General features: G+C 55.5%; 94 protein-coding genes, 1 tRNA gene and 2 pseudogenes (1 of these 97 running past the window's edge). 54 read left to right on the forward strand and 43 right to left on the reverse strand.

The features are described from left to right. Nucleotides 1–189 precede the first annotated feature (189 nt). From dnaA to gyrB, 5 genes are all read left to right on the forward strand, one after another. A complete protein-coding gene (gene dnaA / locus ABA45_RS00005; protein WP_048383411.1) occupies nucleotides 190–1,629 on the forward strand; it encodes a chromosomal replication initiator protein DnaA in 1,440 nt (479 codons plus the stop codon). 71 nt (nucleotides 1,630–1,700) lie between these two features. Further along, nucleotides 1,701–2,804, forward strand: coding sequence for a DNA polymerase III subunit beta (gene dnaN, locus ABA45_RS00010; protein ID WP_048383414.1), 1,104 nt, complete (start codon nucleotides 1,701–1,703; stop codon nucleotides 2,802–2,804). A 112-nt stretch (nucleotides 2,805–2,916) separates the two neighbouring features. Then, nucleotides 2,917–4,191, forward strand: a complete 1,275-nt coding sequence (locus ABA45_RS00015; RefSeq protein ID WP_048383416.1) for an ABC1 kinase family protein — start codon at nucleotides 2,917–2,919, stop codon at nucleotides 4,189–4,191. A 23-nt stretch (nucleotides 4,192–4,214) separates the two neighbouring features. Beyond that, nucleotides 4,215–5,450: a DNA replication/repair protein RecF gene (recF, locus tag ABA45_RS00020; RefSeq protein WP_048383418.1), complete on the forward strand. Its 1,236-nt coding sequence runs from the start codon at nucleotides 4,215–4,217 to the stop codon at nucleotides 5,448–5,450. 53 nt (nucleotides 5,451–5,503) lie between these two features. Next, the gene (gyrB, locus tag ABA45_RS00025; protein ID WP_048383420.1) at nucleotides 5,504–7,918 is read left to right on the forward strand and encodes a DNA topoisomerase (ATP-hydrolyzing) subunit B; all 2,415 of its coding nucleotides are present in this window, start codon (nucleotides 5,504–5,506) and stop codon (nucleotides 7,916–7,918) included. Between the two features lie 71 nt (nucleotides 7,919–7,989). On the opposite strand, the gene ABA45_RS00030 is transcribed toward gyrB, so the two are convergent. From ABA45_RS00030 to ABA45_RS00040, 3 genes are all read right to left on the reverse strand, one after another. Beyond that, nucleotides 7,990–8,712, reverse strand: a complete 723-nt coding sequence (locus ABA45_RS00030) for a VC0807 family protein (protein WP_048383422.1) — start codon at nucleotides 8,710–8,712, stop codon at nucleotides 7,990–7,992. Between the two features lie 198 nt (nucleotides 8,713–8,910). Then, the gene (gabT, locus tag ABA45_RS00035) at nucleotides 8,911–10,188 is read right to left on the reverse strand and encodes a 4-aminobutyrate--2-oxoglutarate transaminase (protein WP_048383424.1); all 1,278 of its coding nucleotides are present in this window, start codon (nucleotides 10,186–10,188) and stop codon (nucleotides 8,911–8,913) included. A 99-nt stretch (nucleotides 10,189–10,287) separates the two neighbouring features. Next, nucleotides 10,288–12,024 (reverse strand): ABC transporter transmembrane domain-containing protein, encoded by a 1,737-nt coding sequence (locus ABA45_RS00040; RefSeq protein WP_014869327.1) that lies wholly within the window; start codon nucleotides 12,022–12,024, stop codon nucleotides 10,288–10,290. Between the two features lie 132 nt (nucleotides 12,025–12,156). On the opposite strand from ABA45_RS00040, the gene ABA45_RS00045 reads away from it, so the two are divergent. The 4 genes from ABA45_RS00045 to torA all read left to right on the forward strand — a co-directional run bounded on the left by ABA45_RS00045 (nucleotide 12,157) and on the right by torA (nucleotide 19,054). Further along, nucleotides 12,157–13,959, forward strand: coding sequence for an ABCB family ABC transporter ATP-binding protein/permease (locus tag ABA45_RS00045; RefSeq protein ID WP_048383427.1), 1,803 nt, complete (start codon nucleotides 12,157–12,159; stop codon nucleotides 13,957–13,959). Nucleotides 13,960–14,184: 225 nt separating this feature from the next. Continuing rightward, nucleotides 14,185–15,855, forward strand: a complete 1,671-nt coding sequence (locus ABA45_RS00050) for a c-type cytochrome (protein WP_048383429.1) — start codon at nucleotides 14,185–14,187, stop codon at nucleotides 15,853–15,855. Then, complete coding sequence (locus ABA45_RS18180) at nucleotides 15,852–16,535, forward strand: TorD/DmsD family molecular chaperone (RefSeq protein WP_053076090.1); 684 nt, start codon at nucleotides 15,852–15,854, stop codon at nucleotides 16,533–16,535. Before ABA45_RS00050 ends, ABA45_RS18180 begins: the two co-directional genes overlap by 4 nt. Then, a complete protein-coding gene (gene torA / locus ABA45_RS00060; protein ID WP_048383431.1) occupies nucleotides 16,532–19,054 on the forward strand; it encodes a trimethylamine-N-oxide reductase TorA in 2,523 nt (840 codons plus the stop codon). The genes ABA45_RS18180 and torA overlap by 4 nt, the downstream gene beginning before the upstream one ends. Before the next feature lie 51 nt (nucleotides 19,055–19,105). Here the strand turns inward: torA and recD are convergent. The 3 genes and pseudogenes from recD to recC all read right to left on the reverse strand — a co-directional run bounded on the left by recD (nucleotide 19,106) and on the right by recC (nucleotide 28,819). Next, nucleotides 19,106–21,465, reverse strand: a pseudogene (gene recD, locus ABA45_RS00065) (exodeoxyribonuclease V subunit alpha). Further along, nucleotides 21,462–25,220, reverse strand: a complete 3,759-nt coding sequence (recB, locus tag ABA45_RS00070) for an exodeoxyribonuclease V subunit beta (RefSeq protein WP_048383433.1) — start codon at nucleotides 25,218–25,220, stop codon at nucleotides 21,462–21,464. The pseudogene recD and the gene recB overlap by 4 nt, the downstream one beginning before the upstream one ends. Beyond that, nucleotides 25,217–28,819 carry an exodeoxyribonuclease V subunit gamma gene (recC, locus tag ABA45_RS00075; RefSeq protein WP_048383435.1) on the reverse strand — a complete coding sequence of 1,201 codons (3,603 nt, stop codon included), beginning with the start codon at nucleotides 28,817–28,819 and terminating at the stop codon, nucleotides 25,217–25,219. The genes recB and recC overlap by 4 nt, the downstream gene beginning before the upstream one ends. A 132-nt stretch (nucleotides 28,820–28,951) precedes the next feature. Here recC and ABA45_RS00080 point away from each other — a divergent pair, with 132 nt between their 5' ends. From ABA45_RS00080 to ABA45_RS00095, 4 genes are all read left to right on the forward strand, one after another. Further along, a complete protein-coding gene (locus ABA45_RS00080) occupies nucleotides 28,952–29,386 on the forward strand; it encodes a hypothetical protein (protein ID WP_048383437.1) in 435 nt (144 codons plus the stop codon). 79 nt (nucleotides 29,387–29,465) lie between these two features. Beyond that, complete coding sequence (locus ABA45_RS00085) at nucleotides 29,466–29,948, forward strand: DUF4864 domain-containing protein (protein ID WP_048383439.1); 483 nt, start codon at nucleotides 29,466–29,468, stop codon at nucleotides 29,946–29,948. 51 nt (nucleotides 29,949–29,999) lie between these two features. After that, the gene (locus ABA45_RS00090; RefSeq protein WP_048383442.1) at nucleotides 30,000–31,709 is read left to right on the forward strand and encodes a VRR-NUC domain-containing protein; all 1,710 of its coding nucleotides are present in this window, start codon (nucleotides 30,000–30,002) and stop codon (nucleotides 31,707–31,709) included. Next, on the forward strand, nucleotides 31,706–33,970 hold the full coding sequence (locus ABA45_RS00095) for an ATP-dependent DNA helicase (protein ID WP_048383444.1): 2,265 nt from the start codon (nucleotides 31,706–31,708) through the stop codon (nucleotides 33,968–33,970). The genes ABA45_RS00090 and ABA45_RS00095 overlap by 4 nt, the downstream gene beginning before the upstream one ends. 28 nt (nucleotides 33,971–33,998) lie before the next feature. Here ABA45_RS00095 and ABA45_RS00100 read toward each other — a convergent pair whose 3' ends face one another. From ABA45_RS00100 to ABA45_RS00120, 5 genes are all read right to left on the reverse strand, one after another. Further along, nucleotides 33,999–34,370 carry a VOC family protein gene (locus tag ABA45_RS00100; RefSeq protein ID WP_048383446.1) on the reverse strand — a complete coding sequence of 124 codons (372 nt, stop codon included), beginning with the start codon at nucleotides 34,368–34,370 and terminating at the stop codon, nucleotides 33,999–34,001. A gap of 86 nt (nucleotides 34,371–34,456) precedes the next feature. After that, complete coding sequence (locus ABA45_RS00105; protein ID WP_048383448.1) at nucleotides 34,457–35,725, reverse strand: NAD(P)/FAD-dependent oxidoreductase; 1,269 nt, start codon at nucleotides 35,723–35,725, stop codon at nucleotides 34,457–34,459. Between the two features lie 176 nt (nucleotides 35,726–35,901). After that, on the reverse strand, nucleotides 35,902–36,513 hold the full coding sequence (locus ABA45_RS00110; RefSeq protein ID WP_048383450.1) for a cytochrome b/b6 domain-containing protein: 612 nt from the start codon (nucleotides 36,511–36,513) through the stop codon (nucleotides 35,902–35,904). Nucleotides 36,514–36,525: 12 nt separating this feature from the next. Continuing rightward, nucleotides 36,526–38,127, reverse strand: a complete 1,602-nt coding sequence (locus ABA45_RS00115) for a tetrathionate reductase family octaheme c-type cytochrome (RefSeq protein WP_048383452.1) — start codon at nucleotides 38,125–38,127, stop codon at nucleotides 36,526–36,528. A gap of 40 nt (nucleotides 38,128–38,167) precedes the next feature. Then, complete coding sequence (locus tag ABA45_RS00120; protein WP_048383454.1) at nucleotides 38,168–38,722, reverse strand: rhodanese-like domain-containing protein; 555 nt, start codon at nucleotides 38,720–38,722, stop codon at nucleotides 38,168–38,170. 246 nt (nucleotides 38,723–38,968) lie between these two features. Here ABA45_RS00120 and ABA45_RS00130 point away from each other — a divergent pair, with 246 nt between their 5' ends. From ABA45_RS00130 to ABA45_RS00140, 3 genes are read left to right on the forward strand one after another with little or no spacing between them, the layout of a single operon-like run. Beyond that, the gene (locus tag ABA45_RS00130) at nucleotides 38,969–39,967 is read left to right on the forward strand and encodes an HlyD family secretion protein (protein ID WP_048383458.1); all 999 of its coding nucleotides are present in this window, start codon (nucleotides 38,969–38,971) and stop codon (nucleotides 39,965–39,967) included. After that, complete coding sequence (gene rbbA, locus ABA45_RS00135; protein ID WP_227506081.1) at nucleotides 39,960–42,761, forward strand: ribosome-associated ATPase/putative transporter RbbA; 2,802 nt, start codon at nucleotides 39,960–39,962, stop codon at nucleotides 42,759–42,761. Before ABA45_RS00130 ends, rbbA begins: the two co-directional genes overlap by 8 nt. A gap of 2 nt (nucleotides 42,762–42,763) precedes the next feature. After that, nucleotides 42,764–43,882, forward strand: coding sequence for an ABC transporter permease (locus ABA45_RS00140; protein WP_048388521.1), 1,119 nt, complete (start codon nucleotides 42,764–42,766; stop codon nucleotides 43,880–43,882). Nucleotides 43,883–43,948: 66 nt separating this feature from the next. On the opposite strand, the gene ABA45_RS00145 is transcribed toward ABA45_RS00140, so the two are convergent. Continuing rightward, nucleotides 43,949–44,341, reverse strand: a complete 393-nt coding sequence (locus ABA45_RS00145) for a RidA family protein (RefSeq protein WP_048388523.1) — start codon at nucleotides 44,339–44,341, stop codon at nucleotides 43,949–43,951. A 377-nt stretch (nucleotides 44,342–44,718) separates the two neighbouring features. Between ABA45_RS00145 and ABA45_RS00150 the strand changes: the two genes are divergently transcribed. Together ABA45_RS00150 and ABA45_RS00155 are read left to right on the forward strand one after the other, a co-directional pair. Further along, complete coding sequence (locus tag ABA45_RS00150) at nucleotides 44,719–45,273, forward strand: gamma-glutamylcyclotransferase (RefSeq protein WP_048383460.1); 555 nt, start codon at nucleotides 44,719–44,721, stop codon at nucleotides 45,271–45,273. 75 nt (nucleotides 45,274–45,348) lie between these two features. Beyond that, nucleotides 45,349–46,089: a competence/damage-inducible protein A gene (locus tag ABA45_RS00155; protein ID WP_048383462.1), complete on the forward strand. Its 741-nt coding sequence runs from the start codon at nucleotides 45,349–45,351 to the stop codon at nucleotides 46,087–46,089. Nucleotides 46,090–46,212: 123 nt separating this feature from the next. Here ABA45_RS00155 and ABA45_RS00160 read toward each other — a convergent pair. From ABA45_RS00160 to def, 8 genes are all read right to left on the reverse strand, one after another. Next, nucleotides 46,213–46,289 (reverse strand) — tRNA-Pro (locus tag ABA45_RS00160). 35 nt (nucleotides 46,290–46,324) lie between these two features. Continuing rightward, a complete protein-coding gene (gene gmhB / locus ABA45_RS00165; RefSeq protein WP_048383464.1) occupies nucleotides 46,325–46,885 on the reverse strand; it encodes a D-glycero-beta-D-manno-heptose 1,7-bisphosphate 7-phosphatase in 561 nt (186 codons plus the stop codon). Nucleotides 46,886–46,908: 23 nt separating this feature from the next. Then, the gene (gene glyS, locus ABA45_RS00170; protein WP_048388525.1) at nucleotides 46,909–48,987 is read right to left on the reverse strand and encodes a glycine--tRNA ligase subunit beta; all 2,079 of its coding nucleotides are present in this window, start codon (nucleotides 48,985–48,987) and stop codon (nucleotides 46,909–46,911) included. 2 nt (nucleotides 48,988–48,989) lie between these two features. Further along, nucleotides 48,990–50,036: a glycine--tRNA ligase subunit alpha gene (glyQ, locus tag ABA45_RS00175; protein WP_227506260.1), complete on the reverse strand. Its 1,047-nt coding sequence runs from the start codon at nucleotides 50,034–50,036 to the stop codon at nucleotides 48,990–48,992. Between the two features lie 135 nt (nucleotides 50,037–50,171). Then, complete coding sequence (trkA, locus tag ABA45_RS00180; protein WP_014869353.1) at nucleotides 50,172–51,563, reverse strand: Trk system potassium transporter TrkA; 1,392 nt, start codon at nucleotides 51,561–51,563, stop codon at nucleotides 50,172–50,174. Next, the gene (gene rsmB / locus ABA45_RS00185) at nucleotides 51,560–52,858 is read right to left on the reverse strand and encodes a 16S rRNA (cytosine(967)-C(5))-methyltransferase RsmB (protein WP_048383468.1); all 1,299 of its coding nucleotides are present in this window, start codon (nucleotides 52,856–52,858) and stop codon (nucleotides 51,560–51,562) included. The genes trkA and rsmB overlap by 4 nt, the downstream gene beginning before the upstream one ends. A gap of 1 nt (nucleotide 52,859) precedes the next feature. After that, nucleotides 52,860–53,810, reverse strand: a complete 951-nt coding sequence (fmt, locus tag ABA45_RS00190) for a methionyl-tRNA formyltransferase (RefSeq protein WP_048383470.1) — start codon at nucleotides 53,808–53,810, stop codon at nucleotides 52,860–52,862. Between the two features lie 176 nt (nucleotides 53,811–53,986). Further along, nucleotides 53,987–54,490 (reverse strand): peptide deformylase, encoded by a 504-nt coding sequence (def, locus tag ABA45_RS00195; protein WP_014869357.1) that lies wholly within the window; start codon nucleotides 54,488–54,490, stop codon nucleotides 53,987–53,989. 423 nt (nucleotides 54,491–54,913) lie between these two features. Here def and ABA45_RS00200 point away from each other — a divergent pair, with 423 nt between their 5' ends. The 7 genes from ABA45_RS00200 (at nucleotide 54,914) to ABA45_RS00230 (ending at nucleotide 61,297) form a co-directional block, all read left to right on the forward strand. After that, nucleotides 54,914–55,933, forward strand: coding sequence for a LysM peptidoglycan-binding domain-containing protein (locus tag ABA45_RS00200; protein ID WP_048383472.1), 1,020 nt, complete (start codon nucleotides 54,914–54,916; stop codon nucleotides 55,931–55,933). Nucleotides 55,934–56,000: 67 nt separating this feature from the next. After that, nucleotides 56,001–57,203 (forward strand): DNA-processing protein DprA, encoded by a 1,203-nt coding sequence (gene dprA / locus ABA45_RS00205; RefSeq protein WP_198147014.1) that lies wholly within the window; start codon nucleotides 56,001–56,003, stop codon nucleotides 57,201–57,203. A 41-nt stretch (nucleotides 57,204–57,244) separates the two neighbouring features. Continuing rightward, on the forward strand, nucleotides 57,245–57,817 hold the full coding sequence (locus ABA45_RS00210; RefSeq protein ID WP_048383474.1) for an L-threonylcarbamoyladenylate synthase: 573 nt from the start codon (nucleotides 57,245–57,247) through the stop codon (nucleotides 57,815–57,817). Between the two features lie 8 nt (nucleotides 57,818–57,825). Next, nucleotides 57,826–58,746 carry an oxygen-dependent coproporphyrinogen oxidase gene (hemF, locus tag ABA45_RS00215; protein ID WP_048383477.1) on the forward strand — a complete coding sequence of 307 codons (921 nt, stop codon included), beginning with the start codon at nucleotides 57,826–57,828 and terminating at the stop codon, nucleotides 58,744–58,746. Between the two features lie 10 nt (nucleotides 58,747–58,756). Beyond that, nucleotides 58,757–59,590 carry a shikimate dehydrogenase gene (gene aroE, locus ABA45_RS00220; protein WP_048383478.1) on the forward strand — a complete coding sequence of 278 codons (834 nt, stop codon included), beginning with the start codon at nucleotides 58,757–58,759 and terminating at the stop codon, nucleotides 59,588–59,590. Nucleotides 59,591–59,638: 48 nt separating this feature from the next. Then, entirely contained in the window at nucleotides 59,639–60,412 is a 774-nt protein-coding gene (locus ABA45_RS00225) for a MotA/TolQ/ExbB proton channel family protein (RefSeq protein WP_048383481.1), read from the forward strand. A 3-nt stretch (nucleotides 60,413–60,415) separates the two neighbouring features. Next, entirely contained in the window at nucleotides 60,416–61,297 is an 882-nt protein-coding gene (locus tag ABA45_RS00230; protein WP_048383483.1) for a flagellar motor protein MotB, read from the forward strand. A 229-nt stretch (nucleotides 61,298–61,526) separates the two neighbouring features. Here the strand turns inward: ABA45_RS00230 and ABA45_RS00235 are convergent, their stop codons facing one another. Next, nucleotides 61,527–62,081 carry a gamma carbonic anhydrase family protein gene (locus tag ABA45_RS00235; protein WP_048383485.1) on the reverse strand — a complete coding sequence of 185 codons (555 nt, stop codon included), beginning with the start codon at nucleotides 62,079–62,081 and terminating at the stop codon, nucleotides 61,527–61,529. 208 nt (nucleotides 62,082–62,289) lie between these two features. Here ABA45_RS00235 and prlC point away from each other — a divergent pair, with 208 nt between their 5' ends. Beyond that, a complete protein-coding gene (prlC, locus tag ABA45_RS00240) occupies nucleotides 62,290–64,335 on the forward strand; it encodes an oligopeptidase A (protein ID WP_048383487.1) in 2,046 nt (681 codons plus the stop codon). A gap of 71 nt (nucleotides 64,336–64,406) precedes the next feature. Beyond that, nucleotides 64,407–64,655, forward strand: coding sequence for a YheV family putative zinc ribbon protein (locus ABA45_RS00245; protein WP_048383489.1), 249 nt, complete (start codon nucleotides 64,407–64,409; stop codon nucleotides 64,653–64,655). Nucleotides 64,656–64,909: 254 nt separating this feature from the next. On the opposite strand, the gene ABA45_RS00250 is transcribed toward ABA45_RS00245, so the two are convergent. The 9 genes and pseudogenes from ABA45_RS00250 to ABA45_RS00285 all read right to left on the reverse strand — a co-directional run bounded on the left by ABA45_RS00250 (nucleotide 64,910) and on the right by ABA45_RS00285 (nucleotide 72,467). After that, nucleotides 64,910–66,235: a Na+/H+ antiporter family protein gene (locus tag ABA45_RS00250; protein WP_048383491.1), complete on the reverse strand. Its 1,326-nt coding sequence runs from the start codon at nucleotides 66,233–66,235 to the stop codon at nucleotides 64,910–64,912. A gap of 114 nt (nucleotides 66,236–66,349) precedes the next feature. After that, on the reverse strand, nucleotides 66,350–66,580 hold the full coding sequence (locus tag ABA45_RS00255) for a DUF1653 domain-containing protein (protein WP_048383493.1): 231 nt from the start codon (nucleotides 66,578–66,580) through the stop codon (nucleotides 66,350–66,352). Between the two features lie 127 nt (nucleotides 66,581–66,707). Further along, complete coding sequence (locus tag ABA45_RS19150; protein WP_227506268.1) at nucleotides 66,708–66,848, reverse strand: hypothetical protein; 141 nt, start codon at nucleotides 66,846–66,848, stop codon at nucleotides 66,708–66,710. Between the two features lie 4 nt (nucleotides 66,849–66,852). After that, nucleotides 66,853–66,954, reverse strand: a pseudogene (locus ABA45_RS19155) (DUF3034 family protein); the annotation flags it as partial. A 99-nt stretch (nucleotides 66,955–67,053) separates the two neighbouring features. After that, nucleotides 67,054–69,411 (reverse strand): putative bifunctional diguanylate cyclase/phosphodiesterase, encoded by a 2,358-nt coding sequence (locus ABA45_RS00265; protein WP_048383495.1) that lies wholly within the window; start codon nucleotides 69,409–69,411, stop codon nucleotides 67,054–67,056. Further along, the gene (locus ABA45_RS00270; protein WP_227506083.1) at nucleotides 69,411–69,764 is read right to left on the reverse strand and encodes a hypothetical protein; all 354 of its coding nucleotides are present in this window, start codon (nucleotides 69,762–69,764) and stop codon (nucleotides 69,411–69,413) included. Before ABA45_RS00270 ends, ABA45_RS00265 begins: the two co-directional genes overlap by 1 nt. Nucleotides 69,765–69,786: 22 nt before the next feature. After that, nucleotides 69,787–70,173 carry a DoxX family protein gene (locus tag ABA45_RS00275; RefSeq protein ID WP_048383499.1) on the reverse strand — a complete coding sequence of 129 codons (387 nt, stop codon included), beginning with the start codon at nucleotides 70,171–70,173 and terminating at the stop codon, nucleotides 69,787–69,789. A gap of 104 nt (nucleotides 70,174–70,277) precedes the next feature. After that, complete coding sequence (locus ABA45_RS00280; protein WP_048383501.1) at nucleotides 70,278–70,931, reverse strand: hypothetical protein; 654 nt, start codon at nucleotides 70,929–70,931, stop codon at nucleotides 70,278–70,280. Between the two features lie 192 nt (nucleotides 70,932–71,123). Further along, on the reverse strand, nucleotides 71,124–72,467 hold the full coding sequence (locus tag ABA45_RS00285) for an MATE family efflux transporter (RefSeq protein ID WP_048383503.1): 1,344 nt from the start codon (nucleotides 72,465–72,467) through the stop codon (nucleotides 71,124–71,126). A 162-nt stretch (nucleotides 72,468–72,629) separates the two neighbouring features. On the opposite strand from ABA45_RS00285, the gene coxB reads away from it, so the two are divergent. The 3 genes from coxB to ABA45_RS00300 all read left to right on the forward strand — a co-directional run bounded on the left by coxB (nucleotide 72,630) and on the right by ABA45_RS00300 (nucleotide 76,326). Continuing rightward, the gene (gene coxB, locus ABA45_RS00290) at nucleotides 72,630–73,760 is read left to right on the forward strand and encodes a cytochrome c oxidase subunit II (RefSeq protein ID WP_048383505.1); all 1,131 of its coding nucleotides are present in this window, start codon (nucleotides 72,630–72,632) and stop codon (nucleotides 73,758–73,760) included. A gap of 68 nt (nucleotides 73,761–73,828) precedes the next feature. Then, on the forward strand, nucleotides 73,829–75,436 hold the full coding sequence (gene ctaD / locus ABA45_RS00295; RefSeq protein ID WP_048388527.1) for a cytochrome c oxidase subunit I: 1,608 nt from the start codon (nucleotides 73,829–73,831) through the stop codon (nucleotides 75,434–75,436). Between the two features lie 2 nt (nucleotides 75,437–75,438). Beyond that, nucleotides 75,439–76,326: a cytochrome c oxidase subunit 3 gene (locus ABA45_RS00300; RefSeq protein ID WP_014869382.1), complete on the forward strand. Its 888-nt coding sequence runs from the start codon at nucleotides 75,439–75,441 to the stop codon at nucleotides 76,324–76,326. A 42-nt stretch (nucleotides 76,327–76,368) separates the two neighbouring features. Here the strand turns inward: ABA45_RS00300 and ABA45_RS00305 are convergent, their stop codons facing one another. Further along, complete coding sequence (locus ABA45_RS00305; protein WP_014869383.1) at nucleotides 76,369–76,572, reverse strand: twin transmembrane helix small protein; 204 nt, start codon at nucleotides 76,570–76,572, stop codon at nucleotides 76,369–76,371. Between the two features lie 44 nt (nucleotides 76,573–76,616). Between ABA45_RS00305 and ABA45_RS00310 the strand changes: the two genes are divergently transcribed. The 9 genes from ABA45_RS00310 (at nucleotide 76,617) to ABA45_RS00350 (ending at nucleotide 87,518) form a co-directional block, all read left to right on the forward strand. Beyond that, complete coding sequence (locus ABA45_RS00310) at nucleotides 76,617–77,330, forward strand: SURF1 family protein (protein WP_227506085.1); 714 nt, start codon at nucleotides 76,617–76,619, stop codon at nucleotides 77,328–77,330. An 84-nt stretch (nucleotides 77,331–77,414) separates the two neighbouring features. Then, nucleotides 77,415–78,065 carry a hypothetical protein gene (locus ABA45_RS00315; RefSeq protein WP_048383509.1) on the forward strand — a complete coding sequence of 217 codons (651 nt, stop codon included), beginning with the start codon at nucleotides 77,415–77,417 and terminating at the stop codon, nucleotides 78,063–78,065. Between the two features lie 11 nt (nucleotides 78,066–78,076). Continuing rightward, on the forward strand, nucleotides 78,077–79,210 hold the full coding sequence (locus ABA45_RS00320; protein WP_048383511.1) for a COX15/CtaA family protein: 1,134 nt from the start codon (nucleotides 78,077–78,079) through the stop codon (nucleotides 79,208–79,210). Beyond that, nucleotides 79,207–80,187 (forward strand): heme o synthase, encoded by a 981-nt coding sequence (gene cyoE, locus ABA45_RS00325; protein ID WP_048383513.1) that lies wholly within the window; start codon nucleotides 79,207–79,209, stop codon nucleotides 80,185–80,187. The genes ABA45_RS00320 and cyoE overlap by 4 nt, the downstream gene beginning before the upstream one ends. Nucleotides 80,188–80,206: 19 nt before the next feature. After that, nucleotides 80,207–80,875, forward strand: a complete 669-nt coding sequence (locus ABA45_RS00330) for an SCO family protein (protein WP_048383515.1) — start codon at nucleotides 80,207–80,209, stop codon at nucleotides 80,873–80,875. A gap of 43 nt (nucleotides 80,876–80,918) precedes the next feature. Beyond that, nucleotides 80,919–82,154 (forward strand): YbfB/YjiJ family MFS transporter, encoded by a 1,236-nt coding sequence (locus tag ABA45_RS00335; RefSeq protein WP_084708235.1) that lies wholly within the window; start codon nucleotides 80,919–80,921, stop codon nucleotides 82,152–82,154. Between the two features lie 488 nt (nucleotides 82,155–82,642). Next, the gene (hrpB, locus tag ABA45_RS00340) at nucleotides 82,643–85,135 is read left to right on the forward strand and encodes an ATP-dependent helicase HrpB (RefSeq protein WP_048383517.1); all 2,493 of its coding nucleotides are present in this window, start codon (nucleotides 82,643–82,645) and stop codon (nucleotides 85,133–85,135) included. Between the two features lie 175 nt (nucleotides 85,136–85,310). Next, complete coding sequence (locus tag ABA45_RS00345; RefSeq protein WP_048383520.1) at nucleotides 85,311–86,129, forward strand: ATP-grasp domain-containing protein; 819 nt, start codon at nucleotides 85,311–85,313, stop codon at nucleotides 86,127–86,129. Between the two features lie 213 nt (nucleotides 86,130–86,342). Continuing rightward, on the forward strand, nucleotides 86,343–87,518 hold the full coding sequence (locus tag ABA45_RS00350; protein ID WP_048383522.1) for a type III PLP-dependent enzyme: 1,176 nt from the start codon (nucleotides 86,343–86,345) through the stop codon (nucleotides 87,516–87,518). Nucleotides 87,519–87,614: 96 nt separating this feature from the next. On the opposite strand, the gene ABA45_RS00355 is transcribed toward ABA45_RS00350, so the two are convergent. The 4 genes from ABA45_RS00355 to ABA45_RS00370 all read right to left on the reverse strand — a co-directional run bounded on the left by ABA45_RS00355 (nucleotide 87,615) and on the right by ABA45_RS00370 (nucleotide 92,181). Continuing rightward, entirely contained in the window at nucleotides 87,615–88,823 is a 1,209-nt protein-coding gene (locus ABA45_RS00355; protein ID WP_048383524.1) for an MFS transporter, read from the reverse strand. After that, complete coding sequence (locus tag ABA45_RS00360; protein ID WP_048383526.1) at nucleotides 88,813–89,208, reverse strand: ectoine synthase; 396 nt, start codon at nucleotides 89,206–89,208, stop codon at nucleotides 88,813–88,815. Before ABA45_RS00360 ends, ABA45_RS00355 begins: the two co-directional genes overlap by 11 nt. Nucleotides 89,209–89,293: 85 nt before the next feature. Continuing rightward, nucleotides 89,294–90,733, reverse strand: coding sequence for a GTPase/DUF3482 domain-containing protein (locus ABA45_RS00365; RefSeq protein WP_048383528.1), 1,440 nt, complete (start codon nucleotides 90,731–90,733; stop codon nucleotides 89,294–89,296). Beyond that, on the reverse strand, nucleotides 90,730–92,181 hold the full coding sequence (locus ABA45_RS00370; protein WP_053076091.1) for a DUF2868 domain-containing protein: 1,452 nt from the start codon (nucleotides 92,179–92,181) through the stop codon (nucleotides 90,730–90,732). Before ABA45_RS00370 ends, ABA45_RS00365 begins: the two co-directional genes overlap by 4 nt. Before the next feature lie 87 nt (nucleotides 92,182–92,268). Here ABA45_RS00370 and ABA45_RS00375 point away from each other — a divergent pair, with 87 nt between their 5' ends. Continuing rightward, complete coding sequence (locus ABA45_RS00375; protein ID WP_048383533.1) at nucleotides 92,269–92,628, forward strand: DUF6164 family protein; 360 nt, start codon at nucleotides 92,269–92,271, stop codon at nucleotides 92,626–92,628. Nucleotides 92,629–92,652: 24 nt separating this feature from the next. Here ABA45_RS00375 and ABA45_RS00380 read toward each other — a convergent pair whose 3' ends face one another. After that, nucleotides 92,653–93,576, reverse strand: a complete 924-nt coding sequence (locus ABA45_RS00380; RefSeq protein ID WP_048383535.1) for an alpha/beta hydrolase — start codon at nucleotides 93,574–93,576, stop codon at nucleotides 92,653–92,655. Between the two features lie 210 nt (nucleotides 93,577–93,786). On the opposite strand from ABA45_RS00380, the gene ABA45_RS00385 reads away from it, so the two are divergent. The 7 genes from ABA45_RS00385 to ABA45_RS00415 all read left to right on the forward strand — a co-directional run bounded on the left by ABA45_RS00385 (nucleotide 93,787) and on the right by ABA45_RS00415 (nucleotide 103,981). Next, nucleotides 93,787–95,199 carry a sigma-54 interaction domain-containing protein gene (locus ABA45_RS00385; protein ID WP_048383537.1) on the forward strand — a complete coding sequence of 471 codons (1,413 nt, stop codon included), beginning with the start codon at nucleotides 93,787–93,789 and terminating at the stop codon, nucleotides 95,197–95,199. 327 nt (nucleotides 95,200–95,526) lie between these two features. After that, complete coding sequence (locus tag ABA45_RS00390; protein ID WP_014869420.1) at nucleotides 95,527–96,579, forward strand: TRAP transporter substrate-binding protein; 1,053 nt, start codon at nucleotides 95,527–95,529, stop codon at nucleotides 96,577–96,579. Between the two features lie 117 nt (nucleotides 96,580–96,696). Further along, nucleotides 96,697–97,335 (forward strand): TRAP transporter small permease subunit, encoded by a 639-nt coding sequence (locus ABA45_RS00395; protein WP_048383539.1) that lies wholly within the window; start codon nucleotides 96,697–96,699, stop codon nucleotides 97,333–97,335. Then, nucleotides 97,335–98,699: a TRAP transporter large permease gene (locus ABA45_RS00400; RefSeq protein ID WP_014869422.1), complete on the forward strand. Its 1,365-nt coding sequence runs from the start codon at nucleotides 97,335–97,337 to the stop codon at nucleotides 98,697–98,699. The genes ABA45_RS00395 and ABA45_RS00400 overlap by 1 nt, the downstream gene beginning before the upstream one ends. A gap of 10 nt (nucleotides 98,700–98,709) precedes the next feature. Further along, nucleotides 98,710–99,489 (forward strand): 3-hydroxybutyrate dehydrogenase, encoded by a 780-nt coding sequence (locus ABA45_RS00405; protein ID WP_048383541.1) that lies wholly within the window; start codon nucleotides 98,710–98,712, stop codon nucleotides 99,487–99,489. A gap of 16 nt (nucleotides 99,490–99,505) precedes the next feature. After that, entirely contained in the window at nucleotides 99,506–101,512 is a 2,007-nt protein-coding gene (locus ABA45_RS00410) for an acetoacetate--CoA ligase (protein ID WP_048383543.1), read from the forward strand. Between the two features lie 228 nt (nucleotides 101,513–101,740). After that, entirely contained in the window at nucleotides 101,741–103,981 is a 2,241-nt protein-coding gene (locus tag ABA45_RS00415) for an NADP-dependent isocitrate dehydrogenase (RefSeq protein ID WP_048383545.1), read from the forward strand. A gap of 117 nt (nucleotides 103,982–104,098) precedes the next feature. Here ABA45_RS00415 and ybaK read toward each other — a convergent pair whose 3' ends face one another. Both ybaK and ABA45_RS18800 read right to left on the reverse strand, forming a co-directional pair. After that, on the reverse strand, nucleotides 104,099–104,569 hold the full coding sequence (ybaK, locus tag ABA45_RS00420; protein WP_048383547.1) for a Cys-tRNA(Pro) deacylase: 471 nt from the start codon (nucleotides 104,567–104,569) through the stop codon (nucleotides 104,099–104,101). Nucleotides 104,570–104,663: 94 nt separating this feature from the next. Next, a complete protein-coding gene (locus ABA45_RS18800) occupies nucleotides 104,664–104,891 on the reverse strand; it encodes a hypothetical protein (protein ID WP_157035505.1) in 228 nt (75 codons plus the stop codon). 346 nt (nucleotides 104,892–105,237) lie between these two features. Here ABA45_RS18800 and ABA45_RS19160 point away from each other — a divergent pair, with 346 nt between their 5' ends. Together ABA45_RS19160 and ABA45_RS00430 are read left to right on the forward strand one after the other, a co-directional pair. Continuing rightward, nucleotides 105,238–105,474, forward strand: coding sequence for a hypothetical protein (locus ABA45_RS19160; RefSeq protein WP_227506087.1), 237 nt, complete (start codon nucleotides 105,238–105,240; stop codon nucleotides 105,472–105,474). 156 nt (nucleotides 105,475–105,630) lie between these two features. After that, on the forward strand, nucleotides 105,631–106,929 hold the full coding sequence (locus tag ABA45_RS00430; RefSeq protein ID WP_014869430.1) for a serine hydrolase domain-containing protein: 1,299 nt from the start codon (nucleotides 105,631–105,633) through the stop codon (nucleotides 106,927–106,929). Nucleotides 106,930–106,953: 24 nt separating this feature from the next. Here the strand turns inward: ABA45_RS00430 and ABA45_RS00435 are convergent, their stop codons facing one another. The 3 genes from ABA45_RS00435 to ABA45_RS00440 all read right to left on the reverse strand — a co-directional run bounded on the left by ABA45_RS00435 (nucleotide 106,954) and on the right by ABA45_RS00440 (nucleotide 108,310). Further along, the gene (locus tag ABA45_RS00435) at nucleotides 106,954–107,298 is read right to left on the reverse strand and encodes a hypothetical protein (protein ID WP_014869431.1); all 345 of its coding nucleotides are present in this window, start codon (nucleotides 107,296–107,298) and stop codon (nucleotides 106,954–106,956) included. Nucleotides 107,299–107,324: 26 nt separating this feature from the next. Beyond that, nucleotides 107,325–107,498, reverse strand: coding sequence for a hypothetical protein (locus ABA45_RS18805; RefSeq protein ID WP_157035506.1), 174 nt, complete (start codon nucleotides 107,496–107,498; stop codon nucleotides 107,325–107,327). A 287-nt stretch (nucleotides 107,499–107,785) separates the two neighbouring features. Next, complete coding sequence (locus ABA45_RS00440) at nucleotides 107,786–108,310, reverse strand: 3'-5' exonuclease (RefSeq protein ID WP_048383551.1); 525 nt, start codon at nucleotides 108,308–108,310, stop codon at nucleotides 107,786–107,788. Between the two features lie 103 nt (nucleotides 108,311–108,413). Between ABA45_RS00440 and queC the strand changes: the two genes are divergently transcribed. Further along, a complete protein-coding gene (queC, locus tag ABA45_RS00445) occupies nucleotides 108,414–109,082 on the forward strand; it encodes a 7-cyano-7-deazaguanine synthase QueC (protein ID WP_048383553.1) in 669 nt (222 codons plus the stop codon). Further along, nucleotides 109,082–109,738: a 7-carboxy-7-deazaguanine synthase gene (gene queE, locus ABA45_RS00450; RefSeq protein ID WP_048383555.1), complete on the forward strand. Its 657-nt coding sequence runs from the start codon at nucleotides 109,082–109,084 to the stop codon at nucleotides 109,736–109,738. The genes queC and queE overlap by 1 nt, the downstream gene beginning before the upstream one ends. Before the next feature lie 9 nt (nucleotides 109,739–109,747). On the opposite strand, the gene ABA45_RS00455 is transcribed toward queE, so the two are convergent. Together ABA45_RS00455 and ABA45_RS00460 are read right to left on the reverse strand one after the other, a co-directional pair. Continuing rightward, nucleotides 109,748–111,454 carry an ExeM/NucH family extracellular endonuclease gene (locus ABA45_RS00455; protein WP_048383557.1) on the reverse strand — a complete coding sequence of 569 codons (1,707 nt, stop codon included), beginning with the start codon at nucleotides 111,452–111,454 and terminating at the stop codon, nucleotides 109,748–109,750. Nucleotides 111,455–111,541: 87 nt separating this feature from the next. Next, nucleotides 111,542–112,444: a helix-turn-helix transcriptional regulator gene (locus ABA45_RS00460; protein WP_048383559.1), complete on the reverse strand. Its 903-nt coding sequence runs from the start codon at nucleotides 112,442–112,444 to the stop codon at nucleotides 111,542–111,544. 271 nt (nucleotides 112,445–112,715) lie between these two features. On the opposite strand from ABA45_RS00460, the gene ABA45_RS00465 reads away from it, so the two are divergent. The 3 genes from ABA45_RS00465 to ABA45_RS00475 all read left to right on the forward strand — a co-directional run. Continuing rightward, a complete protein-coding gene (locus tag ABA45_RS00465; protein ID WP_048383561.1) occupies nucleotides 112,716–114,041 on the forward strand; it encodes an MFS transporter in 1,326 nt (441 codons plus the stop codon). A 176-nt stretch (nucleotides 114,042–114,217) separates the two neighbouring features. After that, entirely contained in the window at nucleotides 114,218–114,643 is a 426-nt protein-coding gene (locus ABA45_RS00470; protein ID WP_014869441.1) for a MarR family transcriptional regulator, read from the forward strand. Nucleotides 114,644–114,646: 3 nt separating this feature from the next. After that, nucleotides 114,647–115,343, forward strand: partial view of a DHA2 family efflux MFS transporter permease subunit gene (locus ABA45_RS00475; protein WP_048383564.1) — the 5' portion only. Its footprint extends 695 nt past the window's final position; the window shows 697 of its 1,392 coding nt (coding positions 1–697); its start codon is at nucleotides 114,647–114,649; its stop codon lies beyond the right edge, outside the window.

Raw genomic sequence — 115,343 nt, forward strand, 5'->3', positions numbered from 1 at the left:
CAGTAAGTACCTAATTAACTGAAATATATGCTTATTTTTTTCCACAGGCTGTTTATGAATTGCTTCGAGTACTTTTACTGATCGCCTCGGCAAGGTAGAATCGCGAGTTCTCTTCAAGGGCCAGTGGTGTAAGAATCGCATGGCCTCAGAAAAATGCAGCGTTTTGTTATCAGGTGGTGCCGATACGGTATGTGGCAGCAATGTCTTGAAGTACTCCGGGACGAGCTTCCGGCACAGCAGTTCAATACCTGGTTGCGACCTCTGCAGCCAGATTTGCGTGATGGTCAGTTGGTTCTTTTTGCTCCGAACCGATTCGTAATGGACTGGGTGAATGAAAAATACCTTCGCCGTATCGAAGAAATACTGAAAGAGCTGAATGGCGGCCACGCCCCCAGAGTGGGTATGAAGGTGGGCTCTGCACCCAAAGCTGGTGATTCAGAGCGCCGCGAGTCAACGGCGATCAACACCAAGCCGCTGGAAAAAGACGATCGCGATGAATTGGTAAGCCAGCGGAGCAGGCCGGCGGCGCCGGTAACGGCGCCAGCAGCTTCACGTCCAAGAACATCCGGTACCCGGCCTGGCGCTCAAGTTGAAGGCGATATAAAGCACCAGAGCTTTCTGAACGAGACATTCACATTTCAGACTTTCGTTGAGGGTAAGTCCAACCAGTTGGCCCGCGCTGCGTCTATGCAAGTCGCAGAAAACCCTGGCGGTGCTTATAACCCGCTATTCTTATACGGCGGTGTTGGCCTGGGTAAAACCCACTTGATGCACGCGGTAGGCAATGAAATTGTGCGTCGCAATCCGAATGCTAAAGTTGCGTATCTTCGTTCAGAACGTTTTGTGGCGGACATGGTAAAAGCACTGCAGTTGAACGCCATCAACGAATTTAAACGTTATTACCGTTCGGTAGACGCTCTGCTGATTGACGATATTCAGTTTTTCGCCCGGAAAGAGCGTTCCCAGGAAGAATTTTTCCACACCTTTAACGCGTTGCTCGAGGGCGGTCAGCAAGTCATTGTGACCAGTGATCGATTCCCGAAAGAAATTGTGGATTTGGAAGAACGATTGAAGTCCCGCTTTGGCTGGGGTCTGACGGTGATGGTCGAGCCGCCGGAACTGGAAACCCGGGTGGCTATCCTGATGAAAAAAGCTGAGCAGGTAAACGTTAAGCTCAGCAGTGAAGCGGCTTTTTTTATTGCCCAGAAAATTCGCTCAAACGTGCGAGAACTGGAAGGTGCCTTACGTTTGGTAATTGCCAACGCTCACTTTACGGGCTCGGAAATCACGCCGCCGTTTATTCGCGAGAGTTTGAAAGATTTGCTGGCACTGCATGAAAAACAGGTCAGTATTGATAACATTCAGCGCACGGTAGCGGAATATTACAAAATCAAAGTTGCGGATCTTCATTCCAAGCGTCGCACACGTAATGTAACTCGTCCGCGTCAAGTGGCCATGTCACTGTCGAAGGAGCTGACGAACCACAGTTTGCCAGAAATTGGTGGTGCTTTTGGTGGCCGAGACCACACCACAGTGCTTCACGCTTGCAAAAAAATCGTAGAATTGCAGGAAAGTGATCCGAGTATACGAGAAGACTACCAGAATTTTATGCGACTATTGACCAGTTGAGAGCTGCGTTACCGCGCTCTGTCTGCGGGTCTTGAACCCTGAGAAACTTCACCAAAAGAATATTGAGTGCCATGAAACTGACGATCAGCCGTGAATCCCTGCTCATCCCGCTGCAAAGCATTGCCGGTGTGGTTGAAAAGAAACAGACCATGCCGGTGCTCTCCAACGTTTTGCTGGTTGCCGAGGACAACACTCTGACACTTACCGGCACTAATATGGAAGTGGAGCTGGTAGCGCGTATCAGCCCGGTTCATATCGATCAGCCTGGGCGTATAACCGTGCCGGCACGCAAGCTTGCGGACATTTGCCGCGCGCTGGGTGAGGAATCGCCCATTGAACTGAATCAGCAGGGCGACCGTTTGCATCTGCGTTGTGGAAAAAGCCACTTTACCCTGGCGACCTTGCCGGCCGAGCACTTTCCCAATGTGGAAGACGAAGTTGAGAGCTTCCGTCTGGAGTTGCCGCAAAAAGAGCTACGCCGTATGTTCGACAGCACCGCGTTTGCCATGGCTCAGCAGGATGTTCGTTATTACTTGAACGGTTTGCTGTTGGAAGTTGCGGCAGATCACGTTCGTACTGTAGCCACCGATGGCCACCGTTTGGCGATGGCCCATCAAGATGTTGAAACTGGTTGCCCAGAGGCTCGTCAGGTTATTGTGCCTCGTAAAGGCGTGCTAGAGCTTTCGCGCTTGCTGGATGACGTGGATACACCGGTTACCCTGGTGATTGGTGATAATCACTTACGCGCTACCGTGGGCAGTTACACGTTCACGTCTAAACTGATTGAGGGAAAATTTCCCGATTACAATCGGGTTATTCCACGCGGTGGCGATAAAGTCGTGTTGGCTGATAGGATTACCCTGAAGAATACTCTGCAGCGGGCCGGTATTCTGTCTCACGAAAACATTCGCGGCGTGCGTTTGAATCTGGCGTCCAATGAACTTCAGGTGTTTGCTAACAACCCGGACCAGGAACAGGCGGAAGACGCTTTGCCGGTAGATTATCAGGGTGAAACCCTGCAAATTGGTTTCAACGTTGGCTATCTGATAGATGTCATGAACGCGTTGGATGATGATCAGGTAAAGGTCACTTTGTCGAACCCTAACAGTAGCGCGCTGATTGAATCCCAGACGGACGCTCGCTGCCTCTATGTTGTTATGCCAATGCGTTTGTAGGTTGCCACAGGTTTCTCACAAGCAGCGGGCGTGAGTACTCCGGGTAATAGTCGGTGTATGTAATTCATGGATAAAGAGTTCTGAAAGGTTTTAATAACAGGAGTTCCGGGGCATGTTGACACGTTTAAAAGACGGTATAAAAGGTGCATTTCGTATTGGTCAAACTATGAGTGTGCTCGGGCGCACCGGGTTTAACTGGATGCGCGGTGACCGCCCTCCTGCTCCGCGTTTGTTGCGGCAGACCTTCGAGTCCCTCGGTGCTACCTATATAAAGCTGGGGCAATTCATTGCCAGTTCACCGACTTTTTTTCCGAAAGAGTATGTCGAAGAGTTTCAGGGTTGCCTGGATAGCACCCCAAATTTGCCATATCGGGTGATTCGCAAAATCATTGAGGAAGAATTAGGCCGTCCGGTGGAAGAGGTGTTCACAGACATCGACCCGGTAGCTTTGGCCTCGGCATCCATCGCCCAAGTGCATGTAGCGCGGTTGATCAGCGGCGAAGAAGTGGTTATCAAGGTGCAAAAGCCCGGTGTACGCAATATTCTGCTCACGGACCTGAACTTTTTGTACGTATCTGCCCGAATTCTTGAAACTTTGGCGCCAAAGCTATCGTGGACATCATTATCCGACATTGTTGATGAAATTCAGCGCACGATGATGGAAGAGTGCGATTTTATCAAGGAAGCTAATAACCTTGAGGTTTTCAGGCAGTTTCTTCACGACACTCATAACACCGACGCCACCGTGCCGAAGGTCTATGAGCAGTGTAGTTCCCGCCGTATTTTAGTAATGGAGCGTTTTCACGGTGTTTCTTTAACCGATCTGGACAGTATTCGCGGATACACAAATAATCCGGAAGGAACCCTGATTACTGCGATGAACACCTGGTTTTCCAGCCTTACGCAATGCGAGTTTTTTCACGCCGATGTCCACGCCGGTAACCTGATGGTGTTGCGCGACGGTCGGGTTGGGTTTATCGATTTTGGTATAGTTGGGCGAATTGCGCCTGACACCTGGCAGGCGGTGAACGATTTTATTCAGACTGTGATGGTGGGCAATTTCGACGGTATGGCCGATGCAATGATCCGCGTTGGGGTGACTCGACATACGGTTGAAGCGAGTTTGCTCGCTAACGATTTACGCACGCTTTACTCCAAAATGGATCAAATGGTTCCAGATACCGTTGCTTACACTGCGGACCGGGCCGAAGATGACGTAAATCATCTGCTGTTGGATATGGTCAAAGTAGGTGAAAGCCATGGTCTGCATTTTCCGCGGGAATTTGCATTGCTGTTGAAGCAATTTTTGTATTTTGATCGTTACGTACACATATTGGCACCTGAAATGGATATGTTCATGGACGACCGCCTAAAGATGCTGCACTAGGGGCTTAGGCTCCTGGTTTTTTTATGGCGCTGATTACACTTCAAACCGAGCACTTCCGTAATTTGGCGGCAAAGCCCGTCAACTTCTCCCCTGCTTTTAATCTAATATACGGCGCTAACGGCAGTGGTAAAACCAGTCTGCTAGAGGCTATTGGTTACTTGGGTATAGGCCGATCGTTCCGCGTCAGTCGCCACCAAGCCGTGGTTCAACATCTACAGCAGAAATTTACGGTGTTCGGTGGCCTGGATGCCGGCACTCTTGATGGTGGTGGTTCTAATTCTGGAGCGAACAGTTCCGGTGTTTCAAACCCTTATGCGGGTAACTCTGATGCTCTTAACTTTGGTATTCCGAATTCTGAACCAAAGGCAGCACTTGAAGCTGGTGCCTCAAGTTATGCGCATCGCTTGGGCATTTCCAGAGATGTCGGCCTTAAGGAAACAGTTTTAAGAGTAGATGGTGAACCGGTACGCAATCTGTCGGCATTAGCGCGACATCTCCCGGTATCGGTGATCGACCCGGGCGTGTTTGATATTGTGGCTGGTGGCCCGGGTAAGCGACGGCAGTTCTTGGACTGGTCAGTGTTTCACGTGGAACGTTCTTTTGGTGGCGCTTGGCAGCAATGTCAGCGAGTAATATCACAGCGGAACCAAACGCTGAGAAATGGTAGAATAGATGAAACGCTGATGCGGGCCTGGGATGCTCAGTACGACCTGTTGAGCAATCGAGTGACGGACGCCCGTCTTGTGACGTTTGCCATGTTTAAAGAGGCTTTCTGGTTGCTTCTCGGAGAAACCGATGCAGCCTGGGCGAATGAGCTAAAGTTGGAGTTTTATCCCGGCTGGGATCATGCCCAACCTTTATCGGAAGTTCTGGTGAGTCATCGAGATCAGGAACGTCGAATGGGCCACACTCTGTATGGACCCAACCGAGCCGACATTCGGTTAAAAATACAAGGCCGGCCGGTGGCGGAAATATTGTCGCGCGGTCAGCAAAAGACATTGGTTATTTTGATGAAGATTGCCCAAGGCATGGTGTTACGGCCGCTGGGTAAGCAGGTCACATTTTTGTTGGACGACATAAACGCCGAACTGGATAGTCGTCATCGACAGATGTTGGCCGAAAAATTACGATTGCTGCAGTGTCAGGTGTTCATCACCTCTATCGAACAGCAGACGCCCGACACCTTATGGCCGGGTATAACAACGCCCGATTTCAAAATGTTCCACGTGGAACATGGTCAGGTAACGGGAGAACATTAGCTGGCCGCATTTTTTTAATCACGCTGCGGCCATCAGCCTTCAGGAGTTTTTTAATGAGTGAATCAGCCTACAATTCCTCCAGTATCAAAGTACTGAAAGGCCTGGACGCCGTGCGCAAACGGCCTGGCATGTACATCGGCGATACGGACGACGGCACCGGCCTGCACCACATGGTGTTCGAGCTGGTAGACAACTCCATTGACGAAGCGCTAGCCGGGCACTGTACAGAAATCGGAATCCGTATCCACCCCGACGAATCCGTAAGCGTGCACGACAATGGTCGCGGTATTCCAGTTGATCTGCACGAAGGCGAAGGCGTTTCTGCTGCCGAAGTTATCATGACCGTACTTCACGCCGGCGGTAAGTTTGACGACAACACCTATAAAGTGTCGGGCGGTCTTCACGGTGTGGGTGTGTCGGTTGTTAATGCCCTCTCGTCGGTGTTGACGTTAACCATTCGCCGCAGCGGCAAAGTCTACGAGCAGACTTATAACCACGGCGTTCCTGCAGCGCCTCTGCACGAGGTAGGCACTACTGACGCCAGCGGCACCAAGGTGCACTTCATTCCTTCAGAAGCGACGTTCACCAACATCAAGTTTCACTACGAGATTCTGGCAAAACGGGTACGGGAACTGGCGTTTTTGAACAGCGGTGTCCGTATTCGCCTGACTGATGAACGCAGTGGAAAAGAAGAACTCTTTGAATATGAGGGTGGTTTGCGAGCGTTTGTCGAACACCTGAACACCAACAAAACCCCTATCAACAAGGTGTTTTATTTTACCCAACAGCGTGAAGACGGCATTGAAGTAGAAGTGGCTATGCAGTGGAATGATGCGTTCCAAGAAAATATCTACTGTTTTACCAATAATATTCCACAGCGTGACGGCGGTACGCACCTCGTTGGTTTTCGCACAGCACTGACTCGTTCCTTGAACAGTTACATTGAGCACGAAGGCCTGGGTAAGAAAGCCAAAGTAAGCACTTCCGGCGACGACGCTCGCGAAGGTCTTACGGCGATCATCAGTGTGAAAGTACCAGACCCAAAGTTTTCTTCCCAGACCAAAGACAAGTTGGTCTCCTCCGAGGTGAAGACGGCTGTAGAACAAGAGCTCTATCAGAGCTTTGCAGCATATCTTCAGGAGCAGCCCAGTGAAGCGCGGCTAATCGTCAATAAGATGATTGAAGCTGCCCGTGCCCGCGAAGCAGCGCGTAAAGCTCGTGATATGACCCGGCGCAAAGGCGCTCTGGATATTGCCGGTCTACCCGGCAAACTGGCTGACTGTCAGGAAAAAGATCCTGCTCTTTCCGAATTATTTATAGTGGAGGGCGACTCCGCGGGCGGAAGTGCAAAGCAGGGTCGGGAACGGCGAAACCAGGCAATTCTGCCGCTGAAAGGTAAAATTCTGAATGTCGAAAAAGCCCGCTTTGACAAGATGCTGTCATCAGCAGAAGTTGGTAACCTGATTACCGCTCTGGGCTGTGGCATTGGGCGCGAAGAGTTTAACGTTGAAAAACTGCGCTACCATTCCATTATCATCATGACTGACGCTGACGTAGATGGTTCGCATATCCGCACTCTGCTGCTGACCTTCCTGTTCCGTCAAATGCGTGAAGTGATTGAGCGTGGGCACGTGTTTATCGCTATGCCCCCGCTTTATAAAGTAAAGCGGGGCAAGCAAGAGCAGTATCTGAAGGATGAAAATGCCCGCGAGAGCTATTTAACCCAGACCGCATTGGAAGGCGCGCAGCTGTTCGTTAACGCCGATGCGCCTGCTATCAAGGATTCTGCTCTGGAAACCATGGTGAAGGACTATCAGGCCGTGATGGCCATGATTGACCGCTTGTCACGCGCTTACCCGTCTAAAGTATTGGCGCAGATGCTGCACAACAACACCCTCACCCCAGAACAGCTGAAAGACGAAAACACTGTTGCCAGTTGGGTGGGTCGCTTGGGTGAACATCTGGAATTGGATACTCGCACTGGCACCAAATACGTGTTCTCGGTACATCACGACACCGAGCGCGATCTGTATTTGCCAATGGTAACGGTGCATTTGCACGGTATGGCCCACGAACATGTGTTCAGCCATACGTTCTTTGAGGCGCCATCTTACAAGGCCATAGCCCGTCTGGGTGAAACCTTGGACGCCCTGGTTGAAGACGGAGCCTACGTTCAGCGTGGTGAGCGTAAGCAAGCTGTTCTGTCGTTTGAAGGCGCTCTCGCCTGGTTGATGAAAGAAGCTCAGCGCGGCCTGACCCTTCAGCGTTATAAGGGTCTGGGGGAGATGAATCCGGAACAGCTGTGGGACACCACTATGGACCCAGAATCCCGCCGTATGATGAAAGTGACCATTGCAGACGCTTTCGCCGCTGACCAGATGTTCACCACATTGATGGGCGATGATGTTGAGCCGCGCCGTAACTTCATTCAGACGCATGCCCTGGAAGTGACTAACCTGGATATCTGATTTTCTAAAATTCGGAATTAAAAAAACGGCGAAGATGCAAATCTCCGCCGTTTTTTTACTTAAAATTTACTTTATTTATCAGCTAGATGCGGAGCCATTACCTGTTCTAATTTATAACCCGTCAAGCGGCTGATGGTGCGCCACAAGTACCAGAAAATAAGCATCATCATCACCATAGAAGGAATGGCAATCATTGGATAGCTGACCAGCGTCATTCGCCCCAGTTCCTCGTTGAACGCTTGGGTGCCAGCGTCACTGGTCACAATCCAGCGCGCAAGTACGTAGTTCATGATCGATGAGAACAGAAAAGTAGCGGCAAAAAAGTAACTGGCGTTCAGCAACCGCGCTTCGAATTCGGCGACTTTGCCCTTCTCTACCAGCGTTTTTTGAATCTTATCAACGTCTAGCACGTTGGGGTTGTACAGTAACGTGCGCACCAGTGGGTAACGGGTACGTGTAGACACCAGCACTGCCAGACCAATCACTGCAGGTACCGCGGCTTCTTTGATGGCAAGCCAGCCGGCGTCCAGTTCTAGCAAGCCAATGCCGCCAGTGAGAGTCACACTGATTATCCCCAACAGGGCGATGAAATTCTTTTTTCCATAGCGAATTAACTCAAACAGACCCCATCCGAGGGGGAACGCCAGACCAACAATCAGCGCATTTACGCTGCCTAGGTACTCATCTCCGCTGAACTTCATCAGAATGACTGAAGGGATAATAATACTGACCAGTAGGTCTATCCAGGGCCTGGGTTTGTGATCGGATACAGATGAAGTATTCGGTGACGTCATGATTCTGCCTGATTGATGAAACGGCGACGAGGCTGGCAAAGTTACGCGAGCCTCACTGAGCACTGAGCTCAGTATACGAGAAATAAAGGCATCCGAGCTAATACGCGGAGCCTAGCATAGTCGATTCAATTTTTAGTAACGAGCAGACACAAAAAAGCCGGGCACTTGGCCCGGCTTATCAGCGTAAGCAAGCGCGGATCAGGCGCCAGCTTCTGCCAAACATTGCTCTAAAATGGCTAAACCTTCTTCCAATACCTCGTCTTCGATGGTGACCGGCATCAGAAAACGCAGCGTGTTGCCGTACAAACCACAACCCAACACAATCAACCCTTTGGCTTTGGCGAGTTTGGTAATGGCTCCAGCCAGCTCTGGCATGGGTTTGTGGGTATCTTTACTTTCTACCAACTCAAACGCGGCCATAGCACCCAAGGTACGTACGTTGTCGACGTGGGCAAACTGCTCCTGCCACTGGCTGAAACGTTGGTTCAGCTTCTCGCCCAGGCGCTGGCTTTTGCCTAGAATATCCTCGGTCTCGAATACTTCAAACACCGCTAGCGCAGCTGCACAGGCGGTAGGGCTACCGGCGTAAGTGCCGCCCAAAGAATTGGGGCCACACGAGTCCATGATTTTGTCAGTGCCCACAATGGCAGAAATCGGCATACCGTCGGCCATGCTTTTGGCCATAGTCATCATGTCGGGTTCAACGCCTGTGTGCTCGATTGCAAACATCTTACCGGTACGGCCAAACCCGCTCTGTACTTCATCTACAATCAACACGATGTCGTTGTCATCGCAGATTTTGCGTAGGGCTTTCATAAAGCTGGTAGGTGCCGGGTAGAAGCCGCCCTCACCCAATACGGGTTCGATAACAATGGCGGCGGTATTGCGGGCCGGTGAATCTGCTTTCATAGTCATGGCCAGGCCACGCAGAGCTTCGTCTTCGCTGACGCCGTGATAGGGCACTGGATAAGGAGCCCGGTAGACCATGCCAGGCATAGGGCCGAAGTCGGTCTGATAAGGAGCCGCTTTGCCGTTCATTGCCATGGTCATAAAGGTACGGCCGTGATAACCGCCATCGAAACAAATCACATTGGTACGACCGGTCGCTGCGCGGGCAATTTTCACGGCGTTTTCGAGGGCTTCGGCTCCGGAATTGGCCAGCATAACTTTGGCGTGGCCGCGAACAGGTGTGACGTCGCTGAGCTTCTGCGCCAGCCGCACATAACCCTCGTACGGCATGACCGTCTGGCAGGTGTGCATTAATTTGTCTAACTGGGCCTTTATCGCTTCCACTACTTTTGGATGGCGGTGGCCGATGTTCAGCACGCCAATACCGCCGGCGAAATCGATCATGCGTTTGCCGTCGGCATCCCACAATTCAGCGTTAGTGGCATGATCCGCAAACTGCTCGTTGGGGCTCGCGGCTCCGGCTGCTACGTAGCGTTCCTTAAGTGCTTGAAGTTCTTTGTTACTCACGCGGTTGTACTCCCTGAGTGGGTATATTTGTTCGAACCTGAATTAAATTTAGTTCGATTCATTGCAAAATTATAAGAACTACGGTAGCACGAAACGACGCTATTCTCCAGTTTGGCTGCGGAACTGGAGCTGTGCCAGGCGCTGGTAGAGGCTATTTTCCTGCATTAATTGCTGATGGCTGCCCACCGCCAGCAAACGGCCTTGGTCAAACACCGCAATGCGATCTGCATCCCGCACCGTGGCCAGGCGGTGGGCAATGACCAGCGTGGTACGGCCGGTTGTGAGTGCTGGCATGGCCTGCTGAATCAGGTTCTCGCTATGGGCATCCAGCGCACTGGTGGCTTCGTCTAGCAGCAAAATGGGAGCGTCCGCCAATAGCGCTCGGGCAATGGCCAAGCGTTGTTTCTGGCCACCGGAGAGGCCCAACCCGCCATCACCCAGTCGGGTTTGGTAGCCTTCGGGTAGAGCAACGATGAATTCATGGGCGTGGGCAATGCCGGCGGCCTCTTCGACCTCTGCCTGAGTCGCTTGCGGACGTGCGTAGCGAATGTTGTCGGCAACCGTACCGTAGAACAACGCGGGGTTCTGTGGCACCAAGGCAAAGCAGCTGCGAAGGGCTTGCAATGATACATCGCGAGTATCCGTGCCATCGATGCGCACGCAGCCGCCGCTGGGTTGATAAAAGTGTAGTAGCAAATCAAATAAGGTGGACTTGCCCGCCCCTGATGGCCCCACGATCGCTAACGTCTCCCCCGCCCGCACTTCAAGGCACACGTCCTGCAAAGCGGGCTGCGCACTGCGGCCAGGATAGCTGAATGTCAGGTGTTCAAGACGTATTTCACCTTTTACCGGCTGAGGAAACTGTTCGGGTAAATCGACTGGACGCTGAAACTCAGACTTGGTCTGCAACAGTTCGAATAGCCGTGCGGCTGATCCTGCCGCCCGTTGCAGTTCCCCAATGACTTCACTAATGGCGCCAGCGGCAATACCCACCAATAAGCTGTAAAACAAAAAGGCGGCCAGCTCGCCCGGCGTAATGCGGCCATAAATCACATCCAGACCACCAATCCATATGACCACGCCCACTGCTCCCATCACCAGAGTAATGGCCATAGTGGTTAGCCACGCGCGTTGGCGAATGCGGGCATGGGCGATATCAAAGGCATTTTCAGAAACTTCAGAAAAATGCTGGCGGTCGTGGGGCTGATGGTTGAACGCCTGCACGGTTTTTATCTGCGTTAAATTTTCACCCACGTAACTGCCCACATCGGCTATCCGGTCTTGGCTCAAGCGCGATAGCTGCCGCACGCGGCGGCCAAAAATAACGATGGGCACAATCACCAGCGGAAAACCCAACACTATGACTGACGCCAGCTTGGCGTTGGTGATAAACAACAGCAGCAAACCGCCAACCAGCATCAGCGCGTTTCGCAGCGCAATCGACACTGTTGAGCCAATTACGGATTGCAGCACTGTAGTATCCGCCGTAAATCGCGACTGTATTTCCAACGCCCGATTGCTCTCGAAAAATCCTGGGTTCAGATCAATCAAGTGGTTGAATACCCGTTTACGGATATCGGCGACCACCCGCTCGCCAATCCACGACACCAGATAAAATCGAGCAAAAGAACCCGCCGCCAGGCCAAGAACCAAAACAAAAAACAGTCCCACAGCTCGCGCCAGATTGGCCGGTGACTCGGTGGCCAATCCTTGGTCTACTAGAATACGCAGTCCCTGACCTAATCCAAGGGTGATTCCCGCCGTAATAACTAGGGCAACTATCGCACCAGCAACGGCTTTGCGATAAGGATGAATAAACCCGACAACCAGTCTCAAAGCTTCGCGATGAACGGTGTTGATAGTGTGCCTCCTAATGAGTGGGTACTGTAAACTCTCGCAAACTTACGATCTGTATTGCCTAAGGGTTTATCATACGCCCCTCTGCTCTGTGACCATTAAGGAATCTCTGTGCGCCCCTACGCCGATAACGACTACCCAACCAACCATAAACCGGACTGGAAAATCATCGCTGGCCTGTGGCCCTACCTGGCGGAATATCGTGGCCGGGTGATACTGGCGGTCAGCATGCTAATCATGGCGAAAGTGGCCATAGTCACCACGCCGATTGCATTGAAATACATCGTCGATTATCTGGACCAAAATCGTGGCGCTGACATGGTGCTGTGGATCCCTCTGATGTTAGTGCTGGCCTATGGCGCGCTGCGCTTTGGTAGCACTTTGTTTAGCGAGTTGCGTGACGCCATCTTCGCCCGTGTGGCTGAACGTGCCATGCGGCGAGTGTCACTGCGGGTGTTTAACCACCTTCACGCTCGCGAATTAGCGTTTCATCTGGATCGCAAAACCGGCGGCTTGGCGCGGGACATAGAGCGTGGCACCAACGGCATCAGTTTTTTGCTGCGTTTTACCCTGTTCAATATTGTGCCCACCCTGCTGGAAATCGCGATGGTGGCGGGCATTCTGCTGGTGGCCTTCAACGTCAGTTACGTTATAGCGATACTGGTGTCGGTGGTGGTATTCGTGATTTTTTCTATCCGCGTTACCGAGTGGCGCACGGCTTTTGTGCGCGAAGCCAACAACCGCGACAATCAGTCTAACTCCCGTGCCATCGACAGCCTACTGAACTACGAAACTGTTAAATACTTTAATAACGAGCGTTTTGAAGCCGAGCAATACGATGAAGATCTGGATTTATGGGAGCAGGCGCGGCTTAAAAACCGCACGTCTATGGCGGTTCTGAACATTGGCCAGGCGTTTATTATTGGCGCCTCTATGGTTGCTATTATGGCCATGGCCGTGCGCGAAGTGGCCAGTGGGCAGATGACCCTGGGCGACTTCACCATGGTGAATGCCTACCTGATCCAGTTGTTCATTCCGCTGAATGCTTTGGGGTTTGTGTATCGGGAAATTCGCCAGTCACTGGTGAATGTAGAGCGCCTGTTCGGTTTATTGGGCGAGAAGCCGGCGATTGAAGATGCCGCCGATGCCAAAGCCCTGGCGATTGCAAAAGGTGAAGTGCAATTTCACGACGTGCGTTTCAGCTACCATCAGGAACGGGCCATTTTGAAAGGCATAAACATTACCATACCCGCAGGCAACACCATTGCGGTTGTTGGCGCCAGCGGTGCGGGTAAATCCACCTTGGCACGGCTGCTGTTCCGCTTTTTTGATGTAAACAGCGGCAGCATCACCATTGATGGGCAAGACATTCGCAACATTACCCAAGACAGTCTGCGCTCGGCCATTGGCGTGGTGCCGCAAGACACCGTGCTGTTCAACGACACCCTTTACAGCAACCTGGCCTACGGCCGCCCCGGCGCCAGTGAAGCCGAGATACACCATGCGGCCCGTCAGGCCAACCTGGACGTGTTCATCCGCAGCCTGCCGGATGGCTATAACACCAGAGTCGGTGAGCGTGGACTGAAGCTTTCCGGTGGCGAAAAACAACGCGTTGCCATTGCTCGTGTATTGCTGAAAAACCCGCCGTTGCTGATTCTGGACGAAGCCACGTCGTCGTTGGACTCGATCTCTGAACAGGCCATTCTGGATGCCCTTAACGAGGTTACCCAACAGCGCACAACGTTGGTAATCGCGCACCGTCTATCCACCGTGCGCGACGCTGACACCATTCTGGTGATGGACCAGGGCCAAATTGTGGAGAGCGGTGGCCACAATGAGTTGTTAGCAAAAGATGGCTATTACGCCCGGCTGTGGTTGCAGCAACAGCACAGTGATAAAGAGAATCAAGAATAAGGCGTTGTTATTTTGACGAAAATCAAATTTCAAAGCGCTTAATTCCTGCGCCCGTGTTTTGTTTGTTATGTTGAGTTGTCTGAGATTTAACGTCTCAGACAGACCGCACAAACGACGCGATGGACTTAACGTTGCTGATTGAGCACGTTAGAACAGTCCGAGCTTTTCAGCGAAATTCTCCTCGCGTTGTTGGCGATATCATCGCAACAGTTACGGGAGCTCTCCATGCTAAGCAAACGCAAGAAAATTTCCATTGCAATAGCGGGGGCTGCAGCCCTCGGTGTTGCAGGCTTCCTGGTTCTGACGTCCCCATGGACCTGGTCAGCGGTTTACAGCCTACCGGTGACAGCCAGTGCTGACAGTCCTGCCGATATCGACAACGGCAGGCTTATATTTATGGCATCGGACTGTGCCACCTGCCACGCCACGACTGGCCAAGACAGCGATGAACAGTTAGGCGGCGGCAAGGTTCTCGACACCGCCTTTGGCAAGTTCCATATGCCCAATATCTCGCCGGATACGGAGCACGGCATTGGTAACTGGACTCTGGCTGAATTTGATCGCGCGGTGCGTGAAGGTGTGGGTCCGAGCAGCCTCTGGCCTGACGGCAATAATTTATATCCGGCTTTTCCCTACACGTCTTACCAGCGTTTGACGCCGGAAGATGTACGTGACCTTTACGCCTACATGATGGCGCTGCCAGAAAGCGACAAGGTAGTGCCCGACCATGAGCTTAACTTCCCATACAATCTACGCCGCGGCATTGGTGTATGGCGTCTGGCTTTTCTGAACGGCCAAAGCACTGCTGAAATCGGTGTAGCGACGGTTGATGTGCCTGCAGAAATTGATCACGCCAAATTCGAACGCGGGCGTTATTTGGTAGAAAGTGCCGGCCACTGTGTTGAATGTCACTCGCCGCGAACCTTTATGGGCAACGTTCCCAACGACAAGCGTTACGCTGGCGGCCCGAATCCCGAAGGCAGCGGCCACTTCCCCAACATTACCCCCGATGAAACCGGGACAGGTTTCTGGTCCGCCGCCTCTCTCGCAAATTACCTCCATACCGGCGTTAGCCCTATTGGTCGCCAAGCGGGTGGCGATATGGCTGAAGTTATCGAAAACACCTCGCAGCTGCCATGGCAAGACTTACAGGCAATGGCCGTCTATTTGAAACACATTTCACCGATAGACAAACCTGCGCCTGGAATGCCTGAGCCTAATTTCACCGAGGAAGTGGTAATGCTTGATACCGCTTTTGATCGTCGCGATCCTCTACCGACCAGTGACCCGCAAGACATTAGCGAGGGAGACGAAGTCTTCGTAGCTGGAACCAAGTCGCTCTACACAACGTCCGAGATGGAACAGGCCAAGACCGAAGATGGTAAATTCCTCAGTGGGGCAAAGGCCAAGGTATTAGCCAGGCAGGGTGATAAGTTGCAACTTGAAATTTCAGGTTGGCAGCCCGAAAACGCGCCCTCGGTTATTTATCAGGAGAAAGGTCAACGGGTCATTATGGCGGCACTTGGTGACAAGGCTGTAGCGGCCGCCCAGCGCGGCGCAACCGAAATCGAGCTGAAAACTGATCAGGTCTGGCGCCCTGTCACGTTGCAAGTCTGGTCTGATGCCAACCAACTCAATCTGAGTCAAGAAGAGCTTTGGAGCTTCAGTCAGAATGCCTATCAAACCGCCTGCTCGGCCTGTCACTCTCTGGCTGAAAAGGATCACTTCACGGCTAATCAATGGATTGGAACTCTCAAATCCATGAAGCGATTCACCAGCTTTAACGACGATGAATACCGTTTAATATTGGCGTACTTGCAGAATCATTCCCATGATCTTGGCCCCGATATCCCGGCACTGGTCGTTAAGAAAGCCAGTGAAGGAGTGCCGCAATGAGCTGCGATCGTGCGTCTGTTGATCACAGCGCCAACACAGATACCTACGGGCTTTTAGTGGCCGCTGAATGGCTGAGCGGGCTGTTTATTGCGCCGCTGTCTCAACAGCAGGTGATGGATCTCAGCGCGGTGCCTGGCAAAAACGCGCTGCAGTGGATAGGCGCACAACTGGGTGCGCCCGCTGTGGCACAACAGCTTTGTCACATTCTGGAGCAAGACACTCCAGAAAATCTGACGATACGATTGCAGCGCCGTTATACGGCTTTGTTCGAGGGTATTTTTAGAAACCGTTCGGTAATGCCCTATGAAGGTGCTTGGTGTGGTCAAAGTCCATCGCTTGGCGAGCAGTCTGTAGCGGAAATGAAGGCTATATTGCGCGACTTGGATTTGCACGTCAGCAGCGATTGCTGCGAACCGGCTGACCATCTTGCTATTGAACTTGCGGCTTTGGTAGCCGCTCTTGGCAGCGACCGCTATTCGATCGCTGCAGATTTAGTGCGTCGACTTCAACGCTGGTCGCCTGCGTTCGCTGAAGCGCTAGAGCGTCAAGACCTTGAAGGATTTTACGCAGGGGCCGGCAAATTATTACTTGCCTTGCTTCGCACAGCTCAGCCTGTGCTGTTGATGACGAATCACGCCGCGACGTCTGTTAACGAACAATGTGAAGGAGAATTGGCATGAGTAATAAAACTGACGGTTTGTACGTTGCTGCGACAGCAGACGTCGCTTCGCCCACGCGCCGCCGTTTTTTGCAGGGTTCCGCGGCAACAGCAGCGATAAGCGCCATGCCCTTTTCGCTATCGCTATTGAGCAGCGGTGCAATGGCTCAGAGCACCACAAAAGAAATCCTTTCTGGCTGTCATTGGGGCGTATTTAAAGGCGTGGTTGAAGACGGTCGCGCAGTTAAATTCATACCTTGGGAGGGCGATCCGCACGCTTCGCACATGCTTGATGGTGTGCGTGATTCTATCTACTCGCAATCGCGCATTCGCTATCCGATGGTTCGCCGTGCCTGGCTTGAGCAGGGGCCTGGTGCCGATCCTGATGGCCGCGGTGAAGGCGACTTTGTGCGTGTGTCCTGGGAAAAAGCCATTGAGCTGGTGGCGGGTGAAATCACCCGGGTTCGCGGGGAATATGGGCAACAGGCGATCTTCGGTGGATCATACGGCTGGAAAAGCCCGGGCAGACTGCACAACTGCCAAACCTTGCTAGCAAGAATGCTCAACCTGACCGGCAGCTACACCTCAAGTTCGGGCGATTATTCTACCGGTGCGGCGCAAGTTATATTGCCCTACGTATCAGGTTCTATCGAAGTGTACGAACAATGCACCACTTATCCAGTGCTTGCGGAGCACACCGATCTTATGGTGTTTTGGGGCTGCGACCCCCGCAACAACTCTCATATTTCCTGGCAAGTCGCTGATCACGGTGCTTTCCCGGGCGTCGAAATGCTCAAGGCAGCCGGCGTAAAAACAATCAGCATCGATCCAGTCAGAACAAAGACCGCCGATTACCTCGACTCTGAGTGGATTACTCCGAAACCGCAGACCGACGTGGCCATGATGATGGGCATCGCCCATACGTTGTTAAGCGAAAACTTGCACGATCAAGAGTTTCTTGATCGCTATGTAAGCGGCTTCGAAGAATTTAAACCATATCTGACCGGCGAATCCGACGGCCAGCCGAAGGATGCAGACTGGGCTGCGGAAATTTGTGGTGTAGAGGCCGACACCCTTCGCGATTTAGCGCGGCGCTTTGCCAGCAACCGTACGATGCTGGCTCTCGGTTATGCCACGCAACGCCAGCACCACGGCGAGCAGTCCACCTGGATGCTGATAACTCTGGCATGCATGCTCGGGCAGATTGGTTTGCCCGGTGGCGGTTATGGGTTGAGCTACCATTACTCTTCCGGCGGTGCACCAACCCATGAAAGTCCCATTCTGAAGAGTATCGATAATGGCTCAGGTGTTAAAGCCGCCGAAGGAGCCGCGTGGTTGGCTGGCGGTGGAGGCGTATCCATTCCGGTCGCGCGCTTTGTCGAAACGCTGTTGAACCCCGGTAAGACGATGCAGCATAACGGTAGGGAAATCGAACTGCCGCTGATAAAAATGGCTTATTGGGCCGGTGGTAACCCGTTCGCGCACCATCAGGATCGCAACGAAATGCTCAAAGCCTGGCGCGAGCTGGATACGTTCATTGTGCACGACTTCCAATGGACGGCAACCGCTCGCCACGCTGACATCGTTCTTCCGAGCACCACGTCTTATGAACGCAACGATATCGAACAGGTTGGTGACTATGCCCTGAGCCATATTGTGGCGATGAAGAAACTGGTTGAACCGCAATTTGAAGCTCGTAACGACTTTGACATTTTTGCGGCCATTGCGGACAAACTGGGCAAAGGTTATGAATTTACCCAAGGCCGTTCGGAAATGGACTGGATTCGCGGGTTTTACGAAGGAGCAAAAATCGAGGCACGGGCGAAGGGTATGGAAATGCCGGTATTCGACGTGTTCTGGGATTCCAACAAGCCTCTTGCGTTTCCGCTGAAGGATGAAAATAAGTACTTTGTGCGTCATGAGTCGTTCCGCAACGACCCCATCCTCAGCGCTCTGGGTACCGCTACTGGCAAATTTGAGATTTATTCGCGGGCTATCGCCGGGTACGGATACGATGACTGTCCGCCTCACCCCACCTGGATGGAGCCAATTGAGCGATTGGATGGACCAACTACCCGGTACCCGCTAGGCATCTCCAGTAACCATCCGCGGAGCCGCCTGCACTCGCAGCTGTGTGGCACTTCGCTCCGCGGAACTTACGCCGTGCAGAATCGCGAACCGTGCTGGATAAACCCGAAAGATGCTGAGCCTCGGGGCATCAAGGATGGCGATGTGGTACGTGTGTTTAACGACCGAGGGCAGATTCTTGCCGGTGCAATGGTGACAAACGACGTCATGCCGGGGGTTCTTATGGTTTCCGAGGGCGGTTGGTTTGATCCGATCAACCCCCGTGAGATCGGCAGCCTGTGCCGTTACGGCGATGTTAATAATCTTACTCCGGGTATAGCGACCTCGAAGCTGGCACAAGGCAACTGTGGGCAAACTGGAGCCGGCGACGTTGAGAAGTTCACCGGTGACCTGCCTGAAGTGACCGTGTTCTCGCAGCCCAAATCTATGTCTGATTCAGAGACGTCCGCTTAAACACGTCTGAGCTTTACGCCGCAGGTTCTGCAACAGAGCCTGCGGCCCAACTTACTCTTCAAGCACTGCACCCAGTCCGGATGCCCGCACCACACGCTGGCCCACGCTGTCGCTGAAAACGCTGGCGTCTCCGGTTATCAAACTAAACCAGTTTTTTGCCCGGGTAATGCCGGTGTAAATCAGCTCTCGTGTCAAAACCGGGCTTAAACGGTCTGGTAGTATCAAACAGGTGTGATTGAACTCCGAACCCTGGGATTTGTGTACCGTCATGGCGTATACGGTTTCCAGCTGTTGCAGCCGGCTGGGTGAAATCCAGCGAATGTCGCCGCTGCCATCACTGGTGGGAAAGGCCACGCGTAACACTGTCTGTGTTTTCTCGTCATCGCTTTGCCGGTCCGTGATCGCGTCCATGCCTGAGGTAACGCTGAAGGTAATGCCGACGTCGCCGTTCATCAGCCCCAGATTGTAATCGTTACCGGTAACCAGCACCGGCCGCCCGGTGTACCAGCCCTCGGCGCGCGGAATCAGCCGTTGTGCCAGCAGGTGATGGGCGATCAGGTCGTTCAGCCCTTCCACGCCCCAAGGCCCGCGGCGCAGGGCGCAGAGTATTTGAAAATTACTGAAAGCTTGCAATACCGATTTGGCCAGTTGGTCCCACTGCCCGGTTGTGCTGTTGCTGTCCAGATTGTGATCCTGCATCAGCGTTAAGTAGTGGCGGTAACCCACCGGTGGCGGAAGGGGCTGGCCGTTAACATCCCTTCGCCCTTCCGCGTTATTGCTGAACGCTTGCCGGCTACCACTGGCCGCATGGCCACAGATCAGCGCCTGAGTGCTCTCCAGAGAGGGCTTCTTGCTGCGGCCATTGAGCCACACCACATCCTCAAAAGTTGCATTGCGGGCCTGCTGCAAGGTGTCGGCGTCCAGTGTGTTGGTGTTAACCGCTTCGGCCAGATGGCGAATGCCGCTGCCTTCGGCAAAGCGGTAACTCTTACGCAGCATGGCCACCGCCTGGTCCAGGGGCTGGCCGTTTGAATCCTGCAAGACCGCTGGAATGTCGGTGCCAGTGATGGCTTTCAGCCACTGCACTGTCGCTGGCAGATAATGCCCGTCTGGCGCGCGCTGGCACAGTTCGCCCAGCACTGCACCGGCGTCTACCGAGGCTAGCTGATCTTTATCACCTAGCAAAATCAGTTGAGCGTTAGCCGGCAGTGCATCGAATACCGACGCCATCATATCCAGATCCACCATGGAGGCTTCGTCAATCACCAGAATATCCACCAACAGTGGGTTATCGCGGTTGTGGCGGAATTTGCGAGTGTTTGGACGGCTGCCAAGCAGCCGGTGCAGGGTGGTTACTTTGGTGGGTATATCCGCCAATGCGACCTGCCCTGGCAGTTGTGCCAAGGGCAGCCGGCTGACAGCGCCGCCGATGGATTGGTTCAGTCGCGCCGCGGCTTTGCCTGTCGGCGCGGCCAGGCGAATGCGGTACTTTCTGCCTTTCTTCCCGCCCCCCCTTCCCGCTCCGGTGACTCGCCTGCGACGGACTGCAAGGCCGCAAGCAGGTTGACCACCGTGGTGGTTTTGCCGGTGCCGGGGCCGCCGGTAATCACCGCAAAGCGGTTGCGGGCGGCCAAGGCACAGGCCAGCTTTTGGTAATCGACAGAGCTTTGGGGATTTTGCGAGTTTAAAGCGCTTTGAGTATTTAAAGAGCCCTTGGGTTTAAACAGCACGTCCAGCGCCTGGCTTAAAGTGACTGCTGCGGGCGATAGCGGGTCAGTCAGAGGGGATGGCTGAGTCAGTCGCTGCTGAATGCCGGCAGCAATGTACTGTTCGTAGCGCCAGAAGCGGCGCAGATACAGCCGGGTCCCACTGAGCACCAGCGGCGTGGTGTGCGAGCCATCACTGACCGCTAACGCATCGGTTAGTGCGCTTAAGCACTCCTGCACGGATACCTGTGCCAACAGATCACTGGGCCGGGTTTGGCTTGGGTCGGTGTTTGTCGGATTTGCGATAGGCGCTGTAGCGGAGTTGGAAGGGTTTGCCTTGTTCTGCCTGCTGGCTGCCGTTGGCTCTTCCGGCGGCAATGACAATGTTGTTGTGGCATCAGCCATCAGAGTTGCAAGGTCTACGCACACGTGGCCGCGGCCTACTTGATGGGAGACCAGTGCGGCGAGCAGTAAAACCAGGGGTGCTGGTGCGTTCCCTTGTTCGTCTGATAAATCCCGGATCAGCTGCGCAAAGCGCACGTCCAGCGGGCGAATCCAGCCGGCTTGCTGCCAAGCGTCCAGTTGTTCTAGCAGAGCATCGGTGTGCTGCAGGGCAAGCCTGTTGTCACGGGAGCTGGCGATAGCGGGTGTCGTCTCGTCCAAATCAAAGGCAAACTGATTGTCGAAATTCCGGGTTTTGCTCATGCTGCCACCTCTGCGGCCGTGGCTCTGCCATCAAACATCGCATCCAGCTGCTCCATCAGTGCTTTCGGTGGCTTGTCGCAAAACGCCCCCGCTCCCGGCGCATGGATGCCGCGCAAAAACAGGTAGACTGCACCGCCCATATGTTGATCGTAATCGTAATCTGGCAAACGTGCTTTCAGTAGCCGATGCAGGGCCAGCAGGTAGAGTACATATTGCAGGTCATAGCGTTTGTCCAAAATCGCCTGGCCCATGGCTTGGTTGGTATAGGCGCTGTCGTTGTCACCCAACACATTGGATTTGTAATCCAGCACGTAATACTGGCCGTTGTGTTCAAACACCAAATCAATAAAGCCTTTGAGCATGCCGTTGAAGCGCCCGCCATCCACTCGAGGGCGATCAGCGCCATTAAAGGTGTTTTGAGTAACCAGCTTATCCAGTACCCGGGTGCTGACGTTGCAGCTTTCAAACCAGAATTCCAGTTCCGGGCGCAGCGTTTTTAGGCTGGCAAGGCTGGCAAGGCTGGTGCTGTCGCCGCTATCACTGCCGTCACTGCTATGGCTCAGCGGCAGCGGCAGCGGCAGGCGGATTAGCGCGAGTATCCAATGTTCCAGAGTGTCTACCCAATCGCTCCAGCCTCGAGTACTGCAGCGGCGGCTGAGCTGTTCTCGCAGCAGCGCTGGGTTGTCGACAAGGTGTTGCAGGCCCTGTTGTACGCACCATTCCAGAATGTCGTGCAGAAAGGTGCCGGGGCCTGCGCCTTTGGGGAAATAATGCAGACTGTGGCTGAGCAGAATGGCAGCGTCTTCTTCATCGTTGGTGTGCGCGCCTTCTTCGAGCAGGTTCTGGCTTTCAGCGTCTTCGAACTCACTGGCAAACACAATGCCGGTGCCAGACAGGCCGCTGTATTCCAGGGATGAGTAACTGGCAATCCACCAGTCTTCGCGAGCCTCGCGGGTAGACACCCGTGCGAGCCCCAGGGCTTCGGGCGTCGGTTCTGCATAGTGTTGGCCGGTGGCTTCCGGTAACGATTCTACGAAGAGCTCGCTGTGGTCAACGGCCAACAGCTGCAAGGCGCCACTCAGCGAATGTTTGGCGTCAGGATTACCGCTTAGCAGATACCCTAGGCCGCTAAGCTGCCAGTTTTCAATCTCGGTTACGCCTACCCAGGTGGCAAACCGGGCGCGGGTCAGGGCGACGTAGAGCTTGCGGATGTCTTCGCCCAGGCGCTCTTTGTCTGCCTGTTCGACGTCGTCTGGTGTGGGGTCGAACATGGTGATCAGTTGGTCGTTGTCGTCGTGATAACGTACAAACGCCTGTTTCTCGTTTTCCGCGCGGTAGGCGGTGCCAAAGGGTAAAAACACCAGCGGGTATTCCAGGCCCTTGGATTTGTGAACGGTGATCACTTTTACCAGCCCGGCATCGCTTTCCAGACGCAGGGTGCGGTGTTCGTCTTCGTCGTCGGCGGCCCGCAGAATAGCGGTGAAGTGGTGCACCAGGGCGTGTTCGCCGTCTAGCTGCAGGCTGTCTTGCTGCAGCAGTTCGGCAATGTGCAAAATGTCGGTTAGGCGGCGTTCGCCGCCGGCGCGCTGCAGCAACCTGCCGGGTACGTCAAAATCCATCAGGAAACTGCGCAGCATGGGTAGCACGCCCTGGCTTTGCCACTGCTGTTGGTAGCCCATGAAGCGCTCGATTTCACGCTCCAGCGCCATCTCGTTGGTGAGTAGCTGATCAAGATAGACCCAGGGCAAACCCAGGGTTGGTGTGGCCAGCGCCGCGCGTGCATAGGCCAGCTGGCGGGGTTCGGCAAAGGCTTTTAGCCAACACAGAACTTCTTTTGACTCTGGAGACGCCAATACCGAATCCCGGTCAGACAGGTACACGCTTTTTATTCCTCGTTGCCCTAGTGCCTCTCGAACCGCTGCAGCTTCTTTACGGTTGTTGACCAGAATGGCAATGTCTTTGGGTTCTACCGGCGTTATGTCATCCAGGTCGGTTTCCAGCGCAAAACCGGCCAAACTCTGCTGGCCTAACGTCAGCAGGCGCGCAATTTCACTGGCGCAGGTGCTGGCCACATCAAGGGTGGCGTTGCCTTTGGCCAGACCTTTGCGATTGCCGCTTTTGTCGGTGTTTTCGCTTTCACTGGCCCATAGCGTCAAGCTGGGTTGCAGCTTGCCGTTGACGGCCCAAAGGCGCTTGGTGCCGTTGGCCTCTACCGCCTGAAATGGCAGCGCTGAAGCCTCGCCTTTGCCGAACAGAAAAGCGCCTTCGGAGCTGTATTGGTCGCCATACTCGAACACCCGGTTCACCGCCGCCACCATAGGCCGTGACGAGCGAAAGTTACGGCCCAGTGTCCAGGTGCGTTCGTGTGCGCCGGTGCGGGCGTCCAGATAGGTGTAAATGTCGGCGCCGCGGAAGCCGTAAATGGCCTGTTTTGGATCGCCGATCATGAGCAGGCAGGTATCCGGATGATTCTCTGCTACCCGGTAAATGCGGTCGAAGATGCGGTATTGAACCGGATCGGTGTCCTGAAACTCATCGATTAACGCTGCTGGAAACTGGCGACGGATGGTGGCCGCTAGTTGGTCACCCCGAGGGCCGTGTAAAGCGTCGTCCAGCCGGGTGAGCAGGTCATCAAAACCCATTTCCGAGCGCTTCTGTTTTTCCGATTCCAACCGCACTGCAATCCAATGGGTCGCGTGGCGAAGAATATCGGCCTTGGCGCTGGGCAGGTTCTCGCGAAAGGCGATCAGTTCCGCAATAGCGTCAAAGGCCTCGTGGTGTGGCACATCGCCATCGCCTTTGAGTTTTGTCGCAAGCACTTCTGGTGTCTGATTCTGAAAGCCGGCTTTTTCCAGCCCGGCCGGGTAGAGTTCATCGGAGTTCAACCACTCCAGTAACGTGTCCCAGGCCGTAATCATCGGTTTCATACTGCCGCCGTGCAGGCGTTTGCTTTTGTTCAGTGCCAGCAGCATGTCGGTCACTTTGGGCTGCCAATCTGCCCAGGGGTGGGCTTTCAGTGTTTGTGACTGCTTTTTGCGCTGCTTTGCGGTGGCCTCAATCAGCTGTTCTACATCGCTGCTTGTTGCGTCGAGAGAATCAACAGCCAAGAGCAGATTGCGCACCGCCTGTTGCAGTTGGTCCGGGGTTTTCCAGTGGTCGATAACCTCGTCCATCAGCTCTGGAGATAACGGATAAATAAACGTGCGCCAGTAATCCCGCACGACTTCGTCCATCAGGCTGCTTTGGTCGGTTTCCAGGGTAAGCCGGAACAAGCTGCCGCTGTCGAAGGCGTGTTCGCTGAGCATGCGGTTGCACCAGGCGTGAATGGTAGACACCGCGGCTTCGTCCATCCATTCCGCCGCCAATAGCAGCTTTTTGCGGCAGTCCGGCCAGGTGGCCGGGTTTGGGTAGCTGTCATCCCGCAGCTGGTGAATCAGCGCGGTTTCTGCCGTAGGCGGTGTGCTGTCGGCGATATTGGAAAACACCTCGGCGGCTTGGGTCAACCGAACGCGAATGCGGTCCCGCAGCTCTTTGGTGGCGGCGTCGGTAAAGGTCACCACCAGCAGGTTTGGCGGTACCAGGCCTGCGGCCAGGGCGCCGCCCTCCGGCTGACCGTGGCCCAGCACCAGGCGCACGTACAAAATCGCAATGGTGAAGGTTTTGCCAGTTCCGGCGCTGGCCTCAATCAGGGTGCTGCCGTTCAGGGGTAGCGCTAGTGGATCAAGATTCGGGTTTGGCTTTTTAATAACGGTCATACCTTGTCCTCAAACTGACCGGCAGCAGATTTGCCTTGTTCGGCTTCCCACAGGGGCACGTAAAGCTGGTGCAGCAGGGCTTCAAATTCGCCGCTTTCCAGCAATAACTCAGGGCTTTCAAAGGCGCCGCGTAGGTAGCCGGTGTCGCGTTCTAGCGCCACTGTGTAAGCTTGCTCGGCGTCGCTGATGGCGCGCTCGTGTTCACCAAGAAATTTTTTGCTTTGATAAAAACTGTAAATCCAGGCGAAACCAGCTTCACAGTGCACCGGTAATGCGCGCGTATTGGCGTCCATCCAGCGTGCCAATATGGCGTCCAGATGCTTACGTGCCGCTTCCTTTGGCAGAGGTAAAAAGTGCACATTGCGCTTTTCTTCTTTGCCCAAAATCAGGGTTTCAAACGGCTGCGCTGTGATTTGCCCGGCCAGATGAATCACCCAGTCACGCATCAGATTGGCGTAGCGAATTTTTTTGGTCTGCCCGCTGCCAGTGAGCAGGCTGGAGCCGGCAATGACCAACCGGCAGAGCTTGCCCTCTGAATTGCGGCGCAGATGGTCAATCAAATCCAGCACTTCAATCGAGCCGATGCTGCTGGCCAGACGATATTCAAACGGCAGAGGTTCGCCGACTTCCTCGGGCCATTCGGCCAGCGCGCTTTGATAGCGTTCGAACAAATTTGGCAGGCGGCCAGACAGCTCGTTACGCAGACGGTGCTCGGTGGTGCCCATGCCCAGGTCACCGCGCCGGGCCATGCAATCCAGAGTGGTTTTCAGGCGTTGTTCCAAGTCTTCCTCGCTACTGGCTTTTAGTAAACCCTGCTCAATCAGTTCGGTGTCCAGGCGCCATCGGTCAAGGCCGTTCAAATCGAAATTTTCGGTGTCGGTATCGTCGTCTTCCACGTCTTCAAAACGCACCTGAAGGCGGCGCTGGTAAAACGTGTCTATCGGTTTTTTCAAAAAACCGGACAGATCATTCAGGGTGACGGGTTCTTCTGGCTGCTGGTACGCCAGAGCCTGCTGCTGCGCGTCTGTCGAGACAGTGCCGTGGGCACTTCGCCATTCGTGTTCGTAAGTGAACAGGCTGCGGGCGTGTCGGCTTTGGGGAAAATAGTCGCGGCTGAACGGTTGTAGCGGATGGCAGGTCGTCAGTGCATCCGTTACCGCGACATCGGGTTGCCCTGGCAGTTGCCACAAGCCGTTCAAGTGATCCTGTAATTGGCCCACCAGCACCGATGGCGGCCTTGGTGAGTCGTCGCGGATGCTGCGCCCTACCCAGCTGATGTAAAGCTGTTCGCGGGCAGACAGCATGGCTTCCAGAAACAGATAGCGATCGTCTTCCCGGCGGGAACGGTCACCGGGCCGATAGTCCTGCGCCATTAGGTCGAAATCTACCGGCGGCCGCGAGCGTGGATAATCGCCGTCGTTCATGCCCAGCAGGCACACAGTGCGGAACGGTATGGCGCGCATGGGCATCAGTGTGGCGAAGTTCACTTTGCCGGCCAGAAAACGCTGGTTCAGGCCGCCTTCATCCAAGCCGTCCAATAGCACGTCTTTGACAATGTTTAATGGCAGTAGCTGGAGCTGCAGCCCTGCGGCCAAGGTGTCTTCCAGCCATTGTTCCAGCTGGCGGCGAAAGCGGTTCAGCAGCAAAAGGTCATGGCCCTCTACTTTGTGGAAGAACTGTTCAAGCATGGCTGCAAACAACGCTTCCCATTGTTGCGGTGTGCGGCTTGCCTGTAGGTCTTGCCACACTTTTTCCAGGCGGTAAACAAAGTCGCCAAGGCGCCCGGCCAGGCTGGCCTGCAAACCGCCAATCTCGCCGTAGGGCTGAACGCCGGCCCAGGGTTCGTCGTCGCCCATGCCGTAACCCAGCAGCATGGAACGCAGGCCAGATTGCCAGGTGTTGCGATCCAGATCGGCTGGCAGTTCCAGGCTTTTCCGATGGGCACCGTGCAGGCCCCAGCGAATATTGGCACCTTCTACCCAGCGCCGCGCCAAGGGGATTTCCTCTTCGGTAATCTCAAAACGATCGCGAATGCCGGGCACTTCTAACAGGCTGATGATTTCGCTCGCGCCAAAGCGGTGTCGCGGTAGCGACATCAGGGTTTCCAAGGCTATTAATACCGGTTCGTGGTTGCGCTGGCCCTGATCGGAAATGGTAAACGGAATATGGCGTTTGAGCCCGGCCGTGTAGCGGCCAAACACCGCCTGAATGTGGGGTGCATAGACATTAATGTCAGGCACCATGACCATGATGTCGCGGGGGCGCAGGGTGTCGTCGGCGTTAAACGCGGCCAGCAGCTGGTCGTGCAGTATTTCTACTTCACGTTGCGGGCTGTGGGCATTGTGGAAGGCAACGGAGCCATCAGCCGATAAAGAGCCCTCAGCACCTAAAGGCTGCTCTTGGATCAGATCAAGCTTGCGCTGTTCATCGCGAATTTCCTGCAGCGGCGTCAGGTTGTAAATATCGTTCTGCAATTGGTGAAGCAGGCAGGTTGTCTGACCTGCTCCGTGCTCGGAAAAGATATCGATCTTCTGATCCGGCGTCTGAAAGCTGCTGCGGTACTCTTCAGGGTTGTCGAATTCGTCCAGCAGGCGAATGTAATCCCGGCCCTGTTTACCCCAGGCCGCCAAAAGTGGATTGGCGTGTTGGTGTAGCTGGTCGGCATCGTCAATCTGCGACAGCGTGGGGTGGCTGGCACCGCGCTTGCGCTCGGCTTTGAGCAGTTCGCGATCGCTGACAATATCGGCCCAGTAGAACTGCGAAGGGTTATGAACGCAGAGCACTACCTGGCTAAAACGGCTAAGCACGTATAGGGCTTCAAGCGCCTGGCGTGGCAAAGACGATACTCCAAACACCACAATGCGTTTGGGTAAACGGCTAGGATGGGAAGGCGCGGTAACCTGTTGGCCCTGTTTCATAAAACGGGTGTGAATCTGCGAACGGCTGGTGTGTGCTTCGGCGCCGGTGTCTTCCACCAGCTTGCGCCACAGCATTGGCTGCCAGCGGGTATCTTGTTCAATCGGTTTTTCGCCGTTACGAGTGCTAATAACCACATCCCGGCCCTGCTCCCAGGCAGCCAACCAATCGGCGCGGAATACCTGGTACTGATCAAACAGATCCGCCACTTTTTCTGCCAGCTGGAAGGCCCGCAAATCGGTGTCGCTGCCGTCCAGAAAGCGTGCCAGCGGGTTGAACGCCTCATCTGTAAGAACAAGTTCTGGTAGCAGCCGGTAAAGCCGCCACACCAGTCTGCGTTTATCAAAGGGGGATTGCTCTGGCACGTCGCCGTCCGGCAGCACGGCGCGGTAGGCCTGCCAGATGAATCGCGCCGGAAACAGAAAATCCATACCGGCGGCAATGCCCAAGCCACCTTCGCGGCCATTCTCTGAGCGCTTTTCCGCCAGCGCCAGCTTTAACCACTGGGCAATACCGTTGCTTTGCACCAGAAACGTCTCGCTTTGCAGCGGCGGCAGCGGGCTTTGTTGGCAGATAAACACCACCGCCCGGCGCAAATCTTCTAAATGATTGGCGTGAACGGCGTGAAAACCGGGGCTAATACCGGAGTTTTCACAGGTGGCACTTGTTAAGGGAGCGGCCATGGTCTTCCTTGTCTGGTATAGGGTTCAATCCCGATGGGTTAGCTTAGCGTATGTGACCACAGAAGCGGACAGTCTGAAGCCTAACGCGATGGAAAATTGTCGCAAGGTAGACACCTTACTGAACGGGTGATTATGAGCAGAATAGAATTGGTTAAAGGCGCCGTGAATGAACAGCTGAACGACAGTTACGATCTGCTGGCCATGCGACTGCTGTTCGCGCCAGAGTATGTTGTTGTAAACATACAAAAGGAAATCAAGGATTTGTACGTTTACCCGGAGAGGCTTGAAAGCAGTTATTGCGACGAGTGGCGCGCTATTGCGACACGCGCCCTGTTTCGTAACGCCTTTGGCGAGCACTGGCGGTCGGATGAAGAAAATCTGCAGCGTTACCTGAACTATCTGCGCCGTCAGGCTATTCCGAAATGTGTGCACCAGAACGTTAAGTTGTTCCGCATGCTGGGTGAGGCGCTTGCCATTGCTTGCTCAGACAACACCATCGCCTTTCCCGATCGGCAGCGGCAGGCGTTGATCAACATCATTTGGCCAGAAAAGGCCGGCGGTAAGTGAAGCCGGGCTTACATTTGGGGAGTCCGCAGCACCGTTTTAGCCGTATTGGTTAAAATATGGTCAACAAAAGGGTTTAGTCATGGGCCAGCAACTTACCCGCACCACGAAGAGCGCTGTTCTATTTTTGATAATAAGTTTGGGCTTTGCGCTTGTCTGGGCATCTCAGTCTTTTGCCAGCGATAAGGATGAAGAAGCCGGAATTCAGGACCCGATCCAGATTCAAGACACTCTTGAGATTCAGGACTCTATTCTGCGCCAGATCGAAGCGTTTGCTAACAACGACGGTGAGCAAGCTTGGTCTTATGCGTCCGAGGGTATCAAGCGTCGCTTCGGATCGTCACAGGTGTTTCTGGAAATGGTGCGCGAAGCCTATCCAGCCGTACACAATGCCACCCAGATCGAGTTCACCGAGAGCGTGCCCCACGGTACTTTTCAAATTCAGGTCGTTAAGCTCAAAGGCCCCGAGGGCAAATCCTGGGACGCCTACTATCGAATGGTACAGGTAGAAGATGTCTGGAAAATCGCTGGTGTAAGTTTGCAACCGGCTGACATAGGCATTTAAAAGTTGGGCAGTTGAACTACAGGTGCTGGAAATATTGTAAAGTCTGTATGTATGTCGACAAGCAACCATCACCTGAATAACAGGCCCACTGCGGCGAACCTTGAAAACCCTTTGTACTACCTGGAAAACATGGAAACCGTGGTGGCTTGGGTGGCGAACCACCACGCCGATCTGCTATCGGCGTCAGAGAATGCCCAGCTGAGTGCATTCTTTGAGTTGCCTCGTCCTGCTCGCGCTTTGTTAACTCGGATGGTGATGCGCAGCGGTGATCTATTTCGAGCTGATAAACTAAATTATCCGGAGCTTGGCAGCCCTGAATGCGATGCATTGAAAAAACTGGTTGTTGAGGTCTGGCTCGATGCGGCTCCGCTGTTGACGTTGGACGACCTGTTTCGTCTGTATACTCTGGTCGAACTCCGCCCGGCGTTTGCGCCGATTCTGATGCAGGCCGGTTGCGCTAAAAACCTGGCAAAAGCCCAGATGCGTAAGGTGTTGCAGAACACCTTTGGCGATGCGCGTTCGGTGGTTGACTGGCTGGGTGGTTGCGGCGCGCCTGTGGTTCGAGTGAACTCTATGGCACTGTTTGACCGCGTTCGCCTGATGTTCTTCGGCAACTTGCGCCAGAGCTGGTCGGATTTTGTGCTGGTGGAGCTGGGCCACCACCGCTACGAGCAGGTGCAATTCACCTCTGAAGCCCGAGCTTTTTCCGAGCGCAGCCAAGTGGATACGTATCTGGCCATGAATGACTGCCGCGAATGTCTGGACGCAGGAATGTTGGCCGCTGAGGTGTGGGCCCAGGTGCCGCAACCGTCCGACAATCCATGGCTGACCAGTCGCCGTGACCGCCTGTTACTGGAGCTGGGGCGGCAGGCTGAACGTCAGGGTGAGAGGAAATTGGCTTTGGAAGCACTGGCCGCCAGCGGCCATCGGGAAGCCCGGTTGAAACAATTACGGCTGTTGGAGCGGATGAAGCGCTTTGATGAAGCCTGGGCTATTGCCGCCAATTGGCCGCACGCTGAACTCAGCGACGCCGAAGCTCAGGGCCTGGCGCGAATTCTGAAGCGGCTGGCGGCGAAGGTAAAACAGCCCGCTCCTTTGGCCCTACAACGGCCGCCGCTTCGCGAGTTCACGTTGACGCTGCCGCAAACGGGTCGCTCTGTAGAGCGGGTGGTACGTGACCATTTGTCGAGTCCCGACGCACCGGTGTTCTATATGGAAAACACCCTGATTAACAGCCTGTTTGGCCTGCTGTGCTGGAACACCATCTTCAAGCCGATACCCGGCGCTTTTTTTCATCCGTTTCACAGTGGCCCAGCGGACTTGCTGAGGGAAGATTTTGTCAGCCGGCGCCAGGCCGCGTTCGACCAGTGCTTTGCGACGCTACACGATGGCGGCTATCGCCGGCAGATACTGGATAGCTACGCCACCAAGCAGGGCATTACCAACCCCTTTGTAACCTGGCCGGCGTTGAACGATGCGCTGCTAACGCTGGCGTTGGATTGCATTCCCGCGCTGGATTTACACATTCTGTTTAAGCGACTTTTATTGAATATTCGCGAACATCGCAGCGGTTTCCCCGATCTTGTCCGCTTTTACCCCGAAAAATCGCCTCCTGAACTGTGCTACGAGATGATTGAAGTAAAAGGCCCCGGTGACCGCCTGCAGGATCACCAGGTTCGCTGGCTGCAGTTTTTTGCCAGCCAGGGCATCGCCGCCAGCGTGTGTTATCTGCGTTGGCAAACTGGCGAGGCCACGCCATGAAGGTAGCGGTACGCTCACTCTGCGAGTTTGCTGCCCGTACAGGTGATCTGGATTTTCGTTACACTCCGGCGCCCAGCGCCGAAGAGGGCATTGCCGGCCACCAGGCGATCCAGGCCAAGCGCGGATACGGCTACAAAAGCGAGTACCCGGTCAGCGGCGAATGCCTGGGCTTGGCGCTGTCTGGCCGTGCCGATGTGTATAACCCGCATTCCGGACTGCTGGAAGAAATCAAAACCCACCGTGGCGACCTGTCGCGGATTCGCAGCCATCAGCGCGCGCTGCACTGGGCTCAGCTGCGAGCCTACGGTGCGCTGCTGTGCCATCAGGAAAATCTCAAAACAGTAAAGCTGGCACTGGTCTACTTCGACATCGGTAACAACCGTGAAACGTCGATCAGCGAAACCGCATGCGCCGATGAGCTTTGGCTCGAGCTGGAAGTGCTGTGTGACCGCTACCGGCTGTGGGCAGAACGCGAAGCCCATCACCGGGAGCAGAGGAATATTCGCCTGTCTGGACTGCGTTTCCCGTTTGCACAGTTTCGCCCACGCCAGCGTCAGCTTGCAGAAACCGTTTACAAAAACACTTTAAAAGGCGGCACCCTGCTATTGGAAGCGCCTACTGGCCTGGGCAAAACACTGGGCACTTTGTTTCCCGCACTCATGGCTATGCCGGCGGCGAATCAGGACGTGCTGTGTTATCTCACCTGCCGCAACACTGCCCGTCAGCTGGCAATAGATGCGGTAGACCGTCTAAGAGCTGCGCAGGAAGCACCGCAAATCTGGCCTTTAAGAACGTTGGAACTGGTGTCTAAAGCCGATGCTTGCGAGCACCCGGACAAAGCTTGCCACGGCGATGCTTGCCCGCTGGCCAAAGGTTTTTTTGACCGCTTGCCAGACGCCCGTGCTGAAGCCGCCCAAACCAACTCCACATTGACCCATGAGGCGCTGGCAAAAATCGCCGCTGGCCATAATATTTGTCCCTACTTTCTGGCCCAGGAAATGGCGCGCTGGTGTGACCTGGTGATTGGTGACGTAAACCGGATGTTTGATCAGTCTGCCCTGCTCCACGGCTTGACCCGGCAGAATCAGTGGAAAACCGCCGTGCTGCTCGATGAAGCCCACAACCTGGTGGATCGCGGCCGCGGTATGTATTCGGTACAGCTGGATCAACAGCGGCTTTTGAAGCTGCGTAAAACCGCGCCCAACGTTTTGAAATCCCACTTGGACCGCACCGCTCGGGCGTGGCAAGGAGTGATTCGTGACCAAGCCGAAGCGGGCACAGCCCCAGTGTTTCTAAATGCTTTGCCTATGTCGCTGACTGGGAGCCTGCAGGGCTTGGTGTCTGGGCTTACGGATTATCTGGCGGATAATCCGCCGGACCTGGCATTGCAGGAAGTACTGTTCGAGTCCGTGGCTTTTATGAAACTGGCGGATTCGTTCGCCGATCATTCCTTGTGTGAATTTCGCCGCGAAGGTCGCGGTCGCGCTAGCCTGACTATTCAGAATCTGGTGCCGGCGGATTTTCTGCGCGACCGGTTTCAGGCCGCAGCCTCGGTGTTGCTGTTTTCCGCGACGTTAAGCCCCGGCGTGTATTACCGGGATTTGCTGGGGTTGCCGGAAAACAGTTGTTTTACCTCCCTGCGTAGTCCGTTCGGCGCTGACCAGCTACAGCTGAATTTCACGCCCAAGATCAGCACCCGCCATGCTCACCGTGAAACGTCGGTAATGCCCATTGCCGAGCTGATCGCGCAGCAATATCGCCAGCGGCCGGGTCATTATCTGGCGTTTTTCAGCAGTTTTAAATATCTGAATGAGGTCAATGTGGCGTTGAGCAGCAGCGCCACAGATGTGCCCCAACGTTCACAGCAGCCCGGCATGAGTCCACAGCAGCGCAAAGATTTTCTGGCAGGGTTCCGCGAAGAATCCGGCAGTGTGGCCTTTGCGGTTCTGGGGGGCGTGTTCAGTGAAGGTATTGATTTACCAGGGGACGAGTTGATTGGCGCGTTTGTGGCCACCTTGGGCCTGCCGCCCTTTGATGCCTGGCACGAAATTTTGAAACAGCGCCTGCAACAGCGTTTTGGCGCAGGTTACGAATACACCTACCTGATTCCTGGCCTGCAGAAAGTGGCCCAAGCCGCAGGTCGGGTGATTCGAACGCCAGAAGACGAAGGGGTGATATGGCTGATTGACGACCGATTTTTACAGCCGCAAATTCAGAAGTTGTTACCGCGCTGGTGGTTTGGAACCGAGACCGCCGATTAAAGCGGCCTCAGTTTATGGCAGGGCTGAATCAGCCGAAGTGGTAAAAAGCCACCTTGTTGCCGTCTGGGTCGCGTGCGTAGGCACCGTAGAACTGGTCGGGAATACGCTGACCGGGTTCGCCGCCACAGGTTGCACCCAATTCGATGGCTTTCTTATAATAGGTATCAACCGCTTCTTTTGAGCCTGGTTGAAACGCCAGCATATTCCCGTTACCGGGGTGGTTCGGTGAGCCGTCATGCGGGGTACAAACCGCCATCATGGGGGATTTCATGTCTTTACCAATAAAGGCAATGCGGCCCAAATCCAGCAGGACTTTTGCGCCCATGTCGCCCAGAAGATCCGTGTAGTATTTCTTGGCTTTTCCCATATCGCTAACACCAATCGTGACGTATCCGATCATGCTTTATTCTCCTGTTCTGGCTTAGCCAGGTATGCTGTCGGTGTGTCTGAAGCAAGCACTACGAACTAGCGGTCTTTTTTGATCTGTCAGACCGAGCGGCGCGCTGGCTTGGCCATCCATTCGTGGCCTTTAAGCATAACATGCCAGTACAGGCCCGGCAGCTGCCTGGCTTTTAGAAACCAGGCGGCTCTTGTGGCTTTGGTGCCGTCGTTTATCCAGGTCGGAAAGCTGGGTTGCAGCACCCCGCCGTAGCCAAACTCGGCCAGCACAATACGCCCGTTCTCTACGGTTAACGGGCAAGATCCATACCCCAGGTAGGCCGCTGTTATGGGTTGCTTGCGTAGGTGGGATATCAGGTTTTGAGCGACCACCGGAGCCTGCTTGCGCACGGCGGCTGCGGTTTTCGCATTGGCCGTGCCACTCACGTCGCCCAGGCCAAAGATATTGCTGTGGCGTTTGTGGCAAAGCGTGTCGTCTTCCAAGTCCAGCCAGCCACCCGCGTTCGCAAGTGTGGACTGGCGGATAAATTTAGGCGCACGTTGGGGCGGCACAGCGTGCAGCATGTCAAAGCCGATTTCCTGGTCTTCGCTACTGCCGTCAGCGTTTGTGTGGCGGAACGTTGCTCTGTGTGAAGGGCCGTTAACAGACACCAGATTGTTCTGGTAGTTAAGCTCAACACCGTATTTTTTAATGTAACTCTGCAGCGCCGGCACATAATCGGGTACGCCAAACAGTACGGCACCGGCGTTATGGAATTGAATGTCGATGTTGTTCAGAGCCCCGTTGCGCAGCCAGTAATCTGCTGACAGGTACATGGCTTTCTGTGGCGCACCGGCACATTTGATGGGCATGGGAGGCTGGCTGAACAAAGCGCTCCCGGATTTAAGACTCTGGACCATGTCCCAGGTGTAGCTGGCCATGCCCTCCTGATAGTTGGAGGTTACACCGTTCGAGCCGAGTGCTTCTTTCAAACCGTCAATACCAGCCCAGTTCAGCTCCAGCCCCGGCGCCAGAACCAAGGCTAAGTAACCTATCACTGAGCCGTCTGCCAGCGTTACCTGGTTATTCAACTCATCAATAGAGCACACCATTTGTTTATACCATGAGGCAAATCCCGGCATAACGCTGGCCATGGGTTTTGAGGTCGTTTCTGGCTTGAAAATACCGCCCCCAACCATGGTCCAGCCGGGCTGGTAATGGTGAGTGTGTGCCGGCTCAATAATCGCGATATCCAAGGCGGTATCTCGTTTGTGCAAGCTTGCAGCAACGGAAATGCCCGCGGCACCGCCCCCAACAATAACCACTGTGTGCTTTTTGTTTTGCTCTTTATCCTGTTCTGCTGTGTTGGTTTGCATGCCACTGAACCTCTTGTCATTATTTGGGTGGACAGATTTTTCTTGCGATACATCAAATCTCAACAAACAATTAGTTCTATCGTTATACCCATTAAGTATATAAAGATGTTGTTCGTTCTATGAACAGTTTTAACGGGTAAGGCGGTTCTTAAGGGGTAAAGCGCAGGCCAGAGGTATCAGGGTTTTTTGTCGGGCTCATCAACCGTGTCGTAACCGGTAACCATCGGTTTTATATGGCTGAACAGAGTGTGGCCCAGAGTTGTCATGTACACATGGCCAATAATGAACACCATCATGGCGAACGCGGCGATTGTGTGTACGTTGGCCACGGCCTGAAGCGATAGAACATTCGATAGCGCTTCGGGCCATTGGCTGTAAAACAGGTATAGCAGCCCAGACACCCAGACAACCGGTGAGATCATCAATTTGAAAAACAGATAGGCCAGCCGTTGCAGCGGGTTGTGCTTAGCTTTGCTGGTTTTGCGATAGGGGTGGCTGGCACCGGTAAAGGTACCAATGAGATAGTAATGCGCCACTGCCCACAGGCCGTTGCGGGTGGGTATGTACTGGCGCCATTCGCCGGTGGTTATGTGCCAGAAAATGGCGAACAGCCAAAGCACAATTAAGGCCCAGGCAGCGATGGTGTGTAACTGGGTGGCGCCGGTAAATCCCAACAGCGGGTAGCTGCCGTGAATTTCAAAGCCGGTCAGCAGCAGGCTGAAAATCAGTAGCGCCTGAGACCAGTGCCAGAAGCGCTCAAAACGTCTGAAGATCATTACCTTGGCCATAATCAACGCTCCTTAGTGGTGTTCACGACGGCGGCGGAAGAATCTGCGGGCCATACCGTGCAGGGCTGCGCCCAGTAACGTCAGAAGCACGGCCAGCCAGCCAATGCGGTTGAGCCAAGGATTACTGCTGTGCCCCGGCATATAGATACCGGGGAGCCCGGCCAGACGGCTGTTGGCGCTGTGGCAAGAGGAACATTTCAGGGCCTGGTCTGCCGGTGCCACCATGTGGGTAATGGGCCAGTGCATGGTGGTTTCAATAAAATCGTATTCTCCACTGAAGGGAATCCCCGACCATTCGCTGGCGGTCTGCAGCGCTTTTGGCCAATCGTAGTTGCTCCACAGCGACGAGTCGTCTTTACCGAACACGTGGGTGGCTAACAGGGTTTTGTAAACGGTGTCGTAAGGTTGTTTGCCACGCATCACCTTGAATGGCCAGATGCGGGATTCTCCATCGCCTGGGCTGCCCTTCACCTGGTTGATGTGCACAGCTGACTGGGTCAAATCCAGCTTGGCGTCTATTAACGTGTATTCCACCGTGCCATTGAACCAGGCGTAGTCCGGGACAACGTTTTCGCCGTGACGGAAATCGCCTTTTTCACTCAGGTAACTGACATGGCCATGCTCGTCTTTTAACGCCATAGGCTGGCTATCTTCATCCAGTTTGCCGGCGGTGGACCAGTCCCACCACATTTTGGTGGCGACACCACCGCGGGCAAAGGCTGGAATATGGCAGCTTTGGCACGCCAGTTTTTCAACGTGGTCATTCAGCTTGGCTTTTGGGTGTGGCTCGCTACCGTGGCAGGATTCACAGCTGGCGCGCCCCAGGTCGGTGTGGCCTGGTACATCAACGCCCAGGGTGTCTTTGGCGTTCACCTGATAGCGGCTGCCGGCCACGTTGTGGCCCCAGCTGGTGTGGCAGTCTGAGCAGCTGAAATCCAGACCGTCGCTGGCCATGTGAACGTCTAGCTCGTGGCTTGGGTTCACCAGCGACGAATCCAGATCTCCGTGTTTGACCCCGTCAGCGCCGCCACCGTAAAAGTGGCAGTTGCCACAGTTTTCGCGGTCACTGGCGCCTACGTTCCGGGCAACTCTTACTAAGTCGGGTGGCAGCACCAGCGTACCGCTGCTTTTTGGCCATTCGCGGGGAGTATCGGTTGGGAAACCGGCCAAGGTGGGGAATTTCCAGTAGTCGCCGGTGGTGTCGTGGCACACCAGGCAATCCACTGCGTTTTTAGCTATCGGTGGCGGCTGGCTCATGTCTTCCCAGCCATAACCAACGTGGCAAGACGTGCAGCGCGCTTCGTTGGTGACGACCATGCCGCAAAAGCTGTTAATAACCTTGCTTTTACCCAGCTGCTGGCCAGTTTCAGAGTGATCGTACAGCCATGTCCAGTGGGTTGTTGCGCGCACTTGTTCGCCCGCTTCGGTGTGGCAGGTCAAGCAGGCGGCGGTGACCTCCGGCGCTGAATTAAACGGGCCCTTCAGCGCCTCGAATTTGGTGTGGTCGGCGGAAGCCGGCGCACGATCTGCGGACGCCAGCGTTTGAGTCGTCAGTCCCAGCAGAAGCCCGAGTAGCAGGGTTGCGATTATCCGATATCTGGACAAACCTTGCATCGTCGACTTCCTTGCGGTTCTGACCGCTCATGACTCGTTGTTACTGACCGGAACGATAAATTTTTCCCGGGTTGATCTTCATAGACCAAGGCAGACCGTCGTTTTGCCAGCCGTTAACAATGCGCATACCGGCTTTTTCGCCCTCTTTGGCGCTGCTTCCCTGAAAGCCGTGATCAATGTATTTCACATTGGTAAAACCCTGGGATAACAGGTAGTCGGCACTGGGCTTACCGCGGGAAGAGCCCGAGCGGCACATGGTGATAATCAGTGCATCCTTGTTCAGGCTTTTAGCTTTCAGAGCGGCTTCAATCTGTGTGGCGAACTGCGGGTTTTTGTCCATGGCGAAGCGCTGCTTGTCGTCCAGAAACCGGTTGCGGTCGGCCAGTAAAAACGGAATGTTAGCTTGAGCCACATCGGTAAAGCCGATAAACATGATTTCGATGGGGTCGCGCACATCCACAAACAGCATTTGATCAGGCTGGGTTTGTACCAGATCAAAGGTTTGCTGGGGGGTAATGGCCAGAGCTTCATCATTTGCGAAGGCATGAACGCTGAACCCGAAAATCATAAAAAATGCGATTAATAGCTGTCTCATTTAGCGCTTTCTCCTGCAATGAAACGAGTGTGTATCCACCTTTCACTTATATCCCAGATCGCGCTGATTTTCCTTTTAAGAATAACCTTATAACCATAATTTTGACTGAGATCAATCGCAACTGAAGCGTTTATCCCAGCATTTCCTGCGCTTTTGACGCGTGTCATTCGCATCATTAAAAGCCCCGCTATACTGATGCCAGCATCACTATGTTTGAACCAATTCAATTTTTACCGGGGACGATCTATGTCTGGCTCAAGCTCTAAAGTCCGCTCGAGACTGATAATAACTCTCGCCGTTATTGCTGTGCTCGCGCTTGTTGCTTGGTATTTTGTGCCAAAGGAAAACACCCTTGCTGAGCAGATTGCGTCGGGAAATGGCCGCATAGAAGCCACTCAGGTCGATATTGCCACCCGCATTCCCGGCCGCCTGCTGAGCTTCTTTGTGGCCGAAGGCGATTTGATTGATAACGGTAGCCCGGTGGCAGAGATGGATACAGCGGAACTCCAGGCAACCTTGGCGGCCGCCCAGGCCAATTTGAGCCAGGCGGTTCAAGCCGAGCGCCTGGCCGATGCCATTGTGGCCCAGCGGGAAAGTGAACGGCGCCTGGCCCGGGCCGAGTTGGGGCGTTTTGAATCTCTGGTTGCCAAGGGCCATGTGTCTCGCGAAGAGCTGGACCGCGCCCGCACCACCGCAGAAACCGCAGACGCCGCATTGCAGGCGTCAAAGGTTCAGGTGTTGTCAGCTCAAGCTGGCATTAACGCGGCTAAAGCCAATATCCACAAAATTGAAACCACCATTGATGACAGCCACCTGAATAGCCCCGTAGGCGGCCGTGTGCTTTACCGGCTAGCCGAGCCGGGTGAAGTGCTGCCGGCTGGCGGCAAAGTGGCCACGGTGCTGGACGTAACCGACGTTTACCTCACTATTTTTCTGCCCACCGCCCAGGCGGGTAAAGTGCGGGTGGGTTCCGAAGCCCGCATTGTTCTGGACGCCCTGCCCGACTTTGTGGTGCCGGCGGAGGTGAGTTTTGTGGCGGCAGAAGCCCAGTTCACGCCCAAGGCGGTGGAAACCCGCACCGAGCGCGAGAAATTGATGTTCCGAGTGCGCATTCGCATCGACCCCGAACTGCTAGAGGCCTATCGCGATCGGGTGAAAACCGGCGTGCCGGGTGTCGCCTATGTGCGTCTCGATGAAAGTCTGTCTTGGCCAGAACAGCTGCAAGTCATCCTTCCTAATGGATAACCTGTTTAGCGACCGTTCTTCAGTTGCCAAAACCGTCGCCCAGACAGACGCCAACTTGGGCGAAAAAGCGGTTGTGGCCCGGCTGACATCGGTCAGCCACCAATACGGTGCCCGCTACGCCTTGCGGAGTATGAGCCTGGACTTGCCTGCCGGCTGTATGGTCGGGCTGATTGGCCCAGACGGTGTTGGCAAGTCTACGCTACTGGGTTTGGTGGCGGGCGCTCGACAGTTGCAGCAAGGCCAGCTTGAGGTGCTGGGTGGCGATATGGCCGACTCACACTTTCGCAGCCAGGTAGCCCCGTGCATTGCTTATATGCCCCAAGGGCTGGGCGGCAACCTCTACCACACCCTGACGGTCGACGAGAACATCGACTTTTTTGCCGACCTGTTTGGCCTGCGCGGCAAGGCCCGTGGTGAACAGATCGACCGCTTGCTAGACGCCACTGGCCTGCTTGATTTCCGCAGCCGGCCCGCCGGCAAACTGTCTGGCGGCATGAAGCAGAAGCTGGGCCTGTGCTGCGCTTTGATCCACAACCCGGACCTGTTGATTCTGGACGAACCCACTACCGGCGTAGACCCGTTATCCCGTAAGCGGTTTTGGGATTTAATTGACACCATTCGCAGCCAGCAAGCGGGTATGAGCGTGTTGGTGGCCACCGCCTATATGGAAGAAGCCGAGCGCTACGACTGGCTGGTGGCTATGGATGACGGCGCCATACTAGCCACCGGTTCGCCCCAGGAATTAAAGCAACAAACCAAAACAGACAATCTGGACGACGCCTTTATCGCGCTGCTGCCAAAAGAGCGCCAGGAAACCGGTGGCGATGCTGCGACTAGGGCTTCGGCGAGCGCGGCAACCGATAACGCCGACGTGCCTGCCATCGAAGCCCATAATCTTACCCTGCGCTTTGGCGACTTCACCGCGGTAAAAGACGTTAGCTTCACCATCCCGAAAGGCGAAATATTTGGTTTTTTAGGCTCTAACGGCTGTGGCAAAACCACCACCATGAAAATGCTCACCGGGCTGCTGACGCCGTCCGAAGGCGAGGTGTTGCTGTTTGGCGCCACTCTGGATGCCAGAGACCTGAAAACCCGCCAGCGTGTGGGCTACATGTCGCAGTCGTTCTCGCTGTACAACGAGCTGACCGTGCGCCAGAACCTGGAGCTGCACGCCAAGCTATTTCACCTGCCAGCCGAACGCATTCAGCCCAGAATGGATGAATTGACCCAAGAATTTAGTTTAGAAGACGTGATGGACCGGTTTGCTGGTGACTTGCCCCTGGGCGTGCGCCAGCGGCTGTCGCTGGCAGTAGCCGTGGTGCATTCGCCGGAACTGCTAATCTTAGACGAGCCCACCTCCGGGGTGGACCCCGGCGCCCGCAATCGCTTTTGGCAGTTGCTGCTGCGCTTGTCCCGTGAAGACGGTGTGACTATTTTTATTTCCACCCACTTTATGAACGAGGGTGAGCGCTGCGACCGAATTTCACTGATGCACGCTGGCGAAGTGCTGGCCTGCGACACCCCGGCCGCCCTGGTAGAGCAAGCCGGGGTAGACAATTTGGAAGCCGCGTTTATGCAAACTCTTGAAGCGGTGGACAAGGAACCCGTAACCAGCAACAGCGGAAACGTGCTGGGCGAAGACGCCAGCGACCGGCCGCGCTATCGCCGTTTCAGCTTCCAGCGCCTGATGGCCTATGGCCGCCGCGAAACCCGTGAACTGCTGCGCGACCCTATCCGTATGTCGTTTGCGTTCATTGGTTCGGCCTTGCTGATGCTGATTTTGGGCTACGGCATCACCCTAGACGTGGAAGACCTGACTTTTGCGGTGCTGGACCAAGACCAGACTCCGCAAAGCCGCGACTACATCACCTCCGTATCTGGTTCCCGCTACTTTTTAGAGCAACCACCGGTGGCCACCATGGCCGAACTGGAACAGCGGATGAAATCCGGTGAGCTGAGCCTGGCTCTGGCGATACCGCCGGGCTTTGGCAAAAACCTGAAGCGCGGCAGGCCTACTGAAATCGCCGTGTGGGTAGACGGCGCCATGCCTTTTCGCGGTGAGACCATACTGGGGTATATTCAAGGCCTTCATTTCAGCTATCTGAAAGATTTGGCCCAGCGCACTTACGGCAGTGTGCCGGCTTTGAGTCTGGTGACCGTTGAAGCCCGTTACCGCTATAACCAGGACTTCCGCAGCCTGGACGCCATGGTGCCGGCAGTGATTCCTATACTGCTGATTTTCATCCCGGCTATTCTGATGGCGCTGGGCATAGTGCGGGAAAAAGAACTGGGTTCTATTACCAACCTGTATGTAACCCCGGTGAATCGGCTCGAGTTTCTGCTCGGCAAACAACTGCCCTATATCGGCTTTAGCATGGTCAGCTATGCCAGCCTGGTGCTGCTGGCGATCTTTCTGTTTGACGTGCCCATCAAAGGCGGCGTGCTTACCCTGACCTTTGGCGCGCTGCTGTTCGTGACTGCCACCACGGGCCTGGGCCAAGTCATTTCGGCGTTTGCGTCTACCCAGATTGCCGCGCTTGCGGCCACTGCGATCATCACCATACTGCCCACGGTGCAGTTCTCTGGCATGACGGAACCGGTGTCTTCTCTAGACGGCGCCGCTGCAGTCATTGGCCAGTTCTGGCCTGCCACCTGGTTCCTGCAGATCAGCCGCGGCGTGTTTACCAAGGGCCTGACCATAGGTGATATGCAACACGCTTTCCTGGTGCTGGCGGCGTTTATACCGATGCTTACCCTGATGTCAGTGCTGTTACTTCGTAAACAGGGGCGCTGATGATGGAAACTCTCGGCAATATTTGGAATCTGGGTGTAAAAGAGCTGCGCAGTATTTGGCACGACAAAGTGCTGCTGGCGTTTGTGTTAATGGCGTTTACCTTGATGGTTTACACCGCGGGCTCTGCCGGTTCGATGGAACTGCATAACGCGCCGGTTGCGGTGGTAGATGAAGATCAGAGTGCATTGGCTGGCCACATGATCGATTCCCTGCAACCGCCCTGGTTTATGCCACCGGACCAGATTGAGTATGGCCAGATTGACGAGGTTCTGGACAAAGGCAGCCACACGTTCGTTCTGGTGATTCCCGACGGTTTCGAGCGCGACATCCGCCAGGGCCGGGTGACCAGCGTACAGTTGAATATCGACGCCACCCGCATGACCCAGGCGTTCATCGGTTCGCGCTACATCGAACAGTTGCTGACCACTGAAGTGGCGGAATTTATGCGAACCGGCAGTGCCGGTGGTGCCCTACCCATCAATCTGGTGACCAGGGTGAGCTTTAACCCCAATCTGGATGGCACCTGGTTTGGCGGCGTGATGGAGCTGACCAACATGATCACTATGATCAGCATTATACTGACCGGCGCCGCGCTTATTCGCGAACGTGAACACGGTACCGTAGAACACCTGATGGTGATGCCGATAAAACCGTTCGAAATCATGGCTGCAAAAGTGTGGGCTAACGGCCTGGTTGTGATGCTGGCGGCCACTCTCTCGGTAACTCTGGTGGTTCAGCAGATACTGGATGTGCCGGTGCAGGGTTCAATATTGCTGTTTATGTTCGGCACCCTGATTCATCTGTTTTCCACCACCGCCATCGGCATTTTGATTGGCACCGTGGCGCGCACCATGCCCCAGTTCGGCCTGCTGCTGATACTCACCATACTGCCCCTGCAAATGCTTTCTGGCGGTATAACTCCGCGGGAAAGTATGCCCGAGCTGGTGCAGAACATCATGCTGGTGGCGCCCACCACCCACTTCGTCAGCCTGGCGCAAGCCATTCTCTACCGCGGTGCAGGTCTGGACGTGGTGTGGCCGCAAATGCTGGCGCTGGTGGCCATAGGTGTGGTGTTTTTCAGTGTGGCGCTGGCGCTGTTTCGGCGGCACTTGGCAGTTTAAAAGAGTCGGCGACGAAAGAAAGGCTGGACTGCCTTCTGCTTGGGTCAGGCCGTGAATCGAAATGTGTTATCGACGGGCGATCACATCTATCTCAACAAGTGCGTCCACCGCGAGTGCCGTAACACCGATACAGGTTCGGGAAGGTAATTTATTTTTTGGAAAATACGATGTGTAAACATCGTTCATCGGATAAAAATCGCGTTTAAATTCGGTCAGAAAAATCCGGACAGAAGCTACGTCCCCAAGGCCCAGACTCATGCCCTCAAGCACCAGTATGAGGTTATCCATGACGCGGCGTGTTTGCGCCTCGATACCTGCAGGAAGCGTAGCATCCGCATTATTAGGGTCTGTTGGCATCTGCCCGGTCAAAAATACCCATCCGTCTACTTCGGTGGCGTGAGAAAACGGTCCGACTGGCGTTGGCGCCGCTTCAATCATATGAAATACTGGTGCAGTCATCTTATTTTCAGCTCGCGATAGTAGGTCTTTGTTCCCAGCCGGAAACGACAAAGGGTCCATCCGAAAATACGTTCTAACTCGTTGAATTCTGGTCGGCGTGGCAGGATTCGAATCTGCGCCCCCTTCGTCCTTAATGACTTAGTGTAGTGTTTCATTTCGCTTCGTTCAAGGTGGTCTCGTTTCCGTTTTCGTCTATTACATATGTGTTTTTAAAGTATTTTTACAGAATATTTATGCGTTAATTGAGTTCAGTTTGTTGCAGCGAGCGTTATGGGTACCCAGCACGTACCGGAACCATCATCTGTCCCCGGCTCAGTACTCCGTGTTCCCCCTGAGGAGACGGCACCGGCTGCACCAGAATAAAGGATATAATACCCATGTCTTTTGACACCACTGAACATAATCGTCAGCGCAACTGCTTTGATGGAGTAGAGTCGGTCTGGTTGTTTGGTTATGGCTCGCTCATCTACAAAGTTGACTTTCCCTTTCTGGATCAGCGCCCGGCGACTATTGAAGGTTGGGCTCGTCGATTTTGGCAGGGGTCCCATGATCATCGTGGAACACCTGATGCGCCTGGCCGTGTGGTCACCCTGATCGAAGCGCCCAACGTTTGCTGCAAAGGTATGGCTTACCGGGTCTCGCCTGACGTCTTTGCGCACCTGGATGTGCGGGAGAAGAATGGCTATCTGCGATTTGTCACTCCGATGATTTTTGCTGATGGCACTCGCGAGGATGGCCTCGTGTATATCGCCACTGAAGATAACGCCGCTTTCCTCGGCCCTGCTGACGATGCGGACATCGCCAGGCAGATCGCTGCGTCTGAAGGCCCCAGCGGTCGTAATCGCGACTATCTTCTAAACCTAGCCACCGCATTGCGAGCAATGGGTGACGATGATCCTCATGTGTTCGCGCTTGAGAGCTATCTGCGCTGAATCGCTCCCCGTCCCAACAGCCATAGAGTTTCGAGTTAATCCAGCGGTGTCAGTCATCGCCCTACAGGAGTCATGATGAATAGCACACCCATACCCCGTTTCGGTCTCATCCTGATTGGTGACGAGCTGTTGAACGGTCGCAAGCAGGACGCCCATCTGGCCGCCATGATTCCGCGGTTTGAAGCGCGCGGACTGGAGTTGTCGTGGGTGCGCACGATTGCGGATGATGATGAGTTGATTACCCAGACGCTGACGCAAACCTTTGCCAGCCCGGACGTGGTGTTCAGCTTCGGCGGCATTGGTGCGACTCCGGACGATCTGACCCGTCAGTGCGCGGCCGCGGCTCTGGGGCTAGACCTTGCCCTGCATCGCGAAGCCGAGGTGGAAATTCGGTCACGGCTGGGTTCACGATTGAATCCGCTGCACCTGCGCATGGGGGAGTTTCCGATCGGCAGCCGAATCATTCCTAATCCGATTAACGGCATTCCCGGTTTCGCCATTCATCGCCATCATTTTGTGCCCGGTTTTCCCAAAATGGCTTGGCCGATGGTGGAGTGGGTGCTGGATCATGATTACGTCGACTACCAGGCGGTCAATCGCACCGTTAGCCAGACCCTGGTGCTGACCGATACGTCGGAGGGGTCGTTGATTCCATTGATGGAGTTGCTGCTGGCGGAGCATCCGGATTTGCGCCTGGCCTGTTTGCCCAATGCGGACGGTCGACGCGAGGTGGAGCTGAGCCTGAAAGGCGATCCTGCACACGTGGTTGCCGGGATGAGCCGTCTGCGAGTGTTATTGCAGGAGCTGGCGGGCTGATACCGGTGCCGGAGGGGCGCTAGCTATTCCTCATTTGGGCGCTCTCAGGCCAGCGAGCGTGGTGCTAGACAGCCAGAAACGAAAAAAGGCCCACCCGAAGATGTGCCCTAAGTCGTTGAATTCTGGTCGGCGTGGCAGGATTCGAACCTGCGACCCCTTCGTCCCGAACGAAGTGCGCTACCAAGCTGCGCCACACGCCGATTCACGGCAAGCATTATACGGATACATGCTTATTTTACCAGTCTCTGCCGGATAAAAACGCGTCGGTAAAGCTGCGAAGGTTGTCATAGACGAGCACTTGGGCAGATTCCGCCAGTGGCCGGGTTTGCAACTCCTGTTCGGTGTCCAGGCCGTTGCCGGTGCGCACCAAAATCGGCTGGCAGCCTTTTTTGGCGGCGGCTTCCAGGTCTTTTCGGCTATCGCCGACCATCACGCTACCTGCCAGTGTTTTCAAATTGAAATGCCGTTGGATTTGCTGCAGCAGGCCAGGTTCCGGCTTGCGACACGTACAGTGTTCGTCCGGGTGGTGGGGGCAGTAGGCAATGAAGTCGATGTGGCCACCGGCAATCCTTAACAGGCGGCCGAGTTTGCGGTGCATGGCGTCTAACGTATCGCGGTCGTAGTAGCCGCGGGCAATACCGGACTGGTTGGTGGCTATGGCAATCCGATGCCCCGCGCTGCAAAGGCGGGCAATGGCTTTGATGCTGCCGGGAATGGGGTGCCAGTCGTCTGGCGAGCAGATATACCCGCCTGCGTACTGGTTGATCACCCCGTCCCGGTCCAGAATGATGAGCACAGCGCTACTTCACCCCTATCCTGTTAGCTGGCGCTGGGTAGCAGGGAAATATCCGCTACCCGCAGGAACAGATTACGCAGTCGATTCAGCAGGGCCAAACGATTATTGCGCACGGCTTCGTTGTCTGCCATCACCATCACTTCATCGAAGAAGCGGTCCACCGGTTGGTGCAGAACGGCTAGTGAATGCAGAGCGGCTGTATAGTCACCCTTTTCGAACAGCGGCAGCACGGTGTCGGTCTGATGGTTAACCTGTTCGGCCAGGGCGAGTTCGGCGGGGTCTTGCAGCAGGCTGGCATCGACTGTGTCGTGCACTGTGTTTTCGCTCTGCTTGGCCAGAATGTTGGACACTCGTTTGTTGGCGGCGGCCAGCGCTCCGGCCTCAGGGCGCTGACGGAAGGCTTCTACCGCTTTTACCCGGCGGTCGAAATCCAGCGGGCGAGTGGGCCGGCGAGCATGAACGGCGAGATACACTTCAGCGCTAATGCCCTGCTCGTCATAATAGGCGCGGAAGCGTTCCAGCATGTAATCCACCACGCTGGTGGAGGGGTTTTCGGCTGGCAGGTCAGTGAACTGTTGCGCCGCCCAGTCGCAGCAGGTTTGCAGGTCCAGCGGAAGTTGACGCTCGATAATAATGCGCAGCACACCCAGGGCGGCACGGCGCAGGGCGAACGGGTCACGGGTGCCAGATGGCGGTTGGTTGATGCCAAACAGGCCGACCAGAGAGTCCAGCCGGTCGGCAATGGCCACGGCGCATCCGGTCAAGGTGGTGGGCAGGTTGTCTTTGGCGAAGCGCGGCATGTACTGTTCGTTCAGAGCGCTAGCGACGTCGGCGTGTTCGCCGTCGTGGGTGGCGTAGTACTGGCCCATGATGCCTTGCAGATCGGTAAATTCCAGCACCATTTCGGTGACCAGATCGGTTTTCGCCAGCATGGCGGCGCGCTCGGCCAATGCCGGGTCGCTGCCAATGGCTTGAGCAATCTTGCCGGCCAAAGCGGCGACGCGCACAGATTTGTCGTAAACGCTGCCCAGTTTATCCTGAAATACGATGGGCTTGAGCCGATCAATGCGCTGGTCCAGGCGCTTTTTGCGGTCGGTTTCGTAAAAGAACGCCGCGTCGGACAGGCGCGGGCGAATCACTTTTTCGTTACCGGCTATGACCTGTGACGGGTCTTTGCTTTCCAGGTTGGCGACGGTGATGAAAAATGGCTGCATCTGGCCGTTGTCATCCACCAGATGGAAGTACTTTTGGTGTTCTTTCATGGACGAAATAAGTGCTTCAGCAGGCACTTGCAGGAAACGCTCTTCAAAACGCCCCATCAGCGGCACCGGCCATTCGTTCAGGGCGGTCACTTCGTCCAGTAGGGCTTCGTCAATCACCGCAACGCAGCTCTGTTGCAGTGCCAGGGCGTTCACGCCCTTGCGAATCTGTTCCCGACGCTGGGCAAAATCAGCCAGCACGTAACCTTCCTGACGCAGCACCACTTCGTAGTCGGCCGGGGTAGGAATGATCAGTGATTTCGGGCAGTGGAAGCGGTGGCCACGGGTTTTGTTGCCGGGCTTCAGGCCCATGATCGGGTGATCAATCACGGTGCTGCCATACAGCATGACCAGCCAGTGTACCGGGCGCACAAATTCTGTGCGGTGAGCACCCCAGCGCATGCGCTTGGGAATCGGCAGTGCGGCCAGTGACTGCTCGATCAACTCTGGCATCAACTCGGCGGTGGTCCTGCCCTGCTCTACGGTGCGGAACACCAGCCAGGCGCCTTTGTCGGTTTCCAGGGTGTCGAGTTCGTCGGGGGTAACGCCCAGCGACGTGGCAAAACCGGTCAGTGCCCGGGTTGGGTTACCGGCGTCGTCAAATGCGGCTTTTACGGCTGGGCCGCGCTTCTCCACTGGCTTGTCGGGTTGGGCGTGGGCCAAGTCGCGAATGCGCAGGGCCAGGCGCCGTGGTGCGGCGAAAGGTTCTACCGCACCAAACTCAATGCCGGCGGCTTGCAGGCCACTAACAATGCCTTGAGTGAACGCATCAGAAAGCGGCTTCAGGGCTTTTGGCGGCAATTCTTCGGTGCCCAGTTCAACTAGAAAATCCTGTGTTGCCATCATCATGCCTTCCCTTTCTCCTGCTGTGCCTGCTTCGCGTTTTTTGCTTTCTTACCTTTGCCGTCGGCCTTGTTGTCTACTTTGCCTTCTATCTTGTTTGTGGCTTTCGCTTCGGCGGCTTCGGCCGCGGCCAATACTTCCGCGCGAATGCTGTCGATGGCCAGCGGGAAGCCAATCTTGCGGCGGCTGTCGAAGTACGACTGGGCCACGGCCCGCGCCAAGGTGCGTACCCGCAGGATGTAGCGCTGACGCTCGGTTACGGAAATAGCGTGGCGGGCGTCCAACATATTAAAGGTGTGGGAAGCTTTTAGTACTTGCTCGTAAGCAGGCAGCGGCAAGCCGGCCTCAATGAGCTTGGCGCTTTCGCGCTCGTACACGTCAAAGCTGTAGAACAGGAATTCGGTGTCGGCGTATTCGAAGTTGTAGGTGGACATTTCCACCTCTTGCTGGAGGAACACGTCGCCGTAGGTCACAACGCCGTTGGGGCCCTCAGTCCACACCAGGTCGTACACGCTGTCTACGCCTTGCAGGTACATGGCAATGCGTTCAAGGCCGTAGGTCAGCTCGCCGGTGACCGGGTAGCATTCAAGACCGCCAACCTGTTGAAAGTAGGTAAATTGGGTGACTTCCATACCGTTGAGCCAGATTTCCCAGCCTAGACCCCAGGCGCCCAAGGTGGGCGATTCCCAGTTATCTTCCACAAAGCGGATGTCGTGAATCAGCGGGTCCAGCCCCAGTGCTTTCAGAGAATCCAGGTAGAGTTCCTGAAGGTTGTCTGGTGACGGTTTCAACACCACTTGAAATTGATAATAGTGCTGCAGGCGGTTGGGGTTTTCGCCGTAGCGGCCATCGGTAGGTCGGCGGCTAGGTTGCACATAGGCGGCGTTCCAGCTTTCCGGGCCTATGGCGCGCAAGAAAGTGGCGGGGTGAAAGGTGCCAGCGCCCACTTCCATATCCAGGGGCTGCAGAATAACGCAGCCGTGCTTTGCCCAGAATGTCTGTAGCTCCAGGATCAGCCCTTGAAACGTCTTGATGTGTGGCTTAGGGATGTTCGTTGCCTTATCTGTCACGACGATTGCCTGCTGTTCAGTCTGTGTGTGGTACCCCGGCGCCTTGTTTTGCTAATGGGCACGCTAAAAACGGGGAAATTATACGCTGGTCACGCCAGCATTTCTAAAGGCAGATCAGAAAAAGGTCAGCCCTACTTGGAACAGTTTTTCCACTTCGTTGATTCGCGACTTGTCTACCAAGAACAGGATAACGTGATCGTCTGGCTGCACCCGCAGGTGGTCGTGGGCAATTAGCACTTCGTTGTGGCGCACAATCGCTCCGATAGTCGTGCCCTGGGGCAGGTTGATTTCGTCCAGTCGCCGGCCGACCACTTTTGATGAACGGTGGTCACCGTGGGCAATGGCTTCAATGGCTTCGGCAGCACCGCGGCGCAGCGAATGTACGTTCACCACATCGCCGCGGCGAACGTGGGTGAGCAGGCTGCCGATGGTGGTTTGCTGGGGTGATATGGCAACGTCTATTTCGCCGCCCTGAATCAGATCCACATAATCCGGGTTGTTGATCAGGGTGAGTACCTTGCGAGCGCCCAGGCGTTTGGCCAGCAAGGAAGCCATGATGTTGGCTTCGTCGTCATTGGTCACGGCGCAGAACACGTCGGTGTTCTCGATGTTTTCTTCCAGCAGTATGTCTTTGTCGGCAGCGTTGCCTTCCAGCACCACGGTTTTGCGCAGGTTTTCGGACAGCATGATGCAGCGCTCGTGGTTGCGCTCCAACAGTTTTACTTGATAACGGCCTTCCAGGGTTTGCGCTAGGCGCTGGCCGATGTTGCCGCCACCGCAGATGAAAATACGCTTGTAGGGTTTTTCCAGCGGTTGCAACTCGCTCATCACCGAGCGGATGTGGTTGGCGTCGGCAATGAAGAATACTTCGTCGCCGTCTTCAATTACCGTGTCGCCTCTGGGCATGATGGCGCGGTCTTTGCGAAAGATAGCGGCTACCCGGGTTTCAATGCGCGGCATGTGGGTGCGCAGGTAACCCAGTTCCTGGCCCACCAGTGGCCCACCTTTGATGGCGCGAATAGCGACCAGCCGGGTACGGCCTTTGGAGAACTCTAGCACCTGCAGGGCGCCAGGGTTTTCAATAAGCCGAGTAATGTGGCGGGTGACCAGCTGTTCCGGGCTGATCAATACGTCAATCGGGAAACCGTTGAGGTTTTCATGGTCTTTGCCAGAAAACAGTTCCTGATAAGCAAGATAGGAGGCGGCCCGTACCCGACAGATTTTTGTCGGTGTCTTGAACATGATGCTGGCAATCTGGCAGGCCACCATGTTGGTTTCATCGCTGTTGGTGACCGCAATCAACATGTCGGCGTCTTCGGCGTTGGCTTGTTTTAGAACCGACGGATACGAAGCCTTTCCCTGCACTGTGCGTATGTCGAGCCGGTCCTGCAGTTCCCGCAGGCGCGCGCCGTTGCTGTCGATTACGGTAATGTCGTTGGCTTCGTTGGCGAGGTTCTCTGCCAGCGAACCACCAACTTGTCCGGCTCCGAGAATCAGAATGTTCATAGCTCAGGTTTCTCCAGAACGGCGTAGAAAAAGCCATCGTGCCCGTCGTTCAGCGGCAGTAGTTGGCGCCCGGCGGGCATGGTGCGGCCCCACAGAGCCTCAGTTGTCATCAGTTCAGCGTCGGTCTGCTGTTTGCAGAAGCGCTGCACAATGCGGTGGTTTTCCTGTGGAAATACCGAGCAGGTGGCGTATACAAGGCGCCCGCCCGGTTGCAGTATGCGCCACATGGCAGCCAACAGACCCAGCTGGATTTGCGCCAACGGTACTACGTCGGATTCACGCCGCAGCAATTTTATGTCTGGGTGGCGGCGAATCACGCCGCTGGCGCTGCAGGGTACGTCCAGCAATATGCGGTCAAACGGCTGGCCGTCCCACCATTGATCAATAGCGGCGGCGTCGGCTTGCAGCAGGCTGGCGTGCAGATCCAGTCGGTCGAGGTTTTCCTGCACCCGCGGCAAGCGCTGGGCGGACTCGTCAATAGCGACGACTTCCGCTGCCTGGGGGCAACTTTCCAGTATGGCGCAGGTTTTGCCGCCGGGGGCAGCGCAGGCGTCCAGAATGCGCTGGCCCGGGGCCAGGTCCAGCACGGTAGTGCACAGTTGAGCGGCTTCGTCTTGTACGCTGACGGCGCCTTCGGCGAACCACGGCAGTGCGTCCACCGGTACCGGTCGTGCCAATTGAATGCCGTGTGGCGCAAAGCGCGTGGCGCGGGCGTCAATGCCGGCATCTAGCAGCAGTTGCAGATATTCGTCGCGGCTGAAACGCAGCGCATTTACCCGCAGTGTCATTGGCGCTTGGGTGTTGTTGGCATCAACAATGGCCTGCCAGTCATCGGGCCAGTTGTGGCGCAGCTTTTCGATCATCCAGCCGGGGTGGCTGTAACGGCTTGCGTCGTTGGCCGCCGCCGGGGCACCTTCCCGTTCGGCGCTGCGCAGTACGCCGTTCACCAAGCCGGTCAGGTGGGGTTTGTCCATGGCGCGGCAGGCTTCTACGGTTTCGTTCAGCACCGCATACGTTGCTTGCTGGCTGAAGCGTAGTTGGAACAGCGCTACCAGCATCAGGTGATGCACCACCCTGTCGTGGCTTTTCAAGGGTTTTTTCATGCGCCCCTGAAGCTCATCATCAAGTCGGTGAAACCAGCGGCAGGTGCCATAACACAGAGCCTGCAGCTGTGGTCGCAGATTCAGCGGCAGACGCAGCAGCGACGGTGGCAAGCACTGTGAAAGCGACTGGCCCTGTTCTACCGACAGCAAAACCTCGGCAGCAATGGCGCGTAATGGGGCGTGCGGTTGCATGTTATTGCAGCTCCTGGCCGGGCAGCAGAATCTGTTTGCCACCGTTTATCAGGTCGTTCACGCTTTGTGCCCGTGCGCCGGGCAGCTGCACCTGGCTGACTCGCAAAACACCTTCGCCGCAAGCGATATCGATGCCCTCACGCTGGCGTGCTAAAACGGTACCGGGGCTGGCTTTTTGGCCATTCTGCTCCTGTTTATGTTTCTGGACCTGAGCCAGGTGTAAGCGAATACGCTGGTCGCCCAGGTCGGTAAAGGTGCCAGGCCAAGGATTAAATGCGCGAATGAGCCGCTCGATGCTCTGGGCATCGCTGTGCCAGTCAATCTGGCCTTCCTGCTTCGCCAGCTTGTGGGCGTAACAGGCCTGTACATTTTGCTGTGCTTGCGGTTTTAGCGTGTTCTGCTCCAGCAATTGCAGCGCGCTTACAATGGCCTTGCCGCCCAGTTCGGCCAGCCGATCGTGCAGGCTGCCGCCGGTGTCTTCAGGGTGAATGGGTGTAGACACTTTCAGCAGCATGGCGCCGGTGTCCAGGCCTTCATCCATCTGCATAATGGTGATGCCGCTTTCAGGGTCGCCCGCAGCGATAGCACGCTGAATGGGCGCGGCGCCGCGCCAGCGGGGTAACAGGGAGGCGTGAATGTTCAGGCAGCCATGGACCGGAATGGACAGTACCGAGGCTGGCAGAATCAAGCCATAAGCGGCAACAATTATCACGTCTGGTTGTAAGTCGGCCAACTGCTGGCGGGCGTCTTCCATTTTGAAGTTGTCGGGCTGAAAAACCGCGATACCGGCATCCAGCGCCGCCTGTTTTACCGGCCCCGGGAGCAGTTTGCGGCCACGGCCCGCTGGCCGGTCTGGCTGGCTATACACGCCCACCACGTTGTATTTGGCGGCAAGTAGGGCTTTCAAGGCAATGGCGGCAAAATCAGGGGTTCCGGCAAAAACAATACGCACAGTGTTTGGCTCTCTGTTGGACTTTTCGTCGAATTCTCAGTCGGATTCGCTGATCCATTCAATACAAAAAACCGGGCGCAAAGGCCCGGTCATCAGTTTTATGACTGTTATGGCACCCAGGCCACCTTAATAAATGCTGGCTCAGGCACTCGTTTCAAGCGCTTTCCAAACACTCTTTAAGCACTCTTCTTTTGCAACTTTTCCAACTTTTTGCGGATACGTGTACGCTTTAGCGAACTCAAGTAATCCACAAAAAGTTTGCCGTTCAGGTGATCCATCTCGTGCTGGATGCACACCGCTAGCAGTCCGCGGGCTTCAATTTCAAAAGCTTCGCCATTGCGATCAAGAGCTTTGATGAGGCAATGCTCAATGCGCTCAACATCTTCATAAAATCCCGGTACCGACAGGCAACCTTCCTGCATGGCTTCCAGGTCGCCATCGAGCACCTCAATCTTAGGGTTGATGAATACCCTGGGTTCGCTGTTGTCATCTGACAGATCCATTACGACGATCTGCTGGTGCACGTTAACCTGGCTCGCCGCGAGGCCAATACCGACCGCATCGTACATGGTCTCGAACATGTCGTCGATAAGGGTGCGGATCTCGTCAGTTACGGTGATAACCGGCTTGGCGAGAGTTCGCAGACGTGGGTCGGGGTATTCAAGAATGTCTAGAATCATAGTACGTTACTTTTTTAAATGCGTGCTTTGGACAGTGAATGCCAACGTTCGTTCGCGTACAAAGGATGTCTGAAATGCGACCTTGTACTGCGCTTTTCAACCCCGGGGTGTTTATGATGCGGGACATACTTACCCGACCGGGGCATTTGCGTGTTGGCTCTATGTCTACATTATCTAACAATTTGGCGATTGAGTACAAACTGATCAGTCAATTGAGAAAAACTATGAGAGATACCTGTACGGGTGGGCAAACGTTAAAAGTCCCCGGTGGTGAGTAGATAACACTACAATTAACCGAGCATCTTCTATAGTAACGGGAATAACAACAGATTAAGCTAAAAAATAGCAGGCGAAAGCCAACCGGACTTCGGGCGCCAGCCGACCGAATTTAAGCATCAAAGCACGGGATCAAGGACTTAAACCATGAGGAAACTGCTGTACGCTCTGGCAGCTACAACGCTGTTGTTTACCGCTTGGGCCCAAGCAGCACCGGAGCTGCGGTCGGATCATCCCGAACGTTATACCGTTGTTAAAGGCGATACCCTGTGGGATATCTCCGCCCGCTTTTTGAACAACCCCTGGTACTGGCCGGAAATTTGGCAGGTAAACCCCCAGGTGGCCAACCCTCATTTAATTTACCCCGGTGACCGCTTGGCGTTGGTTTACATTGATGGCCAGCCAAAAATCATGAAAATGGCCAACGGTGACGGTGTGATCAAGCTGTCGCCGCAAGTACGCTCCGAAGCCATTGATACGCCGATCCCGGCCATACCGCTGGACGCCATCGCCAGCTTTTTAACCGATACCCGCATTGTTACTCCGGAACAGATAGAAGCTGCGCCTTACGTGCTGGAAGGTGAAGACGGCCGAATTGTTACCGGCGCTGGCGATCGCGTTTACGCTCGCGGCCAGAAGCCGGCGAACACGGTTGGCGTCTTCCGCCGTGGTAATGAATTTGTCGATCCGAAAACCGGTGAATTTCTTGGCCTGGAAGCTCGTAGTATTGGCACAGCCAAGGTTACTGCCACCAACGGCGATGTGTTGACGCTACTGCTGAGCCAATCCAACGAAGAAATTCGCATTGGTGACCGCTTGCTGGTGAATGCCAGCCGACCGCTTTCTACCAGCTTTGTGCCCACCGCGCCGGCGAAATCCGTAAGCGGGCAGATGATAGCGGTAGATGGCGGCGTTAATCAGATTGGTCAGTACGATGTTGTTGCTATCAATCTGGGCCTGCGCGAAGGCATAGAGCCGGGCAACGTAATGGCCGTGCTGCAAAGCGGCAATCTGGTGCGCGACCCGGTCACTGGCGAAACCATTGAGCTGCCGTCTGAACGCGCCGGTCTGCTGATGGTGTTCCAGGCTTACGAAAAAATGAGCTACGGCCTTATGCTGCAAGCCAGCCGGCCGCTGGCGGTGGGTGATCAGGTAACCAACCCCTGATCACCCGATAAAAACCCGAGCCGGGCACGGAATGCCCGGCTTTTTTCTGTGCGCAAGGAAGATGCCCGTGCCCCAAGTACCCCTGTTTTCATTTGATACGCCGCCCGGCTCCGACCTCACTGACCCCGCCGTTGACCAGGTATGTGATGACAGCCCGGAGCGGGCCCGGCAATGGCTGTTTTTGAGCCAGTTGCCGGGTTTTGGCCTAAGGGTGCGGCGCCGGTTAGCGGCGCACGTTCTGCAACTGCCCGACCTGCTAAACCTGGACAGCGCCAGCCATAAAGCCATGGGCCTGCCCGCAGATGCTTGTGGAGCCCTTGCTGCCTGGCGCCGTGATGACGCCGGACATCCGGCGTTGGTGGCTTTGCGAGCTATAGAAAGCGCCTGTGAGCGGCATGGTATTGGCATTGTGCACTGGCAGTCGTCGGCTTATCCGCTGCCGCTGCGCCACATTCATAACCCGCCTTTATTATTGTACATTCGTGGCGATACCAGCCTGCTCGGTCGTGACCAACTGGCGGTTATTGGCAGCCGCCACGCCACTCGTGCCGGGCTGGACCACGCTCGGGGCTTTGCTGCAGCGCTTGGCGAATGTAATCTGTTAGTCAGCAGCGGCCTGGCGTTGGGTATCGACGGTGCTGCCCACGCCGGTGCGCTGGACGCTGGCCATCCTACTTTGGCGGTGATTGGCAGTGGGCTTGATAAAATCTATCCGCGCCAACATCAGCGGCTGGGGGAGCGGGTGATTGCCAATGGTCTGCTGGTGTCCGAGTACCCGCCGGGCACTCAGGCTCGCCCCGCACACTTCCCCCAGCGTAATCGCATCATCAGCGGCTTGAGCCGGGGTGTTCTGGTGGTAGAGGCCGGTTTCAAGAGCGGCTCGCTGATTACCGCTCGGCTGGCTTCAGAGCAAGGCCGCGACGTGTTCGCCATACCGGGGTCGGTACACAGCCCGGTAGCCCGTGGTTGTCACCAACTGATTCGGCAGGGTGCTACGCTGGTAGAAAGCGTGGCCGACATCCTGCAGGAACTGGGGGGCTGGTGGATTGAGCCGGCAACACCGGGCGCAAGCTTACAAAGCGCTGCCACCGAGGGTCTGGACGCCCGTGAAATCGCCGTGCTGGAGGCTTTAGGGTATGATTCGCAATCAACCGATGTACTGGGTTCGAGCACCGGGCTGAGCGCCGATCAACTGATGCAGTCCCTGCTTTTGTTAGAGCTTCAGGGCCTGGCCACAGCGGCGCCCGGCGGATATGTCCGCATTGCCTGAACCCGGTGCCAACAGTGATTTCATTCAGGCTCAACTTTCCTATGGCAACAGATCACCCGCTGACCGACTGGCAATTACACTGCGCTCGCCGCACTCTGCAACAAGGCGGTGTGCTCGCGTATCCAACGGAAGCCGTTTGGGGTCTCGGCTGTGACCCCTGGAACGAGGTTGCGGTGCAACGCATTCTGGATCTGAAACAGCGCCCCGTACACAAAGGCATGATTCTGGTGGCGGCTTCGCTCGAACAGATTGCTTTTTTGCTGAACCCCCTGCCGCAAGACCTTCAGCAGCGAGCCCGACAGCATTGGCCTGGTCCTGTTACCTGCCTGCTTCCAGATGTGCACCAGCAGGTGCCCGAATGGGTACGTGGCGAGCACAGCTCGATTGCGGTAAGAGTGAGTGCGCATCCGGTGGTCAAAGCCCTGTGCAACGTTGTAGGCCGCCCGCTGGTTTCCACCTCGTGCAACCCCGCGGGCCGCGCCCCAGCTCGTTCGCCCTGGCAAGTTCAGGGTTATTTTCATGGCCAGCTGGACTGGGTGGTGCCCGGTGCGCTGGGTGGAAATCGCCAACCCAGCCGTATAATTGATATCGTTACCGGCCAGCAGCTACGTTAGGAGAAAACATGCCACAGCAACCAGACCCGCAGGCGGTCAAACACTATCTGTTACAGCTGCAAGACACCATTTGTCAGCGCCTGGCCGTGACCGACGGTGGCGGTGAATTTATTCACGACGCCTGGGATCGCATGGAAGGCGGCGGCGGTATTAGCCGAGTGATCGGCAGCGGCAAGGTATTTGAAAAAGGCGGTGTGAACTTTTCCCACGTGATGGGCAATACCATGCCGCCTTCGGCGGCGGCCCACCGCCCCCACCTGGCAGGCGCACCTTGGCAGGCTATGGGAGTGTCGCTGGTGATGCACCCCCACAACCCCCATGTGCCGACCTCTCACGCCAACGTGCGATTTTTTATCGCTACGCCGGAAAATGCTGAACCGGTGTACTGGTTTGGCGGCGGCTATGATCTAACACCCTATTACGGCGTTGACGAAGACTGCGAGCATTGGCATCGCACCGCAGCGAACGCCTGTGCGCCCTTTGGTGACGACGTTTACCCGCGTTACAAGCGTTGGTGCGACGAGTACTTTTTTCTGAAACACCGCAACGAACCCCGCGGCGTGGGCGGGCTGTTTTTTGATGATTACAATACCGGTGACTTTGCCCGCGATTTTGAATTTATGCGTGCTATCGGCGACAGTTACATTGACGCTTACGAACCCATTGTCCAAGCCCGCAAAAATCAGCACTACAGCGACGCTCAGCGTCAGTTTCAGCTCTATCGCCGTGGCCGCTACGTGGAGTTCAATCTGGTGTACGACCGCGGCACCCTGTTCGGGCTTCAGTCCGGCGGCCGCACCGAATCCATTCTGATGTCGCTACCGCCTCTGGTACGCTGGGATTATAATCAGACGTCGACACCTGGTAGTGAAGAAGCGCGACTGCTGGAGCACTTTCTGACCGGCCGCGACTGGCTCACAGCTTCCTGAAGGGGTAACGATGAAAAACGATCTGTATGCGGTGATTGGCCACCCCATTAGCCATAGTAAGTCACCGCGGATTCATGGTCTGTTTGCCAGCCAGACTGGCGAGGCGCTTGAGTATACGGCGATTCAGGCGCCCCTGAATGGTTTTGAAAACACCGTAACCGAGTTTTTCGCGCGCGGCGGCAAAGGCCTGAACGTGACTGTACCGTTTAAGGAAGCAGCCTGGCAGATGGCTGGCCGACACAGCGCCCGCGCTCTCAAGGCTGGCGCGGCCAACACTCTGTATCAGGACAACGGCGTGTTGGTGGCAGACAACACCGACGGCGCAGGTTTGGTAAAAGACTTGCTGCACAATCACCAAGTGGCATTGAAGGGCGCCCGTGTTTTGATATTGGGTGCTGGTGGCGCGGTACGCGGTGTTCTAGCGCCGCTGTTGCTTGAACAGCCGCACACGCTGGTGATTGCTAACCGCACGCCGGCTAAGGCGCAGAATTTGGCAGCGCTCTTTGCTGACGTCGCCGGTGTTACCTGGCTTGGCAGCCAGGCGTACGACAGTGTCACCGGCGATTTCGATGTCATTATCAACGGCACTAGCGCTAGCCTGCAGGGCGATTTACCGCCGCTGTCTGTAGAGCTGATCGGCGCTGATACGGTGATTTACGACATGATGTATGCTGCCACAAATACCACGTTTAACCAGTGGGCTCGGGATAACGGGGCAAAGCGCGTGTATGACGGCCTGGGCATGCTGGTAGAGCAAGCGGCCGAGGCATTCGAAGTGTGGCGCGGGGTGCGGCCGCAAACTGCTCCGGTTATTGCTAGTTTACGAACCCTTACAGCAAATTAAATCAGGCATAAATCAAGCGAAGAAAATAGTCAAAATGAAGGTTAACGCATGGACATACTAACGCTGGTAGGACTGGTTGCCGGGGTGCTGGTGGTGATACTGGCCATGCTGGCTAACGCCACCCTGCTGACCTTTCTTAACCTGCCCGGGTTGGCCATTGTGCTGGGCGGAACCTTTGCGGTAACGCTGATCAAGTTCCGCCTGAGTTCGTTGATGAGCGCTATTCGCCTGGCGTCGCGCGCGGCCTTTATGGACCGCGTAGAGCGTCCTGACGAGCTGATTCGCGAGGTGGGCTTGTTGTCCATGGTGGTGCGTAAAGAGGGTATTTTGGGCCTTGAAAACCACACCACCGACAATGTGTTTCTGCAGAAAGCCATTAATCTGTGTGTTGATGGCCATTCGCCAGAACTTGTAGAAGAAGCCCTGCACCATGAAATCCAGCAATGCTCCGAACGCCACGAGGTGGCAGAAAGAGTGTTTCGAGGCATTGGCGAATCGGCTCCGGCCATAGGAATGCTTGGCACTCTGGTAGGCTTGGTGCAAATGCTCAATACCCTTGATGACCCTTCTTCTATTGGCCCGGCTATGGCGATCGCTCTGCTGACCACGCTTTACGGTGCTTTTATTGCTCAGCTGATCGCCTTGCCTCTGGCGGACAAACTGCAGTTAAAAGCCGAAGACGAAATGCGCAACCAACTTTTGATTGCCACTTCCATTCAAAAAATCCTGCAAGGTGAAAATCCGAGGGTAATGACCGAATTGCTGTCATCGTTTTTGAACCCCGAGCAGCGCGACAGTCTGAAACGCGAGCAGGGGGGCTAAGCCTTGGCCCGTCTGGCTCTTGCAACCCTGCCCAAACGCAAAAAAGTAGGCACCGCCGGTGCGCCAGCGTGGATTGTGACCTTTGCCGACCTGGCCACTTTGCTGCTGACGTTTTTCATACTGCTGTTGTCGTTCGCCGAAATGGATATTGAAAAATACAAAGCGATGGCCGGCTCGATGTCTGTTGCGTTCGGTTCAGGCAATTTGATCGCGGATGGCGGTGGCAGTTTGCCGATCAAGATTTCTGACGGGAACAGCAGCTTGGATCCAGACACACAGTTGCAGGCTGAGCCTGAATTGATCGACGAGCGCTCGACCAGCGGTAGCGTTACTCTGGTGTCTGAAGACGAGGTTATGATATCTGAAGGCGAGGCTCTGATGTCTGAAGGCGTGATTACTTTGGCTAGTAGTTTGATTCGGGAGCTGGAAACCGAAGTGGCTAGCGGCGCCCTGAGCGTCGACTATGATGAACACCAAGTGATCATCCGCTTCTCTGAAGATGCCACATTTTTGTCGGGCGACGCCACTATTAAGAAAGCAATGCTGCCTATCATCGAGCGGGTAGTGGGCGTGCTGAAAAATTGCCGCGGCGATGTGGTGGTGGCCGGATATACAGACGATAGGCCCATCGCCAGCAGCCGTTACCGTTCCAACTGGGATCTTTCAGCGGCGCGGGCGGTGTCGGTAGTACACGAACTGGTTCTGAACCGTGATGTGCCTGCCGATCGGGTGATGGCTGCCGGCCGTGCTGAAACCAACCCGCTGGTGCCCAATAACAGCCCGGAAAACCGTGCCGTGAACCGGCGGGTGGAAATTGCCATTCGCGGCCCGGTATGCGAGGACGACGCGCCTATCGAGCAGTTGCCGGCAGAAGTCATACCCTAAATAGGCGAGCTACCGCGAGATTAGCTCAAGGAAAGACTCGGGTATGAGGTTGATAAGCTATTTGCCACGACATTGGCACCCATCAGCAAGGTCGTGAGAGACGGGTCCAAAACCGAACTTCAAATCTGATTGAGGTGCTTTGAAGGCCGTAACAATAGTGTGAACAACATAAGCTTGATCAGATTCATGACTTATTGTGCACAACAGGCGCGGGCAAATGTCGCTTAGATTAATAATGGTAGTCGCTGGCTTTTTCGGCTAGATATTCATCTTTGAGCTTTACATAGTTGCTGGCGGTGTAAGAAAAAAAGCCGCGTTCCTCATCGGTCAGCGCCCTTGCCTGCTTACACGGTGAGCCGACATAAAGATAGCCGGATTGCAAACGCTTGCCTGGGGGTACCAGGCAGCCCGCGCCGATAATCACTTCGTCTTCCACTACCGCACCGTCCATGATGATACAGCCCATACCCACCAGTACCCGGTGACCCACAGTACAGCCATGCAGTAGTGCCTTGTGACCGATGGTGACGTCGTCACCAATAATCAGCGGCCAACCGCCGGGGTTGAATGCACTGGCGTGAGTGATGTGCAGCACAGAGCCGTCTTGAACACTGCAGCGCGCGCCAATGCAGATTTTGTGCATGTCACCACGCACCACCGTCATCGGCCAAATCGAACAGTCTTCGCCGGTTGTCACATCGCCGATCACAACTGCGCTGGGGTCTACCCAGTTGCGCTCACCAAATTGTGGCGTGCTACCCTTGTGAGAACGTACATTCGCCATTACATAGTCCTATTACGGGGAATATTCCGAAGTTGGAGGGTGATCAGGGAGTTGGCTTTGCAACACCGGGCGTAGCCAAGAAAGGTGGAGCTCAAACCGCACAGGACATTTTTTGAGGTGCGTTTTGAAAAGCAGACTCCCTGATCGCCTTGCTCCATAGATATTCTTTTCAAACTACCCGACATTTGAACCGCTGAGAAGGGGAATGATGAACAATCCACTACTGACCAACGACTTGCTACCCAAATTTGAACACGTGCGCACTGAGCATATGGAACAAGCGATCGACCAGATTCTCAGTGAAAATCGCATGAAAATTACCAGCCTGGCGCAGAACAAAGAACCTGACTGGGACACTCTTGTGCAGCCCATGCAGTCGCTTGAGGACAAACTGAGCAACGCTTGGTCGGTAATCTCCCATCTGAACGCGGTGATGAACAACGACGACCTACGCAAAGTGTACAAAAACTGTCTGAAAAAGCTCACCGAGTACAGCACCGAGCTGAGCCAGAATGCGGTTTTGTGCGAGGCCTACAAAAAGCTGGCCGTCCGCGATGATTTCAACAAACTAAGCGAAGCCCAGCGAAAAGCAGTGGAAAACACTCAGCGGGACTTCCACTTGGGTGGCGTTGATTTGCCGGATGATCAAAAAAAGCGCTACGCCGACCTGACCCGCGAGCTCTCGGAGCTTTCCAATAGCTTCAGTGATAACGTTCTGGACGCCACCCAGCATTGGTTTAAGCAAATCTCCGATAAGAGCGAGTTGGCCGGCGTGCCTGAAAGTGCTCTTGAAGGCGCTAAAGCGGCGGCTAAACAGAAAGATCTGGATGGTTATGTCATTACTCTGCACTTCCCCAGCTTCCACCCGGTAATGACTTACTGCGACAATCGCGAGTTACGCCGCGAAGTGTATGAAGCTTTTGCTACCCGTGCTTCCGATATGGGGCCAGACGCTGGCACTTGGGATAACACTCCGGTGATGGCGGAAATCCTAAAACGACGCCACGCCCTGGCACAACTACTGGGCTTTAATAACTTTGCCGAGCGCTCGCTGGTCACAAAAATGGCCCGCGATACTGATGAAGTATTAGACTTTTTGACGGATCTGGCGAATAAAGCCAAGCCGGTGGCAGAGCAGGAATTCGCCGAGCTCAAGGCCTTTGCAAAAGACGAACATGGTTTAGATGACTTGCAGGCTTGGGACATTGGTTACTACAGCGAAAAATTGCGCCAACAGCGCTATGACATTTCCCCGGAAGCCCTGCGCCCCTGGTTTCCGGTGGACAAGGTGGTACCTGGCCTGTTCTGCGTGACAGAAAAGCTGTTCGATATCCAGATTGAAGCCAAACCAGACGTAGAAACCTGGCACGAAGACGCCACCGCTTACTGCATCAGCCGTAACGGCGAGCCCATTGCCTGGTTCTATTTAGACCTGTTTGCCCGCCAAGGCAAGCGTGGCGGTGCCTGGATGGCGGATTGCCGGGTACGCTGGCGAAACCTGCACGGCACCCTGCAGTTGCCGGTGGCTTTCCTGACCTGTAACTTCACCCCACCGGTGAACGGCAAGCCGTCGCTACTGACCCACGATGAGGTCACCACCCTGTTCCACGAGTTCGGCCACGGCTTGCACCACATGCTGACCCAGGTGGAGGTAATGGACGTGTCGGGTATTAATGGTGTGGCCTGGGACGCGGTTGAACTGCCGAGCCAGTTCCTCGAAAACTGGTGCTGGAACCCGGAATCGCTGGCGCTGATTGCTGCCCACCACGAAACTGGGGAGCCGTTACCGCAGGATATGTTGGAAAAGCTGTTAGCCGCGAAGAACTTCCAGTCGGGAATGGGGTTGGTGCGTCAGCTTGAATTCTCGCTGTTCGATTTCCGCCTGCACGCCGAGTTCGTCGACGCAGCGCCAACCAATCCGCTGGATATGCACCGCCGGGTGCGTAGGGAAATTGCGGTGGTGGAATCACCAGAGTTTAACCGCTTCCCCAACTCTTTTTCCCACATCTTCGCCGGTGGTTACGCAGCAGGCTATTACAGCTACAAATGGGCTGAAGTGCTGGCGGCTGACGCATTTTCGTTGTTCGAGCAAAACGGCATTTTCGACCCGCAAACCGGCAAGTCGTTCTTGCAAAATATTCTGGAGAAAGGCGGTTCACAAGAACCCATGGAGCTGTTCAAGGCCTTCCGCGGCCGCGAGCCCGAGGTAGACGCACTGTTGCAGCAAACTGGCATCAGCCCACAAGTCGCCTGACTCCGTTTGCCATCGGCAACCCGCCCCTGTCGGCCAAGTCCGGCGGGGGCCACTTAATATGGAGTTATCAAATGCCAAGCCCGAAGCGTTTCATCGCCGGAGCCGTTTGCCCTCGCTGTGCGGAAATGGACAAAATTACCATGTATACCGACGACGCCGGTGAGCAAATCCGCGCATGCGTGGTTTGCGGTTTCACCGACGGCATCTCTGACGTAGAAGCTCCGGCTGCCCCGGAACTGCAAACCCGCGTGAACAAGCGCAAAAACGAAGATGACCATACCGTTAAGCAGGTGGTGTTCTTCAAAGGGTCTGGGGATTAGATTCTATTTAGAGGTCTGATTTTTTGGTGGAAGGTCGAGGATGTGGGGTGTCTTTTCTTCTGGGAAAAACAACTCGCTTCGCTCAGACATATTTTTCCTGACAGAAAAGACGCCCCACACCCTTCCCATTTGACTGTAGAGATAGGCTGACAAACAACACAACCAGTTTTTCCGCAAAGGAACGGATTTCAACTCCGTCCCTGGTTTTTCTTTAAAGTTTAAGGGGACAGATTTCAAATCTGTCCCCTTAAACTTTAAAGAACCATCGCCGCAACCCACCCGAAACCAAGCAAAGGCAAGTTGAAGTGCAAGAACGTGGGCACCACTGAATCCCATATGTGATTGTGCTGGCCGTCGGCATTCAGGCCGGCGGTGGGCCCAAGTGTCGAGTCAGACGCTGGCGAACCCGCGTCACCCAAGGCACCTGCGGTGCCGACTAAGGCAATGATGGCCATGGAGCTAAAACCCATTTCCAGCGCCATCGGCACATACAGCGCCGCAATGATGGGAATGGTGGAGAAGGACGAGCCAATACCCAAGGTAATCAAGAGGCCTACCAGCAGCATCAGCAGGGCCGCCAGGGCTTTGTTGGCGCCGATGATGTCGACCGAGCTTTGCACCAGAGTGGTGATTTCGCCGGTTTCGCGCATGACTTCGGCAAAGCCGGAAGCGGCGATCATTATGAAACCAATCATCGCCAGCATTTTCATGCCTTCGGTGAACAGGTCGTCGGCTTCTTTCCACTTCACCACGCCCGACAGGTTGAACAGTAGGAAGCCGGCCAATGCGCCCAGAATCATGGAGCCGAGCCACAACTGCACCACAAAGGTGACTACAATGGCGGCCAGCGCCATTACCAAGGTCATGGGTTTGTAGGTGGTGGTGACTTTTTCAGTGCGGGTTATGGCGCTGAGATTGTAGTTACGTTCGCCGCGGTAGGTAATAAAAATAGCGACCAGCAGGCCACAGAGCATACCCAGGGCAGGCAAAGCCATGGCTTTCATGACGCTGAGACCTTCGATATCGCCACCATTGGCGCTGATTTTGGCCATCAGAATTTCGTTCAGGTAAATACCGCCAAAACCCACGGGTATGAACATGTACGGGGTAATCAGACCAAAGGTGAGTGCGCAGGCCACCATGCGGCGGTCCATTTTCAGCTTTGCCATGACATACAACAGCGGCGGAACCACCAGTGGAATAAACGCAATGTGAATCGGCAGGATGTTCTGGGACGACAGTGCAATGGCCACCAGAATGGCGATGATCATGTAGCGCACGCTTTTTACAGCCGTAATGCTGCCTTCGCTTTGCCCGACTTTGGCAAGGATTTTGTCGGCCAGCAGGTTGGCCAGGCCAGATTTACCGATAGCAACCGCAAAGGCGCCCAGAACGGCGTACGACAGCGCCACTTTGGCGCCTCCACCCAGGCCATTGTTGAAGGCATCAATGGTGTCGTTCAGCGACATTCCGGCAATCAGGCCGCCGGAAACGGCACCTACTATCAGGGCAACAACAACGTGAATGCGGGCCAAGCTTAATACAAGCATGATCAGCACCGCAGCGACAACTGCATTCATGGCAAACTCCGGGTATGCGTAATGAGTTATCCGGCCTTCTTGCGAAGGCCGAGATTATGAAAACGCGGTAATGTGCAGTAATTTGCCAGCTTAGTCAAAGGGCGTGTGTAACGTTTAGGGTTGGTCGATACGAGCAAAACGCGGAAGCTGCTCCCCTGCAACGTTTACGGTTTCGCGGAATATGCTGAGGGGGCGCACCCAAAGGCTGTAATCGCCGTAGAGGCAGCGGTAGACCACCAATTTTTCCTCGGTCTCGCTGTGGCGGGCAATGTCGATCACTTCGTAATCTTTGCCCTTGTAGTGCCGATAGCGGCCCGGAAGGACATCTATTTCTTTTTTAGTCATGCGGGTGTTGTGCCTTGTTTGCGTTGCACTTGTTTTTGCTGCTGTTGTCTTTATAACCTTTTTGTGACCTTTTTTCGCTGCGGGCTTTCAAAGATGCTGGATATCTGGGTACATCGGTAGCAGTTTTTTAATCAGCCGATTCTGCGCCGCTGTTGGCACGGGTTCCACGCACGGTGGCGTTTAGCAGCAGGTTGCGGCCAAGCACAGTGGCAAAAAAACAGTTTGGACCCGGCAAAATAGACGTCCATGCCGCTGTCGTCTCGGGCACCGATAGCTTCCAGTACCGTAAAATCCTGCTGCCGTTTGTGCTGCACGCCGGCAGACCACTGGCCCCAAGTTCTATAGAGAGCGTCTCCTGTCAGCCGTACTTTCACCCCGAAAACATCCTGATTGAGTTCATCCTTTTTTAAGGCTGCTTAGATCCAGGGTCTTCCGTGCGAATGTAACTTCAGCCCGGGTGCTGAAAAAACGTGTCATGGCGAAGGCTCCGGCGTTTTTTCACTCAGTTCCTGCTGGCGTTCTGCCAGGGCTGTAACCGTTTGCGCAAGTTTATCCGCAGAAACCGGACGGCTCAGATAAAAGCCTTGGCCGACATCGCAGCCCCAAGCCTGCAGCAATTTCCAGGTTTCAAGGTTCTCGATACCCTCGGCGACTACTTTTAGCCCAAGCCCGTGGGCCATATCGATGGTGGATCTTACAATCAACTGGTCCTGAGGTTCGGAATTTAGTCTGAGCACAAAGGATTTGTCTATTTTCAGTTCCTGAACGGGTAGTTTGCGCAGCTGTGAAAGCGAAGAATAGCCAGTACCAAAATCGTCAACGGACAGGGTTACGCCGAGGTTACGGAGGCGGTTCAATGTCGCCATCGCTTCTACTGGGTCCTCCATCAATGCGCCTTCTGTTACTTCCAGAGTGATGCGCTCCATGTTGTGGTGCCAGTCGCTGAAAATGCTGGCTACGCGATCGGTCAGTGCCGGCCAGGTCAAGTCCATTGCGGACAGGTTGATTGCGACACCGACATCCAGGCCCGCGTTGAACCAGGCGCGGGCATCGTTGGCAACCTTCTGCAGGACATGATCTGTCAGGTCATGGATCTGCCCAGACTGCTCGGCAAGGAAGGTGAATTCTTCCGGTGATATAAAGCCCAGTTCCGGGTGTATCCAGCGCACCAGAGCTTCCACTTGAAGCAACTGCCCGGTGCCGTTATCCAATTTAGGTTGGTAGTTCATGTGCAGGTCGTCGTGGCGTATTGCACTGTGCAGGTCTGAGACCAGTTTGAGTTCGCGTAGGTGGTTTTCATCTTGACCCGGCTTATATCGCGCAATCGCAACACCTTTTTGCAAAGCCTGCTCAAAGGTCAGGTTTACGCGTCTTCTCAGCTCATTGGTTTGGCTGGCATCGGCAGGTAATTGCAGTGTTATCAAGCTTGCACGTAGGGAAAACGGGGTGTTGTCGATATTTAGGGGTGATTCGGCAATGTTACGCAAAGTCAGCGCAAGTTGCTCCAGCGCTTCAGGGCTAAGCTTGGGAATCAGAGCCAGAAACTCACCGCCACCGGTGCGAGCAATCAGGCTGGCATCCGGAAGTTCATCACGCAGCCGTTGCGAGAGACTAAGCAGAATTTTGTCGCCGAACTCCAGGCCAAGCGTATCGTTGATGTCAGAAAGGTCGCTAACGCGCAGGCCGATCAGGCTACAGGGTTTACCGGCGTTAAAGCCATCTTCGGCTTTTTGCAGCAAGGCGTTACGGTTGCCCAGCCCGGTGACTTCGTCATGGCTTGCGGTATGGCGGATTTCCGTTTCACGACGGATAAGCCGGGCCAGTGTGTCCCGAAGCGTATCTCTGAGTTGCCTCAGCTCGCCTCCGGTGCGGATGTCAGGCACTGGCGGGTTTTCCCCCTGCCCAACGGCTCGAGCGTAATGGGCCAGTTGCAACACCGGCCGGCCAAGATGCCTGGCGGTAAGCAGTGCCAGTAATATGGCAAGTGCCATGATGACAGTCACCAGCATGGCTATTTCCAGGCCGCGACTGTAATAGTTTTGCAGACTGGCTTCCCGGCTGGTTAGTAGAACCGCCTCGAATGAGCTTTGCTCGAAAACACCCAGGTTTAGCGTGCGGGTGAAGTAGCGGTCGCTTTTGATGAAGTTTCGGTCATTTGCAGATATTTTTAGAGCTGGGTTCCCGGCGTTTTCGATATCGGAGGACGCGGCAAAGTTAGTGAATCCGCCGGAGCCATTCGGGCTTGCTCGAAAAATAACCGAACTGCCGCTGAGCCGGGCGATGACATTAGCCAGTTCCTGATTGAGCTCGAAACCGGCAACCAGCCATGCTCTTAATCCGGGTGCTTCGACAGGAATGACCAGCACCTCATAGCCGCGCTGGTTAATGATGAGCAGTGAACGGTCAGCACCGTTTTTACGCGCTGTGGCCAGCTGCGTTTCGGTAATGTTGGGTATCGTTTGTGTCAACGTAGATGCCAAGAGTTGTCCCTGGCTATCCAGCAGTAGCGCAAAGTCTGCGTTTACGTGCGCGCTGTGGTTTTCCAGAGCGCTGTTCAGGGTTGCCGGATTGCGGCTGGCAATGGCAGAACGAAAACCAAAGTCGCGGACAACGACATCCAAACGGGAGAGCTCGAGATCGGTGCGGCGGTCAATCATCTCTGTGGTCAAGCGCTCGGCTATCGTGAGTTGTTCCATGGCACGGCGCTGTTCGTCTTCGAACAGGTACACCATCATCAGCGCGCCGATCAGCAGGCTTACCAGCGCGACCATAGCAACCATGGCCGTAACCAGGCGACCGCGAAACCCTATGCGGTTAGTCCGTCCACCCATCAAAGTTCCTGAAATCGCTTTTGAAGATCATTCATCGGGCTCTCGATGCGTGGCTCGGGCGTAAGCTCAATGCTGACGGTTTCTCTACTGGGATTTGTCAGGCTGGTCGCATTAATTTCCCGAACCAGCGGCCTGGTGTTGTCTGGTAGGCGTGGGTGCCAGACATTCAGGCTCAGCGAGCCGGGTACCTGAGTGTCGCCGAAGTCTAGCGCGATCGTTACCTCGCCCTGCTCATTGGTTTGGCCGATGGCTCGGCTATCGGCGACAACAATGACGGCCTCCATATCGATAAACCCGCTAACCTTCTCCTTTAAAGTGGCAACAGTGGTCAGGTGCCTGCGGGGCTTCAGCAAACACGGAATCCTCGTTTAGCACTCAGTTGCGGAGGGTATAGCGGCCTGAACCTAGGAAAAACACGGCTACAGCACTCATCAGATAGAAGAACTGCAGTTCCAGGTGCAGCCCGCCGTTGCTGCCGAGCAGCATCAACTGGTGGCTGTGGACTAGAATCAGGGCCACCAACATGTTTGCCACAATTAACAAGGAGCCGGTGCGGGTGTGAAAACCCAGAATAATCATCAATGGGGCCAGTACTTCGCCAATGATTACGCCCCAGGCCAGAAACGCCGGCAGGTTAAGGCTGATTAGCTGGGCTTCAATAAAGCCCACACCGTTCATCAGTTTATCGATGCCGTGAAACAACAGCAGGCAGCCCAAAGTGAGGCGGATAATCAGTTTTCCAAGATCGGTATTGGTAAGCATGGTTTGGGCCCCGGGGCAGGTAAAAGACAGCGCACAGCTTAACGACTTCGGCGTCAGGCGCAAGGCAATGAATGTGATATAAAAAATGCTGAGTGTAAAAGGGGCTAGCGCCGGCGGCGATTGCCCAGAGTAAAGCGGATGTGGTTGCGCACCAGCAGATTTTCCCAATACTGACGCATTGAGTCCCAAGCCGCGTTGTTGGCTCGTGCCACGAACGGGTCCAGATCAAGATCGTAGTAGTTCGGGCTGCCGGCAATCTGCCGCACGGTTATCGCTACCGCGTCGTCCAGCTCGTTGGCGAAGGGCTCGCCAATGAGCTCGTGTACCAGCAGGTTGGCCCGTGTGGCCTCCAAATCCACCAGTTGGCTGCGGCGGAAGCTGTGGTTATTTTCGTACATATCTTCCATCAGGCGGTGGCACAGATAGGCGCTGATTAGCAGCCCGTCAAGGCCGATATAGTGGCTAAGAAGCACAGACGGGTTGGTGAAAAAACGGGTGGCGGCGTCTAGAAAGGGCGTGAATAGACCTTCGTGGCCGGCTTCGCGGGCGCAGGTGTCAACCGCGTGAATCAGCCGCGGGGCTGTTTCGATGTATTCCACTGAAAACTGAAACAGGCAGCTAGCCGGCGCTTGACTGTTAAAGCTGATGCACGTTGGCAGCGCCTTGGCACGCAACTGCAGTTGGCGCCAAAAAGCGCCTGAGCGAGCTTCCCTGCACCTTGCAGTGTCAATGATGTCCAGGACTGCTTTCGGAGTCATGTACACGGTTGCCGGTGTCGATACGTAAAAAGATCGCATGGCGCCTCCCGTTCATGTCACGGGTATATGGGTTGTGCAGGCAAATGACCTGGTTAGGTGCAGGGTGAAGCCTGTAATGTAAATAAAGTGTAGACGACTATTTCAGCCTTGCCGGCCGGGGCGATAACAATTTAACTTGGCTGTGGGAAGCTGTTATCGGCTTTCCTTATCGCGAAACCAGCGCCCCTGACGATTAAAGTGCAGGTATACCAACCCCATACTCAGTGCTCGCGCCAGCATCAGGCTGATCATCGCAAACCACAGCCCGTGATTTCCCCAGTCGGTGGTTAGCCACCACACCGGCAAATATACGCCCAGGGCGGCAAATAGCATGGTGTTCTGCATGGCTCGGGTTTGGGTGGCGCCAATGAAAACGCCGTCAAATAGAAACCCCCACACCGCGGTGAAAGGCAGCAGCCACACCCAGGGCAGATACTGCCAAGCGTTGATTTGCACGGCTTCGATGTTGGTTAATAATCCGATCAGCGTCTGGCCGCCCAGCACGAAAAGCGCTGTCAGCAGCAAGGCACCCCAAATCGACCAGCGTAGGGCGGTGTCGAATACCCGCTTGAACTGGCGCCGGCTGCCACGGCCGACGGCCTCGCCGATCAGAGCTTCAGCGGCGTTAGCAAAGCCATCCAGGGCGTTGGAGATAACCAGCAGAAAAGTAAACAGTACCGCGTTGGCTGCCAGAATAGCGTCGCCTTGGCGCGCGCCTTGAGCGGTAAAAAAGGCAAACGCCAGCAGCAAGGCGATGGTGCGCACCATAATAAAACGGTTTACCTGAAGTATGCGCAGGTAGTCGGCAAGGGTGCCAATCAGCGCGCGGGTCATGCGCTGGCCTTCGGGCATGCGCCGTAACACGATCGCCAAACCAATCAGCGCCGCACCGTATTCCGCTATCACCGTAGCCATGGCCACCCCGCGGCTGTTCCAGCCGAATCCGGTCACAAACAGCACGTCTAGAACTAGATTCACACCGTTGGCCACCACCAGCATGATCATTGGGCCGCGGGAATACTGGGTGCCAATCAGCCAACCCACCAGGGTGTACTGGCACAGTACCGCCGGCGCGCTCCAGATGCGGATGGCAGCGTATTCGGAGGCTAGTTCCAACACGCCTGCGCTGGGGTTCATCAGCGACAGACCGGCGTGTATCAATGGCTTTTGAAAAGTAATCAGCACCAAACCGATGACGACTGCCAACAACAGCGAGCGCACCAGCAGTGCTACCTGCTCATGCTCGTCACGTTTGCCCCAGGCCTGAGCCACCAAACCGGTGGTGCCCATGCGCATAAAGCCGAAGGTCCAATACAAAATGCTGAACAGGTTAGCGCCCACAGCCACAGCGCCGAGGTATTGCGGATCTGGCAGGTGCCCCAGCACAGCGGTGTCTACCAGGCCAAGCATTGGTACAGTCAGGTTGGTAAGCATCAACGGCCACGCCAAGGCCCACAATCGGCGGTCCAGACGGGTCAAACGGTGCAAAGGCTTCATAAACGGCTACCCAGAACAGTCACGGCGGTAAAGCGTTGGGATCATAACATTGTTGAATTTCAGCTGTTTGTTAGCCTTTTCATTATCTGTGTCTATACTGACATTTAAGATATTCAAATACAGACTGTCACCCAACAATAATAATCCATGTGGAGACGCAATATGCGTGTGCGCGCAAAACGGGCTTGGGCCCTATGCGGCTTGGCTTTGTTCCCGGCAATGTCCATGGCGGACTGGGCCATGAACATGAGACCCGGTGTTACCCAAACCAGCAACGACATTTATGGCTTGCACATGACCATTCTGTGGATCTGTGTCGTCATCGGTGTTGTGGTGTTCGGCGTCATGTTCTGGTCGATCTTCGCCCATCGTAAGTCTCGCGGTCACAAACCCGCGAATTTCCACGAGAACACCACAGTGGAAGTGCTTTGGACCATCATTCCTCTGGTTATTCTTGTGGCTATGGCGGTTCCGGCCACCGTCACGCTGATTGATATGTATGACACCACCGAAGCTGATGTGGACATCAAGATCACCGGCTATCAGTGGAAATGGAAATACGACTACCTAGACGACGAGTTCGGTTACTTCTCCAGTTTGAGCACCCCCCGCGACCAGATTAATAACCGCCAGACCAAAGGCGAAAATTACTTGCTGGAAGTCGATAACCCGCTGGTGGTGCCGGTGGGCCAGAAAGTTCGATTGTTGATGACCGCAAACGATGTGATTCACTCTTGGTGGGTGCCAGAGTTCGGACTGAAAAAAGACGCCATTCCCGGTTTTATCAACGAAGCCTGGATACGAGTGGACACGCCGGGTACCTACCGCGGCCAGTGCACCGAGCTGTGCGGTAAAGACCACGGCTTCATGCCCATTGTTGTAGAAGCGGTGCCGCAGGCTGAATACCAGACCTGGGTTGGTGAGCAGCGCGCCGCGGCTGAGAAAGAAAAAGAGCTGACTCAAAAAGAATGGACCATGGCCGAGCTGATGGAGCGCGGTGAGCAAAGCTACCAAAGCGCTTGTGCCGCCTGCCACCAGGCCGATGGCAGCGGCTTGCCGCCGTCGTTTCCGGCGCTGCGTGGCAGTGCTATCGCCGTCGGCGACATGACTGGCCATATCGATATTGTGGTCAACGGCAAGCGCGGTACCGCCATGCAAGCCTTTGGCGAGCAGCTCAACGAAGTCGATATTGCGGCGATTATCACCTACGAGCGTAACGCCTGGGGTAACAACGTCGGCGACATGGTGACGCCCAAGGAAATTTTTGATTACAAGGTTCAGCAACAACAGTGACCCGTTGGCGGCGCCACGCTGCCAACCCAGACCTCTACAAGAATAACACGGCGGTTACGGGAGAAATTATGAGTACGGTTGCAGACGCTCACACCTCAGAGCATTCTTTAGGGCAGAACCACGATCATCACGGTCCAGCCAAGGGTTGGACTCGTTGGCTGTTTACGACCAACCACAAAGATATCGGGACCATGTACCTGATATTCAGTTTCGCTATGTTTTTGTTGGGCGGCTCCATGGCTATGGTCATCCGCGCCGAACTGTTCCAGCCCGGGTTACAAATCGTACAGCCGGAATTTTTCAACCAGATGACCACCATGCACGGGCTTATTATGGTGTTCGGTGCAGTGATGCCGGCCTTTGTGGGTCTGGCTAACTGGATGTTACCGCTGATGGTTGGTGCACCGGATATGGCGCTGCCGCGGATGAACAATTGGAGCTTTTGGTTGCTGCCCTGCTCCTTCCTGATTCTGGTATCCACTCTGTTTATGGATGGTGGCGGCCCTAACTTCGGCTGGACATTCTATGCGCCGCTGTCGACTACTTACGGTCCACCCAGTACCACTTACTTCATATTTGCCCTGCATATTGCCGGTGCGTCGTCGATTATGGGCGCCATCAACGTGATTGCCACGATTCTGAACATGCGTGCGCCGGGCATGACACTGATGAAAATGCCCCTGTTTGTCTGGACCTGGCTGATTACCGCGTTTCTTTTGCTGGCGGTTATGCCGGTGCTGGCAGGCGTGTTGACCATGATGCTGATGGACATCAATTTCGGCACCAGCTTCTTTGACGCCTCTGGCGGCGGTGACCCGGTGCTGTTCCAGCACATATTCTGGTTCTTCGGGCACCCCGAGGTGTACATCATGATTTTGCCGGCGTTTGGTGCTATTTCGCACATAATCCCGGCATTTTCCCGCAAACCGCTGTTTGGCTATGCCTCTATGGTGTACGCGGTGGGCGCTATTGCGCTGCTGTCTTTTTTGGTATGGGCTCACCACATGTTTACGGTGGGTATTCCCATTGCCGGCCAGTTGTTCTTTATGTACGCCACGTTGCTGATCGCGGTACCCACCGGGGTTAAGGTGTTTAATTGGGTAGCGACCATGTTCCGCGGTTCGATGACCTTCGAGGCCCCGATGCTGTTTGCCATTGCGTTCATCATTCTGTTCACTGTGGGTGGGTTCTCCGGGCTGATGCTGGCCATTGCTCCGGCCGATTTCCAATACCACGACACCTACTTTGTGGTGGCGCATTTCCATTACGTGCTGGTGCCAGGCGCAATTTTTGGGATCTTTGCTTCTGCGTACTTTTGGCTGCCCAAGTGGACCGGCTATATGTATGACGAAACCCTGGCCAAGACCCATTTCTGGCTGTCGTTTGTGGGTATGAACCTGGCGTTTTTCCCCATGCACTTTTTGGGGCTGGCGGGTATGCCGCGGCGAATTCCGGATTACGCCCTGCAATTTGCCGATTTCAACATGGTGTCTAGCATAGGTGCATTCGTGTTCGGGGCTACCCAGCTTCTGTTTCTGTTTATCGTTGTGAAATGCGCCCGCGGCGGCGGTGAACATGCAGCGGCCAAGCCCTGGGACGGCGCAGAGGGCCTCGAATGGACAGTGCCTTCACCTGCGCCTTACCACACCTTCTCCACACCACCGGAGGTGCATTGATTATGTCGGAACACCAGGAGTATTACGTACCGGATCAAAGCAAGTGGCCGATTATTGCTACGTTTGGGCTGGGTACAACGCTGTTTGGCGCAGCCACTATTATGGTTGACGGCGGTCAGGGTGCCAGTACCAGAAGTGGCTGGATGATCTTTATTGTGGGCATGTTATTGATGGCCTATATGATTTTCGGCTGGTTTGGCAGCGTGGTGCGTGAAAGCCGCGCTGGCCTTTACAGCCCACAAATGGACCGGTCTTTCCGCTGGGGCATGAGCTGGTTTATTTTTTCTGAAATCATGTTTTTCGCAGCGTTTTTTGGCGCCCTGTTTTACGCCCGGGTGTTTGCCATTCCCTGGCTGGGGGGCGAGGGCGATCGCGGTAGCTCGAATATGTTGTGGGAAGGGTTTCAGGCGACCTGGCCGTTGCTTAACACGCCCGACCCTAGCTTGTACCCAGCGCCCAAGGGGGTTATCGGGCCCTGGGGCTTGCCGTTGATAAACACCATTTTATTGGTGAGCTCGTCATTCACCATTACCGTTGCCCATCATGCGTTAAGGGCCGATAACCGTAAAAAATTGAAGCTGTGGCTGGGCGCCACGATTATTCTGGCGCTGGTATTTGTGGGTTTGCAGGCCGAAGAATACATGCACGCCTATCAGGATCTGAACCTGACGCTGCAGTCCGGGATTTATGGCAGTACCTTTTTTATGTTGACCGGGTTCCACGGCGCTCACGTGATTTTGGGCACCATCATGTTGATTGTGATGCTAATACGCATTAGCAAAGGTCATTTCAGCGCTGATAACCACTTCGGGTTCGAGGCGGTGGCCTGGTATTGGCACTTCGTCGATGTGGTTTGGTTGGTGCTGTTTGTCTTTGTGTACGTGATCTGACATTGCACATCTGCCTTGTCAGAGCTGCTATCAGGGCTGACGTTAGGGTGTCGGATTCAGCGTTAAGCCGCCTTGCCAAAGCGACAGCAGAATGACCAGCAGCAACAGCACGCTCAGGGCAACGCGCAGCGCGAGGGAATTGATGACGCGATTGGTTTTTCCACCGTCGCGAATGAGAAAAAACAGGCCGCTGAACAGGCTGACGATCACCGCCAGTAATAGGGTAACAATGAGAGTTTTTAACATGTACAGGTCCGCTCGGTTAGCTTGTCTGTTCACTATAGCAAAGCATGGGTGATTCGCAGGGTCCACGGCGTTACTGGCACTGGGATTGGCGTCTTATGCTGTTTAGCGGGCTGTTTTTGCCGCTGTTACTGGGTTTGGGGGTGTGGCAGCTGCAGCGCGCCGAGTTTAAGCAGCAACAGCAGGTTCAGTGGGACCAGCAGACATCTGAATTGGCCTGGCCGCAGCTGGTAGAACAAGGCCTGGACGCAGGTCGCCCCGTGCAGCTTAACGGATCGTATGGAGACACCACCTGGCTGCTGGACAATCGCACCCGTGATGGCATGGCCGGATACGAAGTGTTAACGGTGTTTTATCCACTCCAGGGGCCTGCGCTGGTTGTAAATCGCGGCTGGGTAATTGCACCGCGTACCCGCGAGCAGTTGCCGGAAATCCCAGCAACACAAAAATGGGTAGAAATTTCCGGGCGCCTGGCAGACTTTCCCCAACCACCGGTGCTGGCGGCCGTTCAGCCAGGCAGCGGTTGGCCAAGGCGGGTGCAAAGCCTGCCTCCGGAGGTGGCGCAGGACGTGGTGCCGGAATTGCCCAGGTTGATTTTGCGCCTGGCTGACCAGAACCAGCCTGGCGCATTGCGGGCCGACTGGGCGCCAGACCGAATGGCCGTCGCAACCCATTACGGTTACGCTACCCAGTGGTTTGCGTTGGCGCTAATGCTAACTATATTGACGGTGGTGGCCAGTTACCGTAAAGCTGCAGATTAGCAATGCAGAAGTCCTGTAGTAATGTTTTCGCAGTTCTACTTAATCGTCGTTCTTTAACAGACGTCACCCGTTCAGGAGCCAATAATGACAACAACGGTGGCCCAGCAGACTTCCCAGAAAGCCTCACCCAAGCCCATGAGTCCGCAGCAGATACGCAAAGGGCGGCGCATGGCGCTGCTGCTTATGGCGGTGGGTTTTGGCCCGATTATTCTGGCCAGCGCGATGTTCTACGGCGGCCGGCTCAATCCGGCTGAGCATACGAACAACGGTGCTTTGGTGACGCCTCTTGTTCCGCTTAGCGATTTGCAGTTGCAAACCGCACAGGGCGCGCCTTTGGCAGCCCGTTTCGGCCCCACGCAAACCAGCGCCACCTGGTTGCTTCTGGTGGTGGCGGACAATTGCACCGAGGTTTGCCAACAACTGCTGTACACCACCCGTCAAACCAATATTGCGCTCGGCAAATACGCCACGCGGGTCAGCCGTGGTGCAGCCCTGACAAGCCTGCCACCGGCTCTTGCTCAGCGCTGGCCAGCAGACTTTGAACGTATGGAGCGGTTTGAGCCGTTACCGGCCCAAACTCCCGTATGGCCACCGGGCGTGGAGCCAACCCAAGCGCCACAACTTTTGCTGGTAGACCCATTAGGCAACATTATGATGCGCTACCCGGCAAGTGTGCCGGGGGGCGATGTGTTGGATGACCTGAAACATCTGCTGAAAATCTCGCGAATCGGCTAAGGCGGGTGATGATGACAACGAATTACGCCAGCAATACCGAATCCATTACGGTACCTCGTCTGATGTTGCGTCTGGCCGTTCTGGCCGTTGGGCTGGCCGTGGTGGTAATCATGCTCGGCGCCTGGACCCGACTGGTACACGCCGGCCTGGGTTGCCCGGACTGGCCTGGTTGCTACGGTTTTCTGACGGTGCCGCAGAGCGAAACCAAAATGGCCATTGCCAATGCGCGCTTTCCCGAAACTCCGGTGGATGTTGCCAAAGGATGGCCCGAGATGATTCACCGCTATGCTGCCGGCCTGTTGGGCATTCTGGTGTTCGGGCTGGCAGCTTACGCTGTGCGCCAACGCAAACTGAACGTCCCGGTAAAACTGCCCCTGTTTATAGCCGGTTTTATCGTGCTGCAAGGCGCGTTTGGCATGTGGACTGTGACTCTGAAATTGTGGCCCCAGGTGGTGGCTTTGCATTTGCTAGGAGGCTTTACCACCCTGAGTTTGCTGGCGCTGCTGGTGTTAAGGCTACGCAGCCGCGTTCGGGGCGGGTTGGCGCAAACAGTCGTGTTGAAGTCCGCCGGCACGCGTCTCTGGCTTTATGGCGGGCTGCTGCTGGTGATTATGCAGATTGCCTTGGGCGGGTGGACAGCCGCCAACTACGCCGCCGTGGCTTGTACCGACTTACCCACCTGTGGTGGCCAGTGGTGGCCGCAAGACATGGACTTTGCCCACGGCTTTGATATAACCCAGCACGTTGGGCCCAATTATCTGGGAGGTAAGCTTAACGCTGATGGCCGGGTGGCTATTCATGTCAGCCATCGCCTGGGCGCCGTCGTTGTGCTGGTTTATTTCAGCGTGCTACTGGGACTGCTGTGGGCCCGGCGCCGGCGCAATGGCCTGGGCCAGTCAGTGGCGGTGGTAGCGGTTGTTCTGCTGGCACAGATTGGGCTGGGCTTGGCTAATGTGATTATTTACATTCCGCTGGCGGTTGCCGTGGCTCATAACGCCACCGGTGCGCTGTTGTTGCTGAGCGTAATTCACCTAATCTGGCATCAACGTCAGTTGTCCCAAGGCTTGCAGGCACAGCTTTCGGGCGCTAAAGACAATAAAAACAATTCGACGAATTCAGAAAAGCATCAGGAGATAACGGCATGAGTGAGCAAGCGAACGTTTTGCCGGTTCCAGCCAACGCTATTGGCAATTCTTTAGGGAACTCTTTAGGCAACACTGTCGATAATTCTGTCGGCCATTCGGCCGGTAACCGTGCCGCGGCGGACTGGCGTGACTATCTGGAGCTGACCAAACCCAAAGTCGTTGCGATGATGATACTTACTTCGGTCATTGGCATGCTGCTGGCGGTTTCCGGTCTGCCGTCTTTGCAAGTTCTGGTGTTTGGCAACGCTGGCATTGCGTTGCTGGCCGGGGCGGCCGCGGTGATTAACCACGTTGTGGACCAGAAAGTGGACATTGTTATGGCGCGCACTCACAAGCGCCCGGTCGCCACGGGGCGGATTTCGGCAGCTGAAGGGCTGTTATTTGCAGGCGTATTGGCGCTGAGCGGTATGGTGATATTGATGTTGCTGGTGAACAGCCTGACAGCCTGGCTGACACTAGCGTCGCTGGTGGGTTATGCCGGCGTGTACACGCTTTTTCTGAAACGGGCCACGCCGCAGAATATTGTGATTGGCGGGTTAGCCGGCGCCATGCCGCCGCTGCTGGGCTGGACTGCGGTAACCGGGCAGGTAGATGGCCACGCGCTGCTGCTGGTGCTGATTATTTTCGCTTGGACGCCACCACATTTCTGGGCATTGGCAATTCACCGTAAGGAAGAGTACGCCAAGGCCCGCATCCCCATGCTGCCGGTGACCCACGGTAATCACTACACGGAACTGCACATCCTCCTGTACACTATTATTCTGCTTGCGGTTAGCCTGCTACCGTTTGTGACTGGAATGTCCGGTATGATTTATCTAATCGGCGCTCTTGTACTTGGCTCGCGTTTTTTACAGTATGCGATACGCTTGCTGCGCGATGACGATCGAAGTGTAGCGCTGGACACCTTCAAATATTCCATCACCTATCTAATGGCATTGTTTGTCATTTTACTGGTTGATCACTATGCCATTATTTGATGCCTGACATGGAGCCCCGATGACCCGCCAGATTCGCACAACGGTAATCCTGCTAATACTGGCGGTGGTGGCTGTATTCGGCCTTTCGATAGCGCGGTATTGGCTGGCGGAGCCAGCACCGGTTGAACCGCCACCGGACTTGGCCAGTGCCAATATCTATGTGTACGAGCCGCCGCGGCCGGTGATTGAATTCGAACTTACCGATGAAAATGGCCAGACCGTTACCCGTGAAAATCTCCGCGGCCATTGGACCTTTGCTTTTGTAGGCTACACCAACTGCCCTGATATCTGCCCGGTAGCCATGGCGGCCCTGCGCCAGACCAATAAGTTGCTGCCTGCGACCTTGCCCCAGCCCCGTTACCTGCTGATCAGCGCCGACCCAGAACACGACACACCTGAAGTTTTAAAAAATTATACGGGCTTCTTTGGTGAAAATTTCCACGGTTACAGTGGTGATATAGACATAACCCGCGCCCTGGCGACCAGTTTGGGAGCGGTGTTTGTGCAGCGTGAAACGGAGGGTGGTTTACTGGTGGACCACAGTGGCCATTTTGCGCTGATCGGCCCCTCAGCTGAAGTGGTGGCGCTGATCCAGCCGCCCCATAAACCGCAGCAACTAGCCGATGGCTTCGAGCAGATTTACCGCTGGGCAGATCGCCAGCGTCAGACAAACAGCTCCGCTTATTAAGTCAGTTCTGCTTCAACGCTTTTTATAATTACAAGTAACCCATATGACTCAGAAAACGGCGTTTTCTGCGCTTCACTCGTCGCCTGCCACTCCCCGCGAACTTTTAACCGCACTGGCCGCCGGTGCGGTGCTTCTTCTTGTGGTGCACGGCCTTGGGCGTTTTATGTACACCCCACTTTTGCCTTATTTGATGAATGACGGCCTGTTTTCCGCCGCAGACGGTGCAGCCGTGGCCACCTGGAATTATATGGGCTATCTGATGGGTGCCATGCTGGCCATCCGCTGGCACCGCATTGACCATATTCGCCGTATTTTGCCGCTGGCCGTGGTGGTGCACATTGCCACCACTGTGCTGGTGGCGGTTGAAGCCGATCTGACGGCTATTTCCACGACCCGCTGGCTTAACGGCGTGGCCAATGGCGTGGTGTTTGTGCAGGCACCAGCACTTATTCTGGAGTGGCTGGTGTTGCGTAACCGCGCCAGCCTGAGCGGGCTGGTGTATTTCGGAGTGGGTTTTGGCCTGCTGCTGTCCGCAGGTGTGGTCAGCGGCACGGCGGACTGGCTGGAAGGTCCGGAACGCTGGTGGCCGGCGGCTGTTATCTCTGTTCCGCTGGCGGCTTGGGGCACCTGGAAGCTGATGCAGCTAGATGTGCCGATGCATCCACCGGTGGCTATTAACAAGTGCGGTAAAGCTCTCAGCACCCGGCTGTTCGACCGAGCCAGTACGCCACTGTTTCTGGCTTACGCCGGCGCCGGCCTGGGGTATATCCTGCCAATGACCTTTCTGCCCCTGCTGGCCAACGTAGAGCTGAAACCCGGGCATTGGTTGCAGGACGGCAGCTGGTTGCTGGTGGCGCTGTGCACCATTCTTGCACCGTGGATATGGAATCGCCTGGGTGCGATTATCGGCGACATTCTGGCGCTGAAGATTAACTTCGCCATTCAATTAGCGGGTGTTCTCGCTGCGGTGGTGATTCCGGGCGCACCGGGGCTGATTCTATGTGCCATCCTGGTAGGCGTTACTTTCCTTGGCACGGTATTACTGACCCAGCGCATTGGACGAGCACTGCATCCGCACCAGGGGCCACGCCTGTCTGCGGCGATGGTGGCCTTGTATGGCTTTACCCAAATGGTCGGCCCGTGGTTGACTAAGCAGTGGTTGGATGCTGGTGGAACCTTGTCGTCAGCGTTCGGTATAGGGGTAGGGGCGCTGGCATTTGGACTTGTGTTTCTATTCTTCGTGCCGCGGCCCAATGAGTGGCATTCTCGTGCGGTGTGAGGTTTTTGCCGGTAAAGCGTAGCCTGTTGGTTGCGGTGGATTGATCGCGGCGGCGGGGAATATTTTTTCTTGGAAATGGAACTCGCTGCGCTCAGACACCCATTTCCGGCGAAAAAAATTCCCCACCACCCCGCTCTATGTAACAAAGTCGATATCGTTATGGAAAAGACTAAAGAGGTATTTGGCTTATAGCTCATAGTAATCGTTAGCGGCTGGTTATCAAGCCTACTGACTCAGGCAATTTTTCACCGGGTCAACCGAAGCCTCGCCATGCTAAGCTTTCGACTTATCACCGGTTTCTGCAGGATGTGGGGGTGAATTTGAATTTTTGGCCGGACAAAGGTGTCTGAGCGCAGCGAGTTTTTTTCCGGCCAAAAATTCAAATTTGCTCCCGCGCCAACTCTCAATCCGGCAGACTAAGCCCAGCCCATCCCAGCCCAGTCCAGCCCAGTCCAGCGAACCGAACTCAACCAAGAAGCCGAAGCAACGTGCTCCCAATAGAACACATCCTCCCCCAACTCAAACAAACCCTGGAAACCAACACCACTGCCTTGCTGCAGGCGCCGCCGGGCGCTGGCAAAACCACCCGCGTGCCGCTGGCATTGTTGGATGCACCCTGGCGTCAGGGGAGGCGGATTTTGATGTTGGAGCCGCGGCGACTGGCGGCTCGTTCGGCGGCGCGGTATATGGCCGGGCAGATGGGGGAGCAAGCCGGGCAGACGGTGGGTTACCGTACGCGTCTGGATACCCGGGTGTCGGCGGCTACCGTGATTGAAGTGGTGACCGAAGGCATTCTTACCCATTTGATTCAGAGCGATCCGCTGTTAGAAGACTATGCCGCGGTATTGTTTGACGAGTTTCACGAGCGTTCGTTACAGGTGGATCTAGGGCTGGCTTTGGTGCGGGAATCGCAGCAAGTGCTGCGAGAAGATTTACGGGTGCTGGTGATGTCAGCCACGTTGGATACGGCGCCCATTGCCCGATTGCTGGGCGACGTGCCGGTTCTTAGCAGCGAGGGCCGGGCGTTTCCGGTGGAAGTTTTGTATCGGCCTGCTGCGTCTGCGCAACGTCAGCCGCGGGTGGTAGACCAGGTAACGGCGGTGGTGCTTGAGGCCTTGGCTCAGCAGCCGGGTTCGGTGTTGGTGTTTTTGCCTGGCGCCGGTGAAATCCGGAGAGTGGCGCAAGCACTGGCGGGGCAGGTAGCGTCGGATGTGGTGGTTGCACCATTGTTTGGCAATTTGCAGGCAGCGGAACAGGATCGTGCGATTGCTCCGGCAACTGAGGGCTCTCGCAAGGTGGTGCTGGCCACAGCGATTGCCGAGACCAGTTTGACCATTGAAGGCGTGCGGGTGGTGGTTGATAGCGGCCAGCAGCGGCGGGCGGTATTTGACCCCGGAAGCGGCATGACGCGGCTAGTGACGGGCCGGGTATCCAAAGCGTCGGCAGAGCAGCGCAAAGGCCGCGCCGGGCGAACCCAACCCGGGGTTTGCTATCGCCTGTGGAGCGAGTCTGAGCAGTATGGTCTGGCAGACTTTACCCCACCGGAGATTCGTGAAGCAGACCTGGCGCCGCTGGTTTTGGAGCTGGCCCAGTGGGGCGCGCGGTCGCCCGATCAGCTGCAGTGGGTTGAGCCGCCGCCTGCGGCGCATTGGCAGCAGGCGGTGGAGTTGCTGCAATTGTTGGATATGCTGGGTGAAGACTGCGCTATTACTAGCCACGGTAAGGCAGCGCGAGCACTGGGCGTTCACCCGCGGTTGGCGCACATGGTATTGCTGGGCCGTTCATTGGGGCAAGGCTTCTTGGCGTCAGAGTTAGCGGCACTGCTGGAAGACCGGGATCTGCTGGGGCCGGGTGCTGGCGCCGACATGCACCAGCGCGTGCGGGTACTTCGTGGTGAGCGTGGCCACGCACGGGTTGACCCAGCGCGAATTCAGGCAGTGCGAAAGCAGGCCAGGCGCTTGGAACCCGCAACGCCTTCGGCCAGTCATGCTTCTGCGCCGGCGTCTACTGCGACAGAGGTAGGGCGTTTGCTGGCGCTGGCCTATCCGGACCGTATAGCCCGCCGCCGGCCCGGTGATGCCCCCCGTTACCAGCTTAGTAATGGAAAGGGTGCGCTGCTGCGCGACGACGATGCCCTGGCCCGTTACGACTGGTTGGTGGCGGCGGATCTGGACGGTAAGGCTCGCGAAGCGCAAATTTACCTGGCGGCGCCGGTGGATTTGGCGAGTCTGGAAAGTGACCTTGCCGCGCACATTCAGCAACGTGACGAAGCCGAATGGGATGATCGGCGCGGCACCGTGGTTGCGCGCCAGGTACGCCGCTTGGGTGCCTTGCTGCTGGCCGAAAAACCGCTGGCCAAACCGCCTGCAGAACTGATGCAACAGGGCTTGCTGGCCGCGGTGCGGCGCAAAGGGCTGGACAGCTTGCCGTGGACCTCCGGCGCCCGGCAGTGGCAGGCGCGGGTCGGGCTGCTGGCACGGCATTTCCCAGAAGACTGGCCGGATGTCAGTGACACAGCGCTGATGAATTCGCTAGAGGATTGGCTGGCGCCCTACCTGATGGGCCTGAGCCGTTGGGCTGAACTGCAAAAGCTGAATGTGCATGGCGTGCTGAACGGCTTGCTGGATTACGCCCCGCAGCAACGCCTGAACGAGTTGGCGCCGACCGCGCTGACAATTCCAACCGGTAGTTTGGTGACGCTTGATTACACCGCGGAAAACGGCCCTGTGTTGGCGGCCAAGCTGCAGGCGCTGTTTGGCTGGACGCGAACGCCCACCGTCGCCGGTGGTCAGGTGCCTGTGTTAATACATCTATTATCGCCGGCTCAGCGGCCGCTGGCGGTCACCGCGGATCTGGCCAGCTTCTGGGCCAACGTGTATCCACAGGTGCGCAAAGACACTCGTGGGCGCTATCCCAAACATCCGTGGCCGGAAGATCCGCTGACCGCGGTGGCTCAGCAGGGCGTGAAGCGTAAATCCTAGCGCTCGATGGCATTTTGTCATTGTGTAGGTTGGCTTGAGCTTTCAGGTCGTTTATTTTGGGGTTTTCGACGGATTTCCCAATATCGGATGAACGTCAAATTACCTATATCGATAGTGCTTGCCAGCGGACAGAAAACGCTTAGAATCCGCGCACTTCAATCTGTGTGAAACCCTCATGCACTGTGTCTCGTTTGATATTTTCCGCACCCTTGGTTTTCCCAATACGACCGTACTCAAGCCGGATCAGTTTTTGCGCCATAAAGAATTGCTGCGCGACGCTGACTGGGTGCTGTTTCCGGAGTATTGGCAGTTGAACGCTCTGGTACATGGCCTGAAATGTCGGGTGTTTCCCAGTGTTGCCAGCTACCGCATTGGCCACGACAAGGTGGAAATGACTCGGGCGTTTCAGGCTGTCGCACCTGAGCACACGCCCTGGACGTTGATTACCGCAAACGGCCCCGAGGAGCGCGAACAGATATGGCAGGACATGGCTCTGCCTTTTGTCGCCAAGCTGCCAAAAGCGAGTATGGGCGAAGGTGTGTGGCTGATTGAAAACCGTGCCGATTGGCAGCGCTACTGCGATCGTACTGACGTGCTCTATGCCCAGCAATATCTTCCCCTGGAGCGAGACGCGCGGGTGGTAGTGGTGGGCGACAAAGTCGTCACCGCCTATTGGCGCACTCAGGCGGACCAGGGCTTTTACAATAACGTGGCTCGCGGCGGGCGTATCGATTGCAGCCCGGTGCCGGCGGTCGTGACCGATTTGGCCCTGCGATTGGCGCGGGAGCTGGGGGTAAACCACGCCGGGTTTGATATTGCGCTGGTGGAAGGCTACCCCTTTGTACTGGAATTCAACCGCCTGTTTGGCAATCAGGGTTTAGGCCAGGGCACTGATTTGCAAGATGCGATATTGGCGTACCTGCGCCAGTGCAACGAACCCCATAACCCGGAAGAGCCGATGATGCCTGATCCGGTATGGCCAGTGGCGGTTTAAGTCCTACTGGGGTCCTGCTGGCCGGCGCTTGCAGCGGCTGGCATTTTGATTATCTTGTACCACAGTGCGATTCTCGCGGGGTCTGTCTTATACGTAGATATGCTGATATGCGGACCGTAAAAAAAACCTGATTATCGCGATAATTGTTGGGCTTTGCCGCTCAGGCGCAGAGCCTTTTTTCTGTTGAATACCCTGTGGAGGGACACACCACTCATGACCGATTTAGCCAACGCCCGTATTACCGACTATTACACCGAAAGCACGTTCAATCGTATTCGGCAGTTCGCCGAAGGCAAAGAAACGCCATTTGTGGTGATTGATACCGCCACTATCGATTATCACTATAACGAATTGGTTGAGGGCTTCCCTTACGCACAGGTCTATTACGCGGTGAAAGCCAATCCGGCCCCGCAGGTTCTGACTCTGCTGCGTGACAAGGGTGCCAGCTTTGACATCGCTTCGGTGTACGAGCTGGAAAAGGTAATGGCGTTGGGTGTGACCGGCGACCGTATAAGCTTTGGCAACACTATTAAAAAAGCCAAAGATGTACGCACATTTTACGAGAAAGGCGTTCGCATGTTTGCCACCGATTCGGAAGCAGATCTGCGCAATATTGCCAAGGCTGCGCCGGGCTCGAAAATCTACGTGCGGATTCTGACGGAAGGCACGCAAACCGCCGATTGGCCGCTGTCGCGCAAGTTTGGTTGCCAACAGGACATGGCGATGGATCTTCTGATTCTGGCCCGTGACCTGGGCTTAGTGCCTTACGGTGTGTCGTTTCACGTAGGTTCGCAGCAGCGTGAAATCGGCGCCTGGGATTCCGCGCTGGCTAAAGTGAAAGTGATTTTCGAGCGCATGAAAGAAGAAGATGGCATTGAACTGAAAATGATCAATATGGGCGGTGGCTTTCCGGCTAATTACGTTACTCGCACCAACGAATTGAAGGTGTATGCCGAAGAAATTAACCGTTTTTTGCACGAAGACTTTGGTGACGAGCTGCCGGAAATCATTATTGAACCGGGCCGCTCGCTGATTTCAAACGCCGGTGTGCTGGTAAGCGAGGTGGTGTTGATTTCCCGTAAATCCCGCACTGCTATGCACCGCTGGGTTTATACCGACGTGGGCAAATTTTCCGGGTTGATCGAAACCCTGGACGAAGCGATCAAGTTTCCGATCTGGACCGACAAAGTCGGTGAAGGCGAGGACTGCGTGATTGCCGGGCCAACCTGCGACAGTGCCGACATCATGTATGAAGACCACAAGTACCCGTTGCCGCTGAATCTGGCGATTGGTGACCGTATGTACTGGTTCTCGACCGGCGCTTACACCACCACCTACAGCGCGGTGGAATTCAACGGCTTCCCGCCACTGAAAGATTACTATATTTAGCGACAGTTTATTTAGTCAGGTCAGATCAGCAGCCTGGCTGACGGATTTCAGACGACAACGTTGCAGTACAAAACGGGGCCAGACGGGCCTCGTTTTTTATGAGCTGCGTTCCAGCTTCAGGCTGAACGCGATGGGCAATACTAGTACGCCGTAAGCGATTATTACCCAGAACGCGTGGCGGATGTCGCCGCTGGCGTCTGATACCAAGCCGCCGATCATCGGCACGATGAAAGCGATGGTGTAGCCCACCAGAAAGTTACCCGCCGATAAGCGTCCGGTTTCGGCCGCGGACACCAACAGTGGCGGCACGGCCACCATCAAGATCAGCAGAAGTCCAGCGGTGAAGCTCATAAAGGTAGCGCTGATAATGCCAAACAATCCAGGCATCAGCACGGCGCCGACGGCTCCCAGCAGGCATAAAATCAGCACGATAATCAGAGGGCTTTTGCGCCCCACCCAAAAGCGCGCCATTTTCAGCATCAGAAGAGATGCCACCACTTGCGCAAAGTTGAACCAGAACAGGGCATCGGTGAGCTGGTCCAGTTCACCACGCTGTTCTAGCAGGTTACTCATGTACGCGTTGAAACCGAAAAACAACGAGCTGGATACGCCCAGCAGCAGGCCAATCCGCAGGGTCAGCGGGTTATTCCAATCTGGCAGCCAGGCCACTTTTCGGGTGGGCCGTGCCAGATCACGCTTGGGTAGGAAAAGCGCCGCAGCCACCAGCAGAGCCGGCAGCGACCAGGCAATCAAGGTAGCGCGCCAGCTCTCACCCAACAGCGGCATTACCACCGGCAGGGTTATCCCGGCGCCGATGAACTCACCCATCAGCATGCCGTTCATATAAATTGCCGCGCCCATGGCCATATGGTGGGGTGCCAGCCAACGCGGCAGCAGTGCCGGCAGCGCCGGTTGCATCATGGCAATACCCAGGCCCATAACGACGCCTGCGACCATCAACAAAGTGGTGTCCGGCGCAATGCCACGGGCGGCAGATCCGATGGTCATGATCAGTATGGCCAGGGCCAGAGTATTGCGTGGGCCGATGCGGGAAATAGCCAGGGAACCGGGCATGGCGCCAATGGCCAGCATCAGAATAGGTAAGGTGGTCAATGCGCCGGTCAGAGTTTGCGACAAAGCCAACTCGTCGGCAATGTACGGTGCTAAAGGTGGCGCAACCAGGATGGGTATGCGTAGGTAAGCACCGGCCAGCCAAAGTAAAACCGCCACCGGAAGCAGGGTAACTGCCGGTGGCGGTAGGGTGCTGCTGTGTTCAGCAGCAGCGGGTATTGAGTTAGTCTTCACTGGTATCCGGCAGGTATGCACCGTCTTCGTCGTGTACTTCTTGTCCGGTGACGGGCGGGTTGAAGGAGCAGGTCAGGCGCATGTCTTCAGTGCCACCGCGAAGGGTGTGCTGATCGTGCTTGTCGAGTGCGTAAAGCGTGCCGTCGGAAATCTCGTGGGTTTCACCCGTTGCTTTGTCCGTAATCGTGCCGTTGCCGGCTACGCAATAAACCGCTTCCAGGTGATGCTTGTACCACAGGTTCAGTTCGGCGCCTGCCGGAATGATTGTTTCGTGAAAAGAGAAACCCATACCGTCTTTTTTCAGCAGCATACGACGGCTGGTCCAGCCTGGGCCGTGCACTTCACGTTCGGTACCGATAATGTCCTCAACTCGTACAATTTTCATTAGTATTCCTCACGTTAGAGTAGCGCGGCCGGGTAAATATCGGAGCGGCCGATTATAGAATAGCCCGGTAGTATAAACACCCCTGTCACATGTTTTTCAACTGCCATTCGTTATAAGCCTTCATAGCGTGGGTAATCACCTGCCCCAGTTTGTGCTGATCGCTAAGGTCTGCGGCCTTGCCTTTTCGGGCTTTTTCCAGAGCCCGGTGCAAAGTGTTGCGATGCTGTTTTGACAGGCTGTCCAACCAGTGGCTGTCGGGGGTGCCAAGCGCAAGCGGCGCCCGCCCAGCGTGGTTTCGGTCGCTTACATGCCACCAGTGACTCAGCGCCCGGCCTAACACCACGTAGCCAAACTGGGTGTCCGGCACTGGGCCGAAGCTGGCGGTTTTCACACCGTCGCGAAGAGGCCCTATCTTTAGCGTGGGCAACGGCAGGCGGTCACCATAAAAATAGCTGCCGGCAGCGCCGATTATGCCGCCGATCAGGGCTCCGGTGCCAAAAGATGCACCGAACGTCAGGGCGTCAATACCAACACCCCCGACGGCACCAGCGCCAAAACCGACCCCCGCCAGGTAGCCTTTGTTCACGCCCCAGAGCTGGCTGCTGTCTTCTGAAAACAGATCGTGTTCACTTTGCCATTCCAGCTCGGCTTCCTGGCGTTGTAGCTGGCGGTGTTGGTACAGCTGCTGAATATCGCCTCGCAGCTGATGTTCACGCTGGCGCTGATGCTGATACCAGCTCTTGCGAAGCTCGGAGGCAAGGGCGCCCTTGTTATGGCTGGAGGCACTGGCAGCTAGGTTTTCCGCTAAGCTACGGCTGTGACGGTAGCCCATCATTTGCTGCAGGGTTTGCGCCATCAGCGTGGCAGCTTGTTGCTTGCGTTGCTGGCGCTGGCGGTCGAGAAATCCGGTGGCGGTTTCAAGGGGTTTTTCCCAGGCCGGTTCGAGCTGGCCGAAAGCCCGCAAAAGGCTTAGATGTTGCTCGAAAGGCGCCCGAACTGCATCGAACTTGCGCACAATCTGAAAGAATTGCCCCAGCGCCGCCTGCCAGGTGTCGCCGTAGTCTTCATCGCCAATGCTGTTGATGAGCGCCAAGCTGGGGCGCCCGGTCCAGCGTAATATGGTCATTTCTGCTTCGTGCTGAGGGCTGTATGGCACCGAACCGTCGACCACGTAAATAATGCCGGCGCCGTCTATTAACGGTGCCAGCAGTTCGCATTCGTCGCTGAACTGCAGATTACCGCGATGCTGGGTAGCAAACGCAGCTACCGTGGCGGCTCGGTCTGATGCCGAAACGCTATGAGCTTCCAACCACTCAAGTACCCGTCGCGGGCGTTGAAAGCCTGGCGTGTCCACCAGGGTGTAAAGCACTTGCCCGTCTACCTGCAACGGGTAGGCATGGCTGCGGCGGGTGGTGCCAGGTTCCAGCGCAATAGCGATGGCATCATTTTGGGACAATGTCGCGACGATCGAAGATTTGCCTTTGTTAGGGTGACCCACCACGGCAAATACCGGAGCCTGATTCATGACTGCGGCAGTCCTGTGTTAACGGTGATATCTCCGACGGTAACAAAACCTGGCGGGCAGCGTTCTGCAAAACGTAACCAGGGTTGCAGTTGGCGGTCTTTAGCGGTGTTGGATGGATTTCGGGTTTCGGCCGCTAATGGCAACAAAAAAACCCGGCTGTTGGCCGGCCAGTTGTGGCGAGCGCTGTCTAAAAAGTCCAGCAACTCGCCCGTGGGTGGCTCCCAGCTGCGAACTAACATAATGGCGGTGACTGCATCGCTGCTGACAGCGAGCTGGGCAATTGCCTGCTGATCTTGGCTGAGGCTGGCTAAGCCGCCAACATTGAGTGCCTGGCCTGGACAGATAGCGGCCAGAGCCGCGGGCAGTGTTTGTTCTTCAGTGACAGATCCCGCGCCGGCCCAGCTCAGCAGCTGCGCTTTTTCCGGAAGCGGCTGCAGCAGGGTATTGTGCCGCGTGTCGGGCAGGTCATCGGCGTCATTGTGACCGGCGCCGGTATCCAGCACCGATGTTGCCATACGTTCGCGCAGGGCTCGCAGCCCGGGGTGGCACAGCAACAGTTTGCGCGTCCGCAAGCGCACAAGTGCGCTCGCCAGCAGGCGCAACAACAGGCGTGGCAACACAACCCACATCAACCAAAGCATGCTGACAAACGGCCACCACTGACCCCAACGTGCCGGTGTGAGCGCGGTGTTTGTGCCGGCGCGAAAAAACCGGGTGGCTTCAACCAGTGCCGGGTCTGGTACCGCCGACGGCCATAGCCATGTCCAAGGCGTGGCCAGGGCGCTGGTGAGTTGGTGATAGCCGCTGGCGGCGGTATTCAGGGTGGTGCTCCAGCCGAACGCCAGATCTTGAGTCACCACCATTGCCAATAGGGTAAGTAAAGCCGCCACTGCAAAACTGAGCCCGCCGCCTTGGGTAGCCCGCGCCATAAGAGCCGGTTGCAGTGGCTGCAAGGCCGGGTCGGAAGCAGGCATAAAGCGGTTTAGTAGTGGCCGCCAGGGTTGCCATCCCATCACCGACTGCAGGCTAGTCAGCAACGCCAGCAGCAGTTGCAGAGCCACAAAACCAATAATCACGGTCACATTAATGCGTTGGCCACCGTCGTAAAACAACAGGCCGGCCATGGTGATAATACCCAGAACCGCGCCCAGCGCTATAAATCCGCTGTTGATCCGCTGCCAACGTTGCTCTGTGGATTGGCCGGTGCCTGCTAATTGCTCGCTGCCGTTGTCAAAACGCCCTAGCCAGGCCAGCCAGTGTGCAGGGTCACTTGGGCTGTTGTGCTCTTCGCAGTGCAGCGCAAACTTGCGGTCGCGACGATGAATAAAGTCTGATGTTTGGTGACCGTCCCGCTGAATCTGGGCGTCGAAATCCATTAACAGGCGAAGAGGCTGTTTGATGATGGGCGTCTTGGTCATTGACGGTCTTGCCGCTGACTGCTTTACCATGGAATAACTCGTTGGTGAATTCGGCACTTCATGCTTTGGTGCTAGGATATAGCCAAGGCCGCCACCGACCAACCCCAACGAGGTTCCATGCCCCATCATCTAATGAATTTACGCCACGTGCCCGACGACGAAGCAGACGACATTCGGGATCTGTTCGAGCGTGAAGAAGTGCGCTATTACGAAACGCCGCCCAGTTTTTGGGGCATTAGTATGGGCGGTTTCTGGGTGCACGATGACGACGAAGCCGAGCGTGCGCGACAATTACTTGCAGGCTATCAGCGGCAGCGCCAAAGCCAGCAGCAGTTGGAGTGGCAGGAACGTGTGGCGCGGGGTGAAGCCGGCTATGGCAGTATGCTGCGGCGCCACCCGCTGCGTATGCTGGCGGCCATTATCGCTCTGGGAATCATTGTAGGTGTGAGCCTGCTGCCCTACCTGCGAATGGGCTAATACTGAATATAAGGCTTGAGCAGGTCACTGGCTGGCTCCGGGTTTCTGCTGACGCGCCAGAAAATTCAGGCCCTGCTCTACGGCATTGCCGCCGGTCAGAAAGCTGGTGATGTGGCCACGTAAGTTCAGTTTCAACAGGCCGCTGTCTACGCCCTTTTTCAACAAAGCCCGATGGAAATTTTCAGCCTGAGAGAACGGCACCAGTAAATCCATGCCGCCGTGAAACAGGAAAAACGGTGGTGTTTGCGGCGTTATGTGAGTGATGGGCGAAGCAATGCGATAGGTCTCAGGTATTTGTTGTTTGTTGGCGCCCAGAAACTGAAACAGTAGCTTGCCCGAATCAAAGCGGGCCAAATCCGCTGGTATGCCGCCGGCGACCACCGCTTGCAGCCGTGTGTTTACGCCGCCGTAAGGCTGATTAAGATCGCTATCGCTGCTTGCAACCACTGCCAGAAGCGCAACCAGGTGCGCGCCGGATGAAAACCCGAAACCGCTGACCCGCTGGGCATCCAGACCATAACGTGAACCGTTAGTGGCCAGCCACTGGCGTGCTACCTGCAGGTCATGCAACTGGGCGGGAAAGGTGTATTCGGGTGCAAGCCGGTAGGCAATGTTGAACACCGCAAATCCGTGGCTGGCGAACTCTTCAGCAATCCACACCATGTCCGCCGGTGAACGGCTGTTCCAGCCGCCTCCATGCACCATCAGTACGACTGGGCTGGGGCCACTTTGTTGCGGCAAATACAAGTCGCCGGTCAGTGCCTGGGGCCAGTTCCCCGGGGTGTATACCAAGCCTTCTACCACGTCATATTCGGTGGTTTCCGGTTCTGGGCCAGTCAGGTTTTTCGCGCCGTAGTAGTGGCTGCAGCCTGGCAATGACGCCAGCGCTGTGAGCAGAAAAATGGATGCACCCAGTATTTTTCCGGGATAACCGGCGGCGTGGGACATAGCTTGAAAACTCCTTTTGGTAAAATATTCAGCTTAGTATGAACCTTAGCCGGCGACACTCTTTATTACGTTGTTGCAGTGTAATAGGCCATTCTGCTGGCGCTATCACAGTCGGTTTGCTCCCTGGGAAAGCCGGCCATATACTCCTGCAGTGCATTTGGCACCCGAGTTTTCACCACGCATGACACGAACCCCGGCGGTACCTGTTCAATGACCCAACCGTTTAAAGGCACGAATAAAAGCGGTCTGACGCGGGAGCTGATAGAAGCCCTGTTTCCGATGTTTGAGCAAGCCAGCGTCGGCGCCATTGCGGTTGATCGCGAGGCCCGTATTACCTGGATAAATGACAGCTATGCCCAGCTGCTCAGCTTGGGAGACCCGGCTGGCGTCATCGGTCTCCCGGTGCGCCAGGTGATTCCTGAAACCCGCATGCCCGAAGTTGTGGAAACCGGCAAACCACTGCTGCTCGATATCATGGAGCACCATCAACAACAACTGGTGGTTACTCGATTGCCATTTTATGACGGCGCTGGTGAGATCGAAGGCGCCGTGGCGTTTGTGCTCTACGGCGACCTGCAGCCGCTTACCCCGCTGATCAGCAAGTATCGACGTTTGCATCAGGATCTCGCTGCGGCTCGCAAGGCGCTGGCTAAAAAAGCGAGGAGCACACGATACAGTCTTGGCGATTTTGTTGGCGCCACCCCTGGAGCCCTTGAGGTCAAGCGCCGTGCGCGCCTGGCTGCCGGTCGTGAAATGGCGGTGCTGTTGCTGGGTGAGACAGGTACCGGCAAGGAAGTGCTGGCCCAGGCCATCCACTCTGTTTCCAGCCGTGCAGAAAGGCCGTTTGTGGGTGTGAACGTGGCGGCCATTCCCGATAACCTGCTGGAAGCCGAGTTCTTCGGAGTGGCGCCGGGCGCCTATACCGGGGCTGATCGTAAGCTTCGGGAAGGAAAGTTCCAGCTCGCTAACGGCGGCACGCTGTTTCTCGACGAAGTCGGCGACATGCCTTTGCCGCTGCAGGCCAAACTCTTGCGAGTCTTGCAAGAAGGAGAGGTCGAGCCTCTGGGTTCCAACAAGGTGACATCGATAGATGTCCGGGTTATCGCGGCAACCAGTCGCAACCTCAAAGCTATGATTGCCGACGGCATTTTCCGCTCAGACCTGTATTACCGGCTCAACGTACTGGAAATCCCTATACCACCTCTGAGAGACCGTCTCGCGGATCTCGGATTGCTGTGCGAGACCCTGCTTTGGGAAATCAGCGAGGGGCTGGGTGTGCGTGCGGAGATTACGGATGCGGGTATTGCGGCTCTTGCCAGTTATGACTGGCCCGGGAATATCCGCGAATTACGCAATTTGCTGGAAAGGGCCCTGACCATGAGCGAGGGCGGCGGCGTGCTGGATGCCGATGCCATGTTTAAAGTGTTGCCTCGGGTTGGCGGGCGCCCCGCCTCGAAAATAGGGTTGCGGCCCGTCAGGCCACTGGCCGCAACTCTGGCAGAGGCGGAAGCTCAGGCGATAGCAGAGGCACTGGTTGCAAGCAGGGGTAACCGTACCAAAGCCGCTCGGCTACTGGGTATTTCTCGCTCGATGCTGTACGAGAAACTGGCAAAAATGTCCTGATTTCCGGACAAACGTCTTGATTTATGTACAATTACCTACGACCATAGTATCAATCTGTCCGAAATCTCGGACAGATTGATACTCGTAAATTTCTTAATATTATCTATGTTATTGTTATTTATAATAAAAAATATTTTGGCGTGATATATGCTGCTGCTCAGCAGCAGGACGTCAGAACAACACAGAAAACAAGACTGACGCTTTCGTTGGATCCGAAAATTACAAATGTCCGTCTCGCTTCCTGTGATTTCTGACTAACCTCAGACTAGGCCATCGGGAAAATCGTCCTGTTGGCCAAATAAAACAACAAAGCCAGGAGACTTGCCAATGACACTCTTTAAGGCCCTAGCCGGAATCGCCGGTGCGGTTGTGCTGACAACAGGAACGGCTTTCGCGGATGACCTGCGCTGGAAAATGCCGGTTGCCTTTGCCACTAATCTCCCCGGCCTGGGTTCGCCTGCCGCCTGGGTTGCCGATAGCCTCAACACCGCTTCCGATGGCAGCATTCAGGTTCGCGTCTATGAACCCGGTAAGCTGGTTCCGCCTTTCGATATCTTGCAGTCCGTTTCTGATGGCAAGGTAGAAGCAGGTTACACCTGGATTGGTTACGATCAGGGCAAGGTACCTGCGATTCCCCTGTTTGCAGCTGTACCCTTTGGCATGAAGCCCTGGGCCTATACTGGCTGGTACTACTACGGTGGTGGCCATGAAATGCTGCAGGAAGTTTATGCCAACAAGGGCTTTGAAGTTCATGCTCAACTGTGCGGCATTATAGGGCCTGAAACAGCGGGCTGGTATTCGGAACCCATTGAAACACTAGAGGACTATAAAGGTCTGAAGATTCGTTTCGCGGGTCTGGGCGGCAAGGTTCTGGAAAAACTGGGCGCCTCAGTTACCATGATGCCGGGCGGTGAGCTTTATCAGGCGCTGGAGAAAGGCACCATCGACGCCACTGAATTCTCGATGCCTGCCATCGATCAGATCCTCGGTTTCGACCAGATAGTGAAATACAACCTCTTCCCCGGCTGGCACCAGCAGTTCACTGCCCAGTACATGTTGATCAACAAAGGCGAGTGGAACAACGCGACCGTTGCGCAGAAAGCGCTGGTTGTAGCCTCTTGCACTGCCGCAACAACCATGGCCCTGGCTGAGGGTGAGTACAAGAACGGTAAGGTTCTGGCCGGCTTCCAGGAAAATGGCATTCAAGCCGATCAGATTCCCCTAGATGTGTTGCGTCAGTTAAAAGCGGTGACCGACGAAGTGCTTGCGGAAGAATCCGCCAATGATGCTGACTTCAAGCGCGTCTACGAAAGCCAAAACGAGTTCATGAAAACCTACAAGGTGTGGGATACACGCGCCTATGTTCCGGCAGATCTGTAAGGCCGGGCGCCGACACTGAGACATCGGAAGCGATTCCGGTGCTCCCTAACCAAGTCTGAATGGCCCCTCGGGGCCATTCTTTTTTCATGACGGGCTTTCTGAACAAGGAACTGTTGTATGACGGTGTCTGGTAAAGGCTCACCGCAGAACGTGCGGGCATCGGTGTTTGACACCGACGAATTTCTTCATCATCACACAGAGTTACCAACAACCCGGGTCAGCCAGGGGGTAGACCGTGTGATTGCCGCGATCGGCAAGGGTGCTTCCTGGCTCTGGGTCGTGTTAACCGGAGTGATCATCTGGGCCGTAGTTGGCCGCTATGCGTTTGACCATGGCTCTGTGACATTGGAAGAAGTGCAATGGCATCTAGCCGGCACCGGCTGGCTGCTGGGGCTAGCCTATACTCTGGTGGTCGATGACCACGTGAGAGTGGATGTAATCCATGAGCGCTTGTCCCTGAGAAGCCAGGGCTGGATTGAACTGTTCGGCCTGGTGGTTCTGTTGTTGCCGTTCCTCGGGTTGGCGGTCTACGAAATGATCCCCTACGCCTTCAGTTCCTGGCAACAGGGTGAAACCAGTCAGGCTCCTGCCGGGCTACCATACCGCTGGGTTCCCAAGGGCATTTTGGCATTGTCTTTTATTCTTCTAATGCTGGCTGCGCTATCCCGTTTGCTGAAAGTCACCGCATTACTTTTCGGCTTTCCGAAGCCAATCCGGATCAAATCCGGGAATGACAAGAAAGAAGGTGTGTCTTGATGGAGCTTGAAACGCTATTTGTAATCGGAATGTTCCTGACTTTCATGGTGTTATTGATGACCGGTTTCCCGGTTGCCTGGGTGTTGGGTGGCACCGCAGTCATCTGGACGGTCGTTGGTGTGGTGGCCGTGGAAAATTTTGGTGCCAATCTATGGTTCGACTATTCCTCCTCCCTGGGTCTTGTGCCCGAGCGGGTATGGAATGTCGTAAACAGCGAGACCCTTGTCGCTCTGCCGATGTTTATCTTTATGGGCATCATGCTTGATCAGTCTGGTGTCGCCGAGCGACTGATGAACAGTATGGTAAAACTTTTTGGCGCGGTTCGCGGCGGCTATGCGGTAACGGTGATTATCATTGGCGTGCTGTTGGCGGCGACCACCGGCATCATTGGTGCTTCCGTGGTGTTGCTGGGCATGCTCTCTTTGCCGGTAATGATGGAGAACAAGTACGACAAAGGTTTTGCCGTGGGCACCGCCTGCGCCACCGGCACTCTTGGAATCCTGATTCCTCCTTCTATCATGCTGGTGCTGATGGCTGACCGTCTGGCGGTTCCGGAAGCGTCGGTGGGTGATCTGTTTATGGGCGCGTTCTTGCCCGGCCTGATGCTGGGTGCTATGTACGTTGCCTACGCCATAATCCGCCCCATGCTGCAGCCGCATATTGCGCCAGTGCCGGAGGGCACAGAGAAGGTGTCCTGGGGCATTGTCTGGGAAGTGGCCAAGGCAGTTCTGCCTACTGCGGCGCTAATTCTCGGTGTGCTTGGTTCTATCTTTGCCGGTATAGCCACGCCCACGGAGGCTTCCGGTGTGGGTGCCCTCGGCGCTCTTTTACTGGCCCTGATGTCAGGACGTCTGAACCTGAAAGTACTCAGCTCCTCGCTGCAGCAGACAACTCGTACGTCGGCGTTCATTTTCGCCATTTTCCTGGGGGCAACGGCGTTCTCCGTAGTGCTGCGGGGTCTTGGTGGCGACGAGGTGATCAAAGATGCGCTGCTGGGGCTGCCATTCGGACCCTATGGCGTGGTATTGACCATTCTGTTTTCGGTGTTCTTGCTTGGCTTTTTCCTGGATTGGGTTGAGATCACCCTGATTATTCTTCCGCTGGTGGCACCGGTTGTGCAACATCTTGGATTCGACCTAGTGTGGTTCACCATCCTTTTTGCCATGTGCCTGCAAACGTCTTTCCTGACGCCACCGGTAGGCTTTGCACTGTTTTATATCAAAGGTGTGGCGCCGCCGGAAATCACGGTGATCGACATCTACAAGGGCGTCATACCCTTCATTATCATTCAGGTGGTGGCCCTGGCGATCGTATTCCTGGTGCCTGAAATCGCGACTTGGCTGCCCAGCGTGGCTTACGACTGAGGAGATAATAATGCGTCTAGAAAACCGAATAGCCCTGATTACCGGGGCAGGTCGCGGCATCGGCCGGGCAGTCGCCGAACACTATGGCCGTGAAGGTGCCCGTGTAGCGGTAGCCGACCTGGACTACAGCACCGCGCAGGAGGTTGCCGAACATATCAACAGCGCCGGTGGAAGCGCCATGGCACTGGCCATGGATGTTACAGACGAACAGGCGGTGGAGCGGGGCGTTAACTCGGTGGTCGAAGCTTGGGGTGGTCTGGATATTGTGCTGGCCAATGCCGGTATACAGCACATCGCGCCACTGGATCAGCTGAGTTTTAATCACTGGCGTCAGGTGATGAGCGTGCATCTGGACGGCGCTTTCCTGCTGACCCGGTCAGCCCTGCAAGCCATGTACGCCAAAGGTGGCGGCACAATCCTGTATATGGGCTCGGTCCACTCGCTGGAAGCGTCGCCGTTAAAAGCACCATATGTGGCGGCTAAACACGGCATGCTGGGCTTGTGCCGTGCGGTAGCCAAAGAAGGCGCTGAACACGGTGTGCGCAGCAACATTATCTGTCCCGGATTTGTGCGCACCCCGCTGGTGGACAAACAGATTCCCGAGCAAGCGCAGGCTTTGGGCATATCTGAGGAAGATGTGATCTCTAAAGTAATGTTGAAAAACACCGTAGACGGAGAATTCACCACTCTGGCGGACGTGTCAGAACTTGCCGTATACCTGGCGGCTTTCCCATCAGCAGCGTTGACGGGGCAATCGATAGTGGTCAGCCACGGCTGGCACATGCAGTAAGAAAACGGAGTAACGGATGAATAGCAACGAACAATCCCCGGTAGTCTGGTCGCCTTCTGACACCGTCCTTAAAGACAGCCAGATGGGGCGCTTTCAACACTGGCTGGAAAACCTGGGTTACGGCCCTTTTGCGGACTACCACGAACTGCATGAATGGTCGGTGAGCGACCTTGAAGGCTTCTGGAAAGCTGTTTGGGATTATTGCGGACTGGTCAGCCACACGCCTGCGCAAAAGATATTGGGTAAACGTGATATGCCCGGTGCTGAATGGTTTCCGGGTATGACTCTGAACTTCGCCGCCAACCTGCTACGCCACGCTGAAGGCGAACAGGCTAACAGCGAAGCCATTGTTGCTTACTGTGAAACCCGCCCGGTATTGCGCCGCACCTATACCGAATTGCGCGCCGACGTGGGTGCTCTGGAAGCTTACCTAAGCAGCCAGGGCGTTATCAAAGGTGACAGGGTTGCCGGTATTGTCACCAACGGCTACGAAGCCATGGTAGGCATGCTGGCGGCCACCAGTATGGGTGCGGTCTGGAGTTCAGCGTCACCGGACTTCGGCATTGGCGCCATTCTGGACCGCTTTGGCCAGATTGAACCCACCGCGCTGATTGCCGTAAACGGCTACGGCTACGGTGGCAAAGTATTCCAGCGTCAACAAGAATTCGCTCAATTGATTAGCGGCCTGCCCTCGTTGAAATGCGTCGTCAGCGTACCACAGCTACCGGACGCCCCGGCGATCGACAGCCCTTTGGTCAGCGACTGGCAAGACGCCATTGCAGCCGGCGCAGGCACCCCTCCGTCGTTCACCCCAGTGGCCCCGGATCACCCTGTGTATATCCTCTATTCCTCTGGTACCACCGGCAAACCCAAGTGCATCGTACACGGCACCGCTGGCCTGCTGGTCAACCACGCGAAAGAATTGATGTTGCACGGCGATGTCGGCAGCGGCGACCGCTTCATGTACTTCACCACCTGTGGCTGGATGATGTGGAACTGGCAGGCATCTGCCCTGCTGACCGGCGCGGCGGTGATCACCGTAGACGGCTCGCCGGGCTATCCCAGCCTGAAAATGCTGTGGCAAACCGTAGCCGATGAAAAAGTCAGCCACTTCGGCACCAGCGCGAGATTCCTGGCCGGTTGTCGTAAAGACGGCATGACCCCGGATAAAGACCTGGATTTGAGCGTTCTCAGAGTCGTTTTCTCAACTGGCTCGCCGCTGCTGCCAGAAGACTACGACTGGATGTACACAGACGGCGCACCGAATGCCCTGTTAGGCTCCATCGCCGGCGGCACTGACATCTGTGGCTGTTTTGTAGGCTCCACACCCTTGTTACCTGTACGCCGCGGCGAAATACAGTGCCGCTTCCTGGGCGTAGACGCTGCCGCCTTTGACGACAACGGCCAATCTGTCAGCTCCGGCCGCGGTGAGCTGGTGTGCCGTCAGCCCTTGCCGTCCATGCCCGTCAGCTTCTGGGACGACCCAGACGGCGAACGCTACCGTAATGCCTACTTCGACACCTTCGCCGAATCCGCCCCTGGCGTATGGGCCCACGGCGACTTTATCGAATTCACCGAACACGGCGGCGCCATTATCTACGGCCGTTCCGACGCTACCCTGAACCCCGGTGGCGTTCGCATCGGTACCGCTGAAATTTACCGCCAGGTAGAAACCGAAGCCGCTATAAAAGATAGCCTGGTGGTTGGTCGCCAAATCGCAGGCGACGTAGAAGTGGTATTGCTGGTTTTACTGGCCAATGGCGAAACCCTGAGCGACGAGCTGCTCAAGCGCCTGAAAACCCAAATCCGCAAAGGTGCCAGCCCTCGCCACGTACCCCACTACATCATCCCGGTGCCAGACATCCCCTACACCCGCAGTGGTAAAAAAGTAGAACTTGCGGTAGCCCGCCTCATCAACGGCTCTGCCCGCAGCGACAACCGCGACGCGTTGGCCAATCCGGAAGCACTGGATGCTATTCAGGCGCGTTTGCAGGAAGCAGGGTTGTTGCCGAAGGAAGGTTAAACAGGGTTTAGCGGAAAGAACGAAGAGCCTTGGTGGGGCATGCTCCCACCGAGGCGACACCACCAAACCCCGTCCTCATACTAAGATCTTAGCCGCAATTCCCTAAAAAATGTTATCCTAGTAAGTCTAATAAAAACTATTAACCAGTCACAGCCAAAGCCAGAGGTGCCCAGCACAGCTGCCAGCCGTGACCGTCCTGAATCCAACCTTTATAGCTCGAGGACGAACATGACAGAGTCAATAACCAAAATTATCTACACACTGACCGACGAAGCGCCAGCGCTTGCCACCCGGTCACTGTTGCCGATCTTGAAGACCTACGCCAAGCCGGCCGGTATTCATTTTGAAACCAGCGATATCTCATTGGCTGCCCGCATCCTGGCCAACTTCCCGGACTACCTCGCAGAAGACCAGCGCGTGCCCGATGCCCTGGCCGAACTGGGTGAATACACCAAAGACCCCAACGCCAACATCATCAAACTGCCGAACATTTCCGCCTCTATCCCGCAGCTGCGCGCGGCCATCAAAGAGCTGAACAAGCAGGGTTATAAAGTTCCGGAATACAAAGAAAACCCCCAGACTGACGAAGAAAAAGATGTCACCTCCCGCTATGGCAAAGTACTGGGCAGCGCTGTAAACCCGGTATTGCGTGAAGGCAACTCTGACCGCCGTGCTCCGGCCGCGGTCAAAGCCTTTGCCCGCAAATACCCGCACTCCATGGGCGAGTGGAGCCCGGCATCGCGCACCCACGTAGCACACATGAAAGGCGGCGACTTCTACTCCTCAGAGCAGTCCGTCACCCTGGACAAGGCCACCAACAGCCGCATCGTGTTCGAGAACAAGAAAGGCGAGCAGACCGTGCTGAAAGCCGAGCTGCCGCTGCTGGACGGCGAAGTGGTCGACGGCATGAACATGAGCAAAAAGGCGCTGTGTGCATTCTTCGAAGCGGCCATTAAAGACTGTGAAGACACCGGCGTGATGTTCTCGCTGCACGTTAAAGCCACCATGATGAAAATCTCCCACCCGATCGTGTTTGGTCACGCGGTGAAGATTTACTACAAAGAACTGTTTGACCAGTTTGGCGACTTGTTCGACGAGATCGGCGTAAACCCAAACAACGGTTTGTCATCTGTGCTCGAGAAAATCAAGCTACTACCAGAGTCGAAGCAGGAAGAAATTCAGGAAGCATTGCACAAAACTTACGAGCATCGTCCAGAAATCGCCATGGTGGACTCGGTCAAAGGTATCACCAACCTGCACATGCCCAGTGACATTATCGTAGACGCCTCCATGCCTGCGATGATCCGTAACTCCGGCAAAATGTGGGCCCGTGATGGCAAGCTGAAAGACACCAAAGCGGTAATGCCGGAGTCGACCTACGCCACTATTTACCAGGAAGCCATCAACTTCTGTAAAACCAACGGCGCGTTTGACCCCACCACCATGGGCACCGTACCAAACGTAGGTCTGATGGCGCAGAAGGCCGAAGAGTACGGCTCCCACGACAAGACGTTTGAGATTAAAGAAGACGGCATTATTCGGTTGCTCGCCGAAGACGGCACCGTACTGACCGAGCACAACGTGGAAACTGGCGACATCTGGCGCGCATGCCAGACTAAAGACTTGCCCATTCGCGACTGGGTCAAACTGGCCGTTAATCGTGCCCGTGCCACCGGCATGCCAGCTGTGTTCTGGCTGGACGACGAGCGTGCCCACGACGCCCAGTTGATCAAGAAAGTAAACACTTACCTGAAAGACCACGACACCGATGGTCTGGACATCCGCATCATGTCGCCGGTACGTGCTATTCGCTGGACCATGGAACGCCTGATCCGCAGCCTGGATACCATTTCGGTAACCGGCAACGTATTGCGTGACTACCTGACGGACCTGTTCCCGATTCTGGAGCTGGGCACCAGCGCCAAAATGCTGTCCATCGTACCGCTGCTGAACGGCGGTGGTCTGTACGAAACCGGTGCTGGCGGTTCTGCGCCGAAGCACGTGCAGCAACTGGTCGAAGAAAACCACCTGCGCTGGGACTCATTGGGTGAGTTCCTGGCCATCGCGGTATCGCTGGACGAGCTGGGTGCAAAGCACAATAACCACCGTGCACGTCTGCTGGGTCAGACCTTGGACAAAGCCACCGAGACACTGCTGGAAAACAACCAGTCACCGTCGCGCTCTACCGGCGAACTGGACAACCGTGGCAGCCACTTCCACCTGGCTTATTACTGGGCACAGGAACTGGCTGCTCAGGACGAAGATAAGGAACTGAAATCCTTCTTCGCCAAGCTGGCTGAAAAGCTGGGAGCCCAAAAAGACAAGATCCTTGAAGAGCTGACAGCGATTCAGGGCAAAGCAGTGGATCTGGGAGGTTACTTTCACGCGCCTGCTGGCAGAGTAACCGAAGTCATGCAGCCCAGTGCAACGCTAAACAAGCTGATGGAAGAAGCCCTCGCCTCGGCTTAACACCCTTGGTGTGGCAGCAGCCTGGTAAATAACCCGAGCTGCTGAATTGAAAAACCCGCAAAACGGTCACCGTCTTGCGGGTTTTTTGTGTGGAGATTTTACCCAGTCAGTCGGGCATCACTCCAGGCGCAACGCCACAAAGCGCCCCAGAGTGAGCGTGGCGAGGTCTGCCGGCGCCAACTCAATTTCAAGCCCCCGCCGACCGGCGCTGACATGAATCCGTTCGAACAGCCGGGCTGACTCGTCAATGAACGTCGTCAGCGTCCGTTTTTGCCCCAGCGGGCTAACCCCACCCAGAACATAACCGCTGCTGCGCTGCACTTGCTGCTTGTCTGCCATGGTGGCTTTTTTGCCGCTCGCTGCTTTGGCAATCAGCTTCATACTGAGCATGGCATTTACCGGTACAATGGCTACCACCAAGGTCTTTACATCCACCGCGACCACCAGAGTCTTGAACACGCAAGCCGGGTTCAGCCCAAGCTTCTCCGCAGCTTCAGTGCCATAGCCAATGCTGGCAGGGTCGTGTTGATACTGATGTACTTGGTGTTCAATGCCCGCCTCCCGGGCGACATCAATAGCAGGAGTCATGCTGGTTCCGGTGGGATTTTCGCGCGGCTTCCATTATCCGATCTGTTTATTGTCAGAACTCTCTATTATCAAGGCAATCTATTATTAAGACGGCCTAATTACCCAGCACATTGGTGTCACCTTTTTTTGATTTTTTAGCCGCTTTCTTTTCTTTTGCGGTCAAAAGCGGTTTCTTTTTATCAGCTTTTTTACTGTCTTGTCCTTTGCTCATGTCTGTTGCCTCTAGCCACAACTGATTGACCCAGAACTTAGTATGGCCCCAATTACGAATAACTGGAAGCACAGAACTCGGTGGTGAAGTAAGATCCGAATAGGTGACCACATCAAGATCCTAACCTGAAGCTCGTTGGGTATCTTTTTAGTTAGCCCGTTCCCGGTTTACCTCGGCCTAGGTCTGGCGCTCGTCCTGAATAACCCGGTTTTAAAGGAAACCTTTCCACAAGCAGCTACAATGATGTACTAAGTGGTCCAACAATATGTACCCAAACAATAGAAGAATCTGAAGAACAAACCGTGCAGGCTACTCACGGCCACAGTGGCACTTGGCCGTTGTTATCGGATTTGATAGTGCCTGAGAAGCGCTGATTCTTCACACCGGAACGAAACAAGGCTACCGGCCGAAAGTCTCTGTTTTCATGGCGATTTGGAATCGCTCAGGCTGGTGGGCTGTGGCAGCCGAACACTATCAGGCCATGACCTATCGGTTTTCAGACATTGCATCGGGTTGGAACAACCTCGCCGAAGCTCGGCTGACGCAAGGTTGTTTCGAGGCGGCAAAGGTGGCCTCGATCACCGCGAACTGGTTGGCCCCAGACCATTTTTTTGTGATCACTCCGGAATTTCCGGCCACCCAGTCATCGGATGCTAGCATGACCTGCAATTGCCTGGCACCGGCAGCGTATTAAAAGAGGTTTCACGCTTGGGGTTGTGCGCTAGGATGCTGATGCACAGCGCCATCTGCTCGGCCGTCATAATCGGTGTATTTTGGGCCAGGCCGTATAACAATTTAATCCACGCGATAAGCGCGTAACTATGGCGCCGTGCGCTCATGGAGAAATAACATGCTCAGCCCCATCAACGCTCTCACTCGCCGCGCCCTTCACACGTGCAGGGTGCCCAAGGATCTTGCCAGCGTTACCTGCCGTGATACGGCCGGGGAAAATCCTGTGTCTGCAGGGTTGCGACCAGAGTCGGTGGATGCGGTATGGCGCAGTGTTGAGAGTCTTTACCGCACCGGCGTGCATCCGGGTATCCAGATTTCACTGCGTTACCGGGGCGAGTCTGTGCTGCATCGCGCAATCGGTCATGCCCGGGGTAATGGCCCGGACGACAGCGTGGATACGCCGCGGGTAGCGATGACAACAGACACACCGGTCTGTTATTTCTCCGCGTCGAAAGCGGTGACGGCCTTTTTGATTCACCTGCTAGCCGAGCAGGGGTTGGTCAACCTGATGGACCCGGTAGCTTATTACTGCCCGGAATTTGCCGACAACGGTAAGCGCACCATCACCTTGCATCAGATACTGTCCCATCGCGGCGGTATTCCGGCGATTCCTGGTGACACGCCAACTGAGGTACTTTGGAATCCGGAAGAAATCTGGCGCCTGCTTTGTGAGGAGCGGGCAGTGCAGGTAAACGGCTCAAAAGTCTTTTATCACGCTATTACCGGCGGCTTTGTGCTGCAGCGTGTTCTCGAAACCGTAACTGGTCTGACGATTCAGCAGTATCTGGACCGTTATATTCGCAAGCCCATGGGGATGACCTGGTTTACCTATGGCGTCGCAGCGGCAGATTTGAACGTGCCGGCGGCTAACTATGCTACTGGCCCGCGGCCTACCTGGCCGGTATCGCGGGTTGTAAAGCGGGCGTTGGGTGGCGATATCAAATCTGTAGAAGCGGTGACGAATGACCCCCGCTTCCAGCAGGCGGTGATACCCGCCGGCAATCTGTATGGCACCGCCGAGGAAATGGGGCGGTTTTTCCAGATGATGCTCAATGGTGGTGTGTGGGGTGGCAAGCGCATCTGCAGTGAGATTACGGTGCAGCGTGCAATTCAGCAGTTCGGGTCGCTGCAGCTCGATCGCACTCTTATGCTACCTATGCGCTTCAGTGCCGGGATGATGCTGGGGGGCGATCCGGTAGGAGTCTGGGGGCCAAACACCCGTTATGCGTTTGGCCACGTGGGGCTCATCAATAAATTTTGTTGGGCAGATTCGGCGCGGGATATTTCAGTGAGCCTACTGACCACCGGTTTCCCGATTGTGGGCCATCATTTACCGGCGCTGGGGAAATTTCTGTACAACGTCAGTACAGCGTTTCCGCAATTGCCTGAAGGCCAGCGGGTGCATGTTGGCGTGTAATTTACGGTTGTTTCAGGCAGTAGACTAGAGCGTGCGCAGCTGGTCTTCCAGAATGCCCAGCACAGAAGAAAGAATGTCGCGAAAGTCGGTCAGGGTCTGCGTGCGCTGGATGATCAGTTCGCGGGCTTCGTCCAGGCTCTCAAGTTTCGGCACGATGCGGCGAATGCCTTCGGTAATCACTTCGTAAGGGTAGTGGTGGTCTTGAATGCTGAGTTTGTTCAGCTCGGCCACTTCCTGGCTGAAAATACTGATGATGTCGTACAGCATGTCTTTGTGAACGATGCAGCTGGCTTCCCAATAGGCGTCGTCCAACAGCTCTAGTAACGACTGGTACTCGCGCAAGGTATCGGTAACAGATGTTTGCGGCATAGCTCGGGCTCGGCAACGGTGATGAATCAGAACACAACCGTATAATTATAGCAGCCGCTGCCGGGCCAAGGGCGTAAATTATGACCCACTATGGCCAGCACGCCATTGAAGACCCAGCCACGCTCGTACAAATCCAACACAGATACATACCACCAGATGGCGCTGGCAGTATGGATTGGATTTATCAGGGTTACTGTCATTACAGGTCGTTATCCGTTTTTGGTCGGTGCATGAATCTTAAAGCGTACTGCATCGCTTGCCCGGGGCTTTGCAACAGCGCTGGGCAAGCGCAAAAGGCTTGAGGTCTGTGGCAAACCCTTACAGACAGCACTCTGGCTCGCCATCATACTCATCACTGTCATATTTTACGTTGTTTTATCCACCATGCCGTTGATCAGGTATCGGGCGGATCTCTCCTTTTAGACGCAGCCTTCGGGTTGCGTTTTTTTTTGGAGTTGCTCTGGAGTCTGACACAGGCGCGAAAAGATTAACGGTTAACCCGTTGCCAGGTGTGCGATAAAATCAAGGCGTCGTTTTCGGCCCGGTGCACCGGTAAACCCAGTTCACTGATAACGTGTTGGCGGGCATCAGGCCATAGCTTAACCTGCCGGCTGTTGAGTAGCACGGACACCGATTCCAGCTGAAATTTCGGCTCTATGGCGGCCGCGCGAAATAACCGGTGCAGCCAGAAGCTGTCGAAAGTGAAGGCATCACAGAACACCTGCTCCGGCAGCAGGCGGTTTAGGGCAAGCGCTACGGTTAACACATCGTTGCCGTTCTGGGTCAGTTCATCGCGTTCAATGCCGTGAATCTGCTCTGCGCTTTCTGACCAGTCCAGCCAGGCCTCACAGGGTTTTATTAGCCAGCTATGCAGGTATTTGCCATTCAGGCACAAGCCAGCCTCAATAGGATAGCTTGCGATAAGATCAAGGCTGGACGCTTCGAAATCGATAAAGGCTGGAATCTGGTTACTTATAACGTCACCTGTTGTAGCTGTAATGCATTTATACATGAGTTTACCTTGCCGCCAGTGTATGTGCGAACCCAACCTGCCGGCAGGCTGTTACAATAAAGCCTATTAAAGCACATCGACCGCCCACCTAACGGACGCCTGAATGACTGACACCGTGGTTGTAATTTATTCCGGAGGCATGGATTCCTTCACGTTATTGCACAAGGCGCGTGCTGATGGCTTGAACGTTCATGCCCTATCTTTCAACTATGGCCAGCGTCATGTGCGCGAACTTGACTGTGCCCAAGAGGTTTGCCAACAGCTGGGCATACCACACAAAGTGATTGATATCCGCGCCATGAGCGACGTAATGGCCGGCTCTGCGTTAACGTCTGAAACCATTGACGTGCCTGAAGGGGATTACCAGGAAGGCGCTATGAAATCTACCGTGGTGCCCAATCGCAATATGATTTTGCTGGCACTGGCCACCGGCTATGCCGTCACTGTAGAAGCCAGCGCCGTATGGTTCGGCGCCCACGGTGGCGACCACGCGATTTACCCGGATTGCCGTCCTGAGTTTGTGGAAAAAATGGACGCAGTTTGTAAAGTTGCAAACTATCAGACGGTAGCGGTGGAAGCGCCGTTTATGCACTTTACTAAAGGCGACATTCTGGCCCTCGGTTTACAGTTGAACCTGGATTACAGCCATACCTGGACCTGTTACAACGGCCGTAGCAAAGCCTGTGGCCGTTGCGGTTCCTGTGTGGAACGCTTGCAGGCGTTTGCCGAGCATCAGCAACAGGACCCTGTTGCTTACGAGGTGCAATATTGATGTACCGGGTAAAAGAAGCGTTTTATACCCTACAGGGCGAAGGTGCCCAGGCCGGTCGCGCAGCGGTCTTCTGCCGCTTCAGTAAATGCAATTTGTGGACTGGCCGGGAAAAAGACCGTGCCACATCAGTGTGTGACTTTTGCGACACCGACTTTGTCGGTACCGACGGCCAGAATGGCGGCGTTTTTGCGACGCCTGAGGCCTTGGCAGCGCATATCGCGGGGTTGTGGCCGGTGGCACCTGGCAAGCCCTATGTGGTGTGCACCGGTGGCGAGCCGCTGCTGCAGCTAGACTCTCCATTAATCAATGCCCTGCACCAAGCCGGATTCGAAATTGGCGTTGAAACCAATGGTACCCTGCCGGCGCCTGCTGGCATCGACTGGCTTTGCGTGAGCCCGAAGGCGGATGCGCCAGTGGTCATTGAACGCTGCAACGAACTTAAGCTGGTGTACCCACAGCCAAAAGCCACGCCCGAGCTTTTTTTGCACATACAGGCCGATCATTTCTTTTTATCTCCTATGGCCTCGCCTTCGGCGCCGGAAACCAGCACGGATGTGATCAAGCAGAGTAATACGCGTAAAGCGACTGATTACTGTCTGGCGAACCCACGCTGGCGCCTGACGTTGCAGATGCACAAAATTATCGGTATTGATTGAGCGCGGGCTTTACAGCTTTATGTCGGTAATCAACGGGTTGTGGTCGGAAGAACGCCAAGGCTGCGGGCTTGAATGGCTGCGGTAGTCCGCCATTCGGGGCTGATCTGCGTTGATGTTCCATACCTTTGCCGACAGCACCCGCGGTTTTAGCGCCGCAGATGCCAAAACGTGATCCAGTGACCCCCGAGCTCCTTTGAAGCGATAACTGTAGTGTTCACAGCGCACCGGCGTGCACGGATGGAAGTGCGCGACCATACTGGTGTAACCCGCGAGGGCCAGTTCACTGATCGGCTGTTCTTTGCTGTAGCTGTTGAAATCGCCGGTGATCAGGGTGCCCGCCAAGCCGTTACCTCTGTCTAGTTGGCCTAGCTGCTGGTGCAATGTTTTTGCCTGTTTTACTCTTACCGCGTTGTAGCAACCCTGGCCATCGTCCTGTGGAGCGTTTTCGCCCTTGGCGTTGCGGCAAGATTTTGATTTCAGATGCACGCTCACCAGCCTGAGCGGAAGGCCGCCGCTTTTCAGGGCAAAACGCTGGGTTAGCGAGGGGCGTCCGCCGTCGCCCGACAGATACTGCGCTGGCCCAAGCGCGTTGACTCGATCCGCGCGGTACAGCAAACCGTTGCGGATGGCGTCTCTTTGCATGGCCGGGTTAACCGGCACCACAAAGCGCCATTGTGGCCCAAGACTGGCGGCTAACTGGGCGACGGTGCTGTTGCTGCCGTAGCCATCGTTTTCCAGTTCAGACAGTGCCAGCAAATCGGCACCCGCCTGAGTTAGGCCCGTGCTTAGACGTTGTAGTTGGCGCTTGTACTGAGCCTCGGTTTTTGCCCCACGGCTGGTTGGAAAACCTTGGCCGCGGCCATCACCGTTGAACAGGTTATGCAGATTCAGGGTCATAACCCTCAGATTCGCGCTTGTTGGCCTCGCCGGCGCCGGGTCAGGCAGTGGAGGTGGTTTCAGGCTGGGTATCTGATCAGGCTGAAGGCGCCACGCGCCGTAGCGGTAATCCAATACGCCGGTGAGGCCGCGAACCTGTGTGCCGGCCACCAGGCTGGACGCGGCTAAACCTGGCTGTGTGGCGCTGTAGATTGGTAGCCAGTTCAGTGAGGGCGGGTTGCGTCGCGCGTTGCCATCATCAAGAACCAGTGTGTTCATGGAAGCCAGCTTGGCGTGGCGTAGGGCCGCTGTTCCGGGAACCATGAATTCGGTCGATATCAGCGGGTCTTTGGCTGCCAACGATACGTCACCAAAGCGCGTTAGCTGATGGCTGTCGGTAATCGTGAGCGGGCCGTTAATGCGAACGCGCATGTTCTCCAAGTTTTCAGGCGCTCTTGTCCAAGGCAAAGACATTTCCACCGGGGCTGGCAGTGCCTGGGTGCCGCACACCTGTAAATCACTTACCGCAACCAGCTCTGTAAGCCCGTAGTGTTCTTTGACTTTGCCGGTAACGCGAAGGCGTTGACCCAAGCGGCCTTCTTTATGACGGGTATAAACAAACAGAGCGGAAGAGCGAATAGAGTCTGCAGGCGTATTAGCCTGCTGCAGGTAAAACCCGGAAAATCCGCCGACCTGGCGTGAGTCCTGGGTTAATACGCCTTCGACGGTAACGGTCTGACCCACCAGCGCCGAGGTGTCTGTACTACCTTGAACCTTAGTAATGACTGTTGCAGGTTGTCCACAGGGATTTGCTGTTGTTAACGCTGGGAATACCAACATTGAACAACAGAATAAGCGAATAAAAATCGACCGCAGGCGTGTGATCACACGCGGAACTTAGGGCACGGTCGAGCGCTTAACTCAATCTTAACCACAGGCGGCGATGGTTTTAAGCGCCTGCTCGCGTTTGCTGCCAAATCCCAGGCTGTCCGGGTTAATCAGCTCCAGCTGCTGCACCAGTGGGTCAGGATGCTGGGTGTTTATGGTAATGCCCAGCTGCGCCAGAACATAGGGCGCCAGTGCAGCTCGGCTGGTGACCGTTAATTTTCCGTGTTGCATGTCGTAATCGTTAGCAATAATAAGTTGCTGCGGCTGCGATAAGCGCTGGTCTGGCGCCACTTCTAATGTAACCTGGCGATTCCAGTCGTCGTCTTGGGACACACTGTGGCGAACCTTCTGGCGCAACAGTTCAGGCACGCTGCGCAGACGGCTGATGGCAAAGTCGCGAAATTCACGACTGGCCTCACACCAGGCGCGAACGTGCCATTGATTACCCGCGCACACTATTGTGTGAGGCTCCAATACGCTGTGAACCGCTTCCGGGCGGCTGAGAGATACGTAGCTGGCTCGCAGTTGTCGGCCACCGCGAATTGCACTGATCACAGTGCGCATGGTGGCTGGATCAATCACCCGTCCGGGGCTTGCAACCGAATGGCTGCCGGGTAGCCGCACCTCCAGTGAGGCAAACACACTGCTGAGCTGTTGCTGGCTGTCCACCAGATCTTGGTATTCGCTGATTTCGCCGCGGGTCACCACCGGCTTAAAATTGCTGGCTGGGACGTAGCCCTTCAAGTGACGGTCGTATTCCAAATTACCCGGCGCCAGTTCACGCAGATAGGTGTTAATGTCTTTGGACGCTTGCTGGCGGCCAATACCGAAACTATAACAAATGTGGTTGGTTGTCAGCCGACCTTCCCACAACGCAACGGCTTCAATCAGGCGATATCGAACCAACAAGTCCCAACGGATGGGCCACTCTGTTTTTTTCATAACGACGAACTCATCAATTGTGCGTTAATTGATTATGGTACATTTTCACAAACATGTGATCTATTACGGCGTATTAATGAAAAATTGTAAAATTTTTTGTCTTCACTGGCTAAAACACCAAGAGACAGCGGCAAGTGCCTAGTGCACTGGCGATGTTGCGGCTGATCTAATGGCGGTGCGTGAAAAGCGCTGCTGCCCGACCGGAAAACATCCGTTGCTGCGATCACCATCACCACATCACATCCCCACCTGGTAATTCCGGAGTTCCGCCATGACCCGAATGGTCGCCTCATTGTTTGCGCTGCTTCTCAGCATCGTGCTGCTGAACGGCGGGAACGCTTTTCTGATGACGCTGCTAGGTATCCGCCTGAGTATTGAGAGCGTTGCGCCGGATACCATCGGTATGGTTTTGGTGTGTTACTCCATTGGTTTTGTGCTGGGCACTTTATTTGTGCAGAAAGTGGTATCACGGGTCGGGCATATTCGCGCTTTTGCCGTGTTTGCGACCATCGCTGCGGTGGCATCACTGCTGTATCCCATGGCCATCAACATGGTTTTCTGGGCCATTTTGCGAGTGGTTTCGGGGTTTAGCATGGCCGGCGTTCTGGTGGTCATCGAGAGCTGGTTTTCCGCTCGGGCGACCAATGCCAACCGCAGTACTCTTTTTGCGGTGTATCAAGTGGTGTATTTGCTGGCGGCTGTAGGTGGCCAGTTATTGATCAATGTGGGCAATCCCGCAGATTATGTACCTTTTTCTCTGGCGGCGATTCTATTGGTGCTGGCCCTAGTGCCCCTGGCCTTGACGCGAATGGAGGCGCCGGAAATTGCGCCTTCACCGAGACTGTCCGTGGTTAAACTGGCGCGCGAGTCTTTTACGGGCGTGGCTGGGGCCTTGATAACCGGCATACTGATTGGCAGTTTTTACGCGCTGGGGCCGGTTTACGCCACCCTGATAGGCCTGGGTGTAAGTCAGACCGCGAACTTTATGGCCTGCGCCATTCTTGCTGCCATGCTTCTGGCGTGGCCGATTGGCATTTTGTGCGATCGCTTTGACCGCCGTCGAATCATGTTCTGGATATCAGTGCTGGCAGCCATTGCTGCCTTGGTCGTTAGTCTGTTGGGTAGCCATCAGTTACTGGCATTAACGTTGGCCGTGGCGGTATTTACAGGCCTGTCTGCAAGTATTTATCCGGTGGCCGTGGCGATCACTAACGACCGCATGGAAAGTTCTCGTATTGTTGCAGCCAGTGCTACGTTGCTGCTCAGCTATGGTATTGGCAGCGTGATCGGGCCAGTGGTGCTGTCTAAACTGATACAGCTTTTGGGCCCAGAAGGTCTTTTTTATGGTTATGCCGCTGCGCTGATCGTGTTGGCGGCGGCGACCAGCTATCGCATCACCCACACTGAGGATATCGCGGTGGAGGATCAGGAGCACTTTGTGCCGGCGATGCCCGAAACGTCTATGGTTTTGGCCGAAATGGATCCCCGCAACGCGGAGTTTACCGATTCGCCAGAGGTCGCAGCGGATGCGGCAAACGGCGAGCCGGATGAAGGCTCAATAGCTAAAGACGGCCTCCAGGATGCACCTGCCCGCTAAAAAGCGGGCGCCTTGGTTTCCCTGCTTTCAAATATTGCTTACTATTGCAAATCTGTATTTAAGCGCATGGTTAGCATGCTATTATTAAATGATTCCATAACATAAGCTGAAGGCAGTGTTAGCTCTGTGGCTTTCATGGCGCTGGCGGCTTGCCAAAAACTCAGGAGCAATCACCGATGAGAGAGCAGTTTCCGTTTACCATTGCACGTGTTACCCGTCGCTGGCGCAAAATGCTGGACGAACGGTTGAAAGATCTGGGCGTTACCCAGGCGCGGTGGAGCACCATGTTTTATTTAAAAGCGGGTGGTGAAGGTTTAACCCAGCGTGAACTGGCCAGTTTAATGGCTATTGAAAATCCGACACTGGTGCGTCTGTTAGACAGCCTGGAAGGCCAGGAGTTGATTGAGCGCCGCCCTTGTCCGAATGATCGCCGCGCCCGTCGCCTGCATTTGACTGACGGTGGCCGTGCGTTTATGGACGAGATGACCACCCGTGCAGATCGCCTGCGTGACGAAATGCTTGACGGCATCAGCGAAAAAGACATCGAAGTTACGCTGCGGGTTTTTGGAACGATTCTGGAAAACGCGCACAAGCAAAGGTAAACGGTGGCAGACAATTCGGTAGCAGGTCTGCAGCAGCGCTACGGCGAGCGCTGGCGCTGGCTTGCCGTCGCCACGGTGATGACAGGCACCATGTCAACGGTGCTCAGCGCTACCGTGGTGAACGTGGCGCTGTATGACATCATGCTGGAGTTCGGGGTGAGCCAGGGCCAAATCCACTGGCTTGCCACCGGTTTTATTGCAGCCATGACAACCACTATGCTGGCTTCCTCCTGGTTGCTGGACCATTTCGGCATCCGCAAAACCCTCGCGACAGCCATGGCGCTGTTCACCGTAATATCCCTGCTGGGAGGTTTTGCCGCTAGCCCAGAGCAACTTATTGCGGCGCGCATTGGCCAGGGCGCCATGGCTGGGTTGATGCAGCCTATGGCCATGTATCTGGTATTCCGAATTTTCCCCCGCAATCAGCGCGGCCGAGCCATGGGTATTTACGGTATGGGCGTGGTATTGGCACCGGCCCTGGGGCCGGTATTGGGCGGCTTTTTAGTAGACGAACTGACTTGGCGCTACGTGATGTTCGCGCCAGTGCCGGTGACGGCTGCTGGCGTGTTTATGGTTTGGCGTTTTCTGCCGAGTCCAGAGAATAGACCCAATCCCTATCCATTGGATGTGCCGGGGTTGGTTTTGCTGGGCGCCGCCATTGGTTTATCTCTCGACAGTTTGAACAGGCTGCAAAATGTGC

Source organism: Marinobacter psychrophilus, from assembly GCF_001043175.1.
Taxonomy (GTDB): domain Bacteria; phylum Pseudomonadota; class Gammaproteobacteria; order Pseudomonadales; family Oleiphilaceae; genus Marinobacter; species Marinobacter psychrophilus.

Excerpts from the sequence above, each read along its gene's own strand:
- dnaA (WP_048383411.1), top strand. The coding sequence starts at position 190 with ATGTGGCAGCAATGTCTTGAAGTACTCCGGGACGAGCTTCCGGCACAG.
- dnaN (WP_048383414.1), top strand. The coding sequence starts at position 1,701 with ATGAAACTGACGATCAGCCGTGAATCCCTGCTCATCCCGCTGCAAAGC.
- ABA45_RS00015 (WP_048383416.1), top strand. The coding sequence starts at position 2,917 with ATGTTGACACGTTTAAAAGACGGTATAAAAGGTGCATTTCGTATTGGT.
- recF (WP_048383418.1), top strand. The coding sequence starts at position 4,215 with ATGGCGCTGATTACACTTCAAACCGAGCACTTCCGTAATTTGGCGGCA.
- gyrB (WP_048383420.1), top strand. The coding sequence starts at position 5,504 with ATGAGTGAATCAGCCTACAATTCCTCCAGTATCAAAGTACTGAAAGGC.
- ABA45_RS00030 (WP_048383422.1), bottom strand. The coding sequence starts at position 8,712 with ATGACGTCACCGAATACTTCATCTGTATCCGATCACAAACCCAGGCCC.
- ABA45_RS00050 (WP_048383429.1), top strand. The coding sequence starts at position 14,185 with ATGCTAAGCAAACGCAAGAAAATTTCCATTGCAATAGCGGGGGCTGCA.
- ABA45_RS18180 (WP_053076090.1), top strand. The coding sequence starts at position 15,852 with ATGAGCTGCGATCGTGCGTCTGTTGATCACAGCGCCAACACAGATACC.
- torA (WP_048383431.1), top strand. The coding sequence starts at position 16,532 with ATGAGTAATAAAACTGACGGTTTGTACGTTGCTGCGACAGCAGACGTC.
- recB (WP_048383433.1), bottom strand. The coding sequence starts at position 25,220 with ATGACCGTTATTAAAAAGCCAAACCCGAATCTTGATCCACTAGCGCTA.
- recC (WP_048383435.1), bottom strand. The coding sequence starts at position 28,819 with ATGGCCGCTCCCTTAACAAGTGCCACCTGTGAAAACTCCGGTATTAGC.
- ABA45_RS00080 (WP_048383437.1), top strand. The coding sequence starts at position 28,952 with ATGAGCAGAATAGAATTGGTTAAAGGCGCCGTGAATGAACAGCTGAAC.
- ABA45_RS00085 (WP_048383439.1), top strand. The coding sequence starts at position 29,466 with ATGGGCCAGCAACTTACCCGCACCACGAAGAGCGCTGTTCTATTTTTG.
- ABA45_RS00090 (WP_048383442.1), top strand. The coding sequence starts at position 30,000 with ATGTCGACAAGCAACCATCACCTGAATAACAGGCCCACTGCGGCGAAC.
- ABA45_RS00095 (WP_048383444.1), top strand. The coding sequence starts at position 31,706 with ATGAAGGTAGCGGTACGCTCACTCTGCGAGTTTGCTGCCCGTACAGGT.
- ABA45_RS00100 (WP_048383446.1), bottom strand. The coding sequence starts at position 34,370 with ATGATCGGATACGTCACGATTGGTGTTAGCGATATGGGAAAAGCCAAG.
- ABA45_RS00105 (WP_048383448.1), bottom strand. The coding sequence starts at position 35,725 with ATGCAAACCAACACAGCAGAACAGGATAAAGAGCAAAACAAAAAGCAC.
- ABA45_RS00110 (WP_048383450.1), bottom strand. The coding sequence starts at position 36,513 with ATGGCCAAGGTAATGATCTTCAGACGTTTTGAGCGCTTCTGGCACTGG.
- ABA45_RS00115 (WP_048383452.1), bottom strand. The coding sequence starts at position 38,127 with ATGCAAGGTTTGTCCAGATATCGGATAATCGCAACCCTGCTACTCGGG.
- ABA45_RS00120 (WP_048383454.1), bottom strand. The coding sequence starts at position 38,722 with ATGAGACAGCTATTAATCGCATTTTTTATGATTTTCGGGTTCAGCGTT.
- ABA45_RS00130 (WP_048383458.1), top strand. The coding sequence starts at position 38,969 with ATGTCTGGCTCAAGCTCTAAAGTCCGCTCGAGACTGATAATAACTCTC.
- rbbA (WP_227506081.1), top strand. The coding sequence starts at position 39,960 with ATGGATAACCTGTTTAGCGACCGTTCTTCAGTTGCCAAAACCGTCGCC.
- ABA45_RS00140 (WP_048388521.1), top strand. The coding sequence starts at position 42,764 with ATGGAAACTCTCGGCAATATTTGGAATCTGGGTGTAAAAGAGCTGCGC.
- ABA45_RS00145 (WP_048388523.1), bottom strand. The coding sequence starts at position 44,341 with ATGACTGCACCAGTATTTCATATGATTGAAGCGGCGCCAACGCCAGTC.
- ABA45_RS00150 (WP_048383460.1), top strand. The coding sequence starts at position 44,719 with ATGTCTTTTGACACCACTGAACATAATCGTCAGCGCAACTGCTTTGAT.
- ABA45_RS00155 (WP_048383462.1), top strand. The coding sequence starts at position 45,349 with ATGAATAGCACACCCATACCCCGTTTCGGTCTCATCCTGATTGGTGAC.
- glyS (WP_048388525.1), bottom strand. The coding sequence starts at position 48,987 with ATGGCAACACAGGATTTTCTAGTTGAACTGGGCACCGAAGAATTGCCG.
- trkA (WP_014869353.1), bottom strand. The coding sequence starts at position 51,563 with ATGAACATTCTGATTCTCGGAGCCGGACAAGTTGGTGGTTCGCTGGCA.
- rsmB (WP_048383468.1), bottom strand. The coding sequence starts at position 52,858 with ATGCAACCGCACGCCCCATTACGCGCCATTGCTGCCGAGGTTTTGCTG.
- def (WP_014869357.1), bottom strand. The coding sequence starts at position 54,490 with ATGATTCTAGACATTCTTGAATACCCCGACCCACGTCTGCGAACTCTC.
- ABA45_RS00200 (WP_048383472.1), top strand. The coding sequence starts at position 54,914 with ATGAGGAAACTGCTGTACGCTCTGGCAGCTACAACGCTGTTGTTTACC.
- ABA45_RS00210 (WP_048383474.1), top strand. The coding sequence starts at position 57,245 with ATGGCAACAGATCACCCGCTGACCGACTGGCAATTACACTGCGCTCGC.
- hemF (WP_048383477.1), top strand. The coding sequence starts at position 57,826 with ATGCCACAGCAACCAGACCCGCAGGCGGTCAAACACTATCTGTTACAG.
- aroE (WP_048383478.1), top strand. The coding sequence starts at position 58,757 with ATGAAAAACGATCTGTATGCGGTGATTGGCCACCCCATTAGCCATAGT.
- ABA45_RS00225 (WP_048383481.1), top strand. The coding sequence starts at position 59,639 with ATGGACATACTAACGCTGGTAGGACTGGTTGCCGGGGTGCTGGTGGTG.
- ABA45_RS00235 (WP_048383485.1), bottom strand. The coding sequence starts at position 62,081 with ATGGCGAATGTACGTTCTCACAAGGGTAGCACGCCACAATTTGGTGAG.
- prlC (WP_048383487.1), top strand. The coding sequence starts at position 62,290 with ATGAACAATCCACTACTGACCAACGACTTGCTACCCAAATTTGAACAC.
- ABA45_RS00245 (WP_048383489.1), top strand. The coding sequence starts at position 64,407 with ATGCCAAGCCCGAAGCGTTTCATCGCCGGAGCCGTTTGCCCTCGCTGT.
- ABA45_RS00250 (WP_048383491.1), bottom strand. The coding sequence starts at position 66,235 with ATGAATGCAGTTGTCGCTGCGGTGCTGATCATGCTTGTATTAAGCTTG.
- ABA45_RS00255 (WP_048383493.1), bottom strand. The coding sequence starts at position 66,580 with ATGACTAAAAAAGAAATAGATGTCCTTCCGGGCCGCTATCGGCACTAC.
- ABA45_RS00265 (WP_048383495.1), bottom strand. The coding sequence starts at position 69,411 with ATGGGTGGACGGACTAACCGCATAGGGTTTCGCGGTCGCCTGGTTACG.
- ABA45_RS00275 (WP_048383499.1), bottom strand. The coding sequence starts at position 70,173 with ATGCTTACCAATACCGATCTTGGAAAACTGATTATCCGCCTCACTTTG.
- ABA45_RS00280 (WP_048383501.1), bottom strand. The coding sequence starts at position 70,931 with ATGACTCCGAAAGCAGTCCTGGACATCATTGACACTGCAAGGTGCAGG.
- ABA45_RS00285 (WP_048383503.1), bottom strand. The coding sequence starts at position 72,467 with ATGAAGCCTTTGCACCGTTTGACCCGTCTGGACCGCCGATTGTGGGCC.
- coxB (WP_048383505.1), top strand. The coding sequence starts at position 72,630 with ATGCGTGTGCGCGCAAAACGGGCTTGGGCCCTATGCGGCTTGGCTTTG.
- ctaD (WP_048388527.1), top strand. The coding sequence starts at position 73,829 with ATGAGTACGGTTGCAGACGCTCACACCTCAGAGCATTCTTTAGGGCAG.
- ABA45_RS00300 (WP_014869382.1), top strand. The coding sequence starts at position 75,439 with ATGTCGGAACACCAGGAGTATTACGTACCGGATCAAAGCAAGTGGCCG.
- ABA45_RS00305 (WP_014869383.1), bottom strand. The coding sequence starts at position 76,572 with ATGTTAAAAACTCTCATTGTTACCCTATTACTGGCGGTGATCGTCAGC.
- ABA45_RS00310 (WP_227506085.1), top strand. The coding sequence starts at position 76,617 with ATGGGTGATTCGCAGGGTCCACGGCGTTACTGGCACTGGGATTGGCGT.
- ABA45_RS00315 (WP_048383509.1), top strand. The coding sequence starts at position 77,415 with ATGACAACAACGGTGGCCCAGCAGACTTCCCAGAAAGCCTCACCCAAG.
- ABA45_RS00320 (WP_048383511.1), top strand. The coding sequence starts at position 78,077 with ATGACAACGAATTACGCCAGCAATACCGAATCCATTACGGTACCTCGT.
- cyoE (WP_048383513.1), top strand. The coding sequence starts at position 79,207 with ATGAGTGAGCAAGCGAACGTTTTGCCGGTTCCAGCCAACGCTATTGGC.
- ABA45_RS00330 (WP_048383515.1), top strand. The coding sequence starts at position 80,207 with ATGACCCGCCAGATTCGCACAACGGTAATCCTGCTAATACTGGCGGTG.
- ABA45_RS00335 (WP_084708235.1), top strand. The coding sequence starts at position 80,919 with ATGACTCAGAAAACGGCGTTTTCTGCGCTTCACTCGTCGCCTGCCACT.
- ABA45_RS00345 (WP_048383520.1), top strand. The coding sequence starts at position 85,311 with ATGCACTGTGTCTCGTTTGATATTTTCCGCACCCTTGGTTTTCCCAAT.
- ABA45_RS00350 (WP_048383522.1), top strand. The coding sequence starts at position 86,343 with ATGACCGATTTAGCCAACGCCCGTATTACCGACTATTACACCGAAAGC.
- ABA45_RS00360 (WP_048383526.1), bottom strand. The coding sequence starts at position 89,208 with ATGAAAATTGTACGAGTTGAGGACATTATCGGTACCGAACGTGAAGTG.
- ABA45_RS00365 (WP_048383528.1), bottom strand. The coding sequence starts at position 90,733 with ATGAATCAGGCTCCGGTATTTGCCGTGGTGGGTCACCCTAACAAAGGC.
- ABA45_RS00370 (WP_053076091.1), bottom strand. The coding sequence starts at position 92,181 with ATGGTAAAGCAGTCAGCGGCAAGACCGTCAATGACCAAGACGCCCATC.
- ABA45_RS00375 (WP_048383533.1), top strand. The coding sequence starts at position 92,269 with ATGCCCCATCATCTAATGAATTTACGCCACGTGCCCGACGACGAAGCA.
- ABA45_RS00380 (WP_048383535.1), bottom strand. The coding sequence starts at position 93,576 with ATGTCCCACGCCGCCGGTTATCCCGGAAAAATACTGGGTGCATCCATT.
- ABA45_RS00385 (WP_048383537.1), top strand. The coding sequence starts at position 93,787 with ATGACCCAACCGTTTAAAGGCACGAATAAAAGCGGTCTGACGCGGGAG.
- ABA45_RS00390 (WP_014869420.1), top strand. The coding sequence starts at position 95,527 with ATGACACTCTTTAAGGCCCTAGCCGGAATCGCCGGTGCGGTTGTGCTG.
- ABA45_RS00395 (WP_048383539.1), top strand. The coding sequence starts at position 96,697 with ATGACGGTGTCTGGTAAAGGCTCACCGCAGAACGTGCGGGCATCGGTG.
- ABA45_RS00400 (WP_014869422.1), top strand. The coding sequence starts at position 97,335 with ATGGAGCTTGAAACGCTATTTGTAATCGGAATGTTCCTGACTTTCATG.
- ABA45_RS00405 (WP_048383541.1), top strand. The coding sequence starts at position 98,710 with ATGCGTCTAGAAAACCGAATAGCCCTGATTACCGGGGCAGGTCGCGGC.
- ABA45_RS00410 (WP_048383543.1), top strand. The coding sequence starts at position 99,506 with ATGAATAGCAACGAACAATCCCCGGTAGTCTGGTCGCCTTCTGACACC.
- ABA45_RS00415 (WP_048383545.1), top strand. The coding sequence starts at position 101,741 with ATGACAGAGTCAATAACCAAAATTATCTACACACTGACCGACGAAGCG.
- ybaK (WP_048383547.1), bottom strand. The coding sequence starts at position 104,569 with ATGACTCCTGCTATTGATGTCGCCCGGGAGGCGGGCATTGAACACCAA.
- ABA45_RS00430 (WP_014869430.1), top strand. The coding sequence starts at position 105,631 with ATGCTCAGCCCCATCAACGCTCTCACTCGCCGCGCCCTTCACACGTGC.
- ABA45_RS00435 (WP_014869431.1), bottom strand. The coding sequence starts at position 107,298 with ATGCCGCAAACATCTGTTACCGATACCTTGCGCGAGTACCAGTCGTTA.
- ABA45_RS18805 (WP_157035506.1), bottom strand. The coding sequence starts at position 107,498 with ATGACAGTAACCCTGATAAATCCAATCCATACTGCCAGCGCCATCTGG.
- ABA45_RS00440 (WP_048383551.1), bottom strand. The coding sequence starts at position 108,310 with ATGTATAAATGCATTACAGCTACAACAGGTGACGTTATAAGTAACCAG.
- queC (WP_048383553.1), top strand. The coding sequence starts at position 108,414 with ATGACTGACACCGTGGTTGTAATTTATTCCGGAGGCATGGATTCCTTC.
- queE (WP_048383555.1), top strand. The coding sequence starts at position 109,082 with ATGTACCGGGTAAAAGAAGCGTTTTATACCCTACAGGGCGAAGGTGCC.
- ABA45_RS00455 (WP_048383557.1), bottom strand. The coding sequence starts at position 111,454 with ATGTTGGTATTCCCAGCGTTAACAACAGCAAATCCCTGTGGACAACCT.
- ABA45_RS00460 (WP_048383559.1), bottom strand. The coding sequence starts at position 112,444 with ATGAAAAAAACAGAGTGGCCCATCCGTTGGGACTTGTTGGTTCGATAT.
- ABA45_RS00465 (WP_048383561.1), top strand. The coding sequence starts at position 112,716 with ATGACCCGAATGGTCGCCTCATTGTTTGCGCTGCTTCTCAGCATCGTG.
- ABA45_RS00470 (WP_014869441.1), top strand. The coding sequence starts at position 114,218 with ATGAGAGAGCAGTTTCCGTTTACCATTGCACGTGTTACCCGTCGCTGG.